The 93745-nt window shown below is 68.9% G+C and carries 90 protein-coding genes, 3 rRNA genes and 1 pseudogene (1 of these 94 only partly in view); 27 read left to right on the top strand and 67 right to left on the bottom strand.

The window, feature by feature from the left end; all coding sequences use genetic code 11:
* The first annotated feature begins 421 nt into the window (after positions 1 to 421).
* Complete coding sequence (locus tag EL493_RS10025; protein WP_019045476.1) at positions 422 to 910, top strand: MarR family winged helix-turn-helix transcriptional regulator; 489 nt, start codon at positions 422 to 424, stop codon at positions 908 to 910.
* Between the two features lie 59 nt (positions 911 to 969).
* Here EL493_RS10025 and EL493_RS10020 read toward each other — a convergent pair whose 3' ends face one another.
* Together EL493_RS10020 and EL493_RS10015 are read right to left on the bottom strand one after the other, a co-directional pair.
* Positions 970 to 1377 carry a DUF7144 family membrane protein gene (locus EL493_RS10020; protein WP_019045475.1) on the bottom strand — a complete coding sequence of 136 codons (408 nt, stop codon included), beginning with the start codon at positions 1375 to 1377 and terminating at the stop codon, positions 970 to 972.
* A gap of 78 nt (positions 1378 to 1455) precedes the next feature.
* Positions 1456 to 2952 (bottom strand): flavin-containing monooxygenase, encoded by a 1497-nt coding sequence (locus EL493_RS10015; RefSeq protein ID WP_019045474.1) that lies wholly within the window; start codon positions 2950 to 2952, stop codon positions 1456 to 1458.
* Positions 2953 to 3020: 68 nt separating this feature from the next.
* On the opposite strand from EL493_RS10015, the gene EL493_RS10010 reads away from it, so the two are divergent.
* Genes EL493_RS10010 through EL493_RS10000 form a run of 3 tightly spaced genes read left to right on the top strand, consistent with a single transcriptional unit; the run spans position 3021 to position 6008 of the window.
* A complete protein-coding gene (locus EL493_RS10010; RefSeq protein ID WP_378783751.1) occupies positions 3021 to 3596 on the top strand; it encodes a YdcF family protein in 576 nt (191 codons plus the stop codon).
* 57 nt (positions 3597 to 3653) lie between these two features.
* A complete protein-coding gene (locus tag EL493_RS10005; protein ID WP_022565451.1) occupies positions 3654 to 5255 on the top strand; it encodes a GMC oxidoreductase in 1602 nt (533 codons plus the stop codon).
* Positions 5256 to 5285: 30 nt separating this feature from the next.
* Positions 5286 to 6008, top strand: a complete 723-nt coding sequence (locus EL493_RS10000; RefSeq protein ID WP_019045471.1) for a VIT1/CCC1 transporter family protein — start codon at positions 5286 to 5288, stop codon at positions 6006 to 6008.
* A 6-nt stretch (positions 6009 to 6014) separates the two neighbouring features.
* On the opposite strand, the gene EL493_RS09995 is transcribed toward EL493_RS10000, so the two are convergent.
* The 11 genes from EL493_RS09995 to EL493_RS09945 all read right to left on the bottom strand — a co-directional run bounded on the left by EL493_RS09995 (position 6015) and on the right by EL493_RS09945 (position 17513).
* Entirely contained in the window at positions 6015 to 7589 is a 1575-nt protein-coding gene (locus tag EL493_RS09995; protein ID WP_019045470.1) for a Na+/H+ antiporter, read from the bottom strand.
* A gap of 53 nt (positions 7590 to 7642) precedes the next feature.
* Positions 7643 to 8251 carry a hypothetical protein gene (locus EL493_RS09990; protein WP_126405647.1) on the bottom strand — a complete coding sequence of 203 codons (609 nt, stop codon included), beginning with the start codon at positions 8249 to 8251 and terminating at the stop codon, positions 7643 to 7645.
* Between the two features lie 132 nt (positions 8252 to 8383).
* Positions 8384 to 9343, bottom strand: a complete 960-nt coding sequence (locus tag EL493_RS09985) for an MlaD family protein (protein WP_019045469.1) — start codon at positions 9341 to 9343, stop codon at positions 8384 to 8386.
* Complete coding sequence (locus EL493_RS09980) at positions 9340 to 10389, bottom strand: MlaD family protein (RefSeq protein WP_022565454.1); 1050 nt, start codon at positions 10387 to 10389, stop codon at positions 9340 to 9342. Before EL493_RS09980 ends, EL493_RS09985 begins: the two co-directional genes overlap by 4 nt.
* On the bottom strand, positions 10386 to 11474 hold the full coding sequence (locus EL493_RS09975) for an MlaD family protein (RefSeq protein ID WP_022565455.1): 1089 nt from the start codon (positions 11472 to 11474) through the stop codon (positions 10386 to 10388). Before EL493_RS09975 ends, EL493_RS09980 begins: the two co-directional genes overlap by 4 nt.
* Positions 11474 to 12481 (bottom strand): MlaD family protein, encoded by a 1008-nt coding sequence (locus tag EL493_RS09970; RefSeq protein ID WP_019045466.1) that lies wholly within the window; start codon positions 12479 to 12481, stop codon positions 11474 to 11476. The genes EL493_RS09975 and EL493_RS09970 overlap by 1 nt, the downstream gene beginning before the upstream one ends.
* Positions 12469 to 13473 carry an MlaD family protein gene (locus tag EL493_RS09965; protein ID WP_019045465.1) on the bottom strand — a complete coding sequence of 335 codons (1005 nt, stop codon included), beginning with the start codon at positions 13471 to 13473 and terminating at the stop codon, positions 12469 to 12471. Before EL493_RS09965 ends, EL493_RS09970 begins: the two co-directional genes overlap by 13 nt.
* Complete coding sequence (locus tag EL493_RS09960) at positions 13470 to 14504, bottom strand: MlaD family protein (RefSeq protein ID WP_126405644.1); 1035 nt, start codon at positions 14502 to 14504, stop codon at positions 13470 to 13472. Before EL493_RS09960 ends, EL493_RS09965 begins: the two co-directional genes overlap by 4 nt.
* Positions 14505 to 14508: 4 nt before the next feature.
* Positions 14509 to 15375: an MlaE family ABC transporter permease gene (locus tag EL493_RS09955; RefSeq protein WP_019045463.1), complete on the bottom strand. Its 867-nt coding sequence runs from the start codon at positions 15373 to 15375 to the stop codon at positions 14509 to 14511.
* On the bottom strand, positions 15375 to 16220 hold the full coding sequence (locus EL493_RS09950) for an MlaE family ABC transporter permease (protein ID WP_019045462.1): 846 nt from the start codon (positions 16218 to 16220) through the stop codon (positions 15375 to 15377). Before EL493_RS09950 ends, EL493_RS09955 begins: the two co-directional genes overlap by 1 nt.
* Before the next feature lie 198 nt (positions 16221 to 16418).
* The gene (locus EL493_RS09945; protein ID WP_030204217.1) at positions 16419 to 17513 is read right to left on the bottom strand and encodes a calcium:proton antiporter; all 1095 of its coding nucleotides are present in this window, start codon (positions 17511 to 17513) and stop codon (positions 16419 to 16421) included.
* 103 nt (positions 17514 to 17616) lie between these two features.
* Between EL493_RS09945 and EL493_RS09940 the strand changes: the two genes are divergently transcribed.
* The 4 genes from EL493_RS09940 to EL493_RS09925 all read left to right on the top strand — a co-directional run bounded on the left by EL493_RS09940 (position 17617) and on the right by EL493_RS09925 (position 20327).
* Positions 17617 to 18273 carry a phosphate signaling complex PhoU family protein gene (locus tag EL493_RS09940; RefSeq protein WP_019045460.1) on the top strand — a complete coding sequence of 219 codons (657 nt, stop codon included), beginning with the start codon at positions 17617 to 17619 and terminating at the stop codon, positions 18271 to 18273.
* Positions 18274 to 18524: 251 nt separating this feature from the next.
* Complete coding sequence (locus EL493_RS09935) at positions 18525 to 19310, top strand: HNH endonuclease family protein (protein ID WP_019045459.1); 786 nt, start codon at positions 18525 to 18527, stop codon at positions 19308 to 19310.
* Between the two features lie 35 nt (positions 19311 to 19345).
* Positions 19346 to 19570, top strand: a complete 225-nt coding sequence (locus tag EL493_RS09930; RefSeq protein ID WP_019045458.1) for a hypothetical protein — start codon at positions 19346 to 19348, stop codon at positions 19568 to 19570.
* A gap of 25 nt (positions 19571 to 19595) precedes the next feature.
* On the top strand, positions 19596 to 20327 hold the full coding sequence (locus tag EL493_RS09925; RefSeq protein ID WP_019045457.1) for a phosphatase PAP2 family protein: 732 nt from the start codon (positions 19596 to 19598) through the stop codon (positions 20325 to 20327).
* Between the two features lie 4 nt (positions 20328 to 20331).
* Here EL493_RS09925 and EL493_RS09920 read toward each other — a convergent pair whose 3' ends face one another.
* Positions 20332 to 20757 carry a hypothetical protein gene (locus EL493_RS09920; RefSeq protein ID WP_019045456.1) on the bottom strand — a complete coding sequence of 142 codons (426 nt, stop codon included), beginning with the start codon at positions 20755 to 20757 and terminating at the stop codon, positions 20332 to 20334.
* An 85-nt stretch (positions 20758 to 20842) separates the two neighbouring features.
* On the opposite strand from EL493_RS09920, the gene EL493_RS09915 reads away from it, so the two are divergent.
* On the top strand, positions 20843 to 21646 hold the full coding sequence (locus EL493_RS09915; RefSeq protein ID WP_030204213.1) for a helix-turn-helix domain-containing protein: 804 nt from the start codon (positions 20843 to 20845) through the stop codon (positions 21644 to 21646).
* Positions 21647 to 21663: 17 nt separating this feature from the next.
* On the opposite strand, the gene EL493_RS32245 is transcribed toward EL493_RS09915, so the two are convergent.
* The 5 genes from EL493_RS32245 to EL493_RS09890 all read right to left on the bottom strand — a co-directional run bounded on the left by EL493_RS32245 (position 21664) and on the right by EL493_RS09890 (position 27042).
* Positions 21664 to 22137 carry a DUF2231 domain-containing protein gene (locus EL493_RS32245; RefSeq protein WP_019045455.1) on the bottom strand — a complete coding sequence of 158 codons (474 nt, stop codon included), beginning with the start codon at positions 22135 to 22137 and terminating at the stop codon, positions 21664 to 21666.
* Between the two features lie 82 nt (positions 22138 to 22219).
* Entirely contained in the window at positions 22220 to 23428 is a 1209-nt protein-coding gene (locus EL493_RS09905; RefSeq protein ID WP_019045454.1) for an FAD-dependent oxidoreductase, read from the bottom strand.
* A 145-nt stretch (positions 23429 to 23573) separates the two neighbouring features.
* Complete coding sequence (locus EL493_RS09900; protein ID WP_019045453.1) at positions 23574 to 24230, bottom strand: PadR family transcriptional regulator; 657 nt, start codon at positions 24228 to 24230, stop codon at positions 23574 to 23576.
* Positions 24231 to 24312: 82 nt separating this feature from the next.
* Positions 24313 to 26343, bottom strand: coding sequence for an MDR family MFS transporter (locus tag EL493_RS09895; RefSeq protein ID WP_030204212.1), 2031 nt, complete (start codon positions 26341 to 26343; stop codon positions 24313 to 24315).
* Between the two features lie 66 nt (positions 26344 to 26409).
* Entirely contained in the window at positions 26410 to 27042 is a 633-nt protein-coding gene (locus EL493_RS09890) for a TetR/AcrR family transcriptional regulator (RefSeq protein WP_019045451.1), read from the bottom strand.
* 100 nt (positions 27043 to 27142) lie between these two features.
* Here EL493_RS09890 and EL493_RS09885 point away from each other — a divergent pair, with 100 nt between their 5' ends.
* The 4 genes from EL493_RS09885 to EL493_RS09870 are packed head-to-tail and all read left to right on the top strand — an operon-like array spanning position 27143 to position 29829.
* A complete protein-coding gene (locus tag EL493_RS09885; RefSeq protein ID WP_019045450.1) occupies positions 27143 to 28063 on the top strand; it encodes a sigma-70 family RNA polymerase sigma factor in 921 nt (306 codons plus the stop codon).
* Between the two features lie 39 nt (positions 28064 to 28102).
* On the top strand, positions 28103 to 28978 hold the full coding sequence (locus EL493_RS09880; protein ID WP_022565460.1) for an oxidoreductase: 876 nt from the start codon (positions 28103 to 28105) through the stop codon (positions 28976 to 28978).
* A 51-nt stretch (positions 28979 to 29029) separates the two neighbouring features.
* On the top strand, positions 29030 to 29464 hold the full coding sequence (locus EL493_RS09875; RefSeq protein WP_030204208.1) for a glucitol operon activator: 435 nt from the start codon (positions 29030 to 29032) through the stop codon (positions 29462 to 29464).
* The gene (locus EL493_RS09870; RefSeq protein WP_019045447.1) at positions 29461 to 29829 is read left to right on the top strand and encodes a DUF3817 domain-containing protein; all 369 of its coding nucleotides are present in this window, start codon (positions 29461 to 29463) and stop codon (positions 29827 to 29829) included. Before EL493_RS09875 ends, EL493_RS09870 begins: the two co-directional genes overlap by 4 nt.
* Before the next feature lie 163 nt (positions 29830 to 29992).
* On the opposite strand, the gene rdgB is transcribed toward EL493_RS09870, so the two are convergent.
* The 10 genes and pseudogenes from rdgB to clpS form a co-directional block, all read right to left on the bottom strand.
* Positions 29993 to 30598, bottom strand: coding sequence for an RdgB/HAM1 family non-canonical purine NTP pyrophosphatase (gene rdgB / locus EL493_RS09865; RefSeq protein ID WP_022565461.1), 606 nt, complete (start codon positions 30596 to 30598; stop codon positions 29993 to 29995).
* Between the two features lie 2 nt (positions 30599 to 30600).
* Entirely contained in the window at positions 30601 to 31368 is a 768-nt protein-coding gene (rph, locus tag EL493_RS09860; RefSeq protein WP_030204207.1) for a ribonuclease PH, read from the bottom strand.
* 66 nt (positions 31369 to 31434) lie between these two features.
* Positions 31435 to 32199 carry a cyclic nucleotide-degrading phosphodiesterase gene (locus tag EL493_RS09855; RefSeq protein ID WP_022565462.1) on the bottom strand — a complete coding sequence of 255 codons (765 nt, stop codon included), beginning with the start codon at positions 32197 to 32199 and terminating at the stop codon, positions 31435 to 31437.
* A 69-nt stretch (positions 32200 to 32268) separates the two neighbouring features.
* Positions 32269 to 32994, bottom strand: coding sequence for a rhomboid family intramembrane serine protease (locus tag EL493_RS09850; protein ID WP_019045443.1), 726 nt, complete (start codon positions 32992 to 32994; stop codon positions 32269 to 32271).
* 275 nt (positions 32995 to 33269) lie between these two features.
* The gene (locus tag EL493_RS09845) at positions 33270 to 34232 is read right to left on the bottom strand and encodes a PLP-dependent cysteine synthase family protein (protein ID WP_019045442.1); all 963 of its coding nucleotides are present in this window, start codon (positions 34230 to 34232) and stop codon (positions 33270 to 33272) included.
* Between the two features lies 1 nt (position 34233).
* The gene (locus EL493_RS09840; RefSeq protein WP_019045441.1) at positions 34234 to 34512 is read right to left on the bottom strand and encodes a MoaD/ThiS family protein; all 279 of its coding nucleotides are present in this window, start codon (positions 34510 to 34512) and stop codon (positions 34234 to 34236) included.
* Between the two features lie 35 nt (positions 34513 to 34547).
* Positions 34548 to 34934 carry a Mov34/MPN/PAD-1 family protein gene (locus EL493_RS09835; protein WP_232017312.1) on the bottom strand — a complete coding sequence of 129 codons (387 nt, stop codon included), beginning with the start codon at positions 34932 to 34934 and terminating at the stop codon, positions 34548 to 34550.
* Between the two features lie 144 nt (positions 34935 to 35078).
* On the bottom strand, positions 35079 to 36134 hold the full coding sequence (locus tag EL493_RS09830; RefSeq protein WP_019045439.1) for a P1 family peptidase: 1056 nt from the start codon (positions 36132 to 36134) through the stop codon (positions 35079 to 35081).
* A 23-nt stretch (positions 36135 to 36157) separates the two neighbouring features.
* Positions 36158 to 36639 (bottom strand): annotated as a pseudogene (locus EL493_RS33960) (DUF2017 family protein).
* Positions 36640 to 36740: 101 nt separating this feature from the next.
* On the bottom strand, positions 36741 to 37091 hold the full coding sequence (gene clpS, locus EL493_RS09820) for an ATP-dependent Clp protease adapter ClpS (protein ID WP_019045437.1): 351 nt from the start codon (positions 37089 to 37091) through the stop codon (positions 36741 to 36743).
* Between the two features lie 121 nt (positions 37092 to 37212).
* On the opposite strand from clpS, the gene EL493_RS09815 reads away from it, so the two are divergent.
* The 6 genes from EL493_RS09815 (at position 37213) to EL493_RS09790 (ending at position 44173) form a co-directional block, all read left to right on the top strand.
* Complete coding sequence (locus tag EL493_RS09815) at positions 37213 to 38466, top strand: nicotinate phosphoribosyltransferase (RefSeq protein WP_232017311.1); 1254 nt, start codon at positions 37213 to 37215, stop codon at positions 38464 to 38466.
* A gap of 100 nt (positions 38467 to 38566) precedes the next feature.
* Complete coding sequence (locus EL493_RS09810; protein ID WP_030204206.1) at positions 38567 to 39133, top strand: isochorismatase family protein; 567 nt, start codon at positions 38567 to 38569, stop codon at positions 39131 to 39133.
* 137 nt (positions 39134 to 39270) lie between these two features.
* Entirely contained in the window at positions 39271 to 39807 is a 537-nt protein-coding gene (locus EL493_RS09805; protein ID WP_019045434.1) for a DMP19 family protein, read from the top strand.
* A 61-nt stretch (positions 39808 to 39868) separates the two neighbouring features.
* On the top strand, positions 39869 to 41914 hold the full coding sequence (locus EL493_RS09800) for an ATP-dependent DNA helicase (protein WP_019045433.1): 2046 nt from the start codon (positions 39869 to 39871) through the stop codon (positions 41912 to 41914).
* Between the two features lie 91 nt (positions 41915 to 42005).
* Positions 42006 to 42710 (top strand): hypothetical protein, encoded by a 705-nt coding sequence (locus EL493_RS09795; protein WP_036836826.1) that lies wholly within the window; start codon positions 42006 to 42008, stop codon positions 42708 to 42710.
* Between the two features lie 134 nt (positions 42711 to 42844).
* A complete protein-coding gene (locus EL493_RS09790) occupies positions 42845 to 44173 on the top strand; it encodes a glycosyltransferase 87 family protein (RefSeq protein ID WP_198041196.1) in 1329 nt (442 codons plus the stop codon).
* Here the strand turns inward: EL493_RS09790 and EL493_RS09785 are convergent, their stop codons facing one another.
* Entirely contained in the window at positions 44174 to 44986 is an 813-nt protein-coding gene (locus tag EL493_RS09785; RefSeq protein WP_019045430.1) for a hypothetical protein, read from the bottom strand.
* 313 nt (positions 44987 to 45299) lie between these two features.
* Between EL493_RS09785 and EL493_RS09780 the strand changes: the two genes are divergently transcribed.
* Positions 45300 to 45536, top strand: coding sequence for a hypothetical protein (locus tag EL493_RS09780; RefSeq protein ID WP_022565465.1), 237 nt, complete (start codon positions 45300 to 45302; stop codon positions 45534 to 45536).
* Positions 45537 to 45591: 55 nt separating this feature from the next.
* Here the strand turns inward: EL493_RS09780 and EL493_RS09775 are convergent, their stop codons facing one another.
* From EL493_RS09775 to EL493_RS09760, 4 genes are all read right to left on the bottom strand, one after another.
* The gene (locus EL493_RS09775; RefSeq protein WP_019045428.1) at positions 45592 to 46005 is read right to left on the bottom strand and encodes a hypothetical protein; all 414 of its coding nucleotides are present in this window, start codon (positions 46003 to 46005) and stop codon (positions 45592 to 45594) included.
* A 64-nt stretch (positions 46006 to 46069) separates the two neighbouring features.
* On the bottom strand, positions 46070 to 47431 hold the full coding sequence (locus EL493_RS09770; protein ID WP_019045427.1) for an NCS2 family permease: 1362 nt from the start codon (positions 47429 to 47431) through the stop codon (positions 46070 to 46072).
* A gap of 100 nt (positions 47432 to 47531) precedes the next feature.
* Positions 47532 to 50102, bottom strand: coding sequence for an alpha-glucan family phosphorylase (glgP, locus tag EL493_RS09765; RefSeq protein WP_019045426.1), 2571 nt, complete (start codon positions 50100 to 50102; stop codon positions 47532 to 47534).
* 37 nt (positions 50103 to 50139) lie between these two features.
* Positions 50140 to 50565, bottom strand: coding sequence for a VOC family protein (locus EL493_RS09760; protein WP_019045425.1), 426 nt, complete (start codon positions 50563 to 50565; stop codon positions 50140 to 50142).
* A gap of 79 nt (positions 50566 to 50644) precedes the next feature.
* On the opposite strand from EL493_RS09760, the gene EL493_RS09755 reads away from it, so the two are divergent.
* The 3 genes from EL493_RS09755 to glgB all read left to right on the top strand — a co-directional run bounded on the left by EL493_RS09755 (position 50645) and on the right by glgB (position 55554).
* Positions 50645 to 51235: a TetR/AcrR family transcriptional regulator gene (locus tag EL493_RS09755; RefSeq protein WP_019045424.1), complete on the top strand. Its 591-nt coding sequence runs from the start codon at positions 50645 to 50647 to the stop codon at positions 51233 to 51235.
* Positions 51236 to 51397: 162 nt separating this feature from the next.
* Positions 51398 to 53398 carry an alpha-1,4-glucan--maltose-1-phosphate maltosyltransferase gene (locus EL493_RS09750; RefSeq protein ID WP_019045423.1) on the top strand — a complete coding sequence of 667 codons (2001 nt, stop codon included), beginning with the start codon at positions 51398 to 51400 and terminating at the stop codon, positions 53396 to 53398.
* Positions 53398 to 55554 carry a 1,4-alpha-glucan branching protein GlgB gene (gene glgB / locus EL493_RS09745; protein WP_019045422.1) on the top strand — a complete coding sequence of 719 codons (2157 nt, stop codon included), beginning with the start codon at positions 53398 to 53400 and terminating at the stop codon, positions 55552 to 55554. Before EL493_RS09750 ends, glgB begins: the two co-directional genes overlap by 1 nt.
* Here the strand turns inward: glgB and EL493_RS09740 are convergent.
* From EL493_RS09740 to EL493_RS09720, 5 genes are all read right to left on the bottom strand, one after another.
* Positions 55551 to 55943, bottom strand: coding sequence for a nitroreductase/quinone reductase family protein (locus EL493_RS09740; RefSeq protein WP_019045421.1), 393 nt, complete (start codon positions 55941 to 55943; stop codon positions 55551 to 55553). The genes glgB and EL493_RS09740 overlap by 4 nt on opposite strands.
* A 26-nt stretch (positions 55944 to 55969) precedes the next feature.
* The gene (locus EL493_RS09735; protein WP_019045420.1) at positions 55970 to 57055 is read right to left on the bottom strand and encodes a class I SAM-dependent methyltransferase; all 1086 of its coding nucleotides are present in this window, start codon (positions 57053 to 57055) and stop codon (positions 55970 to 55972) included.
* 109 nt (positions 57056 to 57164) lie between these two features.
* Positions 57165 to 58028 carry a tetratricopeptide repeat protein gene (locus EL493_RS09730; RefSeq protein WP_019045419.1) on the bottom strand — a complete coding sequence of 288 codons (864 nt, stop codon included), beginning with the start codon at positions 58026 to 58028 and terminating at the stop codon, positions 57165 to 57167.
* Positions 58029 to 58089: 61 nt separating this feature from the next.
* Entirely contained in the window at positions 58090 to 58455 is a 366-nt protein-coding gene (locus EL493_RS09725) for a DUF3817 domain-containing protein (RefSeq protein ID WP_019045418.1), read from the bottom strand.
* A 103-nt stretch (positions 58456 to 58558) separates the two neighbouring features.
* The gene (locus EL493_RS09720; RefSeq protein ID WP_019045417.1) at positions 58559 to 59743 is read right to left on the bottom strand and encodes an acetyl-CoA C-acetyltransferase; all 1185 of its coding nucleotides are present in this window, start codon (positions 59741 to 59743) and stop codon (positions 58559 to 58561) included.
* 133 nt (positions 59744 to 59876) lie between these two features.
* On the opposite strand from EL493_RS09720, the gene mce reads away from it, so the two are divergent.
* Together mce and EL493_RS09710 are read left to right on the top strand one after the other, a co-directional pair.
* A complete protein-coding gene (mce, locus tag EL493_RS09715; protein WP_019045416.1) occupies positions 59877 to 60338 on the top strand; it encodes a methylmalonyl-CoA epimerase in 462 nt (153 codons plus the stop codon).
* A gap of 86 nt (positions 60339 to 60424) precedes the next feature.
* Positions 60425 to 61432: a coiled-coil domain-containing protein gene (locus EL493_RS09710; RefSeq protein ID WP_030204204.1), complete on the top strand. Its 1008-nt coding sequence runs from the start codon at positions 60425 to 60427 to the stop codon at positions 61430 to 61432.
* A gap of 99 nt (positions 61433 to 61531) precedes the next feature.
* Here EL493_RS09710 and EL493_RS09705 read toward each other — a convergent pair whose 3' ends face one another.
* The 28 genes from EL493_RS09705 to argS form a co-directional block, all read right to left on the bottom strand.
* Positions 61532 to 61822, bottom strand: coding sequence for a hypothetical protein (locus tag EL493_RS09705; protein WP_022565467.1), 291 nt, complete (start codon positions 61820 to 61822; stop codon positions 61532 to 61534).
* Positions 61823 to 61832: 10 nt separating this feature from the next.
* Positions 61833 to 62576: an endonuclease NucS gene (gene nucS / locus EL493_RS09700; protein WP_022565468.1), complete on the bottom strand. Its 744-nt coding sequence runs from the start codon at positions 62574 to 62576 to the stop codon at positions 61833 to 61835.
* A 76-nt stretch (positions 62577 to 62652) separates the two neighbouring features.
* Positions 62653 to 62769, bottom strand: a 5S ribosomal RNA gene (gene rrf / locus EL493_RS09695).
* A gap of 90 nt (positions 62770 to 62859) precedes the next feature.
* Positions 62860 to 65975, bottom strand: a 23S ribosomal RNA gene (locus EL493_RS09690).
* Positions 65976 to 66298: 323 nt separating this feature from the next.
* Positions 66299 to 67815: ribosomal RNA gene (locus EL493_RS09685) — 16S ribosomal RNA — on the bottom strand.
* Together the 16S, 23S and 5S rRNA genes form the textbook arrangement of a ribosomal RNA operon.
* A 415-nt stretch (positions 67816 to 68230) precedes the next feature.
* Positions 68231 to 69511, bottom strand: coding sequence for a UDP-N-acetylglucosamine 1-carboxyvinyltransferase (gene murA / locus EL493_RS09680; RefSeq protein ID WP_019045413.1), 1281 nt, complete (start codon positions 69509 to 69511; stop codon positions 68231 to 68233).
* Between the two features lie 78 nt (positions 69512 to 69589).
* Positions 69590 to 70168, bottom strand: coding sequence for a cob(I)yrinic acid a,c-diamide adenosyltransferase (locus EL493_RS09675; RefSeq protein ID WP_019045412.1), 579 nt, complete (start codon positions 70166 to 70168; stop codon positions 69590 to 69592).
* Positions 70165 to 70593, bottom strand: a complete 429-nt coding sequence (locus tag EL493_RS09670; RefSeq protein WP_019045411.1) for a DUF2550 domain-containing protein — start codon at positions 70591 to 70593, stop codon at positions 70165 to 70167. The genes EL493_RS09675 and EL493_RS09670 overlap by 4 nt, the downstream gene beginning before the upstream one ends.
* A gap of 173 nt (positions 70594 to 70766) precedes the next feature.
* Positions 70767 to 71144 carry a F0F1 ATP synthase subunit epsilon gene (locus EL493_RS09665; protein ID WP_019045410.1) on the bottom strand — a complete coding sequence of 126 codons (378 nt, stop codon included), beginning with the start codon at positions 71142 to 71144 and terminating at the stop codon, positions 70767 to 70769.
* A gap of 6 nt (positions 71145 to 71150) precedes the next feature.
* Complete coding sequence (gene atpD, locus EL493_RS09660; RefSeq protein ID WP_019045409.1) at positions 71151 to 72599, bottom strand: F0F1 ATP synthase subunit beta; 1449 nt, start codon at positions 72597 to 72599, stop codon at positions 71151 to 71153.
* A 24-nt stretch (positions 72600 to 72623) separates the two neighbouring features.
* Positions 72624 to 73595 carry a F0F1 ATP synthase subunit gamma gene (locus EL493_RS09655; RefSeq protein ID WP_022567399.1) on the bottom strand — a complete coding sequence of 324 codons (972 nt, stop codon included), beginning with the start codon at positions 73593 to 73595 and terminating at the stop codon, positions 72624 to 72626.
* A gap of 61 nt (positions 73596 to 73656) precedes the next feature.
* Positions 73657 to 75297, bottom strand: coding sequence for a F0F1 ATP synthase subunit alpha (gene atpA, locus EL493_RS09650; protein WP_019045407.1), 1641 nt, complete (start codon positions 75295 to 75297; stop codon positions 73657 to 73659).
* Positions 75298 to 75364: 67 nt separating this feature from the next.
* Positions 75365 to 76177 (bottom strand): F0F1 ATP synthase subunit delta, encoded by an 813-nt coding sequence (locus EL493_RS09645; protein WP_022567398.1) that lies wholly within the window; start codon positions 76175 to 76177, stop codon positions 75365 to 75367.
* Positions 76178 to 76196: 19 nt separating this feature from the next.
* Positions 76197 to 76754, bottom strand: coding sequence for a F0F1 ATP synthase subunit B (locus EL493_RS09640; protein ID WP_019045405.1), 558 nt, complete (start codon positions 76752 to 76754; stop codon positions 76197 to 76199).
* A gap of 5 nt (positions 76755 to 76759) precedes the next feature.
* A complete protein-coding gene (locus EL493_RS09635; RefSeq protein WP_019045404.1) occupies positions 76760 to 77008 on the bottom strand; it encodes an ATP synthase F0 subunit C in 249 nt (82 codons plus the stop codon).
* Between the two features lie 78 nt (positions 77009 to 77086).
* The gene (gene atpB, locus EL493_RS09630) at positions 77087 to 77941 is read right to left on the bottom strand and encodes a F0F1 ATP synthase subunit A (RefSeq protein ID WP_022567397.1); all 855 of its coding nucleotides are present in this window, start codon (positions 77939 to 77941) and stop codon (positions 77087 to 77089) included.
* 288 nt (positions 77942 to 78229) lie between these two features.
* Positions 78230 to 78697: a hypothetical protein gene (locus EL493_RS09625; RefSeq protein ID WP_019045402.1), complete on the bottom strand. Its 468-nt coding sequence runs from the start codon at positions 78695 to 78697 to the stop codon at positions 78230 to 78232.
* Positions 78698 to 78716: 19 nt separating this feature from the next.
* Positions 78717 to 79847 carry an MraY family glycosyltransferase gene (locus EL493_RS09620; protein WP_019045401.1) on the bottom strand — a complete coding sequence of 377 codons (1131 nt, stop codon included), beginning with the start codon at positions 79845 to 79847 and terminating at the stop codon, positions 78717 to 78719.
* 13 nt (positions 79848 to 79860) lie between these two features.
* Entirely contained in the window at positions 79861 to 80526 is a 666-nt protein-coding gene (locus EL493_RS09615) for an L-threonylcarbamoyladenylate synthase (RefSeq protein ID WP_022567396.1), read from the bottom strand.
* A gap of 156 nt (positions 80527 to 80682) precedes the next feature.
* Positions 80683 to 81576: a peptide chain release factor N(5)-glutamine methyltransferase gene (gene prmC / locus EL493_RS09610; protein ID WP_019045399.1), complete on the bottom strand. Its 894-nt coding sequence runs from the start codon at positions 81574 to 81576 to the stop codon at positions 80683 to 80685.
* A 5-nt stretch (positions 81577 to 81581) separates the two neighbouring features.
* Complete coding sequence (gene prfA, locus EL493_RS09605) at positions 81582 to 82652, bottom strand: peptide chain release factor 1 (protein WP_019045398.1); 1071 nt, start codon at positions 82650 to 82652, stop codon at positions 81582 to 81584.
* Positions 82653 to 82747: 95 nt separating this feature from the next.
* Positions 82748 to 82978: a 50S ribosomal protein L31 gene (gene rpmE, locus EL493_RS09600; RefSeq protein ID WP_022567395.1), complete on the bottom strand. Its 231-nt coding sequence runs from the start codon at positions 82976 to 82978 to the stop codon at positions 82748 to 82750.
* A gap of 223 nt (positions 82979 to 83201) precedes the next feature.
* The gene (rho, locus tag EL493_RS09595) at positions 83202 to 85244 is read right to left on the bottom strand and encodes a transcription termination factor Rho (protein ID WP_051719374.1); all 2043 of its coding nucleotides are present in this window, start codon (positions 85242 to 85244) and stop codon (positions 83202 to 83204) included.
* Between the two features lie 340 nt (positions 85245 to 85584).
* Positions 85585 to 86511: a homoserine kinase gene (thrB, locus tag EL493_RS09590; RefSeq protein ID WP_019045395.1), complete on the bottom strand. Its 927-nt coding sequence runs from the start codon at positions 86509 to 86511 to the stop codon at positions 85585 to 85587.
* A 25-nt stretch (positions 86512 to 86536) separates the two neighbouring features.
* A complete protein-coding gene (gene thrC, locus EL493_RS09585) occupies positions 86537 to 87631 on the bottom strand; it encodes a threonine synthase (protein ID WP_019045394.1) in 1095 nt (364 codons plus the stop codon).
* Positions 87628 to 88980 (bottom strand): homoserine dehydrogenase, encoded by a 1353-nt coding sequence (locus tag EL493_RS09580; protein ID WP_019045393.1) that lies wholly within the window; start codon positions 88978 to 88980, stop codon positions 87628 to 87630. The genes thrC and EL493_RS09580 overlap by 4 nt, the downstream gene beginning before the upstream one ends.
* The gene (gene lysA / locus EL493_RS09575; protein ID WP_019045392.1) at positions 88977 to 90398 is read right to left on the bottom strand and encodes a diaminopimelate decarboxylase; all 1422 of its coding nucleotides are present in this window, start codon (positions 90396 to 90398) and stop codon (positions 88977 to 88979) included. Before lysA ends, EL493_RS09580 begins: the two co-directional genes overlap by 4 nt.
* A 31-nt stretch (positions 90399 to 90429) precedes the next feature.
* Positions 90430 to 92088 carry an arginine--tRNA ligase gene (argS, locus tag EL493_RS09570; protein ID WP_030200267.1) on the bottom strand — a complete coding sequence of 553 codons (1659 nt, stop codon included), beginning with the start codon at positions 92086 to 92088 and terminating at the stop codon, positions 90430 to 90432.
* A gap of 89 nt (positions 92089 to 92177) precedes the next feature.
* Between argS and EL493_RS09565 the strand changes: the two genes are divergently transcribed.
* Positions 92178 to 93056 carry a DUF3105 domain-containing protein gene (locus EL493_RS09565; protein WP_019045390.1) on the top strand — a complete coding sequence of 293 codons (879 nt, stop codon included), beginning with the start codon at positions 92178 to 92180 and terminating at the stop codon, positions 93054 to 93056.
* Positions 93056 to 93745: the 5' portion of a DUF305 domain-containing protein gene (locus tag EL493_RS09560; protein WP_019045389.1), read on the top strand. It continues 45 nt past the right edge of the window; only the first 690 of its 735 coding nucleotides appear in the window; it begins with the start codon at positions 93056 to 93058; its stop codon lies off the right edge, out of view. The genes EL493_RS09565 and EL493_RS09560 overlap by 1 nt, the downstream gene beginning before the upstream one ends.

Raw genomic sequence — 93745 nt, 5'->3', positions numbered from 1 at the left:
AAGACAGTGACCCTGCACACATGATCAGTCAGGCGCTCATCGTCCTACCTCGTTTCCCTGTGCGATCCGTCAGCCTCGAGAGGCTGTTCGGTTCGGCACCGGGTCGGTGTCCGTGTCGCTCTGACTCGAACTAAGTTACGCACCGACGAATACGAAGTCAAATCGCCTGGTCAGCGGGCCGTTTCGCGGTGTTCGGAACGTGCAGACCGCGCATTTCCGGAGGCGACCGCCGGCCACGCCGTCGGCATCGACACAGGGCGATGCCTTGGCAACTGATCGCTTGTCCAGCCTTGTTCGATCTCGGAAAACTCCCCTACCAGCCGACATGACCTGGCACACATAGACACCTCACCCGTGCGCATATACAGTTTGCCGACGTTCAGCAATTTTCTAGTTACCGTCGGGGTGAAGGGAGGCCGAGGTGACGGAGGATCTCGACTCGGTCGAACGGCGTGCCTGGAGCGCGGTGGTCACCCTCGCGATGCGCGTGCCGAGCGCACTCGACTCGCGACTGCAACGAGAATTCGGCGTGACCCATTTCGAGTACCGGGTCATGGACCTGTTGCGGGCCGCGCCGGACCAGCGGATGCGGCTGAGCCTGCTGGCCGCGCGGGGACACGGGTCCATCTCGCGGATCTCGCATGTGGTGTCCAAGCTGGAACGGGTGGGATGGGCCAAGCGCGCGGCCGCGGCATCGGGGCGCGGGGTGGACGCGGTGCTCACCGAGAGCGGACTGGCCAAGGTGGTCGAAGCGACGCCGGACTACCTGGTCGCGGTACGGCAACTGGTGCTCGACGGCTTGGACGAACCGCAGATCGCCGAGCTCGCGGTCCTGGGCGAACGGCTCTCGGACCACCTCGGTGACACACTCGGCGATCCCGAGGCCGGGGAGCCGACCTTCACCCACTGACCGCACACGACGACGCCGCCCCTGGTCGAGGACCCGGGGCGGCGTCGTGTCTCGCGAGATCAGTAGGTGTCGTTCGGCCGCCAGGTGGCCACCGCCCAGATCACCACGATGTTCAGGATGATGACCAGGATGGACCACCAGGGGTAGTACGGCAGCCACAGGAAGTTCGCGATGATCGCGATCGCCGCGATCACCATCGCCGCCACCCGGCCCCACGTCTGACCGGCCAGCAGGCCGATCGCGACGATCACCGCGATCGCGCCGAACACGATGTGCCACCAGCCCCAGCTGGTCAGGTCGAACTGGTAGAGGTACTCGGGTCCCACGACGATGAGATCGTCCTTGGCGACTGCCGAGATGCCCTCCAAGATCTGCAGGACACCGACCACCGCCAGCAGGATTCCGGCGCCGATGGAGGTTCCCGCCGCGATTCCCTCGCGTACCGGATGCTGATTCTGGTCTGTCATCGCTCGGCCTTCCCGTCAGGTCAACGGATGTGCCACCACGGCACACGCCAACGGTAGGAAGCGGGAGGCCGGGCCGCCTCACCCGTTGTGGGTGAACTCGCCCACCCGTCTGACCGGGCGCAATGTCGCGGCGAGGTCGGTACGGAGGGTGAACAGGGTGTCCAGCAGATAGTTCTGCCTGACCCGCCACGGGTGGCGGTCGCCCTGGCGCGGGAACGCGGCGATCGAGCGCAGGATGTAGCCCGCGTTCAGGTCGAGCAGCGGGCGATCGGTGAGCTTGCCCTTCGGTTCGGGGACCACGGCCGGGACACCGGTGCGGTCCAGATGGGCCAGCACCTTGCAGACCAGGCGCGAGGTGAGGTCGGCGCGCAGGGTCCACGAGGCATTGGTGTAGCCGACGCAGATCGCGAAGTTGGGCAGGCCGGTCAGCATCGCGCCCTGCCAGACGAACTGTTCCGACAGCGGCACCGGGACGCCGTCGACCTCGGGCGCGATCCCGCCGAAGGCCAACAGGCGCAGGCCGGTAGCCGTGACGATGACGTCGGCGGGCAGGACCTCGCCCGACTCGAGCCGGATGCCCTCGGGGACGAACCGGTCGATCCGGTCGGTCACCACCGCGGCCTTGCCCTTCTTCATGGCCTTGAAGAAGTCGGCGTCGGGCGCGGCGCACAGGCGCTGGTCCCACGGGTCGTAGGCGGGGGTGAAGTGCTCGGCGACCAGTTTCTCGTCCTTGAGAATGCGGGTGGTCAGGCCGGTCAGCAGCTTGCGCGCGGCCGCGGGGCGGCGACGGCAGTACTGGTAGAAACCGATGTTGAACAGGATGTTCTTGGCCCGGACCACCCGGTGCGCGAGGCCGGCGGGCAGCAGTTCGCGGATCTTGTCGGCCTGCTTGTCGCGGCCGGGGACGGCGCTGATCCAGGTGGGTGTGCGCTGCAGCATGGTGACGTGGGCCGCCTCGTCGGCGAGCGAGGGCACCAGGGTGACCGCCGTCGCGCCGCTGCCGATGACGACCACGCGCTTGTCCCGCACGTCGAGATCGGTGGGCCAGAACTGCGGGTGTACCAGCGGGCCTGCGAAATCGTCGCGGCCGGCGAAATCAGGGGCGTGCGGCTGCTGGTAGTCGTAATAGCCGGCGCAGGTGTAGAGGAAACCGCAGGTCAGCGTGCTCAGTTCGGGACCGTCGGGGCCGTCGTGGGCGATGGTGAGCCGCCAGTGCGCCCGGGCCGACGACCAGTCGGCGCCGATCACCCGCGACCCGAAACGAATGTGCCGGTCGATGCCGTTCTCCGTGGCCGTCTCGCGGATGTACTCCAGGATCGAGGGCCCGTCGGCGATCGAGCGGGCGGCCCGCCACGGCTTGAACGGATACCCCAGGGTGAACATGTCCGAATCCGAGCGGATGCCCGGGTAACGGAACAGGTCCCAGGTGCCGCCGAGCGCGGCGCGGGCCTCGAGGACGGCATAGCTGCGGTGCGGGTGTTCGGTCTGCAGCCGATAGGCGGCCCCGATGCCGGACAGTCCTGCGCCGACGATGACGACGTCGAGGTGTTCGGGGGCAACGGCGGAGTCGGTCATGGGCTCCAGTGTGCCTGGCGACACACACGGGCAGAAGGCCGCGTTTCGCTATCCTCGATCCGGTGTCGATCTTTCGGCGTGCGGGATGGTCGATCGTCGGCGCACTGGTCATCACCCTGGGTGCCGCGGTCGCGGGGTGGCCGGTCTACGTCCATCCGCAGCTCGACCCGCTGCGCCGCGCCGATGTCATCGTGGTGCTCGGGGGCACGCCCTACGAACGGTTCGACGTCGGGATCCAGCTTGCCGAGCAGGGGTACGCGCCCGAGGTGCTGATCTCGCAGTCCACCGGCGCCGACGATCCGGCCATGGACAAGTACTGCGGTGGCCGGTTCGCCTTCCGCGTCTCGTGTTTCGTGCCGGATCCGTGGAGCACCGACGGCGAGGCGCGCGAAATCGTCCGGCGGGCAACGATCTACGGGTGGCGCCACATCATCGTGGTCACCTTCACTCCGCACGTGTCGCGGGCCCGCTACATCATCGGGCAGTGCTTCGACGGCGAGATCACCATGGTCGCCAGTCCCACCGAGTCGGGTCTGGAGTTCTGGTCCTGGATGTATGTGCGGCAATCCGCCGGATATATCAAGGCTTTCGTGAACCGGCATTGTGAGACCTCCGGAAATTCGGCGTCGCGGCTTCTAGAGTGACACCAAGCGCGGGCGGGTGCCGGGCCGCGCCGGTGGCACGGGCGAGAGGAACCGCCGATGCTTGTGGAGGACCTGCGCACCGTCGGTGACGACGCGCTGCGCGCCGAAGTCTGCGTCATCGGTTCGGGTCCGGCCGGACTGACCGTGGCCACCGAGCTGGCCGCCGCGGGGCTGCGGGTGCTGGTCCTGGAAAGCGGGGACCACGAACTCGGTTCCGCCGAAGCGGAATTCGCGGCCATCGACAGCATCGGCGCGACCCGTCTGCCACCCCACCGGATCGCGGGCAACCGGGTGCTCGGCGGTACCTCGCACAGCTGGGCCGGGCGCTGCGGCGTACTCGACGATCTCGACTTCGCCACCCGGCCGTGGGTGCGCCGTTCGGGCTGGCCGATCGAGGCGGGCGCGCTGCGTCCGTACGCCGAACGCGCGGCCGTACACGCCGGGCTCGGACACGCCACCGGCTTCACCGAGGCCGAATTCTGGCCGCTCGCGGGACGTCCGGCGCCGGCCGACCCGGTCGACACCTCCGCGCTGCGCCCCTGCTTCTGGCAGTTCAGCCGCGATCCGGGCAACCGGTTCGAGAGCAAACGCTGGGGCACGGTGGCACGCAAAATCGTCGCACCGACGGCGCTGGTACTGGTGAACGCCACGGTGACGCACCTGGACACCGACGCCACCGGCGCGCACGTGAACTCGGTCGAGGTGACCGGGGCGGGCGGGCGCACCCGCACGGTCGAGGCGCGGCTGTTCGTGCTGGCCGCGGGCGGAATCGACACACCGCGGCTGCTGCTGGCCTCGCGGCGGACCGTGCCCGGCGGGATCGGCAACCGGTACGACCAGGTGGGGCGATATCTGATCGATCACCGCAGCGGGGTGGTCGGCACGCTGTCCCCCACCGCCGGTGCGGCGCTGGCCCGGTTCGGCAAGTACGTGGTCCGGAGTCCGCGGGGACGGCACACCTATCTGCACGGACTCGCCCTGGCGCCCGAGATCCAGCGGCGCGAATCGCTGCTGAACTGCGCGCTGTGGTTGCAGGGGGTCAACGCGCCCGACGATCCGTGGGATTCGGTCAAGCGGGTGCTGAGCGGGCGGGGGCGCTGGCGAGACGCGCGGATCATGCTGGCGGAGACCCGGCTGCTGGCGGCGGGGGCGCGGCGCAGGCTGGTCGACGGGATCGGGCTGCCGCACCGGCTGACCGGGGTCGAGGTGTGGACGATGGTCGAGCAGGCGCCGGATCCGGAGAGCCGGGTCAGGTTGTCGCCGCGCACCGATCCGCGGGGAATGCCGCTGCCGCAGGTCGATTGGCGGATCGGCGAGCGGGAGGACGCGACCGTGCGCCGGGCGAGCGGGCTGCTCGCCGCCGAGTTCGCGCGGCTCGGGCTGCCGGTGCCGGAACTCGTGCCCGCCGCGAGGGCGGGCAGTTCCGAGCCGCTGACGCTGGCCGATCGCGCGCACCTGTGCGGCACGACCAGGATGTCGGCCGATCCGCGGCACGGCGTGGTGGACCGCCACTGCCGGGTGCACGGCGTGGACAACCTCTACATCGCGGGCAGTTCGGTCTTTCCCACCAACGGCCACGTCAATCCGACGCTGACCGTGCTGATGCTGGCGGTACGCCTGGCCGACACCGTGCGCGAACGCCTGCGCGCCCCACGCTGACAGGACCGGTCAACGGATTAGGCTGACCGGGTGCAGGACTCGTCACCGACCGCCCATCCGCACGAACCGCACGCGGAGGGACTGGCGTCCCGATTGAACTGGCTGCGCGCCGGCGTCCTCGGCGCGAACGACGGCATCGTGTCCACCGCCGGCCTGGTGGTGGGCGTCGCCGCCACGACCAACAGCACCCAGACCATCCTCACCGCGGGCGTGGCCGGGCTGGTCGCGGGCGCGATCTCGATGGCCGCGGGCGAGTACGTCTCGGTGAGCACCCAGCGCGACTCCGAGAAGGCGCTGCTGGCCAAGGAGCGCAGGGAACTCGCCGACGATCCCGACGCGGAACTGGCGGAGCTGACCCAGATCTACGAGGCCAAGGGGTTGAGCGCGGCGACCGCGCGCACGGTGGCCGAGGAACTCACCGCCCACGACGCGTTCACCGCGCACGCCGAGGCCGAACTCAAGCTCGACCCGGACGAACTCACCAACCCGTGGGCCGCGGCGGTGTCCTCGGCGATCGCGTTCACCTGCGGCGCGCTGCTGCCGCTGCTGGCGATCGTGATCCCGCCCGCGCAGTGGCGGGTGCCGGTCACCTTCGCCGCGGTGCTCGTCGCGCTGGCGCTCACCGGCTCGCTGAGCGCACGGCTGGGCCGGAGCAGGCGGGGCCGGGCGGTGCTGCGGGTGGTGGTCGGCGGCGCGCTCGCGATGGCGATCACCTACGTCATCGGCATGCTCACCGACACCCTGAGCGGCTGACGCCGGTCAGCGGGCCGGGCCGAGATCGAGCCTGCGGGTGACGCGGTCGACCACGTCGGGCGGCATGCCGGGTTCGCGGCGCGCGGCCTGGGCTTCGCGCCTGCCCGCCTCGATCACGGCCAGCCGGACCGCGCGCATCTGCGCGGCGAGCTTGCGTTCGGCTTCCAGCGTGGCTCTGGCGTCGGCGTCGGCCGCCTCGGGGTCGGCCTTGGCCGACAGGTGACGCAGGGTGTCCTTGATGTCCTCGTAGACGTCGTCGGGCAGGCCGTCGCGGGCGGCGATGCGTTTGAGCTCGGCCAGTTCGGCGCGGACCACCCGGGTCCACAGCTGCTGTTCGACCGCGCGTTCCTGTCTGGTGTCGGCGTGCACGCCGGTGATCCGGACGATCAGCGGCAGCGTCGGGCCCTGCACCAGCAGGGTGAACAGGACCAGCGCGAAGGCGACGAACAGGATCTCCGAGCGGGCGGGGAAGTCGGCGCCGGAGTCGATGGTGAACGGCACGGCCAGCGCCAGCGCCACCGTGGCGACTCCGCGCATCCCCGCCCACCAGGTGACGATCACCTCGCGCCAGGTGAACGGCTCGTCGGTGTCGCGCCACAGCTTGGTGCTCACCGCCCAGGTCACCAGCAGCCAGGCCAGCCGCAGCAGCACGACCACGGCGATCACCGCGACGGTCACCCCGGCCAGCGAGGTCCAGTCGTGGCCGGTGGTGTCGATGACCACCCGCAGTTCGAGGCCGATCAGGGCGAAGGCGAAGCCGGTGATCAGCATTTCGGCGATGTCCCAGAACGAGTCGGCCACCAGCCGGTAGTCGCGGTCGCCGATCTCGGTCACCGCGTCGGTGAGGTACAGCGCGCACACCAGCACCGACAGCACCGCCGAACCCTCCCAGTGCTCGGCGACGCCGTAGGCGACGAACGGCAGCAGCAGGCTCAGCGCCACCTGGCCGGTGGCGGTGTCGAGGTATTTCGTGAGCTTGCTGCCGAGCCAGCCGAGCACCAGGCCGACGCCGAGGCCGACCACCGCGGCCAGCACGAAGTCGCCCAGCGCGTGCCACGGCGAGAACAGGCCGGTCACCACCGCCTGCACGCCGACGGTGTAGATGACGATCGCGGTGACGTCGTTGAACAGGCCCTCACCGCCGAGGGTGACGATGAGCCTGCGCGGCAGCCCGAGCCTGCTCGCCATCGAGGTGGCCGCGACCGGGTCGGGCGGGGCGACCAGCGCGCCGAGCACCACGCCCGCGGCGATCGCGGTGCCGGGGTTCCAGGCGTGGAACACCGCGGCCACCGCGACGGCGGTGACGATCACCAGCCCGACCGCGCGCAACGCGATGATCTGCCAGTTCTCCGCGAACTGCCGCCAGGACGTGCGGCGGGCGGCGGCGTAGAGCAGCGGTGGCAGGACCAGCGGCAGGATCAGCTCGGGCGGGATGTTCAGGCTCGGCACCGCGGGAACCAGCGCGAGCAGGCAGCCGAACACCGTCATCAGGATCGAGGGCGCCACCCCGAACCGGGCGCCGAGCGACTCGGCGAGCACCGTCGCGAGCAGGATCACCAGAGTGAGCACCAACTGGTCCATAGCGGTCCAGTTTCACCGACGTCGCCGGCGTGCGCGGGCCGACCCGCCGCCGGTCACCGCAGGACGGCGGCGGCGGGCGGAACGAAGATCGGCGGCAGCGGGAACGGCAGCTGGATCACCGGTGGTGGTGGCGGAGGCGGCGGCGGTGCGGGCGCCGGTTCGGGCACTGGCTCCGGAGCGGGCGGCGGCGGCTCGTAGACCGGTGGCTCGTACACCGGCGGCGGCGCGGGCTCGAAGACGGGCGGCGGGGGCGCCTCGGCGGGCGCGGGTTCGGGCGGCGGCGCGGGCTCCGGCGGCGGGGGCGGCGGGGCGGGCGCGATCGGGACGGCGGCGTCGGGGGTGGTCACCGTGCACTGCCACGCGCCGTCGGACTCGACCCGCCAGTGCGCGACGATGCCGCCGGCCGAGCAGTTGCCGCCGACCCGCCGGGCGGGCCACGGCGGCGCGAACGCGACGTTCTGGCCGTCGGCGACGGGCTGACCGTTGGAATCGACGCCCATGGGACTCACGTCGGTGGGATCGTTCTCGTCGCCCTGGCTCGCGCGCAGCACCAGCCCGAGCGCGACCACGAGGGCGAGCAGGGCCGCCAGTACCGCCGCGATCGCGATCACCCGAGTACTGCTGCCGGTTCCCCCCTCGGGACCTTCGCTGTTCTCTGCCATCGCACCGCCTTCGCCCGCGGACATGGACTTCCCTCGTCCAGCAGGCTACCGCACGGTTGCTCGATCGACGCCCGGCTCGAGCCGGCAACCACTGGCCAGGGCACATACCTATATTCAGTGGTTGCCAGATGTTTACTTGATTGCGACCCTGACCTTCACCGCGTCGGCGTCGGTGTTGTGCAGCGCCTGGGCGATCAGGGTGCTCAGGTCGATCTGCGGACCCGCGGTGGTGACCGCTTCGGTCAGCGGGCGCAGGCCGGGCAGCAGCTGCGCGAGCTCGGGGCCGATCTCGTTCAGGGTGGCGGTGAGCCGTTCGAGGAACGGCACCAGACCGCCGTCGCGCAGATACATCTCCGGGTCGCCGCCCGCCGCGCTGACCCGGCCGACCGACTCGACGAACTGGTCGATGACCTGGCTCAGCCGCACGAACGCGGGCGCCGCGGCCGAGGTGGCCGGACCCGCCCAGGCGATGTCGCCGGAGACGAACTCGAAGTTGTTCTGCAGCTCGGCGATGGCGGGCGCGCGGCTCATGATCGCGGCGGCGAGCAGGTCACCCGCCCTGGCCAGCTCCGGGATGACGTTCTCGGTGCCGGTCATGGCCTGGCCGAGGGTGTCGACCAGCGAACCCACGACGGCGGGGTCGAGCTGCTCGACGGTCTTGGTGACCAGCCGGGCGACCTCGGGGATCGACATCGGGGTGCGCACGTTCTCCCCCGCCAGCCGCTGCCCGTCGCTCAGGTACGGCCCGTCGGCGCTGCGCGGGACGAACTGCACATAGGGCTCACCCAGCGAGGACAGGTGCTCGATGGTGACGATGCTGCTCATCGGCACCTTGTTGTCGGCGCCGAACCGGAAACCGACCTGCACGCCACCGGTGGCCGAGGTGTCGACCGCGGTGACCTTGCCGATCTCGATACCGGTCAGCAGGATCGGCGAGCCGACGCTGAGACCACCGGAATTGGCCAGTTCGATCGAGGCCTCGGTGTAGTCGGCGAACGGGTCGACCTTGACGACGCCGAAGGTCAGGTAGCTCGCGCCGAGCACGGTGATGGCGGCGATGCCGCCCAGTGATGCCAGTGCACCGATCTTCATCGCACCATTCCGATCATCCGCAGCGCGGTCACGATCTGCTCGACCTGCTCGTCCTCGCCGACGTGGACGCCGGTGACGTTCACCTTCGGGCCGCGCTCGGCGAACGGGATCACCTTGTCGCGCAGCAGCGCGGTGAGCAGGGCCATGTTGGTCGAGGAACGCAGGTCGGCCGAGCCGCCGGTGGCCAGCGGCAGGAACGCGGTGGCCGCCGCGTCGCCCGCGCCCGCGATGGGCGCCAGCCAGGTCAGCGAGGTACCGACCGGGCCGAGGGCGAGGAAGATCGCCATGGTCTTGGCGATCGAGTCCTGAGTGCCGGTCAGCGAGCGCACGGCCTCCGGCGTGAGGATGTTGGTGAGTTCGGCTTCGATGTTGTGCATGATCTCGGCGTTGGCGGCCAGGCCGTTCACCAGCAGGTCCACCTGGTCCAGATGCGCGGCCAGGTCGGCGGCGTCGGCGCCCATGACCGCCGAGATGCGCGCGGTCTCCTTCGGGTCCTGCGGCATCACCGAGTTGACGCGGCCGATCATGTCCTGCAGCTGACCGATCGCGCCGCCCTGCACGAACAGCGCCATGGTGGCCATCGTGTCTTCCAGCTGCACCGGCGGTTTGGTGCGCTCGATCGGGATGGTCCCGCCGTCGCGCAGCAGGTTGCCGAAGCCGTCCTTGGGCGTGGTGAGCGCAACGTGGATGTCGCCGAGGATGGTGTCCTGCCGCAGTTCGGCGATCGTGGTGGTGGGCAGCTGCACCGAGTCGAGGATGTCGGCCTCGACGACGACGTAACCGCCGCGGCCCGCGGGGGCGTCGGCGGGCTGGATCACCCGCACGGTGTCGACGGTGCCGATCTCGGCGCCGTTGGCGATCACCTTGGACTTGGCGGGCAGGTTCAGCGCGCTGCTGAACTCGATCTGCACGCGGTAGGTGGGTCCGGCCACGGTGGAGCCGGGCACCGGCACCTCGGCCGGGTCGAAGCCACACCCCGAGACGGCCAGACCGGCCGCGAGTACCAGCGCGATCAAGCCGCGACGCAAGGTCTTTCGCGTGTTCATCGGGCACCTGCCATTCCCAGGACGACCTGCGCGAGGTTCACATCGGTCAGGCCCTGCGCCGGATCGGCGCACTGGCCGGGCAGCAGCGCGTTCACCGCGGCGCACACCTGCTCGGCCTCGCCGCCGGGCAGGGCCACCTTCGGCGGCGCGTAGGTGATCGCGGTGCCGTTGGCCGCGGTCTGGAACGCGGAGGTGAGCGCGGGCATCTTCAGCACCACCTCGCGCAGCGATCCGACGTTGGCACGCAACAACTTCACCAGCGGAACGGCGCCGTCGAGCGCGTTGATCAGCGGGTCACCGAGGATGGTGGCGAAGTCGTTGAGCATCGGCAGCAGCTCGCGCAACCCGTCGAACAGCGAGGTGGCGGGGCCGAGCAGGTCGTCGGAGGCCTGGTTGAGCAGCGGGGCCAGGCGGACCAGCATGGACTGCAGGTCGCCCCAGTTGGCGGCGACCCGGTTCGACACCGAGGCGAACGCGTCGAACAGGCCCGCCAGGTGGCCGATGTCGGCGTCGGGCTTGTTCATCGCCGAGCCGAGCTTGTGCACCAGTTCGTTGACCGTGGGACCGGTGCCGACGGTGGCCCGGTCCAGGGCCGAGAGCCCGTCGGCGAGCGCGCTCGGCTGCCCGGCCTCGGCGCCGGAGAGCTGCTCGGACAGGCTCGCCAGCGCGGTGAGCGTCTCGGTGATGCTCTTGGGGGTCAGTGTCTTGGTGATACACCCGCCGCTGAACTTCGCGGTCTCCTCGCCGCTGCTCAGCACCGCCAGATTGCGGTCGGCGGCAACCGAATACGCGACGGTCGTGGCGGAAGCGTCGGCCAAGACCGGGTGGTCGGCGTCGACCTCGAATTCGACGCGCACCTTGGCGCCCTCGTTGCGCACGGCGGTCACCTCACCGACATCGATGCCGCGCATCGTCACGTGATTGCCCGGGTACAGCCCGATCGCGTCGGGCATGAGCGCGCAATAGCTTTCGGTCTTCTTCAGCGGATCGAAGGCGACGAAGTAGCCGCCGATCACACCGACGACGAGCACCATGACACCGGCGATCGACATGAACGCCTGGGATCCGAGCAGTCGTTTCAGCATCAGCACGCCTTCCCCGGCAGCGGCACGCACACCCGCGCGCTCGACTGGTCGACCACGACGCCCGCTTCCGGCACGACCAGCTGCGACAGCTTGGCCTGCAGGTCGGCCACGGTCCCGATGACCGGCTCGAACCGGCCTTCGAGCTCCTGCAACCGCGGCAGCGCGTCGGCCAGTGCCTGCGCCTGCGGCTTCAGCGTGGAATCCCAGCTGGGGGCCAGGCCGGCCAGCCGGTTCACCACCGACACCAGCAGCCGGACCGCCTCGGCCAGTTCGGCCTTCTTGCTCAGCAGCACGTCCTCGAGCAGGTTGACGTTGTCCATCAGCCGGCCCAGATCGGACTTGGCGCCGTCGTACATGGAGATGTACTCGTCCAGGATCGCGATGGACTTCGACACCTGCGAGCGCTGCCGGTCGAGCATGTCGACGTACTTGCCGACGGTGTCGAGAGTGGTGCGCAGCGCCTCGGGCGAGGACGCGATCGCGGTATTGGCGGCGGCCAGGTTCTTGCGCACGGTGTCGCCGTCGACGGCGGCCAGCGGCGCGGTCGCGTCCTGGAAAGTTTCGATCAAGCTGTAGGGCAGGCGGATTCGATCGGCGGGGATCGGTTCGTCGCCCAGCGGCCGCGAGCCGGCCGGGTACAGCGCCACGTAGTGGCCGCCGACCACGGTGAGCATGCGCACGTCGAGGGAGGTCTGGTCGCCGACGAACACGTCGGAGTCGACAGTGAACTCCATCAGCACCTTGTCCGGCTTCAACTCCAGCGAGACGACGCTGCCGACCGAGATGCCGGCCAGGCGCACATCGTCGCCCTCGCGCACCGACTGCGCCTCGCTCAGCTCGGCGGTGTAGGTGTGCTTGCCCAGTGGCACCACGTAGACCACGGCGGCGCCGATGACGAACAGCACCACCAGGCTCAGGCCGATGACGCCCATCCGCAGTTCGCGGGCGCGCTTGGTGGCCTCGTCCATGATCGGGCGGTCGCCGGAGAAGAACTTCAGGCGTTGCATACGGTCACCTTCTGTCCGGCGATCAGCACCTGCAGCGGTGCGGGCACCTCGGCGGGGCCGTTGCTGCAGTGCGGCGTGAAGTCGGCGAAGTCGCGCGACAGCGACGCGTCGACGGTGGCCAGCAGGCCGGGCAGCCGCCCGAACACGTCGACGGCCTCCTGCGGATTCGGGAACAGGCCGCGGATCATCGCGTCGACCTCGGCGCTGCCACCCTCCACCAGGCCGAGTGCGGCAAGCAGCCGGTCCACCGGCGCCAGCACCGACGGCGCGGTCATCGCGAACTGGGCGACACCGCCGATATTGCGCTGCATCGACTCGAAGATGTCGGTGAGCCTGGCCAGCAGCGGCAGCAGGTAGCCGACGCGGCCGCCGTGCCGGTCACCGAGGTCGGACAGGTTGCGGATCAGGGTGTCGATGACCTGCTGACGGTCCTCGGCGTAGCCGGCGAGCTGGTCGATCGCGGTCAGCGCGGGGCCGAGGCCGCTGCCGTCGCCCTCGATGACGGCGAGCATGCTGGCGGTGAACTGGTTGATCGCCTCCGGCGACAGCGTCGCCAGCACCGGCTTGAGGCCGCTGAACAGGCTGGTCACGTCGAAGGACGGGACGGTCATGTTGGCGCCGATCCTGGCGTCGGCGGCGATCCGGGTGCCCGGGTTCGGTGCCTGCTGCAGGTCGATGTAGCGCTGGCCGGTGAGGTTCTGGTACCGGATCGCCAGCTTGCTGTTGTCGTAGATCGGGGTGTCGGTCTTGACCGTGAGGTGCACTTTGGCCTTGTCGCCCTCGAGGCTGATCTTCTCGACCTTGCCGACCTGCACGCCGAACATCCGCACGTCGTTGCCGACCTTGAGGCCGTTGGCGTCGGTGAACAGCGCGTCGTGGGCCTCGGTGTCACCGGACACCGGTCGCTTGATGAGGGTGAAGACCAATCCGAGCACGGCCAGCATGACCAGCGCGAACACCCCGAGTCGCAGGGCGACACCGCCAACCTTCATCGCGCACCGGCCTTTCCGAACAGCGGAACCGCGATCGCGGGCACACCGCTGAGCTCGACGTCGACATTGAGCACCGGGCCGTTCGGGCCGTCGGGCATGGCGCCGCGCAGGTTGTTCAGCAGGGCGGCCAGGTCGGCGCCGGTCTGCCGCGGGTTCGGCGACATCTGCGCCAGCGCGTACAGCATCGGCGCGAGCATGTCGGTGGTCTCGGCGAGGTGGCCGCCCGCGGTGGTGAGGGTGGTGCTCAGGGCGGGCAGGATGCCGCCGCTGATCACGCCGACGCCGATGTCGTAGCGGTCCTTGTCGACCTGGGTCACCTTGATCTCGCTGAGCGTGTCGATCACCTGCATCGTGGCGCCGGCGAACTGGCCGCCGCCGTCGAAGGCCGGGCCGAGCTTGCCGAACAGTTCCGAGGGCGCGACGTCCTGGTTGTCGGCGATGGTCTTGGCGACGGTGATCAGCGCCTGCACCAGCGGGGTGAACGCCTTGAAGTCGGCGGCCAGCTGGGACACGACCGTGGCCATCTGCGGGCTGGTCACCGTCATGCCGACCTGGGACAGGCTGCGCAGGATCGCGCTCATGGTGGCGTCGTAGACCCTGCCGGACTGGGCGCCGGTCAGGTCGAGCACCGCGCCCGCGCGCAGCGGCGCGCCGCCGGTACCGCGGCGCAGTTCCAGCTCGGCGATGCCGAACAGGTTGGTCGGGGCGTAGTCGACGGCGAGGCTGTCGTCGATGCCGTGCAGCCGGTCGGCGTCGAGCAGCAGCGAGATCCGCTGGGTGCCGCGCTCGCCGGGGGTCACCTCGGCGACCTCGCCGACGGTGACGCCGTCGATGCGGACCTGGCTGCCCGCGCCGATGCCGTCACCGAGCTGTTCGGTGTGCAGCGCGATCCGCAGGCCCTCTTCGGTCTTCAGATTGCGGTAGGCGACCGTGCCGAGCACGACCGCGGCGATGATGCCGAGGATGATCGCCCCGGTCAGCCGCGAGGTGCGCCGATCGGCGGCGACGCCGGGCATTCCATAGTTAGGCACTAGCTCACCCCGTAAAACTGATCGCCGAGTTGAAGCCCCAGAGCATGATCGACAGCACCATGTCGATGGCGACGATGGCCACCGAGCTGGCCCGGACCGCGCGCCCGGAGGCGATGCCGACGCCCTCGGGGCCGCCGGTGGCGAAGAACCCGAAGTAGCTGTGCACCAGGATCACCACCGTGCCGAACACGGCCACCTTGATGACGGCGGCGATCATGTCGAAGCCGGAGATGAACTGGAAGAAGTAGTGGTCGTACACGCCGGCCGACTGCCCGTAGACCATCGTGAGCAGCCCGCGGCAGGCGCCGTACGACAGGATCAGCGCGATCAGGAAGGTCGGCACGATGGCGATGGCGCCCGCGATGACGCGGGTGGTCACCACGAACGGCACCGAGCGCAGGCCCAGCGCCTCGATCGCGTCGATCTCCTCGGAGATGCGCATCGAGCCGATCTCGGCGGTGATCCGGCACCCCGCCTGGGCGGCGAAGCCGATGGCGGCCGCGATCGGCGCGAGTTCACGGGTGGTGGCGTAGGCGGAGATCACGCCGGTCACCGGGCCCATGCCGAGCATGTCCAGGGAGGCGAACGATTCGACGCCCACCGAGGCGCCCATCACCAGGCCGAGCACGATCATCATCGGCACGGTGCCGCCGCCGACGATGATCGAGCCGCGACCCCAGGTCATGTCGGTGACCGCGCGCAACGTCTCGTCGCGGTAGCGGCGCAGCGTGAGCGGCACCGAGGACAGCACCTGCCAGACGAACACCGCCACGAAGCCGAGCGATTCACCGGCCGAGCCGATGCGCTTGCCGAGCCGGACGGGCTTGCGCAGCCAGTGCAGCGAGGTGGGGATATAGGAGGAGGCAGCCATCACGCCAGCTTCGTCGGCAGGAACATGGCGCTGATCTGGGTCGCGAGCAGGTTCACGATCGCGATCGAGACCACCGAGAGCACCACGGCGGCGTTCACCGCGTCGGCCACACCGCGCGGGCCGCCCTTGGCCTCCAGGCCGCGCTGGCAGGAGATGACCACGACCAGGAAGCCGAAGATCAGCGCCTTGAGCAGCGAGACCCACACGTCGGCGACGGTGGCGAAGGAGCCGAACGTCGACCAGTAGCTGCCCGGGGTCACGCCCTGGCCACCCACGGCGACGGCGTAGCCGGCCAGCACACCGACGAAGATGATCAGCACGTTGAGCATCGGGGCCACGATCAGCATCGCCATCATGCGCGGGATGACCAACCGGTGCACCGGGCTGATGCCCATGGTGTTGAGCGCGTCGATCTCCTCGCGGATGGTGCGCGCGCCGAGGTCGGCGGCGATCGCGGCCGCGCCGGCGCCGCCGAGCAGGAAGCCGGTGGCGATGGGCGCGCCCTGCTTGATGACGCCGAGGCCACCGGTGGCGCCGAGCATGGAGTCGGCGCCCAGGCTGTGGATCAGGTTGCCGACCTGGATCGAGACGATCACGCCGAACGGGATGGCCATCAGGATCGCGGGGATCGCGGTGACCGTGATCAGCCGCCAGGCCTGCACGAGGGTCTCGCGCCACTGGAAATGTCCGCGGGCGACGTCGGCGACGGTGCCGGTGACCGACTCCTGCGCGAGGTCGACCGCGCGCCCGAAGGTCCGCAACGACGACACGACCGTGTCGGTGAAATTCTTGCGGACGATCTGGGTGGCGGAATCCGGCTTCGCGGAATGCAGATCGGTGGACATCAGCGATGCCCCCGGCCCGCTCGCGAAGCGCTGGGCATGGTGATTTTCATACCGCACTCTCTGGCTTCGGCGTCGGTGCCAACTCCAGCAAGCTAACCGGTACTCTGCGTCACAACAAAATTACGGGGTGGTGACCCTCGTCGCTTTTCCGCCGTTTCCATGACAGGACACCACCCCGTGTGATCCGCAACACTCCAGCTACGGGCTGGCCGCCAGGAACACGAAAGCGGCGAACAACGCCAGGTGAACGCCACCTTGGAGCAGGGTCGCGCGGCCGGGCACGATCGTCAGCGTGCCGACCACGACGGTCAGCGCGAGCAGCACCATCTGGGTGGCGCCGAGTCCGAGCACCAGCGGCCCGCTCAGCCAGATGGTCGCCAGCGCGATCACCGGAATCGTGAGGCCGATGCTGGCCATGGCCGAGCCGAGCGCCAGATTCAGGCCGATCTGCACCTGGTTGCGGCGCGCGGAGTTGTAAGCGGCCAGCGTCTCGGGCAGCAGCACCAGCATCGCGATCGCCACACCGACCGCCGACTGCGGCAGGCCCGCCGCGGCCACCCCGCGTTCCAGCGCGGGCGAGACCACCTTGGCCAGGCCGACCACACAGATCAGGGCCAGCACCAGCAGACCCAGGCTGATCAGCGCCGTGCGGGTGGACGGGGCGGTGTCGTGGTGCGGATCGGTGTCGTCGACGGCGCCCGCGTCCTCGACCGGGAGGAAGTCGTCGCGGTGGCGCACCGTCTGCACCATCACGAACAGCAGGTACAGCGCCAGCGAGGCGACCGCAGCGAAGACCAGCTGCGCGGGCGAGAACTCCGGGCCCGGCTTGCTGGTGGTGAAGGTGGGCAGCACCAGGCTCAGCGTCGCCAGGGTCGCCACGGTCGCCAGCGCGGCACCGGTGCCCTCGGGGTTGAACACCGCGACCCGCCTGCGCAGCGCGCCCACCAGCAGGACCAGCCCGAAGATGCCGTTACAGGTGATCATCACCGCGGCGAAGACGGTGTCGCGCGCGAGCGAGGCCGCCTTGTCGCCTCCGGAGATCATCATCGTCACGATCAGGGCCACCTCGATCACGGTGACGGCCACCGCCAGCACCAGCGAGCCGAACGGCTCACCCACCCGGTGCGCGACGACCTCGGCGTGGAAGACCGCCGCCAGCACCGCGCCGACCAGGGCGACGTCGACCACCAGCACGACGACGCCCGGCACGTCCCGCCCCCATGTCGCGGCGAGTACGAGGGCGGCGAGTATCGGGGTGAACAGGGTCCATCTGGTCCTCAACGCGGCAATCATGATCTCCATCGTCCCAGGCCCGCGCGAGTGCGCCCGGATACGCGGCCGCGAAAGATCGGCCGATGGATTCCCCGAAACGCCTCGATGGGGAACAATTCAGCGCGTGCGGACCCAGTTCACCCTCGAGCTCGTTGCCCTGTCCAACGACCTCACCCTCATGTCGCGCCTCGCCCACGACGCGACCGAGCGGGTCACCGAAGCGCTGGCGAGCGCCGATTTGACCGCCACCTACGAGGTTTTCGCGCTGGACGAGCAGCTACAGCAGATGTTCGCCGCCTGCGAGAACCGCACGATGGCCCTGCTCGCGCTGCAGGCGCCGGTCGCGCGCGACCTCCGGCACGTGGTGACCGCCATCCAGATCGCCGGCGAACTCTCGCGGATCGGGCGGCGCACCGAGACCGCGGGCCAGTACGTCTACCGCGCGCATCCCCGCGCCGTCGCGCCGGAACCGGTGCTCGCCGAGCTGGTCGCGATGGGCACGCTGGCCGCCGAATGCGTTGCCGGCGTGAGTGCTTCGGTGGCGACCGGCCGGTTCGTCGCCGACGACGGCACCGCGGGCGAGGCGATGGAAACCCGGTGCGCGCGGTTGCGCACCGTCCTGACCACCACCGACGCCGACGCGGGCACCGGCGCGGCGATCGATCTGGCCCTGCTGGGCAGCCAGTTCCAGCGCTGCGTCGACCACACCGCCCGCATCGCCCGCCTGATCCGCTTCCTCGACACCGGAATTCCGCCGGAGTCGGGCACCCTGCCCGACTGACTCAGGCCGGCACCGCGCACCGGCCGGAGCGAAATCGACCGGCGCCGACCAGGATTCGACGTGATGTGTGTCACCCTGGGTTTACCCGGCGCATCGGGCGGCCACCACGGTCGATAGGTGAACGCTATTGAGTCGCAATCGCATTGCGCCGCCCTGTGCCGAAGGTCATAGCTCACAATCAGTTACGACGCCCGGCGGGCCCGTTAGGTTGTGCCGGTTCATTTTCGACGAAGCGTGTGGGTGGTACGGGCATGAAGTGGTCAACGATCAGCGGCTCTCCTCTGGGCAAGGCGCTGCTCGCGCTGGCCGCGGCGGTGATCGTCGGCATCGTCCTCACCGTCGCCAACACCCTGCTGGACAAGGTGAGCCCCACCGCGCCGGCGCCGGGACCGGCGAGCGCGGCGACGGTGTCGGGCAAGGAGATCGGCGACCTGATCGGCAAGCTGGTCGTCGCCAAGGAAGGCCCGATGACGGGCTACACCAGGGAACAGTTCCCGCACTGGGACACCAACAAGCCCGAACACGGCTTCGGCGGCGACCTGGCCCAGTACACCAAGTGCACCAGCCGCGACGTGATGATGCTGCGCGACGCCACCGGCAAGGTCACCCTCGACCCGAAGACCTGCGAGCTGACCATCCCCGCCGGCGCGGGCTGGCAGGACCATTACGGCTTCGTCGACAAGAAGACCGGCCAGCTCGGGCCGTACAAGTTCATCACCGACCCGGCCAAGGTCGACGCCGAGCACATCGTGGCGCTCGCCGAGGCGTGGCGTTCCGGCGCCGCCGACCGCGACGAGGACACCCGCCGCCGCATCGCCAACGACGCGCTCAACCTCGTCGCCGCCGACCCCTCGGCCAACCGGTCCAAGGGCGATCAGGACCCGGCCAACTACCTGCCGCCGGGCAATTTCCGGTGCGCCTATGTGGAGCATTACGTGAAGGTCAAGATAAAGTACGGCCTGACCGTTGATACCGCCGAGCACACCGCGTTGCGCACCGCAGTCGACGACTGCCTCCGCCGAGGAGAGTTCAAATAAGCGAGACGATCGAGATCACCGCCGACAGCGCCGTCATGACCGAAGAGGAAGGGACGGTGTCCGGCGAGCTCGACGTCATGCTCGACGACGCGGGCAAGGGCCTCGTCCGCTATCGCGGTACCGATACCTGGTACACGATCGGCAACATCGAGGCCGAACCCCCGCGGACCTGGGACACCGTCGCCGACCTGGTGAAGGCGATCAAGAAGGTCGCGGGCACCCGCGACGTCGCCGGAAACGCGGTCGTCTTCGAAGCATGAGCCGGGAGCTGGCAATCTGGTAGCTATGCCCCCTGCCTCCCCTCGACCTCGAACCGGCGACATCGGCTGGTCGGCGCTCGGCCGCAGGCTGCCGCTCGCGGCGACGCTGATCGGCGCCGCCCTCGTCCTGCTCGGCCTGCTGACCTGGCAGGTCAACAATGACGCCGGCATCATCCGGATCGACCCGCGGGTGCTGGACTGGATGCTCGCGCACCGCGACGAACCGCTCACCTCCTTCGCGCGGGTGATCACCGACCTCGGCGACACCCAGTCGATGACCATCCTCGCCACCGTCACGGTCTGCTGGTTCGCCTGGCGGCGCGACCTCGCCACCGCCGCGCTGGTCGCGGTCGCCTCGGCGGGGGCCGGGGTGCTGGTGGTGGTGATCAAACAGCTGGTCGGCAGGCACCGGCCGCCGGAGGTGACCCGGCTGGTCGCCGAACCGAGCCTGTCCTATCCGTCCGGGCACACGCTGGGCAGCACCGTCGTGGTGGGGATCGTGGCGCTCACCGTCATCCCGCTGCTGCGCCACACCGTGGTCAAGGTGGTGGCCACGGTGCTGGCGGTGGCGTTTCCCATCGCGGTCGGGCTGTCCCGGATCTACCTGGGTGTGCACTGGTGCACCGATGTGCTGGCCGGCTGGCTGTTCGGCGTGTGCTGGCTGATCCTGTGCGTGACGGTGTTCTGCCGGCTACGGCGGGAACCGGATCGGCCTGCCGTGCCGGCCGAACCCGCCGCTGCTGCCGAGCGCGGCTAGCCGGTCAACGCGATTCCTCGATGAACTGATGGTCGGTGACGACGCGGCCGTCGGCGTCGAGGGCGAGCAGGTCGAACCCGCCGCCCTGCGGGGTGCCGTCGTCGCGGCGGTTCATCGTCCAGCCGACCCCGACCGTGTTCGCGGGCAGCGGCACGGCCGGACCCGAGGTCGCGAAGACGAACTCGCCACCGGCCAGGAACATCTCGTAGGCGCGGCTGACCCGGCGCTCGAGGGCGTCGTGGCCGTGTACGGCGAGCGGCGGCGTCGGCACGGCCAGGTCGGCGGCGGCCTTGCGGATCTCGGCGGGCGGGTCCACCAGGTACTGCGCGCCGTCACGGGCGAACAGGTCCTCGATCAGGGCGCGGCGGGCGGTGGGGTCGGCTTCGTTCCAGAGGGCCACGTAGCGGAGGGCGATGTCGTCGTTGCTCATGGGGACAACTCTGTCGAGCGCGGCGACACCACGCGATTCCCCGGAGGGAATGGCGGGCGACGCGCACGCCGGGTTGACTCGTCCCATGACGACCGCGCTGTCCCCCACCGGTTTCGGCCCGCAACTGCGGCAGTGGCGCACGCTGCGCCGGGTCAGCCAGCTCGACCTGGCGATCCGCGCCGAGACGAGTCAGCGGTATCTGAGTTTCCTCGAACAGGGCAGGTCGCGACCCGGCCGCACGATGGTGGTGCGCCTGGCCGAATCGCTCGACCTGACTCTGCGCGACCGCAACAACCTGCTGCTGTCGGCCGGATTCGCGCCGGTGTTCCCTGAAAGCGATCTGGCCGCACCGGAATTGGCGCCCGTGCGGGAGGCGATCGGCGCCGTCCTCGACGGGCACCTGCCGTACCCGGCGCTGGTCGCCCGGCCACGCGGCGAACTGGTGACGGCCAATGCCGCCTTCGACCTGTTCACCGAGGGTGTCGCCGATCATCTGCTGCGCGCGCCGGTGAACGTGCTGCGCCTGGCCCTGCATCCCGACGGTGTCGCGCCCCGGGTGCGCAATCTGCCCGAATGGGGCAGGCACATCATCGACTCGCTGCGCGGTCGCGCGGCGCACACCCCCGACCCCGCCGTCGACGCGCTGATCACCGAGCTCTCGGGCTATCTGCCGGCGGTCTCCCCCGGCCCCGGCCACCTCGGCTTCGCCGTGCCGCTCGAGCTGCGTACCGACGACGGCGACCTGCGCCTGATCACCACCCTGACCTCGTTCGCGACCGCCACCGACGTCACCATCGCCGAACTCCATCTGGAAGCGTTCCTGCCCGCCGACGCCGAATCCACCCGGATCCTGAGGCTGCGCGCCGACCGTCGCGCGGCGGGCTCATAGACGAAAGCTATGTCGGGTCACCCGGATGTCGCCGATACCAGCGGTCCCCAGGTGGCCCTGGCGCCCGAGTCGCCGATCCGCACCACCTGCACCGTCGCGGCGACACCCACCGCCACCGTGACGACCGCGACCGCGACAGCCACTCCGCGCAGCAGCGGCCTGCCCGCCCGCTCGGCGAGCCGCACCCCGACGAGCACGGCCGCGACCACCAGCAACGGGATCACGAAGTAGAGCAGTGTGCCGCCCAGGTCCATGTGCCTGCGAATGGCGGGCGTGTCACCGACGCGCTGCGCCAGCCAGCGGCCCGCGCTCACCGTCACCGGCGTGACGGCCACGGTGAGCACGGCCAGCGCGGCGGCGGGCCAGACCAGCGGTCGCCGCGCCGCGGGCCACACGGCGCACAGGATCAGCAGCACCGACGTGAGCGGCACGAGCACCACGACGAGGTGCACCAGCAGCACGTGGGCGGGCAGTCCGTTGATCGTCGACACGAGCGCCTCCTGGCACGAGTACTCCCGTACCGAGTATGCGCGGCCGTGGGCCCCCGGGTCGACGGTTCCGGGGGCCAACAGCTCAGGACACGGTGGCCAGTTCCCGCTGGACCGGGGCGTCCCAGTCGATGCGGTAGCGGCGTTCGGCGCCCATGGTCTTCTCCGGGTTCATCACCGTCCGGACCATCAGCGGCATCAGCGCGTTCATGAACCGGCGGGCGACCGGACCGGGGGTCTTGCTGTGGTTCACCCGCGCCGCCCGCGTGGCGATGCCCTCCACCCGGGCCCGGCGCAGCCGCTCGTAGGCGGCGAAGGCCAGGGCGGGCGCCTCGATGTCGCGCAGGCAGCGGGCCAGCTGGATCGCGCTCTCGATCGCCAGTGAGGCGCCCTGGCCCGAACTGTTCGACGGCGCGTGCACCGAGTCGCCGACCAGCACCATCCGGTCGCGATACCAGTGCGGCACCGGCGGCATGATGTGCAGCGCCCCGGTGATCTCCAGGTTCTCGGCGGTCGTCCGGCGGGCGAACTCGCCGCCCGGGGTGTCCGGCGCGTAGGTCTCGCGCAGCACCCGCAGCCAGTGCTCGGCCGGGATCGCGCGGGCCTCGGTCAGCGAGTAGTACTGCGCGCTGGGCAGGTTCGCGCCCCAGGCCACCCGGCCGTCGGCGTGCTGCCAGTACAGGTAGTAGGCCTTGGCGCCGAAGGCGAACACCATGGTGTCGGCGGGCAGGTCCTGGTCGCAGTCGATCAGGGCGCCGAAGCCGAGCATGCCGGTGTAGTCGGGGCCGGGCGCGGCGGGATCGATGAGCCCGCGCACGGTGGAGCGGATGCCGTCGGCGCCGATCAGGATGTCGGCGGTGGCGGTGGAGCCGTCGGCGAAGTGCGCGGTCACCCCGTCGGCATGCTCGTCGACGTGGGTCAGCCGCTTGTCGTAGCGGAACCCGACGCCGGCGCCGACCGCGTGGTCGTGCAGCGTGCGGTGCAGTTCGCCGCGGTCGACCACCTGCAGCGGCGGCTGATCGGGCAGCACCGGCAGGACGTGTTCGCGGCCGCCGACGGCCAGCCGCATCCCGCGCACGGGCAGCGCGATGGCGCGCACGGCGTCGCCCGCGCCGATGATGTCGAGGGCGGCGACGCCGTTGGGGGCCAGGGCGAGCCCGGAGCCGATGCCGTCGGACGGCCCGGAATAGGCCTCGTAGACGTGGGCGTCGACGCCTGCCAGCCGCAGCGCGGTCGCCGCGACGGGTCCGGCGATGCCGCCGCCGATGACCAGGGCGGAACGGGTGTTGGACATGGGTGATCTCCAGATCTGAGTCCGCGTCACCCGGGCTATCCTGTGCTTGCCTGCCTCGGAGCCGGGTGCGCGTAGGTGTGGACACGGTGACGGGACGGTTTCCCGGGCCCGGTGGGGTGTTGCCGCACACCACCGGGCTCGGGGTCTACTGGGGCGGGTCCTGGTCGTCCCCCCTTTCGCCGAAGTCGGCTATCCGGTCGGCGGGCATGCCGTCGGCGTGCCACTGCCGCCACATCTCGAGGCCGTCGAACGTGCCCGCGCGCAGTTCGTCGCGCAGGGAACGCGCCCATGCGGCCTCGGCTTCCAGCATCGCCACCCCGAACTCGCTCTCGACCAGGAACAGCCGGGGCAGGGTGCCCGCCAGTGCGGCGAGGTCGGCCCTGGCGCGATCGGCGGCCTGGTCGAGGGCCGCGACCCGGCGGCCGAGCAGCTCCACCACCTCGTCCGGCGGGAGCACGGCCAGAATCGACAGGCCCGCGGTGAACCGGTGGTGTTCGGGTTCGGGTTCGGCGAGCAGTTCCCTGGTCCAGTCGGCCATCTCGGCACGGCCCGCGTCGGTGATCCGGTAGATCACCCGCTCGGGCCTGGCGCCGTCGCGTTCACTGCCGACGACTTCGAGGAATCCGGCCTTGGCCATGTTCTGGACCACCGTGTAGAGCGAGCCCCACTTGATGTCCATGTCCTTGTCTTTGCCATGGGCCCGCAGGGTCGCGGCGATCTCGTAGCGGTGCATCGGCCGCTGCACGATCACCGACAGCACGGCGAGCGCCAGCAGATTGTTCACCTTGCGCTTCGTGGCCATGCGACCTCCTTACTCGTCTACGAATATACGTCGACGAGTATTAGCCGGGCAAGGCTCGTCCAGCCGACTGGACGAGCGGTGGTCAGACCTTGCCGACCTCGGCGCTGTCGGCGCCCTGATCGAGCAGCTTGGCCGCGATGTTGGACAGTGCCTCGTCGAGCAGCTTGCGGTCGGCGGGGTCCTGGTAGTTCCAGTCGTCGAGGCGGTCACCGAGCCAGCGCCGCCAGCCCGCCCGCAGCCGGTCGACCTCGGCGCCGCCCTGCTCGGTGAGGGCCATCCTGCCCACGTCGTCGACCAGCAGCCCGTCGTCGACGGCCTTGCGGAACACCGGCGCGAGCACCTCCACCGGCAGCCGGTGCCGGTAGGAGATGCCGTGCACGGTCGGCGGCAGGCCCTGCTTGTCGTACAGATACACCTGGCCCAGCGCCCACGCCTCGTCCGGGCCGAGCGAACTTCCGGCCGCGGCGATCAGCTCCGGGATGATCGGCTGCTCGGCCCTGGCCTTGCGCACGGTCGCCGCCACGGCCCGTTCCAGCTGCACCACCCGGTCGTGGGAATCGGGTATCGAGAAACCCTCGCCGATATCGCTCGCCCCGTGGCGCGCGCTGTCGCGCAGGCGGACCTGCGGCAGGAACCAGGCCACCACGAAACCGATCAGCGCCACCGGCACGACCCAGCGGAACACGTAGTCGATCGAGTCGGCGTAGGCGTCCACGATCGCCGCCGTCTGCTCGAGCGGCAACTCCCGCAGTACCTTCGGGTCGGCCACCGCCTCGGGACTGATCCCCGGCGAGTTCTGCATCGCCTCGGCCAGCTCGATCCTGCTCTGGTTGTTGTAGAGGGTGCCGAACACCGCGGTGCCGAAGGCGCTGCCCAGGGTGCGGAAGAACGTCACACCCGAGGTGGCGGTGCCCAGATCGGCGTAGGGCACGGTGTTCTGCACGACGATGGTGAGCACCTGCATCGACAGCCCGAGCCCGGCGCCGAGAATCAGCATGAACAGCGATTCCAGCCAGATGCTGGTCTCCCGGCCCATCGTCGACATCAGCCACAGGCCCACGGCCATCACCGCCATGCCGACGATCGGGAAATAGCGGTACTGCCCGGTGCGCCCGACCACCTGCCCGGAGAAGATCGAGGTGATGAACAGGCCGACGACCAGCGGCAGCGTCCGCACGCCGGAGATCGTCGCCGTCGCGCCGTCGACGTATTGCAGGTAGGCGGGCAGGTAGGTCATCGAGCCGAGCATGGCGAAGCCGACGATGAAGCTGAGCACCGAGGACACCGTGAACACCCGGCTGCGGAACAACCGCATCGGCAGCATCGGCGCCACCGCCCGGTTCTCCACGGAGACGAACGCCGTGAGCAGGACGATCGCGAGCAGGAACAGCCCGATGATCTGCCAGGAGCTCCACGGATACTCGTTGCCGCCGAACTCCAGCGCCAGGATCAGCGACGACACGCCCAGCGCCACCAGCCCGATGCCGAGGTAGTCGATCACCGGCCGCGCGACCGCGCGCAGATGCGGCAGCGTGCGCGCCGCCATCACCACCATGACGATCGCCAACGGCACGTTCACGTAGAAGCACCAGCGCCAGCTCGCATGGTCGGTGAACAGCCCGCCCAGCGTCGGCCCGACGACGGTCGTGATGCCGAACACCGCACCCAGCGCGCCCTGGTATTTGCCGCGCTCACGCAGCGGGATGGTGTCGGCGATCAGGGCCATCGAGGTGACCATCAGCCCGCCCGCGCCGATGCCCTGGATGCCCCTGGCCAGGATGAGCACGCCCATGCCGGGCGCCATCCCCGCCAGCGCCGAACCCGCGATGAAGATGACGCCGCTGATCTGGAACAGCAGTTTGCGGCCGAACAGGTCACCGAGTTTGCCCGCGAGCACGGTCGCGACGGCCTCGGCGAGCAGATACGCCGTGACCACCCAGGCCATGTGCCCGGCGCTGCCGAGATCGGCCACGATCGAGGGCAGCGCGGCCGACACGATGGTCTGGTCCAGTGCCGCCATGAGCATGCCGAGCACGACCGTCGTGAAGACGATATTGATCTTGGCCTTGCTCATCGGGGCGGCGGGCTCGTCTACAGCAACACCATCCGGCATTGCCTCAGTATGGGCTTTCCGACCGTGCGTGGCGTCTCAGTGACACGGCAGCAATCACATCGCGACTCAGCGCACGGCGTAGCCGCCCAGTCCCGGTTCCAGCGCGGCGAAGGCGGTGCGCGCGTAATCGGCCATGGCGGCGGCGATCTCGTCACCGGGCTCGCCGGCCAGGGTGCGGCGCAGGATCTCCTCGAACAGCACCCGGTGGACACCGGCCAGCTGGGCCGCCGCCACGCGCGGGGTGATGTCGCCGGGGGCGGCGCCGGTGGCCTCGGCGAGCGCCAGCGCCAGCGCGGCCCGCTGGTCGTCGTGGAATTCGCGCAGCCGGGCGACCAGGGCCGGGCTGTCGGTGATCATCTTCGCGAACGGCTGCCCGCTGAACCCGATCACCGGATCCTGCGCGGCCACCCCCGCCAGGTAGACCTCGCGCAGCGCGGCCAGCGCCGACTTTCCCGGCGCGCGGTCGCGCACCACGGCGGCGAGTTGTCCGGCGAAGACCTCGCCGAGGTCGAGCGCGAGGTCCTCCTTACGCGGGAAGTAGTTGGTGACGGTCATCTTGGCGACGTCGGCGGCCGCCGCGATCTCGGCGATCGTCACCTTGTCGAAGCCGCGCTCGAGGAACAGCTCGGTCGCGCGGTGCGAGATCTGCTCCCTGGTCTGCTGTTTCTTCCTGGCCCGGAGCCCCGGTTGCGTCGTCATGCCCGAACCATACCTGAATCCGTCACAAATTTATGCTTGACATATTTTTAGGTTCGCTCTAAGTTTATTTCCGTCCGGCCCAGACCCGAACGGAGCTCACTTGACCGTCACCGCCGATTCCGTCCGCGACTACCTCACCGCCATCGCCCGTACTCCCCTGCTGACCGCCGAGCAGGAATACGCGCTGGGCGCGCGCATCGCCGCGGGCGTGGCGGCGCGCGCCGAACTGGACGAGAACGCCACGGCGGGAATCGAACCCAGCGCAGAGCGGCGGGCCCAGCTGCGCCGCACCGAGGTCGACGGCCTGCGCGCGAAGGACCACATGGTGCGCGCGAACCTGCGGCTGGTCGTGTCGATCGCGCGCCGGTTCCCCACCACCACCGGCATGTCGCTGCTCGACCTGATCCAGGAGGGCACCCTCGGGCTGATCCGCGCGGTGGAGAAGTTCGACCACACGCGCGGGCTCAAGCTGTCCACCTACGCCACATATTGGATCCGCCAGTCCATCGGCCGCGCGCTCACCGACCAGGGACGCACCATCCGGCTGCCCTCGAATGTGGCCGACGTGCTGCACCGGGTCGTCCGCGTACGGCGTGAGCTGGCGCATCAACTGGGCCGCACGGCCACCGTCGAGGAGCTGGCCGCCGCCGCCGAACTCACCGTCGCCCAGGTCGAGGCGATGCTGCGCTACGAGGCCGAGCCGGTGTCGCTACACGCGCCGATCGGCGAGGACACCGAGCTGGGCGCGCTGCTGCCCGACACCGCGCCCGCACCGGGCGATGTCGTCGCCGACCGGATGCTGCGCGGCTACGTCGACACCGCGCTGGCCGCACTCACCGAGCGCGAGTCGGCCGTCATCCGGCTGCGCTTCGGCCTGGACCGCGGCGAGGGCCGCACGCTGGAGGAGGTGGGCGCCGCGCTCGGCCTGTCGCGGGAACGGGCCAGACAGCTCGAGGCCAAAGCGCTCACCAAGCTGCGCCGCCCCGGCTGCACCCGTACGCTGGCCGGGTTGCTCGGCTGAGCCCTTCCCGCCGATCTTACTCCGGAGTAAGATCGGCGCATGGCATGGAAACCAACTGACATCGCGGACCAGAGCGGGCGCAGGTTCGTGATCACCGGGGCCAACGGCGGCCTCGGTACCGAAACCACCAAGGTGCTGGCAGGCAAGGGCGCCACGGTGATCATGGCCTGCCGCAACGCGGCCAAGGCCCAGCCGATCGCCGACGCCATCCCCGGCGACGTCCGGGTGGCCGCACTGGACCTGGCCGATCTGGCTTCCGTGCGCGCGTTCGCCGAACAGCAGGGCGAATTCGACGTGCTGATCAACAACGCCGGCCTGATGAACATCCCGTTCTCGCGCACCGCCGACGGCTTCGAGACCCAGTTCGGCGTCAACCACCTCGGCCACTTCGCGCTCACCGCGCTGCTGCTCGACCGGATCACCGACCGGGTGGTCACCCTGGCCAGCATCGCGCACAAGCAGACCCCCAAGCTGTGGATCGACGACCTCAACTACGACAACCGCCGCTACCAGCGCAACCTCGCCTACGCCCAGGCCAAGCTGGCCAACCTCATGTTCGGCCGCGAACTGCAGCGCAGGCTCGCCGAGGCGGGCTCGCCGAAGAAGTCCTACGCGGTGCACCCCGGCGTCTCGGCGACCGACCTGTTCGCCCGCACCGAGACCCCGCTGGACCGGGTCTCCAAGCCGTTCATCAAACTCATCGGCCACCCGCCGGCCAAGGCCGCGCACTCCACCCTGTTCGCGGCGACCGAGCCCGCCGCCGACCCCGCCGTCTACTGGGGCCCCAACCGCTGGATGCAGTCGCAGGGCCCGGTCGAGGCGTGCCCGTCGAGCGCGATCTCGCGCAACCCGGAACTGCTGCGCAGGCTGTGGGAGGAATCCGAGCGGATGACCGGGATCACCTACAAGTTCTGAGGCCACGACCTGCTCCTACGCCGCGTGTAGTAGGCGGGTACCGTGGAGCGCGTGTCCGCTTCACCGCCCCGCCCGACGCACAACCGGCCCGCCCTGATCGCGCTGGTCGTCGTCGTGGCGCTCGGCTGCCTCGCGCTGGCCTGGTGGCAGTGGGAGCGGTTCGAATCGGCGTCCGGCACCGGCCAGAACCTCGGCTACGCCCTGCAATGGCCGCTGTTCGCCGCGTTCGCGGTGTTCGCCTACGTCCGCTTCGTGCGGCTCGAGCGCGAAGCCGAGGAACCGGCGGCGGCGAGCCCGCGCACGGCGAAGGCCGCGGCGCCGCGCGAGATCCCCGCGGGGATCCTGCCCGAACGGCCGAGCGCCGCGCCCGCCGACGACCCGGAGACGGTCGCCTACAACCAGTACCTGGCGAGTCTGCACGCCAGCGACATCGATGCGCAGGTCCGCTCGGCCGGCCTGCACGCCCCTGAGAGGAACGCCGGGTGACCACCGACAAAGACACGACCGCTCCCTCGATCGAGCAGGCGGCCGCGCCCGCCGCCGCCGCCAAGATCGGCCCGGCGCTGCAGCGATACCGGGTGCTGGCGTGGGTCACCGGTCTGTGGCTGCTGCTGCTCACCGGCGAGATGATCGCCAAGTACGGCTTCGGCGTCGACACCCCGAGCTGGATCGCGGTCGTGCACGGCTGGGTGTACTTCGCCTACCTGCTGGTCACCGCCGATCTCGCGGTGAAGGTGCGCTGGCCGATCGGCCGCACCGTCGGCACCCTGATCGCGGGCACCATCCCGCTGCTGTCCTTCTTCGTCGAACACCGCAACGCCAAGGACGTCAAGCAGCAATACCAGCTGTGATCTTGGAGCGCTGGCGCGCTCGAGTCGCGGCCCCTGGTGTCCCGTCGGTCAGGCACCGTTGCTTGCTCCTTCGTCGCGTACGCAACGGCACCTGACCGACGGGACGGCCGCGACGGCCGCTGCGCGGCCTGCCCCTCCTCGGGGTCGGGGCACGCGGGGCTGATCAGGCCAGGGCGGCCAGTGCCGGGATGAGCTGGGTGAGGGCCCGGCCGCGGTGGGAGACCGCGTCCTTCTCGGCGGGGGTGAGTTCGGCGGCGCTGCCGGTGCCGCCGTCGGGGCGGAACAGCGGGTCGTAGCCGAAGCCGCCGTCGCCCGCGGGCTCGCGGGCGATCGAGCCGCGCCACTCGCCCCGGACCACGGTGGTGGTGCCGTCGGGCAGCACCAGCGCACAGGTGGAGACGAAGGCGGCGCCGCGGCGCTCGTCGGGTACGTCGCCGAGCTGGCCCAGCAGCAGGGCGTTGTTCGCGGCGTCGTCGCCGTGGCGGCCCGACCATCGCGCCGACAGCACGCCGGGCATGCCGTTGAGCGCGTCCACCTCGATCCCGGAATCATCTGCCACACAGGGCAATCCGGTGGCCACCGCGCCGTCGCGGGCCTTGGCGATCGCGTTCTCCTCGAAGGTGGCCCCGGTCTCCGGCGCCTCCTCGTAGGGCGGCACGTCGGCCAGGCTCAGCAGTTCGATCCCGGCCACGCCCGCCTCGTCGAGGATCCGGCGCAGTTCCTTCAGCTTCTTGGCATTGCGGCTGGCCACCAGTACACGCACGGCCACGGTCACTTCCTCGCGGCGGCGGGCTCGGGCAGTTCGCCCGGGTACGGCAGCGCCAGGGCTTCCTTCTGCACGGCGAACAGCTGCTCGCAGCCGGCCAGCGCCGAATCCAGCAGCTTGTCCAGGGTGGAACGCGGGAAGGTCGCGCCCTCGCCGGTGCCCTGGATCTCCACCAGGGTGCCGGTGTCGGTGGCCACCACGTTCATGTCGACCTCGGCGCGCGAATCCTCTTCGTACGGCAGGTCCAGGCGCACCCGGCCGTCGACCACGCCGACGCTCACCGCGGCGATCATGCACGAGATCGGTTGCGGGTCGGCCAGTTTGCCCGCGGCGGCCAGGTAGGTCACCGCGTCGGACAGCGCCACGTACGCGCCGGTGATGGCGGCGGTGCGGGTGCCGCCGTCGGCCTGCAGCACGTCGCAGTCGATGGCGATGGTGTTCTCGCCCAGCGCCGCCAGGTCGATGCAGGCGCGCAGCGAGCGCCCGATCAGCCTGCTGATCTCCTGGGTGCGGCCACCGACCCGGCCCTTCACCGATTCGCGACCACTGCGGGTGTGGGTGGCCGCGGGCAGCATCGCGTATTCGGCGGTGAGCCAGCCCAGCCCGGAATCCCGGCGCCACGGCGGCACGCCCTCGGTGACGCTGGCGGTGCACATCACCCGGGTCTGCCCGAACTCGACCAGCACCGACCCCGCCGGATGCTTGGTGAAGCCACGGGTGATCCTTACCTCGCGGAGTTCGTCATCCGCCCTGCCATCGGCTCGTCTCGACACGGACAACACCCTAGCTCGTCCGCCTCTGCGCGACTCAGCGTGTCGTTGGAGAGGTAGGGAGTTCCGCTACAGGTCGAAGGTCTCTCCGGGCGACACCGCGTGGACCGGTCCCGCGAAGGCGGCCTTGGCCTCGGCGATGACGTCCTCGCGGGAGGTCCACGGGGGGATGTGGGTGAGCAGGAGCTCCTTGGCGCCGGCGCGGGTGGCGATCTCGCCCGCCTCGGTGCCCGAAAGATGAATGCCGGGAGGGCGATTGGCGGGATCGTGGGTCCACGACGCCTCGGCCATCAGGACGTCGGCGCCCTGGGCCAGCTCCACGACCGCGTCGCACATGGCGGTGTCGCCGGTGTAGACGAACACGCGCCCGTCGTTGGCGGTGATCCGCAGGCCGTAGGACTCCGGCGGGTGGTACATCCGGCGGGCCTCGACCGTGTGGCCGGGACCGAACGGGACCGGCACGTTCTCCACCCACGCCTGCGAGTCGATCACGTCGGACCAGTCGTCGGTCTCGCCGCCGATCTCGGCGGAGGCGTTGCCGATGCGCAGTGCCGCGTCGGAGGGCCCGCGCACCAGCGCCTGCCCCTGCGGCGGGTTCGGGTGGTAGCGCCGCCACACCAGCAGCGCGGGCAGATCGAGGCAGTGATCCGCGTGCAGGTGGGTGAGGAAGATGTCGACGTCACCGGGGTTCATGTGCTTCTGCAGGGCACCGAAGACACCGGGGCCGAAGTCGATGACGGTCGGCCTCATATCCGGGCCCGTCAACAGGTAGCCCGACGCTGGAGAGTCCGGGCCGGACACGCTGCCCGAGCACCCGAGGACGGTAAGGCGCATGCCCCCATGCTGCCACGACGTGCTGGTGCTCAATGCAGGATCCCCCCATTTTCCAGACCGGATCCCCGGCTACCGCGTAGGTACTGCGCGGCCGACCGATGCTCCACGGCGGCGTCGACGTTCATCACCAGAGAGTACCCAGCCCGCCAGGACTCCACCCACCGCCCCGAAAAGATGTCCCTGCCAAGAAATTCGGGGGTCGCTGGGCAGCACTCCCCACAGCATGGAGCCGTACAGCACGAAGATCACCACACCGAGCACGATCTGCCCCACATTGCGGGCGAACCATCCACGGCAGATCAGGTAGGTGAGCCAGCCGAACACCAGCGACGACGCGCCGACGTGCACACTGCCCGCCGACCCGGTCAGCCAGGTGCCGACCCCGGCCACCACCCAGATGATCGCGGTGGCGGCGATGCCGCGCCCGATGCCCGACAGCAGCACCAGGAAGCCCAGGATCAGCAGCGGCAGGGTGTTGGCCATCAGGTGGTCCCACCCGCCGTGCAGCAGCGGCGCCCAGAGGATGCCGTCGAGCCCGTCGACCTCGCGCGGTTCGATGCCGCCCGCGTCGAGCTGCCCCGGCGCACCGGCCGGCCGATCGGCCGAGAGCACCGCGTCGACGCCCTCGATCACATACAGCGACCCGACGAATCCGACGATCACGACCGCGGCGCGCGTCCACGCCCGCAGCCCTTGGCGCCGGGCGGGCGGCGTCACGCCGGGCCGGCCTTGCAGCCCGGCGATCCGATCCGGATCGAACGAGGCCCCGATACCTCCGCCACCGCTCACCGACATCGCCTCCGCTCAGGCCGGCCGATCCCCGGCCACTCCAGCCAAGGGTACCGACTGACTTGCCGACAGGACCCGACCCAAAGGAGGGACAGGCCGCGCAGCCGTCGTCGGGGTCGGCCCCACAGGCCCCGACCCCGAGGAGGGGCAGGCCGCGCAGCGGCCGTCGCGGCCGTCCCGCCGGTCAGGCGCCGTTGCGAAGGCGACGAAGGAGCAAGCAACGGTGCCTGACCGGCGGGACCCAAGGGGCCGCGACTCGAGCGCGCCAGCGCTCCAGCAACTCAAGCCCAGAGCTGGCCGTCGAGCCGCTCCTCGGCCTCGTCGAGGGTGCCGTCGTAGGCGCCGGTGGACAGGTACTTCCAGCCGCCGTCGGCGACGACGAAGGCGATGTCGGCGCGCTTGCCCGCCTTCTGCGCCTTCTTCGCCACGCCCAGCGCCGCGTGCAGGATCGCCCCGGTGGAGATGCCGGCGAAGATGCCCTCCTCGCCGACCAGCTCGCGGGTGCGTTTCACCGCGTCGTACGGGCCGACGGAGAACCGGGTGGTGAGCACCGTCTCGTCATAGAGCTCCGGGATGAAGCCCTCGTCGATGTTGCGCAGCCCGTAGACCAGTTCGCCGTAGCGCGGCTCGGCGGCGACGATCTCGATGCCCGGCACGTTCTCGCGCAGGAACCTGCCGGTGCCCATCAGGGTGCCGGTGGTGCCGAGTCCGGCCACGAAATGGGTGATCTCGGGCAGGTCGGCCAGCAGTTCCGGTCCGGTGGTCTCGTAGTGCGCGAGCGCGTTGGCGGGGTTGCCGTACTGGTAGAGCATCACCCAGTCCGGGTTCTTCGCGGCGATCTCCTTGGCCATGGCGACGGCCTGGTTGGAGCCACCGGCGGCCGGCGAATCGATGATCTCGGCGCCGAACATGGTGAGCAGCTGACGCCGCTCCACCGAGGTGTTCTCCGGCATCACGCAGACGATCCGGTAGCCCTTGAGCTTGGCCGCCATGGCCAGCGAGATCCCGGTGTTGCCGCTGGTGGGCTCCAGGATGGTGCAGCCGGGCGTGAGCAGCCCGTCGGCCTCGGCCTGTTCGATCATCCGCAGCGCGGGCCGGTCCTTGATCGACCCGGTGGGATTGCGGTCCTCCAGCTTGGCCCACAGCCGCACGTGGTTCTCGCCGTCCCACTGCGGGGACAGCGTGCGCAGGCCGACCAGCGGGGTGTTGCCGAGGGTCGCGATGAGCGAGTCGTAGCGGGCCACGTCAGCGCGCGCCGCCGGCCACCGCCGGCAAAATGGTGACCGACGCGCCGGCCGGGACCTCGGCCTCCAGGCCACCGGCGAAGCGCACGTCCTCGTCGTCGACGTAGATGTTGACGTAGCGGTTGAGCTTGCCGTCCTTGAGCAGGCGCTCGGCCAGGCCGGGGTGGTTGGCGTCGAGGTTGTCGATGAGCGCCGACAGCGTCGACCCCTCACCCTGGACGCGCTTCTCGCCTCCGGTGAGGCCACGCATGATGGTCGGGATGGACACGGTTACCGGCATGAGGACTCCTCGGGTATGACTCGGGTTCGGTGGGTTCAGGCGTCGTAGGAATCGACGATCCGCACGGGTTCTTCGGTGACCTCGCCGTCGACGATCCGGTAGCTGCGCAGTTCGTGCCGCTCGGGATCGCGGGTGGAGATCAGCACGTAGTGCGCGAACGGCTCGGAGGCGTAGGAGATGTCGGTGCGGCTCGGGTAGGCCTCGGTGGCGGTGTGCGAGTGGTAGATGACGACCGGGGTCTCGTCGGCGTCGTCCATCGCGCGCCAGACCTTCAGCTGCTCTCCGGAATCGAAACGGTAGAAGGTGGGCGAGCGTTCGGCGTTGAGCATCGCGATGAAGCGTTCGGGCCGGTCGCTGCCCTCCGGACCGGCGATGACGCCGCAGGCCTCGTCGGGGTGGTCGGCGCGCGCGTGCGCGACCATCGCGTCGACGAGATCGGCCCTGATCACCAGCACTTCTCGACCCTTTCCACGAACAGACCTGCGTGCCGTCGAGCACCACCTCGACAACGCACCCACCCTATTCGGCTATTCCGGGCACCGCGCACACCGGTCCCCACCAGCGGTTCAGGGGAACAGATCGCGGTAGGCCGGGATGTCGGCGATCGAGGTGGCGCTCAGGACGGCGTCCACGACGGCGCGTTCGACCACCACCGCCGCCGCCGTGCACAGCTGGTCGAGCAGCAATAGGTCGCCGGGAAAGGCGCCGGGCAGCGGGATCGGCGGTATCTGTTTCGTGCCGGTCGACAGCGCGAACAGGGTGTCGCCGTCGAGCGGGGAGTGCACCGGGCGGATGGCCCTGGCCAGCCCGTCGTGGGCGGTGGCGGCCAGCCTGCGGCAGCCGATCGGGTCGAGCGCGGCGTCGGTGGCGACGACGCCGATGGTGGTGTTGAGCACCGTGGTCTTCACCGGCAGTGCGTTGAGCGCCGCGATCTCGGCGTCGGTGCCCGCGCGCAGGCCGAAGAACTCCGGGCCGTCGGTGCCTGCGCCCCACAGCAGCCCGGTGCGCGGATCCACCACCGAGCCGACCGGATTGGCCACGATCACCGCGCCCACCGTGACACCGGCGCCCGGCCCGTCGGCGAGAACCACACTCGCCGAACCGATTCCGCCCTTGAGCGCACCGGCCCGCGCACCCACGCCCGCACCCGCGGTGCCGCGTGCGAAGTCCACCCCGGCGGCCTCGGCGGCGAGGAAGCCGAAGTCGGCGTCGGGACGCACGTCCCACGCGCCCACCGGCAGGTCGAAGATCACCGCGGCGGGCACGATCGGCACCACCCGGCCGGGATCGGCCGGGTCCATCGGGATGCCCTCGCCGTGCTCCTCCGCCCAGCGCATCACGCCGTCGGCGGCGGCCAGCCCGTACGCGCTGCCGCCGGTGAGCAGGACCGCGTTCAGCTGCCGCACGGTGTTGGCCGGGTCGAGCAGGTCGGTTTCCCTGGTGCCAGGTCCGCCGCCGCGCACGTCGACCGCGGCGGTCGCGCCGCCGGGGACCCGCACGACCGTGCAGCCGGTGGCCGCGCCGGTGCCGAGGGTGACGGTGGCGTCGAGCACGTGGTGGTGACCCACCAGCACGCCTGCCACATCGGTGATCGCGTCGCGGGGCCCGGGTGCGCTGCGCATGACCCGACCCTAGCCCCGGTCGATCAGGGCGCCAGCGCCTGCAGCAGCGAGTCCTGCATCCAGGTCAGCCAGTGGTAGACGTCCAGGTGCGGGGCGCGGGGATCGCTCGGATCGAAATGGTCGGGCGTGTCGTCGTCGATGTCGAGCAGCGTGCCCAGCGCCAGCCGGATGTCGGTGAGCGCGGCCAGCCAGGCGTCGGCCTGCTCGGGGTGAGCACGATCTTGCCGCCCAGCTCGGGACAGCTGTCGAGCACGGCCTGCCCGGCGGCGAGTTTGGCGTCGATGATCTCCGGCTCGTGCAGGCTGCGCAGCGCGGCGTTGAGGTCGGCGCGCTTGGCGTCGGGCGAGCCGGGTTCGGCGCGGTGGAAATCGGGCAGCAGGCGCAGCAGCTGCGGGTCGTCGGGTGGGGTGGAGTTGCCGGTGCGCAGGCCGGTCAGGGCGGCGAGTTCGTCCTCGGGCGCGTCGGCGGCACGGTCACTGAGCAGCCCGGAGACGGCGCCGATCAGGGAGCGCAGGACGGTGGCCTCGTGCTCGTCCATCTCGGATCGGAGCTTCAGGCCACTCAGCGAGTTCTTCCTGGTCCACTTGCGCACAGGGCCTACGGTACTCAGTCGTCGCGCTGCATGGTTGCCCAGAGTCCGGCGGCGTGCAACCTGCGCACGTCCTGTTCCATCTTGTCGCGGGAACCCGAGGACACCACGGCCTTGCCCTCGTTGTGCACCTGCAGCATCAGCTCGGTCGCCTTGGCTTTGCTGTAGCCGAACAGCTTCTGGAAGATGTAGGTGACGTAGTGCATGAGGTTCACCGGGTCGTCCCAGACCACGGTGACCCAGGGCCGGTCCTCGGCCTCGAGGATCTCGGTCTGCTCGACCGCCTCCGGGGTCGCCTGCGCCGCGGAGAGTGCGGCGTTCACGGCGTCGGTGACGGCGCCGGGTCGAACGGGATTGCACACGGCCATAAACCCCAGGGTACGACGCGGCCACGCAGAAACAACACCCGCGGTGACTACAGTTTCGGGTGTGCAGATCCGTGACGAGTTCGCCAGCACCGCGTTGCTGACCGATCAGTACGAGCTGACCATGCTGGCCGCGGCCCTGGCCGACGGTTCGGCGCACCGGCAGTGCACCTTCGAGGTGTTCGCCCGGCGATTGCCGAACGGGCGCCGCTACGGCGTCGTGGCGGGTACCGGACGGTTGCTCGACGCGCTGGCCCACTTCCGCTTCGGCCCGGCCGAGCTCGACGTGGTGGCCCGTTTCCTCGACCCGGCCACCGTCGACTGGTTGCGGGAGTTTCGCTTCACCGGCGACATCGACGGCTATGCCGAGGGTGAGCTGTACTTCCCCGGCTCGCCGATCCTGACCGTGCGCGGCAGCTTCGCCGAGTGTGTGCTGCTCGAGACGCTGGCCCTGTCGATCTTCAATCACGACAGCGCCATCGCCTCCGCCGCCGCGCGCATGGTCAGCGCGGCCGCGGGCAGGCGGATGATCGAGATGGGCTCGCGGCGCACACACGAGCTGGCCGCGCCGTCCAGTTCCCGCGCCGCCTACCTGGCCGGATTCGACGCCACCTCCAATCTGGAGGCCGTGCGCGGCTTCGGCGTGCCCGGCGCGGGCACCAGCGCGCACGCGTTCACGCTGCTGCACAGCGGCGCCGACGGCGAGCACGAGGCGGCCGCCTTCCGCAGCCAGGTCGACGCGCTCGGCATCGGCACCACCCTGCTCGTCGACACCTTCGACATCACCAGGGGCGTCGCGACGGCGATCGAGGTGGCGGGCCCGAAGCTGGGCGGCGTCCGGATCGACTCCGGCGACCTGGGCGTGCTGGCCCGCCAGGTCCGCGACCAGCTCGACGGGCTCGGCGCCACCGGCACCCGCATCGTGGTCTCCGGCGACCTGGACGAATACGCCATCGCGGCCCTGCGCGCCGAACCGGTGGACGTCTACGGCGTCGGCACCTCGCTGGTCACCGGTTCGGGCGCGCCGACCGCGGGCATGGTCTACAAGCTCGTCGAGGTGGACGGCATCCCGGTCGCCAAGCGCAGCAGTCACAAGCAGTCGCGCGGCGGGACGAAGAAGGCGGTGCGGCTGGCCCGCGCCACCGGCACCATCGTCGAGGAGATCGTGTACCCGGCGACGGGAGAAGCACCGGCCACCAACGGTTTCCAGGTGCGCGAGCTCCAGGTGCCGCTGGTCCGCAAGGGCGCGGTGGTCGACGGGGTGGCCACGCTGGCGCAGAGCCGGGACCGGGTCGCGCGCGGCCTGGTGAGCCTGCCGTGGGAGGGGCTCAAGCTCTCGGCGGGCGAGCCCGCGGTGCCGACGACCTTCCTCGGCTGAGTAGCCGCCGTGGCGTCCACGGCGGAGAATGGGGCCGCGACGCCGGACGGATCCGGGTTCGGCGCTACCGGCGATCGGCACAACGGAGGTGGAGGACGTCATGGCACGTGGTCTGGTGATCGTGGACGTACAGAACGACTTCTGCGAAGGCGGTTCGCTGGCCGTGGCCGGCGGGGCCGCGGTGGCGGCGGCCATCAGCGCCCTCGTGGCGGCCGAGCGGTACGACGCGGTGGTCGCGACCAGGGATTATCACGTCGATCCCGGGCCCCACTTCTCGACCGAGCCCGACTACGTCGACACCTGGCCGCCGCACTGCCGGGTCGGCACACCCGGCGCCGACTTCCATCCGGCCCTGGACACCGGCCCGATCCAGGAGGTGTTCTCCAAGGGCGAGTACTCGGCCGCGTATTCCGGCTTCGAGGGCGCCTCCGCCGACGGCGTCGCCCTGGCCGACTGGTTACGAACCAACGGGGTCGACAGCGTCGACGTCGTCGGCATCGCCACCGACCACTGCGTCCGCGCCACCGCGCTCGACGCCCGCGCCGCCGGCTTCGACACCCGCGTCCTGCTCGATCTCACCGCGGGCGTCGCCCCGGCGACCGTCGCCACCGCGCTGACCACCCTGCGCGAGGCGGGCGTCGAACTGTCGGGCGAGCTACCGGGCTGACGACACCGAAGCTGCTCCCGGTGCGGGCAGGCAGTCCATTGCCTGCGCGAAGTGGGCGTCGAGTGACCGTGTCGACGGCATCCACCACCGCGACCACACCCGGGTGCGGGCCTTCCGCGTCCCGCTAACCTGCACGCATGGACTACCGATTCCCGGCGCGGGCGCGCGACCGGCTGAGCACCGCGCTGGCCGAGCTCGACAATATTCACGACGCCGCCGATCTGGTCTTCTGGTCCAACCCGATCACCGACGACCTGCAGCGCCTCGGCGTCGGCGCCTTCGCCGAGCTCCCGCCCGCCTTCGCCCACCTGCTGGCCCTGTCGAGCCTGCACACCAGCGTCCTGGACGCCGGTTTCGGCAGTTATCTGCGCACCCGCCGCGGCGAACTCCCCTGGGCCACCCGCGGTTTGCGCGCCGCGGGCATGCCGCGCCTGGCCGCGGCCGCGGTGCTCGCCGCCCGCGACGCCACCGCGAGCTCGGCCGCCGACGACCTGGACCGCTTCTTCGACGACGAGCACCAGGTGCTGGCCCACCCCGACCAGATCCGCCGCCCGGCCGGCGACCGCGCCGACGACCCGGACGAGATCTACGACATCAACGAGCCCGCCGACTTCGAGGACCGCGTCCTCGACTACATCCGCGCCCACCTCGACGACTTCGTCCGCGAGTCCTGACCCGACAGCGCGCGCCAGCGCTCCAACAAACACTGTCCGGGGGTGCCGATAAGGTGACTGCGTGCCCGAACTCCCTCCCGTCGCCGATCTGCTCGCCACCGCCGTGCACGCGCTGGGCGGCAAGGAACGCACCGGTCAGACCAGCATGGCGACCGCGGTCGATCACGCGATCGACACCAAGGAGCACCTGGCGGTGCAGGCGGGCACCGGCACCGGCAAGTCGCTGGCCTACCTCGTCCCGAGCCTGCGGCACGCGGTGCGCACCGGCCGTACGGTGGTGGTGTCCACCGCGACGATCGCGCTGCAGCGTCAGCTCGTCGACCGCGACCTGCCGCGGCTGGCCGAGGCCCTGGCGAAGCCACTGGGCCGGGTGCCGCAGTTCGCGATCCTCAAGGGCCGCAACAACTATCTGTGCCTGAACAAGATCAACAGCGTGATCCCGGAGGACACCGGCGGCGAGGCCGAACTGTTCGACGCGTTCGCCATCTCCAAGCTCGGCCGCGAGGTGCAGCGGCTCAACGAGTGGGCCTCCGACACCGAGACCGGCGACCGCGACGAGATCGCCCCCGGCGTGAGCGACCGGGCCTGGCGGCAGGTGAGCGTGTCCTCGCGCGAATGCCTCGGCAAGACCCGCTGCCAGTTCGGCCAGGACTGCTTCGCCGAGAAGGCGCGCGCGGAATCGGCGCAGGCCGATGTGGTGGTGACCAATCACGCGCTGCTGGCCATCGACGCGATCAGCGGCATCCAGGTGCTGCCCGAACACGATGTCGTCGTCATCGACGAGGCGCACGAGCTGGTCGACCGGGTCACCGGCGTCGCCACCGCCGAACTGGCCGCGACCGCGATCAGCGCCGCCGCCCGGCGCTGCACCAAGCTCATCGACGAACGCGAGGTCGACCGGCTCGAAGGCGCCGCCGAGGCGTTCCACGAGGCGCTCGAGGACATGCCGCCCGGCCGCTGGGATCAGCTCCCCGACGGCATCGCCCCCGTCCTGGCCCTGGTCCGCGACGCCGCCTGGAACGCGCGCACCGCCCTCGCGCCGTCGGGCAGCGTGAAGGCCACCGACGATCCCGACAACGCGGCCGCCCGCACCATGGCCGTGGCCGCGCTCGACGACGTGCACGACGCGGCGGTGCGCACCCTCACCGCGTTCGAGGAGGCCGACCCGGCCGCGCGCCGCGATGTCATCTGGATGTCGGCCGACGAGCTCCGCGGCGTCGCGCGCCGCACCCTGCGGATGGCGCCGCTGTCGGTGGGTGGGCTGTTGCGCAGCAGGCTGTTCGGCACCGCGACCGTGGTGCTCACCTCGGCGACGTTGCAGATCGGCGGCTCGTTCGACGGGCTCGCGATCACCTGGGGCCTGCCGTCGCAGTCCTCGGGCAAGGTCGATCCGGCACTGGCCAACGGCGCCACCGCGCCCGCGGACATGGAGTCGGTGCGCTGGAGTTCGCTCGATGTCGGCTCCCCGTTCGACCACGCCAAGTCCGGCATCCTCTATGTCGCCAAGCACCTGCCCGCGCCCGGCCGCGACGGCCTGTCCCCCGCCTACCTCGACGAGATCGAACAGCTGATCACCTCGGCGGGCGGGCGCACCCTGGGCCTGTTCTCCTCGATGCGCGCGGCCAAGGCGGCCACCGAGGCGCTGCGCGAGCGGCTCGACACCCCGGTGCTGTGCCAGGGCGACGATTCCATGGGCGCGCTGGTGCGCAAGTTCGCCGACGACCCGGCCACCTCGCTGTTCGGCACCCTCACGCTCTGGCAGGGCGTGGACGTGCCCGGCCCGTCGCTGAGTCTGGTGATCCTGGACCGCATTCCGTTCCCCCGCCCGGACGATCCGCTGCTCACCGCCCGGCAACGGGCGGTGGAATCGCGCGGCGGCAACGGCTTCATGACCGTGGCCGCCAACCACGCCGCGCTGCTGCTGGCCCAGGGCACCGGCCGGTTGCTGCGCAGCGTCGACGATCGCGGCGTGGTCGCGATCCTGGATTCGCGCTTGGCCACCGCACGCTACGGCGGCTATCTGCGCGCCTCGCTGCCGCCGTACTGGGAGACCACCGATCCCGAGGTGGTCGCCAAGGCGCTGCGCCGCCTCACCGCGTCGGCCTGACCTGAGGGACTTTTACGCGAGTCTTGCAATCGTCATGACCACACGCGTGAATTCACTACCGGGCGAATGCAAGACGTGAGAACGTTGGCAGATGAAGCACCACGCCGATGGCGAGGTACTCGGCGAATTTTTGGTCAGCGCAAGATCTTTGGCCGAGTACCGCGCGATGTTTCACCTGTCCGACGACGATCTCAGCGGTCGCAGAGTCCTCGATTGTCCCGGCGGCGCAGCGAGTTTCGCCGCTGAGGCAACCGCACTGGGCGCCACCGTCACCGCGATCGATCCGATCTACGCCCGGGCGACCGACGACCTGGCGGTCGACGCGGTCGCCGAGAACGACCGGGCGGTGGCCTGGGCCGCCGCCAACGCCCACCGGTACCGCTGGGACTGGTACGGCTCCCCCGACGACCACGCCGCCATCCGGCGCGGCGCGGCGCGGCGTTTCGCCGCCGACCTGCGGGCCACGCCCGAGCGCTACCTCGCCGCGAGCCTGCCCGAACTACCCCTGCCCGACAAATCTTTCGACCTGTCGCTGAGCTCGCACCTGCTGTTCAGCTACGCCGACCGGCTCGACGCCGAATTCCATCTGTCCGCCCTGCTCGAACTCTCCCGCGTCACCGTGGGCGAGGCCAGGCTCTACCCCCTGCTCGACTACACCGGCGCGCCGCTGGACGACCTCGTCGCCCACCTGCGCACCGAACTGCACGACAAGGGCATCCCGACCACGCTGCGCAAGACCCGCTACGAGTTCCATCACGGCGCCGACACCATGCTGGTCCTGCAACCGGCGGCATGAGCGGGACCCGCGCCCCGGCCAGCGGTTTCATACCGATCGCCTACCGACGGCGGGCCGGGGCGCGGCACCGCCAGGGGTGGGCGGTAGGTTCTTAGTCGTGCATACGATGCGAGCCGGCCGGTAGCACGGCCGTGGTGGAGAAAACTCGACGCCCGGAATTCCCGCGCACGATCTCGACGCTCCTCCTACTACTCGGCGCCGCCGTTCTCGGCGTGACCCTGCTCTTCACCACGATGGACCCGTGGCTGGACAAGGGCGGCATCCTCGTCGGCGGCCTCGACGTGCACATCTATCGCGACGGCGGCTGGCGGGTACTGCACGATCGCGCCCTCTACGTGGAGCCGACCCACTACGGCCTGCTCTACACCTACACCCCGTTCTCGGCGCTGGCGTTCCTGCCGCTCAACCTGATTCCGTGGGCGCACGTCACCACCACCTGGATGGTGCTCAATCTGCTGGTGCTGTTCACCTGTGTGCTGCAGAGCTGGCGGATGCTCGGCTACCGGGTGACCCCGCGGCTGGCCGTGGTGAGCGCGTTGATCACCCTGGCCTGCACCTTCGCCGAACCGGTGCGCACCACGCTCTACTACGGCCAGATCAACCTGTGGCTCATGCTGCTGGTGCTGTGGGACTTCTCGCGCGGCGAGCACAGCAGGTTGCGCGGCGTCGGCGTCGGCATCGCGGCGGGCATCAAGCTGACGCCGCTGTATTTCGTCGCCCAGTATCTGGCGCAACGCCGGTGGCGCGCGGCCTGCACCGCGGCGCTGACCTTCCTCGGCTCGATCGCGCTGACCTCGCTGATCCTGCCGGGCGACTCCTACCAGTACTGGACCTCGACCTTCTTCCAGTCCGGCCGGATCGCGCCGGACACCCACCCGGCCAATCAATCGCTGCGCGGCGCGATCGCGCACCTCATCGACCGCCCGGCGCCGATCTGGCTGTGGCTGCTGATCGCCGTCCCGATCACGCTGGTCGCGCTCTGGCTGGCGGCCGTGCTCGTGCGGCGCGGTGAGCCGCTGCTGTCGGTGACCCTCGGCGGTCTCACGGCGTGCGCGGTGTCGCCGTATTCGTGGGGCCACCACTGGGTCTGGTTCGTGCCGCTGCTGGTCTACCTGATCCACCGCGCGCAGACCCGCCGGACCTGGTGGTTCGCCGCGGCGGGCCTGTACCTGGCCATCGCCGCCTGGACCTACGGCTACTCCCCCACCTGGGTCAGCGTCGGCACGTTCCTGCTCCCGCCGTCGTGGCCGGGCTCGCCGGTGTTCATGAACGTCTACGTGGTGCTGTATCTGATCGTGCTGGGCGGCATTGTCAAGCTGGTCCGCGCGCCGCGCGCCGATCCCGCGCCGATCGAGCCGATCGTCATCGCGCCACCGGAACCGGACCCGCTGCGGGTCGCCCGGCTGCCGCGGGTCGCCGACGGGACACGCCCCGACGACGACCGCCCGGCCATGGTGGACTGACTATCCGCAGGCCCAGTCGAACACGCCCGATTCCAGGTCCAGCTGGGCGTTGCCGCCGCCGAAGTTCATCCCGGAGATCTCCTCGATCTCCAGGTAGTACGGGGTGAGCCCTTCGGGCAGGGCCTGGACCGGGAAGGCGGTGCCGCCGAGGTGACAGCGGCCGAACAGCGGCTCGGCCCACGGGGTCCAGCCGGAGTCGTCGGTGAGCGGGTCCTGGTAGCGGGTGTTCGGCTCGTACTCCACCGGCGGGATACCGACATTGGGGTCGCCGACCCGCTCGGCCAGCCAGACACCGACGGTGGGGTGCACGTCGTCCCAGGCATTGCAGCCCTCGTCACTCGCCACCGGGGAACCCGGCAGGCGCACGTCGGCGGGCGCGGCCACCGGGCCGCCCGCGAATTCCGCCTCGGTGAGCCAGATCAGCGCGAAGACGCCGCCGATCTCGTCGTGCAGCAGTTGCAGCTGGGCGTGCAGCTTGGTCGAGACCAGGTCGCGGGCGACCGGGTCGTCGGAGGCGGGGTCGGGCTCGACCGGATTCGTCGCGTCGGCGAACTGGCCCTCGCCCTGGAAGAACGCGACGGCCGGAAAGCCGGGGCCGCGACGCTGGTAGTCGACGGGCAGGCGCAGGGTCAGCGCGTGCATCATGGGCAGCCCGGTGACCGGTCCGCGCGGCCAGGTGGCCGGGTCGATCGCCGGTCCCTCGCTGCCGATCCAGCCGGAGCGGACCGGCGCGTCGAGCGTCAGCGGTTCACCGCCGGGCGTCTCCGCCAGTTTGTCCGCCGAATCCCCGAAACCCAGGTCGTAAGCCTTCATCGCAGCTCTCCTCTTCTTCCGCGGACGGTGCCCGGCGCTTCGTGATGCGCCGCCGCCGAGGGTATCGGGTACCGGCGACAGCCGCGGGCACTGCGTGGAACCGCGGGCGTACGGCCGATGACCAATCGCCGTCACCCGCACCGAAAGCGGCGACGCGGCAACCGCCCAGAGCTAGGCCATCGAATCGACTCTGCCCCAGCACAATTGACCGAGTTAGCGACGAAAGATCATTGCAACCCCATGGCGATCCGAGATAACCTCGCCATGTGATCGTCCAGCAGTTGGAGATCACACCGAAATTGGAGGGGGAACAATGAAGAAGACCCGTGTTCTGGCCGCATCGCTGGCTGGCTGTGCATTGATGATCGGGGCAGCATCGACCGCGAACGCGGATCCGCGCATACTCCACTGGAAGATAATCGGCGATTACGCCACGCAGCAAGAATGCTACTTCGCGGCTGCCGACTACATCGGGCAGAATCCGAACCAGCGCGACTATCAGTGCGAATTGACACCCAACGTCCGGTGGCGACTCTGGGTTCGCAAGTAACGAAGACAACGTGCGGGGGTCGCCAGAAGGCGACCCCCGCACGGAATCTCTCAGCTCACCACGCCATGGTGGCGTAGCTGACCAGCGTGCTCTCCGACTCCTGCGACAGCTTCCAGGTGCCGTCGATGTTCTTCCAGGTCACCGGGATCGGGAAGGCGTAGTCGCCCAGGCGGCTGTTCAGGGTGGCCGACAGGGTGTCGCCGTCGACGGTCACCGGACCGGAGACGTCCCAGCTGTAGCCCGGGATGCGGTTGACGGTGTCGCGGACAACGGCCAGGCTGCCGGCATTGCCGGACTCGAGCTCGGCGGAGGAGCCGTTCATGGCCGCCTGCAGCTTGCCCTGCAGCTCACCGGCCGACGGGGTGGCCGGGGCCGCGATCGCGGCGGGCGCGGTGGCGACGACAGCGGCGGTGACCGGAGCGAAGATGGTGGCAACCGCCATCGACGCGGCGACGAGCGAGCGCTTCATAGGTAAATCTCCTTCAAGCTTGGCTAGGCTAGCCTAAGTATAGGCACACCTACGGGACGAACACCTACTCGACCAAGAAGAAGAAGTACGCGAGGAACAGCACCATCAGCGCCCACATGGCCGGGTGCACTTCCTTGATCCGGCCCCGCGCCACCATCACCACCGGGTAGAAGATCATGCCCATGGCCAGGCCGTTCGCGATCGAATAGGTCAGCGGCATCATGATCACGGTGAGGAACGCGGGCACCGAGTATTCGAGGTGCTGCCAGTCGATCTCGCCCAGCGAGCGCGCCATCAGCACGCCGACCACGATCAGCGCGGGCGCTGTCACCTCGGCCGAACCGGCGATCACCGAGAAGATCGGATAGCAGAACATCGCGACCACGAACCAGCCCGCCGTGGTCACCGCGGTGACACCGGTCCGGCCGCCCGCCGACACACCCGCGGTCGATTCCACATAGGCCGTGGTGGTGGAGGTACCGATGATCGCGCCCGCCGTGGTGCCGACCGAGTCGGCCGCCATCGCGCTGCGCGCCCGCGCCAGCGTGCCGTCCTTGTTGAGCAGACCCGCCTGGTTGGCGACGCCGATCAGCGTGCCCGAGGCGTCGAAGAAGTCGACGAACAGCATGGTGAGGACCACCACGATCATCTGCCCGGTGAACGCGTCCGGCAGGTGGATGATCGCCTGGCCGAAGGTCTGATCCAGGCCCTTGGGCAGTTCGGCGATGCCGTCGGGGATGCCGACGAGCCCGGTCACCATGCCCAGGATCGTGGTCGCGACGATGCCGTAGAGCACCGCGCCGTGCCAGCCGACCACCAGGAAGGTCACCGTCACCGCCAGCCCGAACAGCGCCAGCAGCGTGGTGCCCTTGGTGAAATCGCCGAGGGTGACCAGGGTGGCGTCGCTGTTGACCACGATGCCGGCGTTCTTGAGCCCGAGGAACGCCACGAACAGGCCGATGCCCGCGCCGACGGCGAACTTCATCTGCAATGGAATGGCGTTGAGGATGCGCTCGCGGACCTTGGTGATCGCCAGGATGAAGAAGATGATGCCCGACAGCAGGGTCCCCGACAGGGCGACCTGCCACGGGATACCCATGCTGAGCACCACGGTGTAGGCGAAGAACGCGTTGAGGCCCATGCCCGGCGCGAGCGCGATCGGGTACTTCGCCCAGATGCCCATGACCAGCGTGCCGAAGATCGCGGCCACCGCGGTGGCGGTGAACACCGCCTGCATCGGAATGCCCTTGTCGCCCAGCGCGCCCTCGTCGCCGAGGATCGACGGATTCACCGCCAGCACATAGGACATCGCCAGGAACGTGATCGTGCCCGCCATCGCCTCGCGCTTGAAGGTGGACCCGCTCGACGTGACACCGAAGTATCCGTCGACGCGCCGTCGGGCGCGGGTTACGACATCGCTGGCCATGACACTCCAGTCCGCGTTTCAGAGAAGAAGGATGCCCCGGAACGGTAGCGGAAAGTTCACTGAATCGAACAACCCGCCATCCGTGTCCCGATCGCCCGGATCACGCCCCGGCGACCGCCACCAGCCCCAGCTCGGCGTCCGAGGCGAGCAGCGCGTTGCGCGGCAGCACCCGCACGGTGTAGCCGACCGCACCGCTGAGCGGCACCGGCGAACGCACCTCGTACACCTCGGTGCCCTCGTCGGTGCCGGTGTGGGCCATCTCGACGGTGGTGGTGTCGGACAGGTCGTCGGCCGGCGACACCCGGCCCAGCACCGCCTGCACCACCACGTCCGCGGGCGCCAGCCCACCGAGCTCGACCCGCGCGCGCAACGCCAGTTCGGCGCCGATCACCGGGGTGTCGGGCAGTCCGGAGCTGTCGACCTGTGCGACCCGCACCGCGGGCCAGGCCGCGTCGACCCGCTTGCGGTACTCGGCGACCTGGGCGGCGCCGGCGAACTTGTCGGCGGTCACCCGGCCGAACGCGGCGGCCGCCGGACCGTAGTACTGCTCGGCGTAGTCGCGCACCATCCGCGAAGCCAGCACCTTCGGGCTGGTGGTCTGCAGGGTGTGGCGCACCATCTCGGTCCAGCGGACCGGGACACCGGCCGCGTCGCGGTCGTAGAAGCGCGGCGCGACAGTGCGCTCGACGAGTTCGTACAGCGCCGACGCCTCCAGGTCGTCGCGGCGGTGCTCGTCGCGCACACCGTCGGCGGTGGGGATGGCCCAGCCGTTCTGGCCGTCGAACATCTCGTCCCACCAGCCGTCCTTGATGGACAGGTTGAGCCCGCCGTTGAGCGCGGACTTCATGCCGGAGGTGCCGCACGCCTCGAGCGGGCGCAGCGGATTGTTCAGCCACACATCGCAACCCCAGTACAGATAGCGGGCCATCGACATGTCGTAGTCGGGCAGGAAGACGATGCGATGGCGCACCGCCGCGTCGTCGGCGAAGCGCACGACCTGCTGGATCAGCGCCTTGCCACCGTCGTCGGCGGGGTGGCTCTTGCCCGCGACCACCAGCTGCACCGGTCGCTCGGGATCGAGCAGCAACGCGCGCAGCCGGTCGGGGTCGCGCAGCATCAGCGTCAGGCGCTTGTAGGTGGGCACGCGGCGGGCGAAGCCGACGGTGAGCACGTCGGGGTCGAAGACGTCGTCGATCCAGCCCAGTTCGGCGTCGGCCGCCCCGCGCTGATGCCACGACTCGCGCAGTCTGCGGCGGATCTCCTCGATCAGCACGCCGCGCAGGGTGTTGCGGGTGGACCACAGCTGCCCGAGGTCGACATCGCTGAGCTTCTCCCAGCCTCGCGCCTCCTCCACCAGCTCCGGCCCGACCAGCTCGCGCGCCTTGTCCAGCCATTCCCGCGCCGCCCAGGTGGGCGCGTGCACGCCGTTGGTGACCGACCCGATCGGCACCTCGGCCGCATCGAAGCCCGGCCACAGCCCGGCGAACATGTCCCGGCTGACCTCGCCGTGCAGCTTCGACACACCGTTGGCGCGCTGGGCCATCCGCAGTCCCATGTGCGCCATGTTGAACACCGAGGGATCGGACTCCCGGCCGAAGGCCAGGATCCGGTCGACGGAAAGTCCCGGCAGCAGCGCGGATTCGGATTCCCCGTGCGCGCCGCCGAAGTAGCGGCGCACCAGCGGCATCGGGAACCGGTCGATCCCGGCGGGGACCGGCGTGTGCGTGGTGAACACCGTGCCCGCCCGCACCGCGGCCAGCGCGGTGTCGAAATCCAGTCCGTCCGCGACGAATTCGCGAATCCGCTCCACCCCGAGGAAACCCGCGTGGCCCTCGTTCATATGGAACACATCGGGATCGGGCAGCCCGTGCGCGCGGGTGTAGGCACGGACCGCGCGGACACCACCGATACCGGCCAGGATCTCCTGCTTGATCCGGTGGTCCTGGTCGCCGCCGTAGAGCCGGTCGGTGACCGCGCGCAGCTCGGGGTCGTTCTCGGCGATGTCGGAATCCAGCAGCAACAACGGAATCCGGCCCACCTGGGCGATCCACACCCGGGCCCGCAGCACCCGCCCCTCGGGCATACCCACGTGGATCAGCACGGGCGACCCGTCGCTGGTGAGCAGCCGCAGCGGCAGCCCCTGCGGGTCGAGCGCGGGGTAGTGCTCCATCTGCCAGCCGTCGGCCGACAGCGACTGCCGGAAATAGCCGGAGCGGTACAGCAGCCCGACACCGATCAGCGGCAGCCCCAGATCCGAGGCCGCCTTGAGGTGGTCACCGGCCAGGATGCCCAGACCGCCCGAGTAGTTCGGCAGCACCTCGGTGACACCGAACTCCATCGAGAAGTAGGCGATCCCGGCGACGTCGGTCCCGGTCTGCTCCTGGAACCAGCGGGGGCGGGCGAGATAGTCGCGCAGACCGGCGGCCGCGGCGTCGACGCGGGCGGTGTAGTCCGGGTCCGTGGCGAGCGCGTCGAGGCGCTCGGCGGGCACCTCCCCCAGCATCCGCACCGGGTCCTGGCCGACCGCGCGCCACAGACCCGGGTCGAGCTCGGCGAACAGATCCTGCGTCGGGCCGTGCCACGACCACCGCAGATTCGTCGAGAGTTCGCCCAGCGCGGCGAGCCGCTCCGGCAGATGGGCACGGACAGTGAACCGACGAAGTGCCTTCACCCGGCAAACAGTACCGAGTGTGGCGCCGGTCCGCGTGTCAGCCGGCCGTGAACCGGTCGGCGAATTCCGCGCTGGGCGGGACCTCGGTGATGACATCGACCAGCACACCGGCGGGGTCGGCGACGATGAAATGCCGCTGGCCGAAGTCCTCCGTCCGCAGGGTCAGTTCGGCCTGGAGTCCGCCTGCTTCGACCAGGCGGGCCCATTCCGCGTCCACGTCGTCGACCTCGAAGTTCAGCACCAGGCCCTGGACCGGTTTGCCGAAACCGGCCGGGATGGTCGGGTGCGTGGGGTCGAGCAGGGCCAGTTCGTAGGCGGGTTCACCGTCGCGGCCCGGGCGGCGCAGGCTCACGTACCAGTCCGCTTCGAAGGTGATCTCGAAGCCGAACCAGCGCGTGTAGAAGTCGCGCGATGCCGCGATCTCGGAGGTGGCGAGTACGGGGTAGAAGCTGCTCAGCGCCATGACATTCCCTTTCACATACCGATGGTATGTGTCGTACGATAGTTCACATACCGACGGTAGGTCAACAGGAGGACGGGCGATGGCATCGACGGCGCGCACCCAGCAGCGCGAGGAGACGCGACGGTTGCTGCTGGCGCAGAGCAGGCGCCTGTTCGCCGCGAAAGGCTATGCGGCCGTTGGCCTGTCGGAGATCGTGGCGGCCTCCGGCGTCACCAAGGGGGCGCTGTACCACCACTTCGACAGCAAGGCCGACATGTTCCGCGAGGTCCTCACCCAGGTGCAGCAGGAGGTCGGCGACCAGGTCGCGGCGGCCGCCGACGCCGAGCCCGACCCCTGGACGCAGCTCACCGCGGGCTGCGCCGCGTTCCTGCGCGCCAGCGCCGATCCCCGGGTCCAGCGGATCATGCTGATCGACGGCCCCGCGGTCCTGGGCTGGCACGAGTGGCGCGCCCTGGACGAGGCCAATGCGGCCCGGCACCTGCACGAGGCGCTGGACGCGCTGGTCGCCGCGGGCATCCTGGCGCCCCAGCCCGTGGCGCCCCTCACCCAGCTGCTCTCCGGCGCCATGAACGAGGCGGCCCTCTGGCTCGCCACCACCACCGACCCGGACGCCCTGCCCGCCACCATCGCGGCACTCGACCGCCTGCTCGCCGGTCTGCGCGCCGGCTGAACCGCCGCCGCGCACCGGCGATCGCCCGCCCCCGACCCCCGAATCCGCTGGCCACGTCCTCGCCGCGATCTCGGTCGCGCGCGACCGCCGACGCCCACCGAGCGGTTCCACCGCACCGCGGCCCTCCCCGCCCGGACCGCGGAAATGCAGTAGGTTGGCCAGGTGACCGGCCGGATTGCCATCGATGACATCGCACCGTCCATCCCCGGCGGACGCCCGGCCAAGGCTGCCGTCGGCGAGGTGTTTCCCGTCCGTGCCGTGGTGTGGCGCGAGGGCCACGACGCCGTGGCCGCGACGCTGGCGGTCCGGGCACCCGGCTCCTCGCGGATCACCCGCATCCGGATGACACCGGACTACGAGCCCGACGTCTTCAACGCCGTCTTCACCCCCAACGCCCCCGGCGTCTGGACCTTCCGCGTGGAAGGCTGGAGCGACCCGCTCGCCACCTGGCGTTCGGCCGTCGAGGCCAAACTCGGCGTCGGCCAGAGCGCCGCCGATCTGGCCAACGACCTCGAGATCGGCGCCACCCTGTTCGAGCGCGCCGCCCAGGCCGTCCCGAAGAAGCAGTTCGAACGGCTCCGCGCGGCCGCGGCCGCCCTGCGCTCCGACGAGCAGCTCCCGGCCCGCGTCGCCCCCGCGTTCAGCGCGGAGGTCGCCGAGATCCTGCGCGCGACCCCGCTGCGCGAGATGGTCACCCGCGGCACCCAGCACTCGGTGCTCGTCGAGCGCCGCCGCGCCCTGGTGGGCTCGTGGTACGAGTTCTTCCCCCGCTCGACCGGCGGCCGCGACGCCGACGGGGTCCCGGTGCACGGCACCTTCGCCACCGCGGCCAAGGAACTGCCCCGGATCGCGGGCATGGGGTTCGACGTGGTGTACCTGCCGCCGATCCACCCGGTCGGCGAGATCAACCGCAAGGGCCGCAACAACGCGCTCACCACCGAGCCCGGCGACGTCGGGTCACCGTGGGCGATCGGTTCGGCCGAGGGCGGTCACGACGCCACCCATCCCGAGCTCGGCACCGAGGCCGATTTCGCCGACTTCGTCACCGCCGCAGGCGAACTCGGCCTGGAAGTGGCACTCGATCTGGCCCTGCAGTGCGCCCCCGACCATCCGTGGGTGCGCGCGCACCCGGAGTGGTTCACCACCCTGCCCGACGGCACCATCGCCTTCGCCGAGAACCCGCCGAAGAAGTACCAGGACATCTACCCGGTCAACTTCGACAACGACCCCGACGGTCTCTACGCCGAGGTCCTGCGGGTGGTGCGGCACTGGATCGGCCTGGGCGTCACCATCTTCCGCGTCGACAATCCCCACACCAAGCCCGCCGACTTCTGGGAGTGGCTGATCGCGCAGGTGCGCCGCACCGATCCCGACGTGATCTTCCTGTCCGAGGCGTTCACCCGCCCGGCCCGGCTCTACGGCCTGGCGCGGCGCGGATTCAGCCAGTCGTACACGTATTTCACCTGGCGCGTGTACAAGTGGGAGCTCACCGAGTTCGGCAACGAACTGGCAGCCAAGGCCGACGAGGCCAGGCCCAACTTGTTCGTCAACACCCCCGACATCCTGCACGAAAGCCTCCAGCACGGCGGGCCCGGCATGTTCGCCGTGCGCGCGGTGCTCGCCGCGACCCTCGCCCCCACCTGGGGCGTGTACTCCGGCTACGAGCTGTTCGAGCACGAGGCGGTCCGCCCCGGCAGCGAGGAATACCTGGATTCGGAGAAATACGAACTGCGGCCCCGCGATTTCGCCGGCGCGCTGGCCCGCGGCGAGTCGCTGGAGCCGTGGCTGACCCGGCTCAACGAGATCCGCCGCGCGCATCCGGCGCTGCAGCAGTTGCGCTGCATCCACTTCCACCAGGTCGACAACGACGCGCTGCTGGCCTACTCCAAGTTCGATCCGGTGTCCGGCGACGCCGTGCTGGTGATCGTCAACCTGAATCCCTACGGCGCCGAGCAGGGCCACATCTCCCTCGACCTGCCCGCGATCGGCCGTGAGTGGCACGACCACCCGGTGGTCTTCGACGAGGTCAGCGGCGAGGAATACCACTGGGGCCAGCACAATTTCGTGCGCCTGGATCCGTCCCGCGCGGCCGCCCACATCCTGGCGCTACCCACCGTCCCGGCCGCGGCCAGGGCACCGCTGGCCTACCGCAGGTCCTTCTGATGAAGCGGCGCGATCTGATGCTGCTGGCGGCGGGCACCCATCCCGATCCGCACACCGTGCTCGGCGCGCACCCCCAGCACGACGGCACCGCGGTCCGGGTACTGCGCCCGCACGCCGAGACGGTCGCCGTGCTGGTCGGCGACACCGAGCATCCGCTGAAGTCGCTGGGGCACGGCGTGTTCGCCGCGGTGCTGCCATATCCGGAGATCGACGACTACCGCGTCCGCACCGCCTACCCCGGCGGCCAGACGGTGGTCACCGCCGACGGCTACCGCTTCCTGCCCACGGTCGGCGAATTCGACCTGCACCTCATCGGCGAGGGCCGCCACACCCGGCTGTGGGAGGTCCTGGGCGCGCACCCGCGCCGCTACACCACCCTCGACGGCGATGTCGAGGGCACCTCGTTCGCGGTGTGGGCGCCGAATGCCCGCGGCGTCACCGTGTTCGGCGACTTCGACCACTGGAGCGGCACGTCGGCGCCGATGCGCGCGCTCGGCACCTCGGGGGTGTGGGAGGTGTTCGTGCCCGGTGTGGGACCGGGGACGCGCTACAAGTACCGGGTGCACGGCGCCGACGGCCGCGTCGTCGATCACGCCGACCCGCTGGCCTTCGCGACCGAGGTACCGCCCGCCACCGCGTCGGTGGTCAGCCGCGCCGATCATGTGTGGTCCGACAGCGCGTGGCTGGACCGGCGCGCGCAGACCGACGCCGCCCGTGCCCCGCTGAGTGTCTACGAGGTGCATCTGGGCTCCTGGCGGCCCGGCCTCGGCTATCGCGAACTGGCCGTCCAGCTGGCCGAATACGTGCGCGCGACCGGATTCACCCACGTCGAACTGCTGCCGGTGGCCGAGCATCCGTTCGGCGGGTCCTGGGGTTACCAGGTCACCTCCTACTACGCGCCGACCTCCCGCTTCGGCACCCCCGACGACTTCCGCTGGTTCGTCGACCACCTGCACGACGCGGGCATCGGCGTGCTGCTGGACTGGGTGCCCGCGCATTTCCCGCGCGACGAATGGGCACTGGCCCGCTTCGACGGCACCCCGCTCTACGAGCACCCCGACCCCCGGCGCGGTGAGCAACTCGACTGGGGCACCTACGTGTTCGACTTCGGCCGCAACGAGGTCCGCAACTTCCTGGTGGCCAACGCCGCGTTCTGGATCGAGGAGTTCCACATCGACGGGCTGCGCGTGGACGCGGTGGCCTCCATGCTCTACCTGGACTACTCCCGCCCCGAGGGCGGCTGGGAACCGAATGTGTACGGCGGCAGGGAGAACCTGGAAGCCGTCGACTTCCTGCAGGACCTCAACGACACCGTGCACCGCGCCTATCCCGGCGTGCTCACCATCGCCGAGGAGTCCACCACCTGGCCCGGCGTCACCCGCGGCACCGACGTCGGCGGCCTCGGCTTCAGCATGAAGTGGAACATGGGCTGGATGCACGACACCCTCGGCTACCTGGGCCGGGACCCGATCCACCGGTCCTGGCACCACAACGAGATGACGTTCTCGCTGGTCTACGCCTGGAGCGAGAGCTATGTGCTGCCGATCAGCCACGACGAGGTGGTGCACGGCAAGGGCACGCTGTGGACCCGGATGCCCGGCGACGACTTCGCCAAGGCGAGCGGCGTGCGCGCGCTGCTGGCCTACATGTGGGCCCACCCCGGCAAGCAACTGCTGTTCATGGGCCAGGAGTTCGGCCAATTCCGCGAATGGGACAACGACCGCGGCCTGGACTGGCACGAACTGGAAAACCCACTGCACCAGGGCATCTCGACGATGGTCGCCGACCTCAACCGCGCCTACGTCGCGCACCCGGCGCTGTGGACCCAGGACACCACCCCCGGCGGGCACTCCTGGATCGAGGCCGACGACAGCGCGGCCAACGTCTTCGCCTTCCTGCGCTGGGGTTCCGACGGCAGCGCGGTGGCCTGCGTCTTCAACTTCTCCGGCGCGACCAGGCAGGACTACCGGATCGGGCTGCCGCACACCGGTTCCTGGCGCGAGGTGCTCAACACCGACGCCCAGGAATACGGCGGTTCCGGCATCGGCAACCTCGGCGTGGTCCAGGCCGAGGACACCCCCTGGCACGGCCGCCCCGCCTCGGCCACCCTGACCATGGCCGCCAACAGCGCGGTCTGGCTGGCCGCCGAGCGTTAACCGGTCAGGTCGATGCGGATGGTCAGCAGGTCGGTCCCGACCGCGCGCACCGCGGCGCTGTTGTAGCGCGGCAGTGCGCGCAGCCGGGCCCGCGTATCGTCCTCGGGCAGCAGGTGCGCGACGCCGGCGTGCCAGCGTCCCCGCAGCCGCACCCGCACCCGGTTGTCGGCCTGGATGTTGCGCACGTACTGCGACCGCTCGCCGAACTCGGAGACCAGCCAGAACTGGTCGCCCACGCGGCGCCCGCCGATCGGCGTGGTCCGCGGCTGCCCGCTCACCCGGCCGGTGGTCTCCAGCAACGGGTGACCCGGCAGCCTGCGCACCACCCGGTTGAGCCGCCGCTGCACCGCGGTGACGACCCGATGCTGGATATCGTTCCTGGAGGCCATGTTTCGACCGTAGCAGCGCGGCGCGGTCAGCCCTTGCTCGCCAGGTAGTAGGTGTTGAGCGGATCACCGTCGACGTGTTCGGTGCGCACCTCGGTGAATCCGGCGTCGGCCAGCATCGACAGCGCGCGCTGCTCGCCCCAGACAGTGCCGAGCCCGTCGCCGCCCTGGCCCAGCGACACCGACATGCAGTGCATCGTCGACACCGCGTACAGGAACGGGCCCAGCGGCAGGTCCAGGTTCTCCTCGAGCACGCTCGACGCGTGCACGTCGACCATCAGGAAGACCCCGTCCGGCCGCAGCATCTCGGCGATATTGGCCAGCACCCGCGCCGGATGCGCCTGATCGTGGATCGCGTCGAAGACGGTGATCAGGTCACAGGATTCGGGCTCGTGCAGCGCGGCGACGTCCTGTTCGACGAACTCCACATTGCGCAGCCCCATGGCCTCGGCTTCGGCCCGGCCCGCCGCGATCGCGTCGGCGGAGAAGTCGTAACCGCGGAACCGGCTCGCGGGAAACGCCCGCGCCATCAGGTTCACCGCGTGCCCGCTGCCGCAGGCGATGTCGGCCACGTCCATGCCTATCAGCAGCCGGTCGGTGAGACCGGGCGACATCGGCAGGATCACCTCGATCAGCGCCGCGTCGAACACCTCGGCGCTCTCCTCGGCCATCAGCGCGTGGAAGCGCGCGTAGTCGTCGTAGGCCAGGCCGCCGCCGGCCCGGAACCGCTCGACGATCTTGGGTTCCACCTCCCCGAGCTGGCCGATGAACTGCATCACCCTGGCCAGGTTGTCCGGTCCGGCGGCCCTGGTCAGGCTGGCCGCGTGCGCGGGCGGCAGCGTGTAGGTGGCCGTCGGCGGGTCGTAGCGCACGATGCCCGCCGTGGTGACGGCGCCGAGCCATTCCCGGACATAGCGCTCGTTCAGCCCGGCCGCCGCGGCGATCTCCTGGCTGGTCGCGGCCGGGCAGGCCGCCATGGTGTCGAACAACCCGACCTGGTGTCCCATGCTGATCATCAGCGCGGTACTCGCGTGGTCGAGCAGCTCCACCATGGATCCCGCGAAGGCTTCCGCCTCGGCCTGGTCCACCGCCCCCGAGTGGTCGAGTGAGGTCATGTCGTACTCCTCGAGTCAGCTCGCGGCGGGTGCCGCGGGTCTACCCGGGGATACGACGAGGCCGCCCCGGCAGTTCAGCCGGGACGGCCTCGAGTGGAGGGGGACGGGGTCAGTACAGCGCGGCGGCCAGCTTGCGCCGGGCCGCGACCACGAACGGCTCGGCCGGGTCGAACAGCTCGAACAGTTCGAGCAGCCGGGTGCGGGCCCTGGTGCGGTCGTCGCCCGCCGTGCGCTTGACGGCCGCGATGATCCGGTCGAACGCCGCCTCCGGGCGCTGCTCGAGCAGTTCCACGTCGGCCGCGTCGAGTGCGGCGTCCAGGTTGGCCGGGTCGGCGTCGGCGGTGGCGACCACGGCCGGGTCGACCTGCTGCGCCCTGGTCAGGAACCGCAGCTGACGCAGCGCCGCCTTGGCTTCCTCGTTGGCGGGCTCCTCGGCCAGGATCGCCTCGTAGGCGGCCTCGGCGCCGGCGATGTCACCCTCGGCGAGGGCGTCTTCGGCGGCGGTGAAGCGCGGGTCCTCGACCTCGGGCGCGGCCTCGGCGGCGTTCGGGTCGCCCTCGAGCTTGCCCGCGGTCGCGTCCATCACCGCGTCCAGCCACTGCCGCACCTGCGCCTCGGGCTGCGCGCCCTCGAAATCGGCCAGCGGCTGTCCGCCCGCCACCGCGATCACCGTGGGAATGCCCTGCACCCGCAGGGCCTGCACGATGTTCATGTTCGGCTCGGCCTCGATGGCGGCCAGATCCCAGCCGCCGCGATCGTCGGCGTTGAGCCGTTCGAGCGTGCGGATCAGCTCGACGCTGCCCGGGCTGCGCTGCGAGTACAGCGCGACCACCACGGGCACCTGCATCGAGCGGCGGATCACCTTGGTCTCGAAATCCGCCTCGGTCACCGAGTGGTTCCCCGAGGCCGCAGGCGCACCGCCGGGAGCGGCGGGCGGCTGCTTCAGCGCGGACAGGTCCACCGCGCCGGACATGGCAGCGGCAGCGGCGGGCGAAGGACGACGGGCAGCGGGTCGAGTCACGGTTTCCAGTTTGTCACGAAGCCGTCGGCGCGGCTGCCGGGGAGCCCTTGGCGCCGGTGCTCAGCTCGCCGAGCTGGCCGGTGCGCACGGCCCAGATCTCGAAGATCACGGTGGCCAGCGGCGGAATGCTCGACGCCAGCGCCAGCACGGTGGTCTTCCAGCTCCATTCGAGCTCACGCGCGGCCAGCAGCGCGGTGATCACGAACAGCACGAAGATGGCGCCGTGCACCGGCCCGAAGATCTTCACGCCGATCTCGTTGCCCTCGGCGGGCAGGTACTTGAACGCCATGCCGGTCAGCAGACCGACCCAGGACAGCGCCTCGAGCACCGCGAAGAACCGGAACCGGCTGGCAGTGGACCGCAGATCGAAGAAACCCATACCAGCCATTGTGCCGGATGAGCTACAGCACGTAGTAGTTGGACCGCTCACACTTCGGGCCCCCACGCTCGACAGCGCGGGGGCCCGAAGTGGACGAACGGAATCAGGCGGGGACGCGGATGATGAGTGCGTCGCCCTGGCCACCGCCACCGCACAGGGCGGCCGCGCCGACGCCGCCACCGCGACGCTTCAGCTCCAGCGCCAGGTGCAGCAGGATGCGCGCGCCCGACATGCCCAGCGGGTGACCGATGGAGATGGCACCACCGTTGACGTTGACCTTCTCCGGGTCGTAGCCCAGCTTCTTGGTCGAGGAGACGCCGACGGCCGCGAAGGCCTCGTTGATCTCGATCAGGTCCAGGTCGGCCGGGGTGATGCCTTCCTTCGCGCACGCGGCGAGGATGGCGTTGGCCGGCTGGTCCTGCAGGGTCGAGTCCGGACCGGCAACCTGGCCGGCGGCGCCGATCTCGGCGATCCATTCCAGCCCCAGCTCCTGCGCCTTGGCCTTGCTCATCACGATCACGGCGGCCGCGCCGTCGGAGATCTGCGAGGCGGTGCCCGCCGTCACGGTGCCGTCCTTGCGGAAGGCCGGACGCAGCTTGGCCAGCGACTCCACGGTGGTGTCGGCGCGGATGCCCTCGTCCTCGGTGACGTAGATCGGGTCGCCCTTGCGCTGCGGCACGGCGACCGGCACGACCTCGTTCTCGAACACGCCGTTCTTCCACGCGGCGGCGGCACGCTGGTGCGAGGCCGCGGCCAGCGCGTCCTGCTCCTCGCGACTGACCTTGTCGAGGTCGTTGCGGTCCTCGGTCAGCAGGCCCATCGCCTGGTCGGTGATCACGTCGTGCAGGCCGTCGTAGGCCATGTGGTCCACCAGGGTGGTGTCGCCGTACTTGTGGCCCTCGCGGCTCTTGGGCAGCAGGTGCGGGGTCTGGCTCATCGACTCCATGCCGCCGGCCACGATGATCTCGTGCTCACCGGCGCGGATCAGCTGATCGGCCAGCGCGATGGCGTTGATGCCGGACAGGCAGACCTTGTTGATCAGCAGCGACGGCACATCCATCGGGATGCCCGCGGCGATCGCGGCCTGGCGGGCGGGCAGCTGCCCGGCGCCGGCCTGCAGCACCTGACCGAGGATGACGTAGTCGACCTGCTCGGGCGCCACACCACCCTTCTCCAGCGCCGCCTTGATGGCCACACCGGCCAGATCCGAGGCCTTGAAGTCCTTCAGACCGCCCAGGAGCCTGCCGACCGGGGTACGCGCACCGGACACGATGACAGAAGTCGTCACGAAAGCCTCGCATTCATTGAGTCGAACCTCGCCCCGATGCACACAGCGATCGGCCGCGCGCGTCAAGGGTTGCACTCAACGGTAACCGGTATCGGCCCGCGCCCCGCACGCAGGTGTTCGCTAGCTTCGAGGTGTGACCAACGAAAACATCATCCCCGCCGACTACGTCATCGCCGTCGACCACGTGGGTATCGCCGTGCCCGACCTCGACGCCGCCGTGGCCTGGTACACCGACAACCTCGGCATGGTGGAGACCCATCGCGAGGTGAACGAGGCCCAGGGCGTGGTCGAGGCGATGCTGTCGTGCCCCGCCGCGGCCGACCGCGCGACCGCCCTGCAGTTGCTGGCTCCACTCACCCCGGAGTCGACCATCGCCAAGTTCATCGACCGCAGCGGCCCCGGCCTGCAGCAGCTGGCCTACCGGGTCACCGACATCGAGGCCGTTTCGGCGTTCCTGCGCGACCGCGGGCTGCGTTTGCTGTACGAAGCCCCACGTCACGGCACCGCGGATTCCCGCATCAATTTCATCCATCCGAAGGATGCTGGCGGTGTGCTGGTGGAGCTCGTCGAGCCGAACCCGAATGTTACGCACTAGTACGGAGATACGGTTGGTAAATCTCGGCGAGATCACAATCACGGTCGAGTCTCCATAGGGTCGCTCGAGGCTGTATTTTGTGTGCCATGTCGTCACCTGAGTCCGATCGCAATCGCTTCGTTGCACTGCCCTTCACCGTTGTGCGCAAGGGTTATGCGCAAGACGAGGTGCGCAACTACTTCGACCGCTTCGACGCCGAGCTCCGCGTCACCGCCACCGACCGGGACGCTGCCGCCGCGCAGGCCCGGAATCTCGCCAGCCAGCTGGAAGACGCCCGGGACGAGATCGACGAGCTCCGCAAGGAGGTCGACCGGCTGTCCGTGCCGCCGACCACCGCCGAAGGCATGTCCGACCGTATCTCGCGCATGCTGCGCCTGGCCTCGGACGAAGCGTCCGAGGTCCGCGCGCTGGCGCAGGCCGAGGCCGCGGAGATGGTGTCGATCGCCGAGCAGCAGGCCACCGAGATGCGTGGCAAGTACGAGTCGCTGCTCGCGGAGACCAAGGAGAAGCGCGAGGCACTCGAGATCGAGTTCGAGCAGACCCTCGCGAACGCGCGCACCGAGTCCGCCAAGATCATCGAGGCCGCGCAGGCCGATGTGGAACGTCTCGGCAAGGAGGCCGAGGCCAAGCGCAAGGCCACCCAGCAGGACTTCGAGGCCACCATGAACGATCGGCGCACCAAGCTGACCCGTGCCATGGAGGAGCTCGAGGCCACCAGCCGCGCCGAGGCCGCCCAGCGGATCAAGGACGCGACCGACGAGTCGAACCGCCTGATCAGCTCCGCCACCCAGACCTCCGAGCGCAAGATCGCGCACGCGAAGGAACTGGCCGAGGAGATGCGCGTGCTGCGCGGCCGGGTCCTGGCCCAGCTGCTCGGTATCCGCGGTCAGCTCGACTCGGTGCCCGCCATGCTCGCCGCGGTCAACCGCGAGAGCGAGCTGCTCGACGGCGCCCCCGAGCGCAAGTCGATCAGCAACAACGGCAACAACAAGTCCGTGTCGGGCTCGCGCCAGACCAAGGCCATCCCCGAGGTCGCCGACGCCGACGAGGACATCGTCGACGAGGACCGCGAGAGCGCCGACATCAGCAACTGACGTCTGACCCGACGACATTGCTCCACCCATACAGTCGAAGAAAACCGAAGGCCGCCTCGAATGTTCGAGGCGGCCTTCGGTTTTCGCTGTCTTCGTCGATCAGGACCAGCGGCGGGTGATCCCGCGTGTACGCCGGCCGTTCCAGCACCCCTGATGCCAATGCCTGCGATCGTCCTCGCCGCCGTCGGCGTCCCAGGCCACGATGTGGGCGACACCGGGCATGATCTCGTGATCACAGCCGGGACAGCGATACGTCTTCACCGCTCGCGCGCCGGGAACGGTACGCACGATGTAGGTTTCGTCGCCCGGCCCGTCCTCGGTGCGCCCGTAGACGTCCCCGATCGGCGCGGGGTCGCTACGTCGTCCTGAGCGTGGTTTGCGTCGCGGCATGGTTCTGAGCCTAGAAGAGGCGGAAAACGTTGCTCTCCGTGCCACGCAGCTCGTCGTAATCGAGCGTGAGGCAGCGGATTCCCCGGTCCTCGGCGAGCGTGCGCGCCTGCGGCTTGATCTGCTGGGCGGCGAACACGCCCGCCACCGGCGCCAGCAGCGGGTCACGGTTCAGCAGTTCCAGGTAGCGGGTGAGCTGTTCGACGCCGTCGATCTCCCCGCGCCGCTTGATCTCCACCGCCACGGTCGCCCCGTCGGCGTCGCGGCACAGCAGGTCCACCGGGCCGATGGCGGTCATGTATTCGCGCCGGACGAGGGTGTACCCCTCCCCGAGCTTCGTCACGTGTTCGGCCAGCAGCTCCTGCAGATGCGCTTCCACGCCGTCCTTGACCAGGCCGGGGTCGACACCGAGTTCGTGCGAGGAGTCGTGCTCGATGTCCTCGATGGTGATCCGCAGTTCCTCGCCGGCCTTGTTGGTGACCACCCACAGCGCCTTGATGGTGTCCGGCAGCGCCGTGTGGCCCTCCCGCAGCGGAGTCACGCCGTCGGGCAGCTCCGCGGGGACCAGGGTCGCGATATCGCGTTCCTCCAGCCAGCACGGCGGGCTCATCCAGTTCAGCGGCTTGTACGAGCCGCCGTCGGAGTGCACGAGAACCGACCCGTCGGCCTTGATCAGCAGTAACCGGCGAGCCATCGGGAGGTGGGCGGTCAGTCGACCGACGTAGTCGACCTGGCAACGAGCAATGACAAGGCGCACCCATGCACTCTAGGTGACCGGTCCGGGAACGCAAAAAGGCCCTCCAACCGAAGTTGGAGGGCCTTTCGCAATGATGTTCCGGCGGTGTCCTACTCTCCCACACCCTGTCGAGTGCAGTACCATCGGCGCAGGTGGCCTTAGCTTCCGGGTTCGGAATGGGACCGGGCGTTTCCCCACCGCTATAACCGCCGTAACACTATGAAACTAGACAGCGCTCCCCACAAAGTAGGTTTGCTGCAGTGTCTGTTGTTTCAGATACCGCACAGTGGACGCGTAACACCTTCGTAGTAAGCCCTCGGCCTATTAGTACCAGTCACCTACACACATTACTGTGCTTCCAGTTCCGGCCTATCAACCCCATGGTCTGTAGGGGGCCTTAACCCATCAAGTGGGAGAGAAACCTCATCTTGGAACAGGCTTCCCGCTTAGATGCTTTCAGCGGTTATCCCTTCCGAACGTAGCCAACCAGCAGTGCTCCTGGCGGAACAACTGGCACACCAGAGGTTCGTCCGTCCCGGTCCTCTCGTACTAGGGACAGCCTTCCTCAAGTTTCTAACGCGCGCGGCGGATAGAGACCGAACTGTCTCACGACGTTCTAAACCCAGCTCGCGTGCCGCTTTAATGGGCGAACAGCCCAACCCTTGGGACCTACTCCAGCCCCAGGATGCGACGAGCCGACATCGAGGTGCCAAACCATCCCGTCGATATGGACTCTTGGGGAAGATCAGCCTGTTATCCCCGGGGTACCTTTTATCCGTTGAGCGACACCGCTTCCACTTGCCGGTGCCGGATCACTAGTCCCGACTTTCGTCCCTGCTCGAGCTGTCACTCTCACAGTCAAGCTCCCTTGTGCACTTGCACTCGACACCTGATTGCCAACCAGGCTGAGGGAACCTTTGGGCGCCTCCGTTACATTTTGGGAGGCAACCGCCCCAGTTAAACTACCCACCAGGCACTGTCCCTGAACCAGATCATGGTCCGAGGTTAGAAGTCCAATACGATCAGAGTGGTATTTCAACGACGACTCCACCTGAACTGGCGTCCAAGCTTCACAGTCTCCCACCTATCCTACACAAACCGTACCGAACACCAATACCAAGCTATAGTGAAGGTCCCGGGGTCTTTTCGTCCTGCCGCGCGTAACGAGCATCTTTACTCGTAATGCAATTTCGCCGAGTCTGTGGTTGAGACAGCAGAGAAGTCGTTACGCCATTCGTGCAGGTCGGAACTTACCCGACAAGGAATTTCGCTACCTTAGGATGGTTATAGTTACCACCGCCGTTTACCGGGGCTTAAATTCTCAGCTTCGCGCCGAAGCGCTAACCGGTCCTCTTAACCTTCCGGCACCGGGCAGGCGTCAGTCCGTATACATCGTCTTACGACTTCGCACGGACCTGTGTTTTTAGTAAACAGTCGCTTCTCTCTGGTCTCTGCGACCCCACCCAGCTCAGAGTGCAAGACTCGTCACCAGGCGTGGTCCCCCTTCTCCCGAAGTTACGGGGGCATTTTGCCGAGTTCCTTAACCACAGTTCTCTCGATCGCCTTAGTATTCTCTACCTGACCACCTGTGTCGGTTTGGGGTACGGGCCGTGTACCAACTCACTAGAGGCTTTTCTCGGCAGCATAGGATCACTGAATTCACCACAACGGCTACGCATCACCTCTCAGGCTACATGTTGTGCGGATTTGCCTACACAACGCCCTACAGGCTTACACCAGGTATTCCATCACCTGGCCCAGCTACCTTCCTGCGTCACCCCATCGCTTGACTACTACAGCCAGGGTCTCGTGCAGCAATTCTCCCTCTCACCCGAAGGCTCGATAAGAAAACATTTGGACGATTAGCACAACTGATTCGCCATTGGGCGCGGATACACGGGTACGGGAATATCAACCCGTTGTCCATCGACTACGCCTGTCGGCCTCGCCTTAGGTCCCGACTCACCCTGGGCGGATTAACCTGGCCCAGGAACCCTTGGTCATTCGGCGGACGAGTTTCTCACTCGTCTTTCGCTACTCATGCCTGCATTCTCACTCCCGTGGCCTCCACAGCTGGATCACTCCGCTGCTTCCACGGCCACAGGACGCTCCCCTACCCATCCCAGCTCCTGGCTCGAAAGCAGGATAATGCTGAAATGCCGCGGCTTCGGCGGTGTACTTGAGCCCCGCTACATTGTCGGCGCAGGATCACTTGACCAGTGAGCTATTACGCACTCTTTCAAGGGTGGCTGCTTCTAAGCCAACCTCCTGGTTGTCTAAGCGACCCCACATCCTTTTCCACTTAGTACACGCTTAGGGGCCTTAGCCGGCGATCTGGGCTGTTTCCCTCTCGACTACGAAGCTTATCCCCCGCAGTCTCACTGCCACGCTCTCACACACCGGCATTCGGAGTTTGGCTGACTTCGGTAAGCTTGTGGGCCCCCTAGGCCATCCAGTAGCTCTACCTCCGGCGTGAAACACGTGACGCTGCACCTAAATGCATTTCGGGGAGAACCAGCTATCACGGAGTTTGATTGGCCTTTCACCCCTACCCACAGCTCATCCCCTCAGTTTTCAACCTAAGTGGGTTCGGGCCTCCACGACGTCTTACCGTCGCTTCACCCTGGCCATGGGTAGATCACTCCGCTTCGGGTCCATAATGTGCGACTGAAACGCCCTATTCGGACTCGCTTTCGCTACGGCTACCCCACACGGGTTAACCTCGCCACACACCGATGACTCGCAGGCTCATTCTTCAAAAGGCACGCCATCACCCCACCACCGAAGTGGAAGGCTCTGACGGATTGTAAGCGCACGGTTTCAGGTACTATTTCACTCCCCTCCCGGGGTACTTTTCACCTTTCCCTCACGGTACTAGTCCGCTATCGGTCACCAGGGAGTATTCAGGCTTACCGGGTGGTCCCGGCAGATTCACAGCAGATTTCACGGGCCCGCTGCTACTCGGGTACTCACTACAACAGCCAAGAAGTTTTCGTTTACCGGACTATCACCGTCTATGGCAGGCCGTTCCAGACCACTTCAACTAACCACTTGGTTTCTTACTGTTGCTCAACTCGGCAGAATTGAGAAAATGAGCCCCACTACCCCAGCTAGACAACGACTGCCGTCTATCACATCTAACTGGTTTAGCCTCATCCGCTTTCGCTCGCCACTACTCACGGAATCACTGTTGTTTTCTCTTCCTGTGGGTACTGAGATGTTTCACTTCCCCACGTTCCCTCCACACACCCTATATATTCAGATGCGGGTAACACGACATCACTCGTGCTGGGTTTCCCCATTCGGAAATCCTCGGATCTCAGCTCGGTTGACAGCTCCCCGAGGCTTATCGCAGCCTCCTACGTCCTTCATCGGCTCCTGGTGCCAAGGCATCCACCGTACGCTCTTAAACACTTACTAACAAAGATGCTCGCGTCCACTGTGCAGTTCTCAAACAACACACAAGACTCGTCCTCGGCTCAGCACCAGCCCGACCCAAACGGCCGGCGGTATGACTGAAGAACCAGTCTCGTCGTTCTTGCCTGGAAAGATCACTCGCGTGTTCTTTCAGGACCCAATAGTGTGTCGGTATATCACCGCAGCGTCGGAATTTTCCTCAGCCATTCGCGATGAGTCAGTCAGTGTTCCACCCATGAGCACCGCAGTTCTACATACGAGAACATGAACGGCTCTGGCATCCCCGAGTTCGACTCTTCGAACCGAGTAATGCAGATGCTCCTTAGAAAGGAGGTGATCCAGCCGCACCTTCCGGTACGGCTACCTTGTTACGACTTCGTCCCAATCGCCGATCCCACCTTCGACGGCTCCCTCCACAAGGGTTAGGCCACCGGCTTCGGGTGTTACCGACTTTCATGACGTGACGGGCGGTGTGTACAAGGCCCGGGAACGTATTCACCGCAGCGTTGCTGATCTGCGATTACTAGCGACTCCAACTTCACGGGGTCGAGTTGCAGACCCCGATCCGAACTGAGACCGGCTTTAAGGGATTCGCTCCACCTCACGGTATCGCAGCCCTCTGTACCGGCCATTGTAGCATGTGTGAAGCCCTGGACATAAGGGGCATGATGACTTGACGTCGTCCCCACCTTCCTCCGAGTTGACCCCGGCAGTCTCTCACGAGTCCCCGCCATTACGCGCTGGCAACATAAGATAAGGGTTGCGCTCGTTGCGGGACTTAACCCAACATCTCACGACACGAGCTGACGACAGCCATGCACCACCTGTACACCGACCACAAGGGGGCCTACATCTCTGCAGGTTTCCGGTGTATGTCAAACCCAGGTAAGGTTCTTCGCGTTGCATCGAATTAATCCACATGCTCCGCCGCTTGTGCGGGCCCCCGTCAATTCCTTTGAGTTTTAGCCTTGCGGCCGTACTCCCCAGGCGGGGTACTTAATGCGTTAGCTACGGCACGGATCCCGTGGAAGGAAACCCACACCTAGTACCCACCGTTTACGGCGTGGACTACCAGGGTATCTAATCCTGTTCGCTACCCACGCTTTCGCTTCTCAGCGTCAGTTACTTCCCAGAGACCCGCCTTCGCCACCGGTGTTCCTCCTGATATCTGCGCATTTCACCGCTACACCAGGAATTCCAGTCTCCCCTGAAGTACTCTAGTCCGCCCGTATCGCCCGCAAGCTTGGGGTTGAGCCCCAAGTTTTCACGAACGACGCGACGAACCGCCTACAAGCTCTTTACGCCCAGTAATTCCGGACAACGCTCGCACCCTACGTATTACCGCGGCTGCTGGCACGTAGTTGGCCGGTGCTTCTTCTACAGGTACCGTCACTTGCGCTTCGTCCCTGTCGAAAGAGGTTTACAACCCGAAGGCCGTCATCCCTCACGCGGCGTCGCTGCATCAGGCTTTCGCCCATTGTGCAATATTCCCCACTGCTGCCTCCCGTAGGAGTCTGGGCCGTGTCTCAGTCCCAGTGTGGCCGGTCGCCCTCTCAGGCCGGCTACCCGTCGTCGCCTTGGTAGGCCATTACCCCACCAACAAGCTGATAGGCCGCGGGCCCATCTCGTACCGATAAATCTTTCCACCCTCAGACATGCATCCGAAGGTCATATCCGGTATTAGACCCAGTTTCCCAGGCTTATCCCGAAGTACGAGGCAGATCACCCACGTGTTACTCACCCGTTCGCCGCTCGTGTACCCCGAAGGGCCTTACCGCTCGACTTGCATGTGTTAAGCACGCCGCCAGCGTTCGTCCTGAGCCAGGATCAAACTCTCCGTTGAAGACTCTCAACCACACCCCGAAGGGTGCAATCAGAACAATCTAAAGACTAGAGTCCGAAAACCTAGCAAAACCGAACACCAGCAAAAATTTGCTGACATTCAAAATGTCCACTCCTCAACCGGGGGGTATGAGAAGCGGAGCCAATAATAATTGGCACTGACATTCATCGACACACTATTGAGTTCTCAAAGAACACACGCACAAGCCTCTACCCACAACTTTTTCGAAGGGGCTTCGGCAGGGCAACTGTTCCAACCTAGCGCAGACGACTCGACCGAAGCAAGTTCGGAGGGAGAGAGTCTGACCAGGTGATCTGTCAGGCGCTCATCGTCACCTTGTCGGTGTCCGTGTCGCTCTGACTCGAATTAAGTTACGCACCGACGAACACGAAGTCAAATCGCCTGGTCAGGCAACCTATTTCGGCGTACCCACGCGCTCGACCTGCCCGCCCAGCGCCTGCATCTGCTCGACGAACTTCGGGTAGCCGCGGTCGATGTGGAAGACATCGTGCACTTCGGTGACGCCGTCGGCCACCAGGCCGGCCAGCACGAGGCCCGCGCCGGCGCGAATGTCGGACGACCACACCGGCGCGCTCGACAGCCGCGGGATACCGCGCACCACCGCGTGGTGGCCGTCGGTCCTGGCGTCGGCACCCAGCCGGATCATCTCCTCGACGAAGCGGAAGCGCGCCTCGAAGACGTTCTCGGTGATCATCGAGGTGCCGTCGGCGATGGCGGCCAGGCCGATGGCCATCGGCTGCAGGTCGGTCGGGAAACCGGGGAACGGCAGCGTCGCGAAGTTCACCGCACGCGGGCGCTCCGGCTGGACCACGCGGAAACCGTTGGGCTCGTAGGAGATTCGAGCGCCCGCCGAGCGGAGCTTGTCCAGCACCAGGGCCAGGTGCTTCGGGTTCACCCCGGTGACGCGGACATCGCCGGTGGTCATGGCGGCCGCGATACCCCAGGTGGCGGCGACGATGCGGTCGCCGATCACCCGGTGCGTGGTGGGCGAGAGGCTCTTCACGCCCTGCACCGTGAGCACCGAGGAACCGGCACCCTCGATCCGCGCACCCATCTGCACGAGCATGGTGCACAGGTCGACGATGTCGGGCTCGCGCGCCGCGTTGTCGATGACCGTCTCTCCCTCGGCGAGCACGGCCGCCATCAGGATGTTCTCGGTGGCGCCCACCGACGGGAAGTCGAGCCGGATGCGGGCGCCCTGGAGCTCGTCGGCGCGGGCGACCACGCAGCCGTGCTCGATCTCGCTGGTCGCGCCGAGCAGACGCAGGCCCTGCTGGTGCATGTCGAGCGGCCGCGAACCGATGGCGTCGCCGCCGGGCAGCGCCACGACCGCGCGCTTACAGCGCGCCATCAGCGGACCGAGCACGCACACCGAGGCGCGGAACTGGGTGACCGCCGGGAAGTCGGCGTGGTATTTGGGCTCCGGCGGAGTGACGATCGTGCAGACCGAACGGTCGCCGCTCTCGTCGTCGGAGATGGTCACATCGCAACCGAGCCCGCGCAGCACCTCGGCCATCAGCGGCACATCGAGGATGTCGGGGCAGTTGGTGATGGTGGTTGTGCCCTCCGCCAGCAAAGCGGCGGCCATCAGCTTCAGCACGCTGTTCTTCGCGCCGCCGACCGCGACCTCGCCGACGAGCTGATTACCGCCGGAGACCAGAAACCGTTCGCTCACCCCGCAAGCTTATCGACCGTTGCCCGGCGACACGCCCCCGACGCCAAACCGACCGATCCTGGCGTCACCGAGAGGCTTTCAGCGCGCGGCTCCGCCGCCCGGCTGCCACAGCACATCCCCCTCGGGATTGGTGGCACGGCTCAGGATGAACAGCAGGTCCGACAGCCGATTGAGGTATTTGGCCGGCAGCACATTGGTGTCGTCGGGGTGCGCCTCGACCGCGGCCCAGGCCGAACGCTCGGCGCGTCGCACCACGGTGCGTGCCGTGTGCAACAGCGCGGCAATCGGGGTACCGCCGGGCAGGATGAACGAATTCAGCGGGGCCAGGCCCTCGTTGAACTCGTCACACCACTTCTCCAGCCGATCGATGTAGGGCTGGGTGATCCGCAGGGGCGGGTACTTGGGATCCTCGACCACCGGCGTCGACAGATCCGCGCCCGCGTCGAACAGGTCGTTCTGGATCTGGCGCAGGACCGCGAGCACCTCGGGCGCCGGCGCGCCGAGCGCGACCGCGACGCCGAGCGCCGCGTTGGCCTCGTCGCAGTCGGCGTAGGCGACCAGGCGGGGGTCGGTCTTGGGCACCCGGGAGAAATCGCTCAGGCCGGTGGTGCCGTCGTCACCGGTGCGGGTGTAGATCCGGGTCAGGTGGACGCTCACGGCTGGCCTCCGCGGGTACGGCGCGCGCGATCGGACGGGCGCGACTCCATCCAGGACAGAAAAGCCGCCATCGATCCGCGGTCGAGCGCGAGCTCGAAACTGTTGTGCGGATCGGTGACGGCTACCACCACGATGCCCTCGGCCATGATGTCGAATTCGTCGCCCTGCGGCGCGCGTCGCTCGACGATCTCGAGGCCTTGCCGGTGCACGGTGCTGTCCGGACCGAATTTCAGGCTGGTCAATTTGAAGAAGACGAGGCGATCCTCGTCGTAGCGGATGAGACCGTGCCGCCAGCCCTGGCCGCCGCGCGCGGGCAATACCCGCAGCAGGGCGGCCGTACCGCCCCGGCGCAGCATCACCAGCCGGTAGGTCGATGCACCTGCTACGAACACGAGCGTCAGCACCAGAATGATCAGCAGAACCATCCCGGTTTGCAATGCCGTACGCCCTTTCGCTCAGCTGGTGTCGAAGACACCCCCGTCGCCATTCAATCACGCCCCGCCGGCGGCCCTTCGCCGGGATCGGCAATACGCCGAAACAGCACTGTCGGCGACGAAACGGAGTTCGTCGCCGACAGTGTCGGTATTCGGTGTGTGGATCAGGCCGAAGCGGTCGCCTCGACCGCGCGCACCTGACCCTGCGCCACCAGCAGATCCACCTCGGAGGCCTCGCCGTCGGCCAGCACCTTGCGCGCCGCGTCGACGTCGACCTCGCCCGCCAGGTCGGCGGACTCGGCCAGCACCCGCACGGTGTCGGCGGTGACCGAGAAGAAGCCGCCGTGCACCGCGGCGACGATCCGCTCGCCGTCGGTCGACACGATGCTCACCGTGCCGCCCTCGACGAGCTGACCGAGCAGCGGCTCATGGCCGGCCATGATGCCGATCTGGCCCTCGGTGGTCTGCGCGCTGACGAACGTCGCCTGGCCGGACCAGAGCTTGCGTTCGACCGCAACGAGATCAACTGTCATCTCCGCCATGGTGGACTACTTCCCGGCGATCTTCTTCGCGGCCGCCTCGACGTCGTCGAGACCACCGCAGGAGTTGAACGCCTGCTCCGGGAAGTGGTCGAACTCGCCCTTGCAGACGCGATCGAAGTCGTCGATGGTCTGCTCCAGCGGCACGACCGAGCCCGGCTGACCGGTGAACTTCTCGGCCACGATGAAGTTCTGGCCGAGGAACTTCTCCAGACGACGGGCGCGGCCGACGAGGACCTTGTCCTCTTCGGAGAGCTCGTCCATACCGAGGATGGCGATGATGTCCTGCAGCTCCTTGTACTTCTGCAGGATCCGCTTCACCTCGTTGGCCACGCGGAAGTGACGCTCGCCGACGATCGAAGCCTCGAGGATACGAGAGGTCGAGGTCAGCGGGTCGACGGCCGGATAGATGCCCTTCTGCGAGATCGGGCGGGAGAGCTCGGTCGTCGCGTCCAGGTGGGCGAAGGTGGTCGCCGGCGCCGGGTCGGTGTAGTCGTCGGCGGGGACGTAGATCGCCTGCAGCGAGGTGATCGAGCGACCACGGGTCGAGGTGATGCGCTCCTGGAGCTCACCCATCTCGTCCGCCAGCGTCGGCTGGTAACCCACGGCGGAGGGCATACGACCCAGCAGGGTCGAGACCTCGGAACCGGCCTGGGTGAAACGGAAGATGTTGTCGATGAAGAGCAGCACGTCCTGGTGCTGGACATCGCGGAAGTACTCCGCCATGGTCAGCGCGGACAGGGCCACGCGCATACGCGTGCCCGGCGGCTCGTCCATCTGGCCGAAGACGAGGGCGGTGTCCTGGAGGACGCCCATCTCTTCCATTTCCAGGTGGAGGTCGGTCCCCTCACGGGTACGCTCACCGACGCCCGCGAACACCGAGGTGCCGGAGAACTCGCGAGCGATACGGGTGATCATCTCCTGGATCAGCACGGTCTTGCCGACACCGGCACCACCGAACAGACCGATCTTGCCGCCCTTGACGTACGGGGTCAGCAGGTCGATGACCTTGACGCCGGTCTCCAGCATCTCGGTCTTACCCTCGAGCTGGTCGAAGCTCGGGGGCTTGCGGTGGATGCCCCACTGCTCGCCGTCGCGGCCGAGGCCGGGCGAGTCGAGGCAGTCGCCGAGGGCGTTGAACACGTGGCCCTTGACGATGTCGCCGACGGGCACCGAGATCGGCTTGCCCGAGTCGGTGACGGTGGCGCCACGGACCAGACCGTCGGTGGGCTGCATCGAGATGGTGCGCACGATGTTGTCACCGAGGTGCTGGGCGACCTCGAGGGTCAGGGTCTTGGCCACCGACGCGAGCTTGATGTCGGCGTTGAGAGCGTTGAACAGCTCGGGGATGGCGCCACGCGGGAACTCGACGTCCACGACGGGGCCGATGACACGGACGACGCGGCCGGCGGTTGCGCCCGCCTTGGTCGCGTTGTCCTGAGTGACAGCTGCGGTCATTAGATTGGTTCTCTTCCTGCGCTTCTAGTCGCGGTCCGAGCTCGACGCCAGCGCGTTCACGCCGCCGACGATTTCGCTGATTTCCTGCGTGATCTGGGCCTGACGCACCGAGTTCGCCTCGCGCTGGAGCACACTGGCCAGCTCGTTGGCGTTGTCGGTCGCCGCCTTCATTGCGGTGCGCCGAGCCGCGGACTCGGATGCCGCTGCCTCGAGCAACGATGCGTAGATACGCGTGTTGACGTACTTGGGCAGCAGCGCGCCCAGCAGCACATCGGCGTCCGGCTCGAATTCGTACTGCGCCGTGACCACCGCGTTCGGCGAATCCGACAGGATGTCGTCGCCGAGCTCGTAGTTCTCGTCCACGAAGCTCACCTGGATCGGCGCCAGGCGGCGCACCTCCGGGTTCTGGGTCAGCATCGAGACGAACTTGGTGTACACGATGTGCAGTTCGTCGACGCCCGCGATGGTCCCGGTGCCGTCCAGCGAGGGAACCTCGTTGTCCGAGCCGGCCATGAAGGCCTCGACCAGGTGCTGGCACGCGGCCGACGCGTCGGTGTACTTCGGCTGCTGCGAGAAGCCGGTCCACGACGCCTGGAACGGGCGGTTACGGAACTTGTAGTACGTGAGGCCCTTGTTGCCCATCACGTACAGCACCGGCTCCTTGCCGTCGCCACGCAGGGTGGTCATGAGCTCCTCGGCGCGCTTGAGCACGTTCGAGTTGTAGCCACCGCACATACCGCTGTCACTGGTGATCACCAGGACAGCGGCCCGACGAGCGTTGGGACGCTCGGTCAGCAGCGGGTGCGACAGGTTCTTCGAAGCGCTCGCGAGCTCGCCGAGGACCTTGGTGATCTCCTCGGCGTACGGCTTGGCCGCCGCGACCCTGGCCTGGGCCTTGGAAATTCGCGAGGTCGCGATCAGTTCCTGAGCCTTGGTGATCTTCTTGATCGAATTCACACCACGAATGCGGGAGCGCAATTCGCGCAAACTTGCCACTAGCGGTTCACACTCCCTTCATTCGCCAGATCGGTAATTGCCGACATCAGTCCTGCCCGGCTTACTTGTCGACGTGCTTGCGGGTGACCGACAGCGACTCGACCTCTTCGTGGTCCAGATCGCCGGCCGCGGCCTCGTTCACGACACGGCTGCCGTCGGAGGCCAGGAAGCCCTCCTTGAACTTGTCGGTCTCCGACTTGATCGCGTCGGCGGCCTCGCCGTCGAGCGGCTTGCGGCCACCCTCGAGCGCGTCGAAGGACGACTGGGTCGCGCTGTGCAGGTGCTCCAGCAGCTCGGCGGTGAAGCGACGCACGTCGCCGACCGGCACCGAGTCGTAGTAGCCGGCGTCGACCAGGTAGATCGAGACGACCTGATCCTCGACGGCGACCGGGGAGTACTGGTTCTGCTTGAGCAGCTCCACCCAGCGGGCACCACGCTCCAGCTGCGCCAGCGAGGCGGCGTCCAGGTCGGAGGCGAAGGCGGAGAACGCCTCCAGCTCGCGGTACTGCGCCATTTCCAGACGCAGCGAACCGGCGACCTTCTTCATGGCCTTGGTCTGGGCGGCGCCACCGACACGGGAGACCGAGGTACCGACGTTGATCGCCGGGCGGACACCCTTGTTGAACAGGTCGGACTCGAGGAAGACCTGGCCGTCGGTGATGGAGATGACGTTGGTCGGGATGAACGCCGAGACGTCGTTGGCCTTGGTCTCGATGATCGGCAGACCGGTCATCGAGCCGCCGCCCATCGCGTCGGACAGCTTCGCGCAACGCTCCAGCAGACGGGAGTGCAGGTAGAAGACGTCACCGGGGTACGCCTCGCGGCCCGGCGGACGACGCAGCAGCAGCGAGATGGCGCGGTACGCCTCGGCCTGCTTGGTCAGGTCGTCGAACACGATCAGGACGTGCTTGCCCTGGTACATCCAGTGCTGGCCGATGGCCGAACCGGTGTAGGGGGCCAGCCACTTGAAGCCGGCGGAGTCGGAGGCCGGGGCCGCCACGATGGTGGTGTACTCCATCGCGCCGTGCTCCTCGAGCGCGGTCTTGACGCCCGCGATGGTGGAGCCCTTCTGGCCGATCGCGACGTAGATGCAGCGAACCTGCTTGCTGGGGTCGCCCGACTCCCAGTTCGCCTTCTGGTTCAGGATCGCGTCGACGGCGACGGCGGTCTTGCCGGTCTTGCGGTCGCCGATGATCAGCTGTCGCTGGCCACGGCCGATGGCGGTCAGCGCGTCGATCGCGGTGATACCGGTGGCCAGCGGCTCCTCGACCGGCTGACGCTCCAGCACGGTCGCGGCCTGCAGCTCGAGCACGCGGCGGTCGTCGGCCTCGATCTCGCCCAGGCCGTCGATGGCCTGGCCGAGCGGGTTGACCACGCGACCGAGGAACTTGTCGCCGACGGGAACCGACAGCACATCGCCGGTGCGGCGGACCTGCTGGCCCTCTTCCAGCGAGGCGTACTCGCCGAGGATGACGGCACCGATCTCGGTGTCCTCGAGGTTCAGCGCGACGCCCAGGACGCCGCCCGGGAACTCGAGCAGCTCGTTGGCCATCGCCGAAGGCAGACCGCTGACGTGCGCGATGCCGTCGCCGGTGTCGGTCACGAGGCCGACTTCTTCGATGGAGGTTTCCGGGGTGTAGCTCTGGGTGTAGCTCTCGATCGCGCTACGGATCTCGTCGGAGGAGATCGTCAGCTCCGCCATGTTGTTCCTGCTCTCGCTGTGGTCTCGAATGTCGGGGGTTGGAGGGGACTGCGGTGGGGCTTCCTTCTCAGGACAGCGCCCGGCGCAGCTTCTCCAGTCGGCCGGTGGCGCTGCCGTCGATGACGTCGTCTCCGACGCGCACGACGACGCCGCTCAGCAGCGTCGGGTCGACCTGCACGTGCACCGTGACGGCCTTGCCGTAGATCCGCTGCAGGGAAGCCGAGAGCTTCTCCTTCTGCTGATCGGACAGCTCGACCGCGGCATGCGCGTGGGCGACGATCTGGTCACGACGGGCCGCCGCCAGATCGGACAGGGCGTCGAGGGCGACGCCGATGTTGTTGGACCGCAGCCGGGTCACCGCCTGCTCGGCCAGCGTCAGGGTGATCGGCTCGGCCTTGCCGGTCAGCAGCCGGACGATCAGCTCACGCCGGTTCGACGCCGGCTTGCCCTGATCGGACAGTGCCTGCTCCAGCTGCGGGTTGTCGTCGATGATCCGGCCGAGCCGGAACAGCTCGTCCTCCACCGCGTCCAGCCGGCCGCCGTCGGCGGCGGACTCCAGCAGAGCCTCCTGCCCGAGCAGCACCAGGGTGTCGACCAGATCTCGGGTGCGCGACCAGTTCTGCGCCACCGCGGTGGTCAGCACTGCCTGCGTGGCAGCGCTGACCTTGCCGCCGAAGATCCGCTCACTGAGTTCGGCGCGAACCGAACCCGGCACCGACACGTCCGCGAGCGCCACACGCAGCGAACGCTGGTCGTCCAGCACGGCGACAACGGCGAACAGTTCCGACCCCGTCGTGGCCGCAACAGTTTCGCTTCCGGTCAGAGCGGCCCGAAGCGCCTCCCGGGACCGGGAGCTGGCCTCGCGGCTCGCTGCGTACATGCTTCTCACTTTCGCGTCGTTACCTTCCGACCCCGATGGCGTCGGTGTCGTCGAGTTCGCTGAGGAACTTGTCGATCGACGCCGCCTGCTTGGCCTCGTCCGAAACCGACTGGCCGATGATCTTCTCGGCCAGGTCGACGGCCGTGCGGCCGACCTCGGAACGCAGCTCGGTCAGGATCTGCTGGCGCTGGGCTTCCAGCTGGGAGTGACCGGCGGCGACGATGCGGTCGCTTTCGGCCTGGGCGTCCGCGCGCATCTGCGCGAGGATCTGCTGACCCTGGGTGCGCGCATCCTCGCGGATACGAGCGGCCTCGAGACGGGCGTCGGCGAGCTGCTGCTGGTACTGCTGCAGCGTCTGCTGTGCCTCGTCCTGAGCGGCCTGGGCCCTGGCGATACCGCCTTCGATCTTGTCGGCACGCTCATCGAGGGTCTGGGTCACACGTGGGATCACGTACTTCCAGAACAGCAGACCGATGATGGCGACGCAGACGATCGACCAGACGATGTCGTACGTTTCGGGGATGAGAGGATTCACATCCTCTCCCCCTTCGGCAGCGAGCGTGATGATGTCGCGCATCGGAATCAGAAGATGAAGCCGGCGACGAGGCCGATCAGCGCCAGGGCCTCGGTGAACGCGATACCGAGGAACATGTTGGTCCGGATCTGGCCGGCCAGCTCGGGCTGACGGGCGAAGCCCTCGATGGCCTTACCGACGACGATACCCACGCCGATGCCGGGGCCGATCGCGGCGAGACCGTAGCCGATGGCGCCGAAGCCCTTGAAGGTGCTCTCGGTGGTCGCGGCTTCCTGGGCCAGGTAAGCGAGGCTCATGAGTCTTCTTTCCCTTTCTGTTGCTCACCCGCCGGTCGGCGTGTGTAGCAGGTTTGGCAGTACTGGTGTGGATTCAGGTCAGTGGTCGGCGGCGTGCTGTGCGAGGCTGATGTACACCGCGGTCAGCAGGGCGAAGACATACGCCTGCAGGAAGATGACCAGCAGCTCGAACAGCGTGAAGCCGATGCCTGCCAGCAGCGAGAAGGGCGTGAAGACCTTCATCCACGCGGTGGCATCGAAGAGGAAGAACCAGGTGGCGCTGAAGAACAGCACCAGCATGATGTGGCCGGCCAGCATGTTCGCCATGAGTCGGACGGTCAGCGTGAACGGGCGCAGGATGAACGTCGAGACGAACTCGATCGGGATCAGCAGCACGTGCAGAGCCGGCGGCACGTCGGGAACGACGATGCTCGAGCGGATGTACTTGAAGAAGCCGTACTTGCGAATACCCACGTAGTTGAACGCGATGTACGCGATCGCGGCGAGCACGAGCGGCATGCCGACGCGCGCATTCGACGAGATGTTCAGGAACGGCACAATGCTGGAGAAGTTCAGGAACAGAACCGTGAAGAAGATCGTCGCGATCAGCGGGAGGAACCGCTTACCGGTTTCCTTGCCGAGTACCTCGTCGGCGATCTGCTCCTTGACGAAAACCACGCCGGCTTCCATCACGTTCTGCAGGCCGCGGGGGACGATCTTCGGCGAGCGGAATGCCAGCACGAAGAGGATCACCACAACGGCGGTCATCAGCAGCCGGATCAGCATCAGGCGGTCGAGTTCGAACGGCGTACCCTCGAACAGCACTGCTGGAGGGAAGAAGTCGGACAGCGATGGCGCGTGGAACTCGCCCGCCGCCAAAGTGATGACGCTCAGCGTTCTCTCCCGTGTTCGGGCCGCGGGTACGACGGTCATTCCCGCGGTTCGATCGGACATTGACGATCAATGGGGTCGACTCTGGTCGGCTCGAAATTCGACAGCGGAGCGTTCGGTCGGTAAACCGGTACTACAGCTGTACGGGCGTCGGCGACATCGTCGACATGCTAAACCGGGCACATTCCTCCCGGATCGGCAGTAAGCATAGCGGCACCGGGCGGGATCTAGACGATCCCCCCTGGTAACTCGAGGCAGGACCCCGAGTTCACCCGGGTAGGGCCCCTAGCTTGGGTGCTTGCTTACCAACACTTTACCAAGCTATCTACGACGTTGTGTAGCTGGGTGGGATTATTCCTGCTCGGAAGCCGTTTCGCTGTCTCCCGCGCGTGTCGTGACGTACGGAACCTTCTGACTCACAACGCCGTACGTCTCCGCGCCCAGCACGATCAGCAGGGCGCCGACCACGGTGAAGAACAGCGTCGGCCTGCTGTAGAAGTCGAACTGGTTGAGCACGCCGACGACGATGAGCGCCACCAGCAGCTTGCCGACCCAGCTGACCAGCAGGACCAGGCCCGCGGTACTGGGCGGCAGCTTGGCGCTGACGAGGGTGGCGACCACGGTGGTGAGGATGAACCCACCGCCGATGGCGCAGCCGAGCAGGGCACCCCACAGACCCGGCATCCCGGCCACCGCGGCACCGATCGCCACCGACACGACCACGAGGACGCCGAGGCCGATCAGGCCGTAGCGCAGGGCGGCGCGCAGCGGTGCGTCGGGGCCCGGCGGGGTTTTCGGTGTAAAGCTCACGGGCCGCACTTTACCTTGCGGCCTCCGCTCAGTGATTGGCCGACTCCACCCGGCGCATCGAGGGGATCGCGGTCACTACCAGCGCGAACACCAATCCACCCGCCACCAGCAACACCACCAGCCGCCGATCCATCAGTGACGTTCCCACCGCGCCGAACGCGAGCACGCCGACCCACAAATAGATCAGCAGAACAACGCGGCGCTGCGAATGTCCGATCTGCAGCAATCGGTGATGCAGATGCATTTTGTCCGGTGTGGAGAAACTCACCCCGGCGCGCACGCGCCGCACGATCGCCAGCAACAGATCCAGCACCGGAATGAACATCACCGCGCCCACCAGCAGCAGCGGTGAGAGCAAACCCACAATGTCGCGCGGGCCGTAGCCCTGCAGCGGAATTCGGCCGGAGGCGCCGGTGGAAACCGCGGCCAGCATCAAACCGATCATCATCGACCCGGAATCGCCCATGAAGATTCGGGCCGGCGAGAAATTGTGCGGCAGAAATCCGAGACAGGCGCCGGCCAGCGCGGCGGCCAGCAACGCGGGCGGATAGGTGTCGACCGAACCGCCCTGGTCGTAGAGCAAACCCACGGAGAACACGAAAACCGCGCCCGCGCAGATCAAACCGAGGCCCGCGGCCAGGCCGTCCAGGCCGTCGACGAAGTTCATCGCGTTCACCAGGGTGACGGTGATACCCACCGTCACCAGGCCGCCCTGCAGCGCGTCCAGGACCACCGTGGTGTCGTTGAACGGGTCGTAGATGACGTACCAGCTCAGCCCCATCACCGCCATCACGCCCGCGGCGGTCACCTGGCCGGCGAATTTCGTGAGCGCGTCCAGGCCCCAGCGGTCGTCGACGATGCCGACGAGCACGATGATCGTGGCCGCGACGAGCACCGCCGGAATATCGGGCGCGTAATCGAATCCGCGCCGCAGTGCGGGCAATTGGTGCGCGAAGAGCACCGCGGCCACGACGCCGACATACATGCCGACACCGCCCATCCGCGGAATGGGCTTGACGTGCACATCGCGCTCACGCGGAATCGCGACCGCGCCGAAGGCGATGGCGAGCACCCGGATGCCCCCGGTGGCCAGGAAGGTCACCGTGGCAGAGACGAGCAGCACGAGCACCAGCTCGCGCAGGGGAACGACCGTGCTCATCGGATACGGGCGATCACCGCTGCGCGGGGCTGGTCAGCGCGTCGGGCTCCATGCCGAGCACATCCGCGATATCGGCCACCGCCACCGCACCTTCCCGTAGTACCCGCGGCTGATCCGCGGTCAGATCGATGATCGTCGAGGCCACCGCGTGCTCGGCCGGACCGCCGTCGAGATACACACTCGCCAGCGAACCCAGCTGCTCGCGCGCCTGCTCGACCGTGCTGGCCGGCGGCTGCCCCGAGACATTGGCGCTGGACACGGCCAGCGGGCCGACCTCGCGCAGCAGTTCCAGCGCCACCGGATGCAGCGGCATGCGCAGCATCACCGTGCCGCGGGTGTCGCCCAGGTCCCAGGCCAGCGACGGGGCGGCCTGCACGACCAGGCTCAGCGCACCCGGCCAGAAGGCCCGGATCAGGTCGCGCGCCTGCGGGCGCACCGAGAACACGAGGCCGTCGATGGTGTGCCACGAACCGACGAGCACCGGAACGGGCATGTCGCGACCGCGACGCTTGGCGGCGAGCAGCTCACCCACCGCTTCGGAATCGAACGCGTCGGCCGCGATGCCGTACAGCGTGTCGGTGGGCATCACCACCAGGCGGCCGGATTTCAGCGCACTGGTGGCGGCCGTGAGCCCGGCAGCCCGAGACGCCGGTTCAGCACAGTCGTAAACGGTACTCACGCTTAGCTTCGCCTCTCTGGTCGCCTCCCCGCGACTCTCGCCGGTCGTTGGGTGCGGCAAGAGTCTAGCTGCCGGTCCGGCGGGCCTTGCGGGCGTCCCCGCCGCGGTCGCGGCCGCTCGGTGTCGGCCGAACCTGTTGCAGGCAGCGGTCTCGGCTCAGGGACGGCCGGGCAGCGCCGCGACGACGAAGCGGGGTTTGTCCGCGAGATCGAGGTGCTCGACCACGTCGACCAGACCGGCGGCCGCCAGCAGCGTCGCGACTCCCCCGCCGTTGGTGTCGTCGTGTTCGATCGCGGTGGCACCGCCGGGGCGCAGCAGCCGGGCGATCGTGGGCACCATTTCCCGGATGACGTCCAGACCGTCGGGACCGCCGAAGAGCGCGCGGTGCGGGTCGTGGTCGGCGACCTCCGGGTCGAGGATCGCGTCCTCGGGGATGTAGGGCGGATTCGACAGCACCAGGTCGACCCGGCCGGACAGGTCGAGCAGCAGCGCCGGATCGGTGACGTCGTCGGCGTGCAGGGTGATCGGGGTGTCGCCGTCGGCGATGCGGGCGTCGGCATTGCGGCGTGCCCAGCTCAGCGCGTCGGGATCGAGTTCGACGGCATGGACCTCGGCATCGGGGCGGGCGTGCGCGATGGCCAGGGCCAGCGCGCCGGAACCGGTGCACAGGTCGACGACGACCGGCGCGTGGTCGTGCGGCAGCGTCTCCAGCCGGGCCAGCGCCCACGCGAACAGCAGCTCGGTCTCCGGGCGCGGCACGAAGACACCGGGCCCCACCGCGAGGTCGATCTCGCCCATCGCGGCGGTCCCGGTCAAGTGCTGCAACGGGATTCGCGCGGCGCGCTGCGTCACCAGCTGCTCGAACCGCGCGGCCTCGGCCGGCTCGATCATCGGGTGCAGGGCCAGCCGCATCCGGTCGACGCCCAGCACGTGGGCGGCCAGCTGCTCGGCATCAGGCAGCGGCGAGGCTACGCCCGCTTCGGCGAGCCGCTCGCCCGCGGCGACGATCAGCGGGCGCAGCCGGACCCGCTCGAGGCGCACACCGCTCATGCCGATTACTCGGCCGCCATTCGCGCGTCGCGGTCGGCCTTGCCGAGCGCGTCGAGCAGCGCGTCCATGTCACCGTCGAGGACGGCGTCGAGATTGTGCGCCTTGAAGCCGATGCGGTGATCGGCGATCCGGTTCTCCGGGAAGTTGTAGGTGCGGATGCGCTCGGAGCGGTCCACCGTGCGGATCTGGCTGGCACGGCCGGCCGCGGCTTCCTGCTCGGCCTGCTCCTCGGCCAGCGCCTGCAGCCGGGCCGCGAGCACCTGCATGGCGCGGGCCTTGTTCTGCAGCTGCGAGCGCTCGTTCTGGCAGGTCACCACGATGCCCGAGGGCAGGTGGGTGATGCGCACCGCCGAGTCGGTGGTGTTGACGCCCTGACCGCCCTTGCCGGAGGACCGGTAGACATCGATGCGCAGATCGGTCTCGTCGATCTGCACCTGCTCGACCTCGTCGGGCTCGGGGTAGATCAGCACGCCCGCCGCCGAGGTGTGGATCCGGCCCTGCGACTCGGTCACCGGCACCCGCTGCACGCGGTGTACGCCGCCCTCGAACTTGAAGCGCGACCACACGCCGTCACGGGCCGCGTCGCGGCTCTTGATCGACAGCGTCGCGTCCTTGTAGCCGCCCAGGTCGGAGTAGGTGACGTCGAGCGTCTCCACCTTCCAGCCGTGGCGCTCGGCGTAGCGGATGTACATGCGGGCCAGGTCGGCGGCGAACAGCGCCGATTCCTCGCCGCCCTCGCCGGACTTCACCTCGAGCACCACGTCGTCGCCGTCGTGCGGGTCGCGGGGGGCGAGCAGGTCGGCCAGCGCCTGCTCGAGTTCGACCAGCTGCTCCTCGAGCCCGGGCACCTCGGCGGCGAACGCGGCGTCGTCGGCGGCCAGCTCACGGGCGGCCTCGAGATCGTCGCGGACCGATTCGAGCTTGCGGTAGGTGGTCATCACCGGCGCCAGCTCGGCGAACCGCTTACCGACGCGGCGCGCGGCGCCTGCGTCGTTGTGCAGCGACGGGTCGGCCAGCTGCGTCTCCAAGCCCTGATACTCGGCGAGAATGTCGTCGATGGCGGACGGCTGGGTCACGGTGATTGTTCCTTCGGGGTGCGGGGCGATGCGCTGGACAACAGAAACCACCGACGCCCGGCCTGCGAAGCAGAACCGGGCGTCGGATGAGGCAACTAGCTGGCGTCGGCCTTCTTGCCCGCGCGCTTGCCGTAGCGCGCCTCGAAGCGGGCGACGCGGCCGCCGGTGTCGAGGATCTTCTGCTTGCCGGTGTAGAACGGGTGGCACTGCGAGCAGACCTCGACGGTGATCTGGCCGGACTCCTTGGTGGAGCGAGTCTGGAAGGTGTTGCCGCAACCACACACGACGGTGGTGTCGACATACGTGGGGTGGATTCCTGCCTTCATGGGCGTCCTCTCGATCATGGTCGCCGGGTCGCACACCGCTGGAGCGCGGGATACGTGAACCGGAACCGACTAGGCGGGATGTCTGCGAAGCCGCAGACACACAGCGGTCCATTCTGCCAGATATGGCCGCACCCTCCGAAAAACACCCCCCGTTTCGGAATTGTTCCCCGAATGCGGCAAGGGGCCCCGCGTCGGCGAGGCCCCTTGCTGCGGTTCTAGACGATCACTCGTCGAGAGCGCCCGGCGCGGTCTTGGAGACCTGCATCAGGAACTCGAGGTTGTTCTTGGACTTCTTCAGGCGGTCGATCAGCAGATCGATGGCCTGGTGCGAGTCCAGCCCGGTGAGCACGCGACGTAGCTTGTGCAGCACCGCGGCCTCGTCGGGCGAGAGCAGCAGCTCGTCCTTGCGGGTACCGGACGGGTTGACGTCCACCGCGGGGAACACGCGCCGCTCGGCGATCTTGCGGTCGAGCTTGAGCTCGGCGTTGCCGGTGCCCTTGAACTCCTCGAAGATCACCGTGTCACCGGTGGAGCCGGTCTCCACCATCGCCGTGGCGATGATGGTGAGCGAGCCACCGTTCTCGATGTTGCGCGCCGCGCCGAGGAACCGCTTGGGCGGGTACAGCGCGGTCGAGTCGACACCACCGGAGAGGATGCGGCCCGAGGCGGGCGAGGAGTTGTTGTACGCGCGGCCCAATCGGGTGATCGAGTCGAGCAGCACCACAACGTCTTTGCCCATCTCCACCAGGCGCTTGGCCCGCTCGATGGCGAGCTCGGCGACCGAGGTGTGGTCGGCCGGCGGCCGGTCGAAGGTGGAAGCGATGACCTCACCCTTCACCGAACGCTGCATGTCGGTGACCTCTTCGGGACGCTCGTCGACCAGCACGACCATGAGGTAGCACTCGGGGTTGTTGACCGAGATCGCGTTGGCGATGTCCTGCATGATCGTGGTCTTACCCGCCTTGGGCGGAGACACGATCAGCGCGCGCTGACCCTTACCGATCGGCATGATCAGGTCGATCACGCGGGTGGTCAGCTTGTTCTGCGCGGTCTCGAGGCGCAGCCGCTGGTTCGGGTACAGCGGGGTCAGCTTGGTGAAGTCGGGACGGCGCTTGGCCGCCTCCACCTCGCCACCGTTGACGGTGTCCAGGCGCACCAGCGGGTCGAACTTCTGGCGCTGGTTGTTCTGCTCGCCGTCGCGCGGGGCGCGGACCGCGCCGGTGATCGCGTCACCGCGGCGCAGGCCGTTCTTGCGGACCAGGTTCATCGAGACGTACACGTCGTTCGGGCCGGCCAGGTAACCGGAGGTCCGCACGAACGCGTAGTTGTCCAGGACGTCGAGGATGCCGGCGACCGGCTGCAGGACGTCGTCCTCGCGGATCTCGAAGTCGCGGGCCTCGCCGCCGCCACCGGCGGCGCCGCCCTCGCGGTCACGCCCACGGCGACGCTCACGGAACCGACGGCCCCGGCGGCCGCGGCCGCCTTCCTCGTCGTCGCCACCGCGGTCGTCGCGGGGACCGCGATTGCCGCCGTTCTGGTTCTGATTCTGGTTCTGGTTGCGCTCGCCCTGGTTGCGCTCGCCGCGTTCGCGCCTGCGCTCGCCCTGGTCGCCGCCCTCGGCCTTGTCGGCCTGCTTGGGCTCCTCGCCACGGTTCTCACCGCGGTTGTCGGCCTGGGCGTTCTCGCCACCGCCGGAACGAGCCTGGTCACGGCCACGACGCTGCCTGCCACGGCCGCGCTGACCGCCCTCGCGGCCGGAATCCTCGGTCGACTCGGCGGGCGCGGCGCTCTTGGACTCGGCCGTCCCCTGCTCGGCCGGGGCCTGCTCGGTCACGACCGCGGCGGCGGCCTGCTTCTCGGCGGGCGCGGCCTGCTTGTCGGCCTTCGCCTGCTTGGCGGGCGCCTCGGTCTCGGCCTTCGCCGGGGACTTGGCGGGCGCTTCCGCCTTGGCGGGCGCCTCGGCCTTGGGCGCGGTGGCCGTCACGGCGGCGGCCTCGACGGGCTTACCCGCCTTCGCAGGCGCTCCGGCCTGGTTCTCCTTGATGGCGGCGATGAGATCGCCCTTGCGCATCCCGGAGGTGCCTCGGATACCGAGCTCCCCCGCCAGTGCGCGCAACTGCGGCAACAGCATTCCAGTCAGCCCCGATCGTGCGACGTCGGTGTGTTCGCTCATTTTCGAAATCTGTCCGGATTCACTTTCGCGGCCGCCCGAGTTCGTAGGGTTGGATTCCACCCCGGGTGTCGCGAGCAGGTCCGTTTCTGTCACGGAAATCCTTTCCTTCCCTCGAATGCCGTGTGCTGAGTCGAGGGTTCGTTCCGTAGACCCGGCACCTCGTGCCGAGCTCGGATTATGCGTCCACCAGGACGCCTGTGCCGTACTACCCGCCCCGCCGGACCGGAGGCTTCGCCACCAGAAGACAGTGGTGAGGAGAGATCATTCCAGTTGAGCGGCTTCGCGGCGTCGCAGCACCTCCATGGTGTGGAGGCTCGAGCCTGGAGCCTGCTGGAGCGATTGCCCTGATGAAGCACCGGCGTCTGATGCGCACGATGTACGGACCTGCCCAGAATAGCTGCCAATTGCGAACAACGGCAAGGCAGGCGCGCCGTCAGTCGACCGTGACGCCGTCGGCGATGCCGGGCTCGACCACGCGCAGACCATCGGATTCGGCCTGTTTGCGCAGGTCATCGGGGAATTCTCCGGTCGCGAGCGCCAGAATCGTCGGCCCGGCGCCGGACACGGTCGCCGCGATTCCCGCGGCGCGCAGCCGCTCGATCCAGGCCGTGGTCAGCGGTAGCGCGGGCGCACGCTGGGTCTGGTGCAGCCGATCCGCGGTGGCGGGCATCAGCAGATCGGGACGCTCGGTCAGCGCCACGACGGCCAGCGCCGCCCGGCTGACGTTGAACGCGGCGTCGCCGTGCGGCACCTGCTCGGGCAGCAGCCCCCTGGTGTGCGCGGTGGACGAGCGTTCCTGCGGGATCAGCACCACCGGACGCAGCGCGGCGGCGGGCGTGAGCCGCACCGCCCGGTAGACCCGGTTCGCCTCGGCGTCGGACTCGGTCCACGACACGACGATTCCGCCCAGCACGCTGGCCGCGGCGTTGTCGGGGTGACCCTCGAACTCCGAGGCCAGCTGGACCAGGCGCTCGGTGTCGAGCCGCAGCTCCGCATCGAACTTCGCCGCGAGCCCGGCGCCCGCGGCCAGGCCGCCGACCACCGCGGACGCGCTGGAACCGAGACCGCGCGAATGCGGAATCACGTTGCGGCACACCACGTCGAGCCCGTCGGCCCAGACCCCCAGCGACTCCAGCCCGCGCTCGATCGCCCGCACCACCAGATGCGTTGGGCCCCACGGCACGTCGTCGGCGCCCTCACCCTCGACCCGGATCTGCAGACCCGAGTCGGTGGTGCGCACCACGATCTCGTCGTAGAGACCCAATGCCATTCCGAGGCAGTCGAATCCGGGGCCGAGATTGGCGGTGGAGGCCGGAACGCGCACGGTCACCTCGAGACCGGCGGGCAGGGTCGCTGTCATCAGCCTGCTCTCGCGTGCGGTCAACTCAGGCCAGCTCGAGTTCGCGGGCGATGGCCACCGGGTCGACGGCGATCGGCTTGACTTCGGGCATCCCGGCCAGCGCGTTGTCGGGGTCCTTCAGGCCGTTGCCGGTGACGGTGCAGACCACGGTCAGACCCGAATCCAGCCAGCCCTCCGCGCGGGCGGCCAGCAGACCGGCCACGCTCGCGGCCGACGCGGGCTCGACGAAGACGCCCTCGGTGGCGGCGACCAGCCGGTACGCGGCCAGGATCTCCTCGTCGGTGGCCGCGCGGAACGCGCCGCCCGACTGCTCCTTGGCCTCCATCGCCCCGTTCCACGACGCCGGGGCGCCGATCCGGATGGCGGTGGCCACGGTCTCCGGGTCCTTCACCGGCGCGCCGTTGACCAGCGGCGCCGCGCCCGCGGCCTGCACGCCGAGCATGCGCGGCAGCGAGCCGGTGATGCCGTCGGCGTGGTACTCGCGGTACCCGCGCCAGTAGGCGGTGATGTTGCCCGCGTTGCCCACCGGCAGCACGTGCACGTCGGGCGCCTTGCCCAGCACGTCGCAGATCTCGAACGAGGCGGTCTTCTGGCCCTCGATGCGCGCCGGGTTCACCGAGTTCACCAGACCGACCTCGGGGAACTCGGCGGTGACCTTGCGGGCCAGCTCGAGGCAGTCGTCGAAGTTGCCCTCGACCTGGATGATCTTGGCGCCGAGCATCACGGCCTGGGCCAGCTTGCCCATCGCGATCTTGCCCTGCGGGATCAGCACCGCGCACTCCATGCCCGCGCGGGTGGCGTAGGCGGCGGCCGAGGCCGAGGTGTTGCCGGTGGACGCGCACAGCACGGCCTTCTGGCCGCGGTACTTGGCGTCGGTCATCGCCATGGTCATGCCGCGGTCCTTGAACGAACCGGTGGGGTTGGCGCCCTCGACCTTGAGGTACACCTCGCAGCCGGTCAGCTCGGACAGGTGCGTCGCGGGGACCAGCGGGGTACCGCCCTCGAACAGGGTGACCGGCTCCCAGTCGGCCGCACCGGCCAGCCGGTCGCGGTAGGCCGCGATCAGACCCGGCCAGCGCGAGTGCACGCCGGCCTGGGGGGCGATGCCAGTGGTACTCATGATTCTTCGGTGCCTTCCAGTCTGAGAACGCTGGTCACAGAGGTGACCGAATCCATGTCGGCCAATGCCGCGACAGTATCGGCCAGCGAGGACTCCACCGCGTGGTGGGTGACGACCACGAGCCGCGCACCCTCGCCATGACCCTGCTGACGCACGGTGGAGATGCTCACGCCGTGCTGGGCGAAGGTGTCGGCCACCGCGGCGAGCACGCCGGGACGATCCTCCACCTGCAGGTTCACGTGGTAGCGGGTGGGGGTGTCGCCGATCGGCGCGATCGGCAGCTCAGCATAGACCGATTCGCCCGGAGCACGACCACCGTAGAACTTGTTGCGGGCCGCCATGACGAGATCGCCCAGCACGGCCGAGGCGGTCGGCGCGCCACCGGCGCCCTGACCGTAGAACATCAGCCTGCCCGCGTTGTCGGCCTCGACGACCACGGCGTTGAACGCGCCGTTGACCGAGGCCAGCGGGTGCTTGCGCGGGATGAGCGCCGGGTACACGCGCACCGAGACGCGGTCCTTGCCGCCCTCGGCGGAGGTGGGCTCGCCCGGACCGGCCGCGACGCGCTCGCAGATGGCGAGCAGCTTCACGGTGCAGCCGACGGCCGAGGCCGTCTCCAGGTCCTCGGCGGTGATCTTGGAGATGCCCTCGCGGTACACGTCGGCCGCGGTCACCCGGGTGTGGAAGGCCAGCGAGGCCAGGATGGCGGCCTTGGCGGCGGCGTCGAAGCCCTCGACGTCGGCGGTGGGGTCGGCCTCGGCGTAGCCCAGGTCGGTGGCCTCGGCGAGCACGTCGTCGTAGGCGGCGCCGGTCTCGTCCATCGCGGAGAGGATGAAGTTGGTGGTGCCGTTGACGATGCCGACCACCCGGTTCACCCGGTCGCCCGACAGCGACTGGATCAGCGGGCGGACCACCGGGATCGCGCCGGCGACGGCGGCCTCGAAGTACAGGTCGGCGCGGCTGCGCTCGGCGGCGGCGGCCAGCTCGCCGGTGTAGTCGGCCAGCAGCGCCTTGTTGGCGGTGACCACGGACTTGCCGCCGCTCAGCGCGGCCCCGATGAGCGCGCGAGCCGGGTCGATGCCGCCCATGACCTCGACCACCAGGTCGACGTCGTCGCGGGCGACGAGCGCCTCGGCGTCGGTGGTCAGCAGCTCGGCGGGCAGGCCGCGGTCCTTGGCCAGGTCGCGCACGGCGACGCCGCGCAGCACCAGCGGAGCGCCGACCCGCGAGCGCAGGTCCTCGGCGTGGTCACGCAGGACCCGGACCACCTCGGTGCCGACGGTGCCCATCCCGAGCACGGCGACGCCGAGCGGACGCCCCGCGTCCCTGGTCCCGTTGTTCTCGGTCATCCTTCCACCTCCAGGCTGAGCAGGTCCGCCACCGTTTCCCGGCGCAGAATCAATCGCGAGACACCGTCGCGCACCGCGACCACGGCGGGCCGGGTGAGCTGGTTGTAGCGACTCGACATCGAGTAGCAGTACGCACCGGTCGCCGCGACGGCGACCAGGTCGCCGGGGCCCGCGTCGGCGGGCATCCAGGTGTCACGAATGACGATATCGCCACTCTCGCAATGCTTTCCGACCACGCGCGCGACGACCGCGTGGGCGTCCGACGAGCGCGAGACCAGACGGCAATCGTAATCGGCCTGGTAGAGGGCGGGGCGGATATTGTCGCTCATCCCGCCGTCGACGCTCACGTAGCGACGCCGCGCGCCGCCGTCGAGCTCGACATCCTTGATGGTGCCCACCTCGTACAGCGTGACCGTGCCCGGCCCCGCGATGGCGCGGCCCGGCTCGACGGCGATGGTCGGCTCGGGCAGCCCGGCGCGGGCGGCTTCGGCGGCGACCAGCTCGCGCAGCTTGGCGGCGAACTCGTCCAGCGGCGGCGGGTTGTCGCCGGGCAGGTACGAGATACCGAGGCCGCCGCCCAGATCCAGGGTGGAGATCTGCGCGGTGCGCTCGATACCGAACTTGTCGATGGCCTCGCGCAGCAGGCCGAGCATGCGGCGCGCGGCGATCTCGAAGCCGTCGAGCTCGAAGATCTGCGAGCCGATGTGGCTGTGCAGGCCCACCAGGCGCAGGTTGTCGGCCTCGAAGACGCGGGCCAGCGCCTCCATCGCGTCGCCACCGGCGATCGAGAAGCCGAACTTCTGGTCCTCGTGCGCGGTGGAGATGTACTCGTGGGTGTGCGCCTCGACGCCGACGGTGACCCGGACCAGCACGTCCTGGACCACGCCCGCCGCGCCGGCGACCGCCTCGAGCCGCTCGATCTCGTAGAGCGAGTCCACCACCACGTGGCCGACTCCCGCGGCGACCGCGGTCTCGAGCTCGGGCACCGACTTGTTGTTGCCGTGCAGCGCGATGCGCTCGGCCGGGAAACCGGCGTGCAGCGCGATGGCCAGCTCGCCGCCGGAGCAGACGTCGAGCGAGAGGCCCTCGTCGCGGATCCAGCGCGCGATCTCACCGCACAGGAACGCCTTGGACGCGTAGTGCACGCGCGCGTTGGGGCCGAAGGCACGCACCATGTCGCGGCAGCGCGAGCGGAAGTCGTCCTCGTCGACCACGAACAGCGGGGTGCCGTACTGCTCGGCCAGCTCGGTGACCGACACTCCGGCGATCCCGACGACGCCGTCCGCGCCACGGGTGGCGTTGCGCGGCCACACGTTGGCGGGAAGGTCGATCATCTCGCTCGGGTCGGTCGGGCGCTCGGCCAGGCTGGGCGCGTGCGGGATCTCTGCGTGCCGGGGACCGGCGGGGTGGGCACTCACTGTGCGTCCTCCTTGGAAAGCTTGCCGTCGGTCACATGCGCTCCGGGGCGCTGACCCCGAGCAGGGCCAGGCCGTTGGCCAGCACCTGGCGGGTGGCCTTGACCAATTCGAGCCGGGCGGCGTTGAGCGGGGTGACCGTGTCGTCGCCCTTGGGCAGCACACGCATGTCGTCGTCGGACTGGAACGGGTGGTAGACCCCGGCCAGTTCCTCGAGGTACCGGGCGATGCGGTGCGGTTCGCGGGTGTCGGCGGCGGTGGCGACCACGCGCGGGAAATCGCCGAGGGTGCGGATCAGGTCACCCTCGCGATCGGAGTTCAGCAGCGCGAAGTCCGGTGCCACGGAGTCGAATTCGAACGCGGCGGCGTTGTCGCTGATCCGGCAGGTGCGGGCGTGCGCGTACTGGACGTAGTAGACAGGATTCTCGTTGCCCGCCTTGGTCCACAGGTCGAGGTCGATGTCGATGCTCGAGTTCACCGAGGAACGCACCAGCGAGTAGCGCGACGCGTCGACGCCGATCGCCTCGACCAGGTCGTTCAGCGTCACCACGGTGCCCGCGCGCTTGCTCATCTTCACGGCCTGGCCGTCGCGGACCAGGTTCACCATCTGGCCGATCAGCACCTCGACGGTGTCGGGGTCGTCGCCGAACGCGGCCGCGGCGGCCTTGAGCCTGCCGATGTAGCCGTGGTGGTCGGCGCCGAGCATGTAGATGGCCAGGTCGAAGCCGCGGGCGCGCTTGTTCTGGAAGTAGGCGATGTCACCGGCGATGTAGGCGGCGTTGCCGTCGCTCTTGAGGACCACGCGGTCCTTGTCGTCGCCGAACTCGGTGGAGGCGATCCACCAGGCGCCGTCCTTCTCGTACAGGTTGCCCGAGTTCTTGAGCTGCTCCACGGCCCGCTCGACGGCGCCGGAGGCGAACAGCTCGCTCTCGTTGAAGTACACGTCGAAGTCGGTGCCGAAGTCGTGCAGATCCTGCTTGATCTGGGCGAACATCTGCTGCACGCCCTCGCGCCGGAACAGCTCGTGCCGCTCGTCGGCGGGCAGGGTGAGCGCGTCGGGGTGCGCGGCGACGATGCTCGCGCTGATGTCCTGGATGTACTCGCCCGCGTAGCCGTCCGCGGGGGTCGGCTCGCCCAGGGCGGCCGCGACCAGCGACTTGGCGAAGCGGTCGATCTGGGCACCGTGGTCGTTGAAGTAGTACTCGCGGGTCACCTCGGCGCCCTCGGCGGCCAGGATGCGGCCCAGCGCGTCACCGACCGAGGCCCAGCGGGTGCCGCCCAGGTGCACGGGACCGGTGGGGTTGGCGGAGACGAACTCCAGGTTGATCTTGGTGCCGGCCAGCGTGGTGCCGGTGCCGTAGGTCGCGCCCGCGGCCAGGATCTGCGCCAGGATCGCGCCCTGCGCCGAGGCGGCCAGGCGGATGTTGAGGAAGCCGGGGCCCGCGACCTCGGCCACCTCGATGTCGTCGGTCGCCGACAGCGCGTCGGCCAGCCATCCGGCCAGCTCGCGCGGGTTGGTTCCGACCCGCTTGGCCACCTGCATCGCCACATTCGTGGCATAGTCGCCGTGTTCGGGGTTGCGCGGACGCTCCACTGTGACCTGCTCGGGCAGGACCGACGAGTCCAGTCCACGTTCGACAAGCACCTTCGCGGCCGTGGTGCGAAGGAGATCTGCAAGGTCAGCTGGAGTCACGAGTCTCTATCCTATTGGTCGGGTGCCTCGCAACCACGACCGCCCGCCACGAACCCACCGATCCACACGTCGAAAGAGCACAACGAGCGATGCCGAGCAGGACCAGCGCCACATCAGCCAAGGCCGTCCGGGCCGCGGGGAAGTCGTCTCCGTCCCGCAAACCCGGCAAAGGCAACCTTCCGCACAAGAAGCGCGAGGTCCCCTGGGCCCTGCTGGGCGCTGGCGTCGCCATCGTCGCGCTGATCGGCCTGCTGGCCTACAGCCTGGTGCCCAAGTACCTGGACCAGGCCGCGATCCGCGAGGCCCAGACCGACCTCAAGGAATGGGTGCCGACCAAGGAGAACCAGGACCCGTCGACCAAGATCGAGGGCGTCGTCAAGCAGGACTACCCGGCAGGTCTGCACGTCACCTCGGCCCAGCGGGTGGCCTATGACAAGGCGCCCGCCTACGGCGGCCCGCACGACGGCGCCTGGGCCAACTGCACCGGCACCGTCTACGCCAAGCCGATCCGGATGGAGAACGCCGTCCACTCGCTCGAGCACGGCGCGGTCTGGATCGCCTACAACCCGGACAAGGTCGACGCCGCGGGCGTGGAGAAGCTGTCGAACTTCGTCAAGGGCCGTCAGTACTCGCTGATGTCGCCGTACCCGGGTCTGGAATCGCCCATCTCGCTGCAGTCGTGGGGCCACCAGCTGCGCCTGGACTCCCCCGACGACGCGCGGATCAAGCAGTTCATCTCCGCGCTGCGCGAGAACCCGTACGCCTACCCCGAGGTCGGCGCCAGCTGCTCGAACCCGATCTTCGACGCCAACAACCCGCCGCCGTTCGACTCCTCGCCGTACGGCCCCGAGGCCGTGCCGATGGACGGCAAGGGCCTGACCCAGGACCAGTCCGAGCTCGGCGGCGGCAGCGGCATCCCCGGTCTGCCCAGCATCCCGATGCCGGGCGGCCTGCCGGCGGGCCAGTAGTGGCCACCGAGACCGCGGCCGAGCCCGGCGACACCACCGAAGCGCCCGACGCCACCGAGCCCGCCGCGCGCAAGCCCGGCGGCGCGGCGATCCTCGTGCTGGGCGCGATCGGCCTGCTGCTGCTCGGCGCCGTGGCCGGGGTGCTGCTGCGACTGCCGCTGGACAAGGCGGACACGCCCGCGCCGGGCCCTGTCGACGTGGGGTTCAGCCAGGACATGTCCGCCCACCACGCGCAGGCCGTCGACATGGCGGGCGCGGCGCTGATCGCCTCCACCGACAACGACGTGCGCAGGCTCGCCTACGACATCCTCACCACCCAGCAGAACCAGATCGGCCGCATGCAGGGCTGGTTGCAGCTGTGGGGCGAGCCGAACCAGAACGTGGACGGCTACATGGGCTGGATGAGCGGCCACGGCGCGGGCTCGCACCACGGCGGCGCGAGCACCGGCCACGAGATGTCGGGCCCCGTGTCGTCGATGCCGGGCATGGCGAGCCAGGAGGAGATGACCACCCTGCGTCAGTCCACCGGCCCGGCCATGGACACGCTGTTCCTGCAGCTGATGCTGCGCCACCACCAGGGCGGCGTGCCGATGCTCGACTACGCCGCCGAGCACGCCGACACCACCGAGGTGCGCACGCTGGCCGCGCAGATGTCCAAGACCCAGGAGGGCGAGTCACAGCTGATGACC

Source organism: Nocardia asteroides (assembly GCF_900637185.1).
Classification (GTDB): Bacteria; Actinomycetota; Actinomycetes; order Mycobacteriales; family Mycobacteriaceae; genus Nocardia; species Nocardia asteroides.
The sequence above is the reverse complement of the archived record's forward strand: the minus strand, read 5'-3'. Positions and strand labels throughout refer to the sequence as shown.

Excerpts from the sequence above, each read along its gene's own strand:
- EL493_RS09810 (WP_030204206.1), top strand. The coding sequence starts at position 38,567 with ATGGCACGTGGTCTGGTGATCGTGGACGTACAGAACGACTTCTGCGAA.
- EL493_RS09990 (WP_126405647.1), bottom strand. The coding sequence starts at position 8,251 with ATGGCAGAGAACAGCGAAGGTCCCGAGGGGGGAACCGGCAGCAGTACT.
- EL493_RS10020 (WP_019045475.1), bottom strand. The coding sequence starts at position 1,377 with ATGACAGACCAGAATCAGCATCCGGTACGCGAGGGAATCGCGGCGGGA.
- EL493_RS09890 (WP_019045451.1), bottom strand. The coding sequence starts at position 27,042 with ATGACGACGCAACCGGGGCTCCGGGCCAGGAAGAAACAGCAGACCAGG.
- EL493_RS09665 (WP_019045410.1), bottom strand. The coding sequence starts at position 71,144 with ATGGCGGAGATGACAGTTGATCTCGTTGCGGTCGAACGCAAGCTCTGG.
- clpS (WP_019045437.1), bottom strand. The coding sequence starts at position 37,091 with ATGGCCGTGTGCAATCCCGTTCGACCCGGCGCCGTCACCGACGCCGTG.
- EL493_RS09840 (WP_019045441.1), bottom strand. The coding sequence starts at position 34,512 with ATGCCGGTAACCGTGTCCATCCCGACCATCATGCGTGGCCTCACCGGA.
- EL493_RS09895 (WP_030204212.1), bottom strand. The coding sequence starts at position 26,343 with ATGCCGGATGGTGTTGCTGTAGACGAGCCCGCCGCCCCGATGAGCAAG.
- EL493_RS09965 (WP_019045465.1), bottom strand. The coding sequence starts at position 13,473 with ATGAAGGTTGGCGGTGTCGCCCTGCGACTCGGGGTGTTCGCGCTGGTC.
- EL493_RS09705 (WP_022565467.1), bottom strand. The coding sequence starts at position 61,822 with ATGCCGCGACGCAAACCACGCTCAGGACGACGTAGCGACCCCGCGCCG.
- EL493_RS10015 (WP_019045474.1), bottom strand. The coding sequence starts at position 2,952 with ATGACCGACTCCGCCGTTGCCCCCGAACACCTCGACGTCGTCATCGTC.
- EL493_RS09580 (WP_019045393.1), bottom strand. The coding sequence starts at position 88,980 with ATGACCGAGAACAACGGGACCAGGGACGCGGGGCGTCCGCTCGGCGTC.
- EL493_RS09805 (WP_019045434.1), top strand. The coding sequence starts at position 39,271 with ATGGACTACCGATTCCCGGCGCGGGCGCGCGACCGGCTGAGCACCGCG.
- rpmE (WP_022567395.1), bottom strand. The coding sequence starts at position 82,978 with ATGAAGGCAGGAATCCACCCCACGTATGTCGACACCACCGTCGTGTGT.
- EL493_RS09620 (WP_019045401.1), bottom strand. The coding sequence starts at position 79,847 with ATGAGCACGGTCGTTCCCCTGCGCGAGCTGGTGCTCGTGCTGCTCGTC.
- EL493_RS09985 (WP_019045469.1), bottom strand. The coding sequence starts at position 9,343 with ATGAAGATCGGTGCACTGGCATCACTGGGCGGCATCGCCGCCATCACC.
- EL493_RS09670 (WP_019045411.1), bottom strand. The coding sequence starts at position 70,593 with ATGGTTCTGCTGATCATTCTGGTGCTGACGCTCGTGTTCGTAGCAGGT.
- EL493_RS09785 (WP_019045430.1), bottom strand. The coding sequence starts at position 44,986 with ATGAAGGCTTACGACCTGGGTTTCGGGGATTCGGCGGACAAACTGGCG.
- EL493_RS09640 (WP_019045405.1), bottom strand. The coding sequence starts at position 76,754 with ATGCGCGACATCATCACGCTCGCTGCCGAAGGGGGAGAGGATGTGAAT.
- EL493_RS09905 (WP_019045454.1), bottom strand. The coding sequence starts at position 23,428 with ATGTCCAACACCCGTTCCGCCCTGGTCATCGGCGGCGGCATCGCCGGA.
- EL493_RS09780 (WP_022565465.1), top strand. The coding sequence starts at position 45,300 with ATGAAGAAGACCCGTGTTCTGGCCGCATCGCTGGCTGGCTGTGCATTG.
- EL493_RS09915 (WP_030204213.1), top strand. The coding sequence starts at position 20,843 with ATGACGACCGCGCTGTCCCCCACCGGTTTCGGCCCGCAACTGCGGCAG.
- EL493_RS09635 (WP_019045404.1), bottom strand. The coding sequence starts at position 77,008 with ATGAGCCTCGCTTACCTGGCCCAGGAAGCCGCGACCACCGAGAGCACC.
- EL493_RS09815 (WP_232017311.1), top strand. The coding sequence starts at position 37,213 with ATGCTGGCCGCGGCCCTGGCCGACGGTTCGGCGCACCGGCAGTGCACC.
- EL493_RS09945 (WP_030204217.1), bottom strand. The coding sequence starts at position 17,513 with ATGATTGCCGCGTTGAGGACCAGATGGACCCTGTTCACCCCGATACTC.
- EL493_RS09730 (WP_019045419.1), bottom strand. The coding sequence starts at position 58,028 with ATGTCCGGCGCGGTGGACCTGTCCGCGCTGAAGCAGCCGCCCGCCGCT.
- EL493_RS09855 (WP_022565462.1), bottom strand. The coding sequence starts at position 32,199 with ATGCGCCTTACCGTCCTCGGGTGCTCGGGCAGCGTGTCCGGCCCGGAC.
- EL493_RS09795 (WP_036836826.1), top strand. The coding sequence starts at position 42,006 with ATGAAGCACCACGCCGATGGCGAGGTACTCGGCGAATTTTTGGTCAGC.
- EL493_RS09725 (WP_019045418.1), bottom strand. The coding sequence starts at position 58,455 with ATGGGTTTCTTCGATCTGCGGTCCACTGCCAGCCGGTTCCGGTTCTTC.
- EL493_RS09980 (WP_022565454.1), bottom strand. The coding sequence starts at position 10,389 with ATGAACACGCGAAAGACCTTGCGTCGCGGCTTGATCGCGCTGGTACTC.
- atpA (WP_019045407.1), bottom strand. The coding sequence starts at position 75,297 with ATGGCGGAGCTGACGATCTCCTCCGACGAGATCCGTAGCGCGATCGAG.
- prmC (WP_019045399.1), bottom strand. The coding sequence starts at position 81,576 with ATGAGCGGTGTGCGCCTCGAGCGGGTCCGGCTGCGCCCGCTGATCGTC.
- EL493_RS09850 (WP_019045443.1), bottom strand. The coding sequence starts at position 32,994 with ATGTCGGTGAGCGGTGGCGGAGGTATCGGGGCCTCGTTCGATCCGGAT.
- EL493_RS09735 (WP_019045420.1), bottom strand. The coding sequence starts at position 57,055 with ATGACCTCACTCGACCACTCGGGGGCGGTGGACCAGGCCGAGGCGGAA.
- EL493_RS09835 (WP_232017312.1), bottom strand. The coding sequence starts at position 34,934 with ATGGTCGCGCACGCGCGCGCCGACCACCCCGACGAGGCCTGCGGCGTC.
- EL493_RS09770 (WP_019045427.1), bottom strand. The coding sequence starts at position 47,431 with ATGGCCAGCGATGTCGTAACCCGCGCCCGACGGCGCGTCGACGGATAC.
- EL493_RS09950 (WP_019045462.1), bottom strand. The coding sequence starts at position 16,220 with ATGTCCACCGATCTGCATTCCGCGAAGCCGGATTCCGCCACCCAGATC.
- EL493_RS09740 (WP_019045421.1), bottom strand. The coding sequence starts at position 55,943 with ATGGCCTCCAGGAACGATATCCAGCATCGGGTCGTCACCGCGGTGCAG.
- EL493_RS09995 (WP_019045470.1), bottom strand. The coding sequence starts at position 7,589 with ATGGACCAGTTGGTGCTCACTCTGGTGATCCTGCTCGCGACGGTGCTC.
- EL493_RS09955 (WP_019045463.1), bottom strand. The coding sequence starts at position 15,375 with ATGGCTGCCTCCTCCTATATCCCCACCTCGCTGCACTGGCTGCGCAAG.
- EL493_RS09830 (WP_019045439.1), bottom strand. The coding sequence starts at position 36,134 with ATGCGCAGCGCACCCGGGCCCCGCGACGCGATCACCGATGTGGCAGGC.
- atpB (WP_022567397.1), bottom strand. The coding sequence starts at position 77,941 with ATGTCCGATCGAACCGCGGGAATGACCGTCGTACCCGCGGCCCGAACA.
- EL493_RS10005 (WP_022565451.1), top strand. The coding sequence starts at position 3,654 with ATGCTTGTGGAGGACCTGCGCACCGTCGGTGACGACGCGCTGCGCGCC.
- EL493_RS09755 (WP_019045424.1), top strand. The coding sequence starts at position 50,645 with ATGGCATCGACGGCGCGCACCCAGCAGCGCGAGGAGACGCGACGGTTG.
- EL493_RS09930 (WP_019045458.1), top strand. The coding sequence starts at position 19,346 with ATGACCGAAGAGGAAGGGACGGTGTCCGGCGAGCTCGACGTCATGCTC.
- glgB (WP_019045422.1), top strand. The coding sequence starts at position 53,398 with ATGAAGCGGCGCGATCTGATGCTGCTGGCGGCGGGCACCCATCCCGAT.
- thrC (WP_019045394.1), bottom strand. The coding sequence starts at position 87,631 with ATGAGTACCACTGGCATCGCCCCCCAGGCCGGCGTGCACTCGCGCTGG.
- EL493_RS09935 (WP_019045459.1), top strand. The coding sequence starts at position 18,525 with ATGAAGTGGTCAACGATCAGCGGCTCTCCTCTGGGCAAGGCGCTGCTC.
- EL493_RS09925 (WP_019045457.1), top strand. The coding sequence starts at position 19,596 with ATGCCCCCTGCCTCCCCTCGACCTCGAACCGGCGACATCGGCTGGTCG.
- atpD (WP_019045409.1), bottom strand. The coding sequence starts at position 72,599 with ATGACCGCAGCTGTCACTCAGGACAACGCGACCAAGGCGGGCGCAACC.
- EL493_RS09880 (WP_022565460.1), top strand. The coding sequence starts at position 28,103 with ATGGCATGGAAACCAACTGACATCGCGGACCAGAGCGGGCGCAGGTTC.
- EL493_RS09760 (WP_019045425.1), bottom strand. The coding sequence starts at position 50,565 with ATGGCGCTGAGCAGCTTCTACCCCGTACTCGCCACCTCCGAGATCGCG.
- EL493_RS09975 (WP_022565455.1), bottom strand. The coding sequence starts at position 11,474 with ATGCTGAAACGACTGCTCGGATCCCAGGCGTTCATGTCGATCGCCGGT.
- EL493_RS09775 (WP_019045428.1), bottom strand. The coding sequence starts at position 46,005 with ATGAAGCGCTCGCTCGTCGCCGCGTCGATGGCGGTTGCCACCATCTTC.
- EL493_RS09565 (WP_019045390.1), top strand. The coding sequence starts at position 92,178 with ATGCCGAGCAGGACCAGCGCCACATCAGCCAAGGCCGTCCGGGCCGCG.
- thrB (WP_019045395.1), bottom strand. The coding sequence starts at position 86,511 with ATGACAGCGACCCTGCCCGCCGGTCTCGAGGTGACCGTGCGCGTTCCG.
- EL493_RS09645 (WP_022567398.1), bottom strand. The coding sequence starts at position 76,177 with ATGTACGCAGCGAGCCGCGAGGCCAGCTCCCGGTCCCGGGAGGCGCTT.
- EL493_RS09970 (WP_019045466.1), bottom strand. The coding sequence starts at position 12,481 with ATGCAACGCCTGAAGTTCTTCTCCGGCGACCGCCCGATCATGGACGAG.
- EL493_RS09920 (WP_019045456.1), bottom strand. The coding sequence starts at position 20,757 with ATGAGCAACGACGACATCGCCCTCCGCTACGTGGCCCTCTGGAACGAA.
- EL493_RS09710 (WP_030204204.1), top strand. The coding sequence starts at position 60,425 with ATGTCGTCACCTGAGTCCGATCGCAATCGCTTCGTTGCACTGCCCTTC.
- EL493_RS09900 (WP_019045453.1), bottom strand. The coding sequence starts at position 24,230 with ATGGCCACGAAGCGCAAGGTGAACAATCTGCTGGCGCTCGCCGTGCTG.